The following is a 110,082-nucleotide window of genomic DNA, read 5'->3' as shown; positions in this document are numbered from 1 at the left end:
ATTGCATCGACCTGAACGAGAAGGCCCGCAACGGCAAGATCGACCCCCTGATCGGGCGTCAGGCCGAGGTTGAGCGCTCGATCCAGATCCTGTGCCGCCGCACCAAGAACAACCCGCTGCTGGTCGGCGACCCCGGCGTCGGCAAGACCGCCATCGCCGAAGGTCTGGCGCGCAAGATCGTCAACGGCGAGGTGCCGGAAGTCCTGAAGGACGCGACCATCTACAGCCTCGACATGGGCTCGCTGCTGGCGGGCACCCGCTATCGCGGCGACTTCGAGGAGCGGCTGAAACAGGTCGTCAAGGAACTGGAGAGCCACGACAACGCGGTCCTGTTCATCGACGAGATCCACACGGTGATCGGTGCGGGCGCGACCAGCGGCGGGGCGATGGATGCGTCGAACCTGCTGAAACCCGCGCTGGCGTCGGGCAGCCTGCGCTGCATGGGCTCGACCACCTACAAGGAATATCGCCAGCACTTCGAGAAGGACCGCGCCCTGGTCCGCCGCTTCCAGAAGATCGACGTCAATGAGCCGACGATCGAGGACACGGTGAAGATCCTCAAGGGTCTGAAGACGACCTATGAGACGCACCACAAGCTGCGGTTCACCGACTCGGCCATCCGCACGGCGGTCGATCTGTCGGCGCGCTACATCACCGACCGCAAGCTGCCGGACAAGGCCATCGACGTGATCGACGAGGCCGGGGCGTCGCAGATGCTGCTGCCGGAATCCAAGCGCAAGAAGGTCATCGGCCAGAAGGAGGTCGAGGCCGTCATCGCCAAGATGGCCCGCATCCCGCCCAAGTCGGTGTCGAAGTCGGACACGGAATCCCTGCGCGAGCTGGAGACCGATCTGAAGCGCGCCGTCTTTGGTCAGGAACAGGCCATCGATCAGGTCTCGTCGGCGATGAAGCTGGCGCGGGCGGGTCTGCGCGATCCGAACAAGCCCATCGGCGCCTTCCTGTTCAGCGGCCCCACCGGCGTCGGCAAGACCGAAGTGGCCAAGCAACTCGCCGCCACGCTCGGCATCGAGATGCAGCGCTTCGACATGTCGGAATACATGGAGCGTCACACGGTCAGCCGCCTGATTGGCGCCCCTCCGGGCTATGTCGGCCATGACCAGGGCGGCCTGCTGACCGACGCGGTCGATCAGCACCCGCACTCTGTCGTGCTGCTGGACGAGATCGAGAAGGCGCACCCTGACGTCTACAACATCCTGCTGCAGGTGATGGACAACGGGACGCTGACCGACGCCGTGGGCAAGAAGGTCGATTTCAGGAACGTCATCCTGATCATGACCACCAACGCCGGGGCCGCCGACAACGCCCGCGCCTCCATCGGCTTCGGCCGGGGCAAGGTCGAGGGCGAGGACGAAAAGGCCATCCAGCGCCTGTTCGCGCCGGAGTTCCGCAACCGTCTGGACGCCATCGTGGCCTTCAAACCGCTGGGCGCCGAGACGATCCGTTCGGTCGTGACCAAGTTCGTGCTGCAGCTGGAAGCTCAGCTGGCGGATCGCAACATCACCATCGAACTGACGGATGAGGCGACCGACTGGCTGGCCAAGAACGGCTTTGATGAACTGTATGGCGCGCGTCCGCTGGCCCGCGTCATTCAGGAACACATCAAGAAGCCGCTGGCCGACGACATCCTGTTCGGCCGCCTGACCCGCGGCGGCCATGTGAAGGTCGAGCTGAAGGACGGCAAGATCGCCTTCGACATCACCCCGGCCAAGGGCGCGGCGGTGAAGGAAGAGGAAGAAGAAACGGCCTGATTTCGATCAGGCTCTAAAGAGAAAGGCCCGGACGTCGCCGTCCGGGCCTTTTTTATAGCGTCGCCAGTTTATGCGTCGCCGGACGTCTTAGCGCTTGCGGCCCATGGCGCTGAGCAGGGCGGCGGCGCCGGCGATGATGCCGACGGTCAGCAGGGGCTTTTCGCGGGCGAAGTCCAGCGCCTTGCGGGCGGGTTCGCGCACGTCGGACGGCGCCCGGTCGACCATGTCGTCCAGACCGTCAATGACGCGGCCATAGGCGTTCCTGGCGCGGCCCGAGACTTCCTTGACGGCGCCGTCGACCTGAAACTTGCTGTCGCCGACCAGACGGCCTGCGCCGCGCTTGGCCTTGCCTTCAAATTCCTCGATCGCGCCTTCGATGCGGGGGTTCGCCATGATGTTTCTGCCTCTTTTTTGCGGGGAGTAAAACGCCCCCAAGAAGCGCACAAAAAAGGCCAAGGTTCCGGCGTTATTTCACGATGCGACCGGATGTCCGTCCCGGCGATAGGGCGACAGTTCCGCCGTCATGATCTGCATCTGGTTCTCCACCGCCGGGCGCTCCTGCTCCAGATAGCGGGCGACCGGATCGCGCAGCGCGGGATCAGCAATGAAGTGCGCCGAATAGACGGGGGAGGGCAGGTAGCCGCGCGCGATCTTGTGATCCCCCTGCGCGCCCGCCTCGACCCGCGACAGCCCTCGCGCGATGGCGAAGTCGATGGCCTGATAATAGCACAGCTCGAAATGCAGGAAGGGCCGGTCGACCAGCGTGCCCCACTGACGGCCGTAAAGCGCCTCGCGGCCGATGAAGTTCAGCGCGCCCGCCACCGGCGTCTCGCCCTCGAACGCCATGACCAGGGCGATGCGGTCGGCCATGCTGGCGCCGACGCGGGCGAAGAAGTCGCGCGTCAGATAGGGCCGCCCCCACTTGCGGTCGCCGGTGTCCATGTAGAAGGCGAAGAAGGCGTCCCAGTGCGCCTGCGTGATCTGCACGCCTGTCAGGACGCGGATGTCGAGACCGGCCTGCGCCTCGCGCCGCTCGCGCCGGATGGTCTTGCGCCGGTTGGACGACAGGGCCGCCAGAAAGTCGTCGAAGGTCTGATAGCCCTCGTTGCGCCAGATGAACTGAATATCCCGGCGAGGCAGCAGGCCCGCCTCGGTCATGGCGCGCCATTCGGCCTCGGTCGGGAAGTTGACGTGCAGGGACGAGACGCCCAGCCGTTCGGTCAGGGTCAGCGCGCCCTGCAGCAGGGCGTTTCTGATCGCGTCATCCCGGCCGGAGCGCAGCGTAGAGCCGGGACTGCCAAGGGCGCTGACATCGGCGTATTGAGCGGCCCCGGATAAGCCCTGCGGGCTTTCCGGGGTGACGGAGGGGCGGACCAGGAAGCGCGGCCCCGTCGCGGGCGTGAAAGGCACGGCGCCCAGAAGCTTGGGATAGTAGCGCCCGCCCGCGCGCTCATAGGCGTCAGCCCAGCTGTGGTCGAAGACGTATTCGCCCTGGCTGTGGCCCTTCAGATAAAGGGGCATGACGCCGATTATGGCGTCGTCTTCATCGTGCAGGGACAGGTGGCGCGGCGCCCAGCCCTGTGACGGGACGGCGCTGCCGGACGCCTCGCAGGCGTCAAGGAAGTCATAGGAGACGAAAGGGTCGCCGCTGGGGGCCGCACAGGCGTCCCACGCGTCCCGGCCTATGGCGGCGATGCTGTCGTGCGCCTGAAGCGTGAAGCCCGACACCTCTATCCTTCTCCACTCGGGGGAGAAGGTGGGCGCTGAAAGCGCTCGGATGAGGGGGCGGCGTCAGCGTGCGAAACGGTTAAGGATGAGGGCGCAGCAGACCGCCCCCTCATCCGTCTCGCTACGCGAGCCACCTTCTCCCCCGAGGGGAGAAGGTTGATGTTCACAGGTGTCACTTCACCTCGATGATGGCGTCCACTTCGACGGCGAAGCCGAGCGGCAGCTTGTAGACGCCGACGGCCGAGCGCGAGTGCTTGCCCGCGTCGCCGAAGACCTGGACCATCAGGTCCGAGCAGCCGTTGATGACGCCGGGGATGGCGTCGAAGTCCGGACCCGCCTGGACGAAGCCGCCCAGTTTGACGATGCGGACCACGCGATCCAGGTCGCCGTCGACGGCGGCGTTGATCTGGGCCAGCAGGTTGACGCCGCACAGGCGGGCGGCCTCGGCGGCCTGTTCGGGGGTCACGTCGACGCCGACGGTGCCCTTGATGCCGCCGCTGGCGTCGTTCGACAGCTGGCCCGAGATGAAGATCTGGTCGCCCGAGCGGACGTAGGAGACATAGCTGGCCACCGGCTTGGCGGGCTCGGGCAGGGTGATGCCGAGTTCAGCGATGCGGGCGTGAATGCTCATGGGGCGACTCCGTATGAAAGGGGTGAAGGGGGTTTAGCGCGGCGCGACGGCCGCGTCATCCGGGGCGTTCGCCGGGACGCTTCAGCGCGCGCCCGGCGACGACGGCGGCGGCCCCGAATTTGTCGCGCAGGGCGTCGATGGCGGTCTCGGTTTTCAGGGCGCGCGTCTCGGCCGTGGCGAACAGGCCGGCGGGCGCGTCGTGGGCGTCGGCGATGTCGGCCATGCCGATGCCGATCAGGCGATAGGGCACGCCCAGTTCCGGTTTCAGCAGGTCGCGCCCGGCGGCGAAAAGGGCGCGCGCCGTCTGCACCGGCTCGGCCAGGGTGACGCGGCGGGTGACGATCTTGAAGTCCGTCCTGCGCAGCTTCAGCACCAGGACGCGGCTGGCCACGCCGTCGCGCCGCGCCTTGGAGGCCAGTTTTTCGCACAGGGGCCACAGTTCGGCCTCCAGCGCCTCGGCGGTGGTCAGGTCCTCGTTGAAGGTGGTCTCGGCGCTCATGCCGCGCCGGTCGTGGTCGGGGTTCACCGGGCGGCTGTCGCGGGCGTGGCTGAGGTCGTGCAGGCGCAGGCCCGTCTCGCCATAACGCCGGACCAGATCCTTCACCTCGGCGGCGGCCAGATCGCCGATGGTGGCGAAACCGTCAGAGCGCAGGGTGCGACCGAACACCGGCCCGACGCCGGGCAGGGTGGTCACCGGCCGCGGGGCCAGCAGCCCTTGCGCCTCGGCCGCGCCGATGACGGAAAAGCCGCGCGGCTTGTCCAGTTCGGATGCGATCTTGGCCAGGAAACGATTGGGCGCCAGGCCGATCGAGACGCTGAGACCCGTCTCGTCCTCGATCCATTTCTGCAGGCGGGCCAGCTGGAAGGCGGGCGGGCCGCCGTTCAGCCGTTCGGTGCCCTTCAGGTCGATCCACGCCTCGTCCAGCGACAGGGTCTGAACCAGCGGCGTCAGGCGGTGGACAGCGCCGAAAATGCGCTCGCTCTCGGCCTTGTACTTGGCGAAGTCCGGCTTGACGACCACGGCGTCCGGACAGGCCTTCAGCGCCTTGAACATCGGCATGGCCGAGCCGACGCCATACAGCCGCGCCACATAGCAGGCGGTGGAGACGACCCCGCGCTTGCCGCCGCCGACGATGACGGGTTTGTCGCGCAGTTCGGGCCGGTCGCGCTTTTCCACCGAGGCGTAGAAGGCGTCGCAGTCCAGGTGGGCGATGTGCAGGTCGCCCAGTTCATCATGGGTGATGACCCGGCGCGAGGCGCACGACGGACACCGTGCGACCTTATGGTCGCCGGTCCACAGACAGTCGCGGCAGAGGGCCGTAATGGCCAAGCATGAACTCCGTTTGTCTCAGCTTCACGTCAACTTAAGACTGCTGCCCCCACTGTGCACTCAAGAAGGCGTAACAGCCCGCCGCGAATGCGGATGAAACAAGAGGCGCAACAGCCGGGTGACGGATGTCCAAGAAGGTCCTCATCGTCGAGGATAATGAGCTGAACATGAAGCTTTTTCATGATCTGCTCGAGTCCCAGGGGTATGAAGTGCTGCAGACCCGCGAAGGTCTGCAGGCGCTGGCGATTGCGCGCGAGCATCGCCCCGATCTGATCCTGATGGACATCCAATTGCCGGAAATTTCCGGCCTTGAAGTCACGAAATGGCTCAAGGACGACGAAGAACTGAACCACATCCCCGTCATCGCCGTTACGGCCTTCGCCATGAAGGGTGATGAGGAACGGATTCGGCAGGGGGGCTGCGAGGCCTACATCTCCAAACCGATCTCGGTCATGTCTTTCCTGGAGACGGTGCGTAGGCACCTGGGACCGGAGGCGGCATGAGCGCACGAATCCTGGTGGTCGACGACGTTGACGCCAACGTCCGGCTGCTCGAGGCCAAGCTGACGCTTGAATATTATGACGTCCTGACCTGTCATGATGGGTTGAGCGCCATCTCACTGGCTGCGAGCGAGCAGCCTGATCTGATCCTGCTGGATGTGATGATGCCCGGCATGGACGGGTTCGAGACGTGCCGCCGGATCAAGGCGGCCGCGGACACGCGCCATATCCCTGTCGTGCTGGTGACGGCGCTGGACGGGCGTCACGACCGCATCAAGGGGCTGGAGGCCGGGGCCGACGACTTCCTGTCCAAGCCGCTGGACGACGTCATCCTGATGGCGCGGGTGCGCAGCCTGACCCGGCTGAAGATGGTCATGGATGAACTGCGCGAGCGCGAGGAAAGCGGTCGCCGCGTCGGCGTCGACACCGGCGGCGTGGCCCGGCTGAAAGGCTCGGGCGGGCGGGTTCTGATCGTCGACGACAATGTCCTTCAGGCCGAGGCTGTGGCGCAGGAGCTGTCCCAGGAGCATCGCCCGATCATCGAGACATCGACCGAGGCCGGGCTTGAAACCGCGCGCGGTCCGGTGGATCTGGTCATCGTCAACATCACGTCCGAACGGTTCGACGGCCTGCGCCTGATCGCCAATCTGCGCTCCAAGGAGCCGACGCGCCGGCTGCCGATACTGGCGCTTGTGGACACGCAGGACCGGCCGCGCCTGCTGAAGGCGCTGGAACTGGGCGCCCACGACATTCTGACCCGTCCGGTCGATCCTGAGGAACTGGCGGCGCGGGTGCGGACCCAGGTGCGGCGCAAACGCTATGGCGACTTCCTGCGTCAGAAGCTGGATCACAGTCTGGAGATGGCGGTCACCGATCCGCTGACCGGCCTGCATAACCGTCGCTATATGAACAGCCAGCTGGAGGCGCTGGTCGCCCGCGCCAATCGCGGCGGCGATCCGGTGGCGGTGCTGGTGCTGGACATCGACCACTTCAAGGCGGTCAACGACAGTTTGGGCCACGACGCGGGCGATGAAGTGCTGCGCGAGTTCTCGGTGCGGCTGGCAACCAATGTGCGGGCGGTGGACCTGCCGTGTCGGTTCGGCGGGGAAGAGTTCGTGGTCGTCATGCCCGGCACGACGCTGGACGACGCTCACCGCATCGCCGAGCGCATCCGCCGCGACGTGGGCGCCTCGCCCTTCCGCATTCTGGGCGGCGAGCCGTTGAGCATTACCGTCTCGGTCGGCGTGGCGGCCAGCATGGGCGGGGACGACACCCCGGCCTCCCTGCTGAAACGCGCGGACGAGGGCGTCTATGAGGCCAAGAAGGCCGGGCGCAACCGGGTGGTGGCGCGCGCCGCCTGACGGCCCCGGCGCAGCCTTGCGGACAACGAAAAACGCCCGGTCGCAGGACCGGGCGTTTCGAATTTCGCAGATTCAAGCGGAGGGCTAGGCCCTTACTTGATCTTGCCTTCCTTGAACTCGACGTGCTTGCGGACGACCGGGTCGTACTTCTTGACGACCATCTTCTCGGTCATCGTACGGGCGTTCTTCTTGGTGACGTAGAAGAAGCCGGTGTCGGCGGTGGAGTTCAGGCGGATCTTGATGGAAGCCGGTTTGGCCATCGGAATTAACCTCTGCGACGGCGAAAGCCGCTTGAAATAAGAGGCGCGGAACATACTCAGGACAGGCTCAAAGTCAACGGCTTCGATGTCGCGTTGAGCGGGGCCATACAGGCGCTAGTGTTTTGCCATGAAAAAGCCCTGCTTCAAGCCCGCCCACGCCCTGTCCGCCGCCGTCGTCGCCGCTGGCCTGGCCCTTTCCGCCTGCTCGTCCGAGCCTGCCGCGCCTGCGGCTGCGCCCGCCGAGGCCCCGGCGTCGGCTCAGGACGCCTTTTTCGCCAATCTGACCGCCCTGTGCGGCCAGCGATTCGAGGGCAAGGTCGTCACGACCGAGGCTGCCGACTCGGATTTCGTCGGCAAGCGCCTGCTGATGCATGTGCGTGAATGCTCTAAGGATGAGATTCGCATTCCCTTCTGGGTCGGCGAAGACCACTCGCGCACCTGGGTCGTGACCCGTACCGATTCGGGCCTGCGCCTGAAGCACGATCACCGCCAGCCGGACGGCAAGACCGACCCGCTGCACTGGTACGGCGGCGATACGGCGAATGAAGGCACGGCCGAACGTCAGGAATTCCCGGTGGATCAGGAATCCATCGACCTGTTCAACGCGCAGAACGCCTCGGTCTCGACGACCAACGTCTGGGCGATGGAGGCCCATCCGGGCAAGACGTTCACCTATGAACTGCGCCGCCCGAACCGCCACTTCCAGGTCGATTTCGACCTGACCAAGCCGGTTGTGGAATAAGCGATGCAGAGGCCGCTGCGTCAGTCCTGATGGTCGATGACGTGGCGGCCGCGCACCATGTGGACGAAGGGCAGGGGGCGGTGCGGCGTCTCCAGCCGCCCGGCGACCTCGCCCAGCACGAAGCGGGTGATGGCGGGCACGTCCAGCGCCTGCGCCTCATCCAGCGGAATCCAGGCGATTTCGTCCAGTTCGCCTGAGCCTTCGATGCGGTCGGGATCGCGCAGGGCCTCGACCGGCGCCATGAAGAAACGGGCGTCGAAACGGCGCGTGCGGCCCGGCGGGGTGATGGCGCGCGCCACATAGGACAGGACCGACAGATCGGGCAGGGCGCCCGCCTGACGATATTCGCGCCACGGCCCGGCGACCGAGGCGGAGGGCGCGGGGCGGCCCAGGATCAGGCCGGTTTCCTCAAACGTCTCGCGCACGGCGGCCAGAGCCAGGGCGCGGGCGCGGCGGGCGGGCATCTCGGCCTCAAGCCGACGCGCGGCGTCGGGCGACAGGGCGCCGTCGTCGGCGGCGTTGAAGTCCGCCCGCTCGATCCGTCCGCCCGGAAACACCCACTTCGACGCCATGAAGACGTGCCCCGGCGCGCGGCGGCCCATCAACACCTCGGGACTTTTGTCGCCGCGCGTCAGGATCAGGGTGGCGGCGTCCTTGGGGCGTTGAGCGCCGCCGACGTGCGGGGCGTCAGCGAGATCCTGCGCGATATCGAAGGGGGTGGGGGTCATGGCAAAAACTCCTGCCTTCTCCCGGTCGAGGGGAACATGACACTCCTCACCGCCGCTTGCCCTTTCTGACGCCTTTCAGGCCGCCGGAGGGCTTGGCGCCGTTGCGGGGCTTGGGGCCGCCGGGGCGGCCTTTTCCGCGTTTGGGCGGGCCGTCGCCGCCTCTTCCGCGCATGCCATAGCGCGGGGCCGGGGCGTTGGGATCGCGGGGGTCCGGCTCGGACAGCATTTCCAGCACCAGACCGCCGGTGACGGGCGTGGCCTCCATCAGCCGCACCTCGACGCGGCGGCCCAGCGGGAACCGCTTGCCGCTGCGTTCTCCCACCAGAGCGTGGGCGCGGTCGTCGTGGGTGAAATATTCATCGCCCAGCGTCGAGACGGGGACCAGACCGTCTGCGCCCGTCTCATCCAGTCGGATGAACAGGCCGAAGCGGGTCACGCCGGTGATCCGGCCGCTGAAGGTCGCGCCGACGTGCTCCTCAAGGAAGGCGGCGATGTAGCGATCCATCGCGTCGCGCTCGGCGGCCATGGAGCGGCGCTCAGTCTCCGTGACGTGCTCGGCGATGCCGCCCAGTTCGGCGATCTCGCGATCGGTCAGGCCGTCCGATCCCAGCTTCAGCCCCCGGATCAGCCCGCGGTGGACGATCAGGTCGGAATAGCGCCGGATCGGCGAGGTGAAGTGGGCGTATCGGTCCAGATGCAGACCGAAGTGGCCGACGTTCTCAGGGGAGTAGAAAGCCTGCATCTGGGTGCGCAGGACGACCTCGTTGACGACTTCGGCGTGCGGAGTGTCGCGGGTCTCTTCCAGCAGTTTGTTAAAGCGTTTGGTGTTCGGCGCCTCGCCCTTGTTCCACGGCTTGCCGATGGTGTGCAGGAAGTCGGCCAGATTGAAGATCTTCTCCTGACTGGGCGTGTCGTGGACGCGGTAGATCAGCGGCGTGTGCGTCTTCTCCAGCGTCTCGGCGGCGCAGACGTTGGCCTGGATCATCATCTCTTCGATCAGGCGGTGGGCCTCCAGCGACTTGCGCGGCTCGATGCCGGCGATGCCGCCGTCGGGCGACATGATGATGCGGCGCTCGGGGCTTTCGATGGCCAGCGGGCTGCGGCGTTCGCGGCCCTTCAGCATGGTGCGGTAGGCGTTCCACAGCGGATAGAGGATGGCCTCCATGATCGGCCCGGTGGCGTCGTCCAGCAGGCCGTCGATGGCGGATTGCGCCTGTTCGTAGGACAGCTTGGCGTGGCTGCGCATCAGGCCGCGCGTGAACTTGTGCCCGGTCTTCCTGCCGTCCTTGTCGAAGACCATGCGCACGGCCATGCAGGCGCGGTTCTCGCCCTGCTTCAGGCTGCACAGGCCGTTGGACAGCACTTCGGGCAGCATCGGCTCGACCCGGTCGGGGAAGTAGGTCGAGTTGCCCTTGGCCCGCGCCTCACGGTCCAGCGCCGTGTTCGGGCGCACATAGGCGGCGACGTCGGCGATGGCGACCCAGACGATCCAGCCACCCGCATTGGCCGGGTCCTCATCGCGCTCGGCATAGACGGCGTCGTCGTGGTCGCGCGCGTCGGCCGGGTCGATGGTGATGAAGGGGACGTGGCGCAGGTCCTCGCGTCCCTTCAGCGTCGGGACGGCCTGATCCTCGGCCTCACGCTCCACCGCGTCTGAGAATCCGGTCGGGACGCCGTGGGCGTGGATGGCGATGATGGAGGCGGCGCGCGGGTCGTCTTCGCGCCCGATGTTCTCAAGAATCTTGCCGCGTTTGGGGCCATAACGATGCTCGCCCTTTTCGACGGCGGCCAACACCAGATCGCCGTCGCGCAGGTCCGCCGCCTGCGCCTGAGGCACGACCAGCACGTCCTTGGAGCGTTTGTCGACCGGCTCGACCCGCGTCTCGCGCGCCGATTTGCGGATGACGCCCAGCACGCGGTTGCCGCCCGTATCCAGCCGCTTGACCAGCCGGGCCTCCCAACCGTCGACGCCCTGAGTGAACTTGACCAGCAGGCGGTCGCCCATGCCGGGCGCCGGGCCACGCCCCTCGCGGTCGGGCATCAGGACGGCGCGGGGCGCATCCTCGCCGCCCTTGACCAGCTGGACGAAAAGCTCGCCGTCGGCGTCGCGCTCGACCACATCGGCCACGCCGACGGGGGGCAGGGCGCCGACCTCGGAAAAGCCCTTGCGGCCGCGTTTGCTGAGGCGGCCCTCGGCCTCCAGCTCCTTCAGCATTTCGCGCATCTGGCGCCGCTCGGCGCCCTTCAGGCCGAAGGCGCGCGCGATGTCGGCCTTTTCGGCTTCTCCGGCCTCACGCAGGAAGGCGATGAGGGATTCTTTGTCGGGCAGGCCCGCTGCGGGGCGTTTCGGTGTCTTGACCATTGCGCCCTTTCTAACGCGCTTCGCGGCGAAAGGGTGAAAACTTGCAGGAGTTGACCGCGAAGGAGCGGACGCCCAGCTTTATCCTGAAACCCCGTGCAACGGAGCCTGCCTTCATGTCGATGACCGACACCCCTGTTCTCAGCCGTCCGGCGAAGACCCTGCTGGACCTGATCGGCAAGACGCCGATGGTCGAGGTGACGCGGATCGACACCGGCCCCTGCCGCCTGTTCCTGAAGCTGGAGAGCCAGAACCCCGGCGGCTCCATCAAGGACCGCATCGCCCTGTCGATGATCGAGGCGGCGGAACAGCAGGGCTGGCTGAAGCCCGGCGGCACCATCGTCGAGGCGACGGCGGGCAACACCGGCCTGGCCCTGACCCTGGTCGGCAAGCAGAAGGGCTATAAGGTCCTGCTGGTCATCCCCGACAAGATGTCGAAGGAGAAGATCCAGCATCTGCGCGCCATGGGCGCAGACGTGCGGCTGACCCGCTCGGACGTGCCGCACGGGCACCCGGAATATTACACCGACATGGCCGAGCGTCTGGCCCAGCAGATTCCGGGCGGCTACTTCGTCAACCAGTTCGCCAACGACGCCAACTCCGAGGCCCACTTCAAGACGACCGGCCCGGAAATCTTCGAACAGATGGACGGCGACATCGACGCCTTCGTCGCCGGCATCGGCTCAGGCGGGACGATCACGGGCAACGCCCAGTATTTCAAATCGCAGGGATCGAAGGCCAAGATCATTCTGGCCGACCCGGTCGGCTCGGCGCTGGCGGGCCTGATCAATGACGGCGTGGCGGGGCCGGACGGCAGCTATACCGTCGAAGGCATCGGCCAGAACTTCATGCCCGAGACGACCGATCCCGATCTGATCGACGTCGCCTATTCCATTTCCGACGCTGAGGCGATCGCCACGGTGCGCGAACTGCTGCTGAAGGAAGGCATTCTGGCGGGCTCGTCGTCCGGCACCCTGATCGCCACCGCCCTGCGCTGGTGCCGCGAACAGACCGAGCCGAAGCGGGTCGTGACCTTCGTCTGCGACACCGGCGCCAAATACCTGTCCAAGGTCTACAACGACGCCTGGCTGGCCGATCAGGGTCTGGGCGAGCGGGAGTTGCAGGGCGACCTGTCGGACCTGATCAACCGCAAATATGCGTCGGGCGACGTGGTGGTGATCGGGCCGGAAGACACGCTGGACACCGCCTTCAAGCGGATGCGCGGCGACGGCCTGTCGCAACTGCCGGTCATTCAGGACGGTCGTCTGATCGGCATTCTGGACGAGAGCGACATCGTCCAGATCATGAACACCGACGACATCACCCGTCCGGAGCGCTTCGCCAAGCCGGTCGCCTCGGCCATGACGCGTGATCTGGATACGCTGCAGGTGACGGAATCGCTGGACGCCCTGATCCCGGTCTTTGACCGCGACCGCGTCGCCATCGTGCTGGACGGCGAGACTTTTGTCGGCCTGATCACCCGCACCGACCTGATCAACCACCTCAGCCTGAACCGGTAAGCCCATGTCTGAACTGAAGAACCATCAGGGCTTCTCGACCCGCGCCATCCATGCGGGCCAGCGGCCGGACCCGACGACGGGCGCGGTGATGACGCCGATCTACGCCACCTCGACCTACGCCCAGGAAAGCCCCGGCGTGAACAAGGGCTATGAATACGCCCGCGGCAAGAACCCGACCCGTGAGGCGTTTGAGGCCTGCATCGCCGATCTGGAGGGCGGGGTTCAGGCCTTCGGCTTCGGCTCGGGCATGGCGGCGACCTCGACGGCGCTGGAACTGCTGGACGCCGGGTCGCACATCATCACCGGCGACGACCTGTATGGCGGCTCGTGGCGGCTGTTCGAGCGGGTGCGGCGCCGGTCGATGGGGCTGGACTTCAGCTATATCGACCTGACCGACCTGGCGGCGGTCGAGGCGGCGGTCACCGAAAAGACGCGGATGCTGTGGGTCGAGACGCCCACTAATCCGCTGATGAAACTGGCTGACATCGAGGCCCTGTCTAAGATCGCCAAGGCGCACAAGCTGATCCTGGTGGTCGACAACACCTTCGCTACGCCGTGGAGCCAGCAGCCGCTGGCGCTGGGCGCCGACGTGGTTATGCACTCGGCGACCAAATATCTGAACGGCCACTCCGACATTGTCGGCGGGGTTCTGGTTGCTAAAGACGCCGAGATGGCGGCCCAGCTAAAGTTCCTGCAGAACTCGGTGGGCGGGATCATGGGGCCGTTCGACGCCTTCCTGGCCAACCGGGGCCTGAAGACGCTGGGCCTGCGCATGAAGGCGCACAATGAGAACGCCCTGGCCGTCGCGCGCTGGCTGGAAGACAGGGCAGGGGTGGCCAAGGTCATCTATCCGGGCCTGGTCAGCCACCCGCAGCACGAGCTGGCCGCCCGCCAGATGAACGGCCGCTTCGGCGGTATGGTGACGGTGCTGATCGACGGCGATCTGGAGCGGACCAAGCGCGTGCTTGAGCGGGTTCAGGTCTTCACCCTGGCGGAGTCGCTGGGCGGCGTCGAAAGTCTGGTGAACCATCCGGCCATCATGACCCACGCATCGGTGCCCAAAGAGGTGCGCGAGGCGGGCGGCGTCACCGACAACCTGATCCGCCTCTCGGTCGGGGTCGAGGACATCGATGACCTGATCGCCGATCTGGATCAGGCGCTGGCCTAGAGGCTCTCTCTTTCCGTCATCCCCGGCCTTGTGCCGGGGATCCATAAACATGACGCCAGACGTGTAGACGCCAAGCGCAGACGGCGAATGCCTGCGCGTATGGATTCCCGGCACAAGGCCGGGAATGACGATGGAGAGGAAAGGCAGGCAGTCAGACAGTCGAACAGTCAGGGGGTTCAAATCCCCGGCGGGCCTGCCTAGGCTGGGGCCATGTTTGATTTCGACGCCATGCGTATTCGCCTGGCGGAGTTTCCGATCGCGGAGATGCTGATCGGGCTCTGTCTTCTCGCCCTTGTCGCCTTTATCGCGGACTTTGTGGTCCGCCGCGTCCTGACCCGGCTGATCCTGAGGGTCGTCGGGCGGGCGGTGCATGATCTCGACACCCTGTTGCAGCCCGTCGTGCGCAGCTTCACTCGTGTCGTGCCCGCCATCATCATCCATCAGGGGATCAGCGGGGTGCCGCACCTGGCGCCCGGCGTCGTCACCCTGATCCAGAACGTGGCCGGGGCCTTCATGATCGTGGCCGTGGCCATCGGCATCGGCGCTGGTCTGGACATGGCCAACGCCATCTACGCCCGCTCGCCGCGCGCCCATCGGCGCAGCATCAAGGGCTATCTGCAGGTCCTGAAGATCGTCATCTACGCCATCGCCACCATTCTGGTGATTGCGGCCCTGATCGACCGGTCGCCCTTGCTGCTGCTGTCGGGCCTCGGCGCCTTGGCGGCGGTGCTGATGCTGGTGTTCAAGGATACCATACTGTCGCTGGTGGCGTCGGTTCAGCTGAACTCCAACGACATGCTGCGTGTCGGCGACTGGATCGAGATGCCGCAGGTCAACGCCGACGGCGACGTCATCGACATCGCCCTGCACACGGTGAAGGTCCAGAACTGGGACAAGACCATCACCACCATCCCGACCTGGCGGCTGATCAGCGAGTCCTATCGCAACTGGCGCGGGATGCAGGACAGCGGCGGGCGCCGCATCAAGCGCTCCCTGCTGATCGACCAGACCAGCGCGCGCTTCCTGACCGAGGCCGAGCGCGAAAAGATGCGGCGTTTCCTACTGATCGATGACTATCTGGCCGACAAGACAGCCGAAATGGCCGACTGGAACGCCAAACTGGTCGCGGCCGGGCGCGACCCGGTCAATATGCGCCGCTCGACCAACATCGGCGCCTTCCGCGCCTATGTGCAGAACTATCTGGAGAACCACCCCGGCATTCGCCAGGACATGACGCTGCTGGTGCGTCAGCTGCAGCCGACGGAGACGGGGCTGCCGCTGGAAATATACGCCTTCACCGCCACCACGGCCTGGGCGGAATATGAGGCGATCCAGGGCGATATCTTCGATCACCTGCTGGCGATCCTGCCGGAGTTCGGCCTGCGCCTGTTCCAGTCGCCCAGCGGCGCCGACTTCGGCCAGTTGAAACCCGCATAAGAAAAGCGCGCAGAGGGCGACCCCTGCGCGCTTTAAATCCTGTCATCGTCGGCCCGTCATTGCTGACGCGGCTGGCGATGGAGCCGGATCAGCCTTCGGTCTTCAGTTGACCAGCCGATTCCTTGCCCGAGCGACGGTCGCGCTCGATTTCGTAGGAAACCTTTTGGTTTTCGTCCAGGCCGCGCAGGCCGGCTTGTTCAACAGCCGAGATGTGGACGAAGACGTCCTTGCCGCCGTCATCCGGCTGGATGAAGCCGTAGCCCTTGGTGGAGTTGAACCATTTAACAGTGCCGGTAGCCATTTTCAGGACCTCCGCTAGAAGTTGGCCTCAGAGAACGTCCCTGATGGCCTGTCGGGTCTGTATGGATCGGCTTAGACCTCGGTGCGCGGGGCAGAAGGCAGAGCGTTACGCAGAGAGATCGACCCCTTTAGGGTGGACCCTCCGGTGTCCTAATGCAAGAGCCGGGCGTCAGGGCTCGGCCGTTTCCGGCGGCGCGACCCAGTTTTCCTGACACAGCTTACGCAGCGCCGAGGTGATGGTCGAGCCGTAGAGCGCATCCTGAATCCGCTCATAGCCCTCAAGCTTCAGGGTCTGTTTGACGTCGCCCACCGTCCGGCAGGATCCGCTTTCAGCCAGTTGATACGCACGTTCCAAGGTCGTCAGTCGAAAGGTCATGGCGACAGCCTAGGCCTTTTCAAGCAAAAGGCGAAACCCGTCTCGCCCATAAGGGGAGCGCGGGTCAGAAATAGACGCTGACCCCGGCCACCAGGGCGTCGGCGTACTGCTCGCCCGGAACATCGGCGTTGGTGCCGTACCAGCGCAGTTCGGCCTCAAGGTTGCGGGTCAGGGCGTAGGTCGCGCCGATGTTGTAGCCGGTGTAATCGACGCTGTTGTCCTGCTCGCGGCGGCCGACCTCGGCCGAGACGTTCAGCTTGTCGGTGAAGTCCCAGCCGCCGCGCAGCGCCACCCACGTCCACGCCTTCACTGAACCGGCGCCGTCGGGCGAGTGCTGCAACCGCAGGCGCGCGCTGGCCGGGCCGATCGAGCGCTTCATGTCGGCCGTGAACTCCCACGACTTGTCGTCATAGCCGGGATCGGAATCGACCCGCCATTTGTGCGCGACGTTCAGGTCGAAGTCGAAGCCCGCCCATTGCGGACGCATGCCGCCGGTCAGCTCCAGTTCGAGGTCCGAGCCGCCGCTCTTTATCGTTTCAAAGGCGGGGCTGACGTAGAAGAGGCCGCTTTCGCTTTCCCATTCCACCGCGCCCCAGACGAAGGGATCGCCGTCCGACTTGGAGACGTCCTTGGAGCGGTTGTCCGTCGCGGCCCCGGCGCTGAAGCTCCAGCGGCCGGGCATGTCCTGTGCCTGTGCGGCCGTTGAGGCCAGGATCAGGAGCGGGGCGGTCGCCAGAAGGGCGGTCGTCAGGATGCGCATGAATCGGCCTCGAAAGGGGGTGACTTCGAGGCCGCTTCCTAGAGACGCTTCTTGTCGAATTTATCACAAGCCTGCGAAAACTCTTCCGTCAGCCGAGCGACCAGCTGCGCCGTTGTCGGCACGTCGTGGATGGCGCCCGACCCCTGACCGGCCGACCAGATGGTCTTCCACGCCTTGGCCTCTGCGCCCATGTCCAGCTTGTGCTCGGGCAGGGACTTGGGGTCGATCCTGTTCTCGACCAGCGACGGGGTCAGGAAGTTGGCCGGAATGCCCGAGACGGCAGGCGTATAGGTGATGTCCGCCGAGCCCGACTGGACGATCAGGTCCTTGTAGTGGGGCTGAGCCTCACTCTCGGTCGTGGCGATGAAGCGGGTGCCCATATAGGCGAAGTCGGCGCCCATCATCAGCGCCGCCGCCACGTCCTGACCGGTCGACAGGGCGCCCGCCAGGATGATGGTGCCGTCATAGAAGCTGCGCACCTCATTGATCAGGGCGAAGGGGTTCACGACGCCCGCGTGCCCGCCCGCACCGTTGGCGACCAGGATCAGGCCGTCGACGCCCGCCTCGGCGGCTTTGCGCGCATGACGTACATTGGCGATGTCATGGAAGACCACGCCGCCATAGCCATGCACCGCATCCACCACGTCGCGCACGGCGCCAAGCGAGGTGATGATCAGCGGCACCTTCTCTTCGACCGAGACCATCATGTCGGCCATCAGGCGCGGGTTGGTCGGGTGGACGATGTGGTTGACGCCGAAGGGGGCGGCGTCGGGTTTCAGGCGCGACTTGATCTCTTGCAGCCACTCCCGATAGCCCTCGGTCGTGCGCTGGTTCAGCGAGGGGAAGGTGCCGATCACCCCCGCATTACAGGCCTCGACCACCAGATCCGGCCCCGACACCAGAAACATGGGCGAGGCGATCACCGGCAGCTTCAGGCCGGACTGGAGGGAAGCGGGAATGGCCACGGGTCGTCTCTCCTGAGTTGCTTTTGACTACCTAACCGGCTGTCGTCGGGGAAGGCAATCACGCTTTCTGCTCATGACTGCGATCTTCTATTCCCGCTCATCCCGGCGGACGCCGGGATCCAGTAAGAGCCTCAAACGCCGGGCTTGAAATGGCGCTCCGGTTTTGTCGCCAAGCGTCCGTGGCCAAAGCACTGGATCCCGGCGTCCGTCGGGATGAGCGGTGTTGATGGATGTGCGCGACTGGAAGCCCGTCAGAAAAAAAGAGAGTCCAATTCGTCTGAATCGTCTGAAATCGCCCTTCGCCGTCCCCTCGACCGGGGCGCAGTCTAGCAGGGGTGAAACGGGGGGATGGCCGATTGCGGCGGGGGCGGCGTTTTCTTTGGCGAGGGGAAGGCCTAAATGGCGGGCATGACGCACTATACCGACAGCCTCAGCCAGCTCGGCGCCCAGACCGCCGCCCCGACGAACCCGCACGAAGCGGTGCTGGAGCGCGTGCCCAATCCGCATACCGACACGCTGTATGTGGCGCGCTTCACCGCGCCGGAGTTCACCAGCCTGTGCCCGGTGACGAACCAGCCCGACTTCGCCCACCTCGTCATCGACTATGTGCCGGGCGACTGGCTGGTCGAGAGCAAGAGCCTGAAGCTGTACCTGACCAGCTTCCGCAACCACGGCGCCTTCCACGAGGACTGCACCGTCGCCATCGGCAAGCGCCTGGCCGAGCTGCTGCAACCGAAATGGCTGCGCATCGGCGGCTATTGGTACCCGCGCGGCGGCATCCCCATCGACGTCTTCTGGCAGACCGGCGCGCCGCTGGAGGGCGTGTGGCTGCCGGATCAGGGCGTGGCGGGGTATCGCGGGCGGGGGTGAGGCTAGAGGGTCACCGTCAGGTTCGGGAAATAGGTGGAGATGGGGGTGTCCACCACGTAGTCGGCTTCAAGTGCGCGCCGGACTTGGTTCGCTACTTCGGCACGATAGGAGTCGATGCGGGGAACCAAAGAGTAGATATCGGTCGTATCGATGGATATAGTCCGCATTTGATTTACGTCGAATGGTAGTTTGTCAGTTGAGCGAATAAGTTGAACGATGGGTAGTTTGATTGCGTGTCTTAGAGCTAGTTCGTAAAATACATTTGGATTGTGAAACGATAGGTCTGCGATTACCAATCGAGATCTCATTATGTAGTCAATGATTTGTCGGGTGATGATGCCTGGCTTGTCGATAGAATCGGCCCGGATCACTTGAAGACCAAATGTCTCTAGGGCGGGTTCTACAATGGACCCGAGGAAGAGATCCGAATGCTTACGTGGTTCGGAACCCTCGTCACCGATCGGCGCAATGTAGAAGCAGGTGCTTTCGAACTGTGCATGCTCAGATGTAATTATGCTGCCAGACGGTACTGACGGACTTGATGATGAGCTTGGTGATGATGCCGCTGGCAACTCGCTCAGAAGCATATCCAAAGAAATGATACGCTCTGCGCCGGATAGGGTTTTAAGAAGTCCGGCAAAGCGTAGGTTGACGACGAATGTATCGACGGCTTCGGCAGCATGTTCAGGCTCGATCCCGGCATCTTTCGCGGCGTCGATCAGCACCGCATGAGCGGGAAGCTTATTGCCTACAAATTTATCGTATAGTTTCTGGAATGGCTCAATCCTCGAGATTGCCAGTTCTGTCCATACGCGGGCCTGCTCACGCCTCGTCACTTGTTCATCGACGGCCTTCTGCCCTTCGGGCGTCAATTCGATGTTGTCGGCTTGAACGCCTCCGCGCGTGAGGCCGTACTTCCCGGCGTTCACAATCAGTTGGCGAGACCCGCCACTTTCCGGCGATTTCCCGAGTTGATCGAAAAGAGTGAGCCGCTTCACGGGCTGCCCGCTCCCGATACGGAATATCGCTCTCGCAAATTCTAAGGGCTCTTCAAACGTTGAAGCCGGAAAGGACCGCTGAGATCGCTTTTTTCTGAGTGCTGTCTCGGCCTTCGAGGTTGGCTCAACTTCCGCCGGGGTCTTTGCCTTGGGGGTGCGCGCCATTGATCTTCTGTGCCTCCTTGGGCGTTCCTCGATTGCCGTTATTCCAATGTAGGCGGGCATGTGGTGCGCGGCAACGCTTGGGCGAAGAATACTTCTCCATTACGTGCGGTCATCCAAAGGACGCAGGTAGCTCGAATAGTTCAGAATCCGGCTAATCTTCTTCCATGACCCCATCCTCTCGCCTCCCGCTCGAAGTCTGGGGCCGTCGCCTGATGGCGCGCGCGGAGGCGTGGGCCGACCGCTCGCGGCTTCGCCGTTACGCCTATGAGTTCCTGTGGTTCGGGCTGAAGCAGGGGTGGGCGTGTCTGTTCGGCGGGGCGATGCTGGCGCTGATCCTGGGGACGTTTCTGTTCTGGCCGGATCAGGCGCCGCTGGCGCGCTATGACTTTCTGGTGCTGGGGGCGCTGGGGATTCAGGCGGCGATGCTGGCCCTGAAGCTGGAGAGCTGGGAGGAGGCGCGGGTCATCTTTCTGTTCCATGTCGCCGGGACGATCATGGAGTTGTTCAAGACCTATCACGGGTCGTGGATATATCCGGAGGAATCGGTGCTGAGGATCGGCGCCGTGCCGCTGTTCTCGGGCTTCATGTATGCGGCGGTGGGCAGCTACATCGCGCGGGTGCAGCGCATCTTCCATATCCGGGTGCGGAACTATCCGCCGCTGTGGACGACGTGGGTGCTGGCGGCGGCGATCTACGTCAACTTCTTTGCGCACCACTGGCTGCCGGACGTCCGGCTGGCGCTGTTCGCGGCGACGGGGCTGCTGTTCATGCGGGGGTGGTTCTACTTCACCGCCGACCGGACGCGGCGGTCGATGCCGCTGCTGCTGGGCTATGGGCTGGTGGCGCTGTTCATCTGGTTCGCGGAGAACCTGGGGACGTTCGCGCGGGCCTGGGTCTATCCGGGGCAGAGCGACGGGTGGGAGATGGTCAGCCTGAACAAGCTGGGGGCGTGGTTCCTGCTGATGATCATTTCGGTGGTGCTGGTGTCGATTGTGCACCGGCCGGAGGAGGAGGAGGGCATTATCCTCGCTGCTTAATTTCGCTCATCCCGGCGAAGGCCGGGACCCAGATTACATGGCGCAGAGGTAGGGGCGCAGGACGCCGGTGGGACAGTGGGTCAGCAGCGAGTCTTACAATCTGGGTCCCGGCCTTCGCCGGGATGAGCGGTGCGGTACGGGTTACGGCCGGGCCGTCACCTTGTGCGTCAGGTCGGGGCGGGGGCGTTCCAGCGGGGGCTCGGACAGGGAGCCGACGTGGATGAAGCCGGCGATGCTCTCGCCGTCCTCGACGCCGAACAGGGCGACGGCGGCGGGGTCATAGGAATACCAGTCGGTGATCCAGCTGGCGCAATAGCCCAGCGCATTGGCCGCGTGTTCCAGGTTCATGCAGACGGCGCCGGCGGACAGTTGCTGCTCCCAGACCGGCACCTTGTGGCCCTGAACAGGGGTGGAGACGACCATCAGGGTCAGCGGCGGATTGGCCAGCTTGGCCAGGGCGGCGATCTCCTTGCCGGTGCGGTTCTGGGTTTCGCCCAGCGTAGTCAGGGCCTGGGACAGTTCGGCGCGGCTGCGCGGGCCAAGGATGACGAAGCGCCAGGGGAAGAGCTTGCCGTGGTCGGGCGTGCGGGCGCCCAGCAGAAGCATCTGCTCGATCTCGGCGTCGGAGGGGCCGGGCAGGCTCAGCGACTGGGCCGGGGCCGAGCGGCGCACGGCCAGGCGCGACAGCAGCTCTTCCGAACGGACGGGCAGGGGCAGGGCGGCGGAAAGGTCTGACTGGCTCATAGGGGATAGCTAGGATTTTCCGGCGTCGGGCGCCATAGCTGGGGCCATGAGCCGCATACCCGACATCAAGCCGCGCTGGGCCGAGAGCCTGCCCGATACGCCGCCGTGGCGCAGTCTGGGCGACAGCGTCCTGATCGACACGCCGTGGATGCGGGTGACGCGCCATCCGGCGATCGCGCCGACGGGGGCGGAGGCCGACTATATGGTCGTGCGGCCGAAGAATGTGGGCACGGGCGTGCTGCCGCTGCATGACGACGGGACGGTCAGTCTGGTCGGGCAGCACCGCTTCGCCCTGATGCGCTATTCGTGGGAGATGCCCGAGGGCGGAGCGCCGGAGGGCGAAGATCCGTTCGAGGCCGTGAAGCGCGAACTGGCCGAAGAGGCGGGGCTGACGGCGGCGCACTGGCGCGCGGCGCTGGATGTGGACCTGTCGAACTCCATCACCGACGAGAGGGCGATGGCCTGGGTGGCCTGGGGGCTGGAGGCGACGGACAAGGCGCCGGACGAGACGGAGGTCTTCCTGTCGGCGCGGGTGCCGTTCCGGGAACTGATGGCCGAAGTGCTGCGCGGGGCGGTGCGCGACGGGCTGACGGTGGCGACGGTCTGGCGCGCCTACCATATGGCGCGGGAGGGCGAACTGCCTGCCGCGCTGGCGAAGGCCATGCTGGAGGCGTAGGATCGTCGCCGAAACCGAAGGAAGCCTGATGGCCAAGCTGGAAATCGTGCCGAAGCAGCCGGACCTGTGGGCGCAGTTGCGCGCCGCAGCCGAGGACGCTGCGCGCGAGGAGCCGCGTCTGGCGTCGCAGCTGAACGCCGTGGTCCTGGCGCATGACGACTTCGCCCGGGCGCTGAGCTTCCAGATTGCGCGCAAGCTGGGCGATGCGGAGCTGGCCGCCATGACGGTGCGCGAGGTGGCGCTGTCGGCCTTCATCGCCGATCCGGGCATTGTCGCCGCCGCCGAGGCGGATCTGAAGGCGGTGCAGGAACGTGATCCGGCGATCCGGTCGCTGTTGCAGCCCTTCATGTATTTCAAGGGGTTCCAGGCGCTGCAGGCGTGGCGCGTGGCGCACTGGCTGTGGGAGCAGGACCGAGACACCCTGGCGTTTCACTTCCAGAGCCGGATTTCAGAGCTGTTCCAGCTGGACATCCACCCGGCGGCGCGCATCGGGGCGGGGGTCTTCATCGACCACGGCACGGGCATCGTCATCGGCGAGACGGCGGTGGTCGGCGACGAGGTGTCCATGCTGCACGCTGTGACTCTGGGCGGCACGGGGGCCGAGCGCGGCGACCGCCACCCGAAGATCGGGCGCGGCGTCCTGCTGGGCGCCGGGGCCAAGGTGCTGGGCAATATCGAGGTCGGGGACTACGCCAAGGTGGCGTCCGGATCGGTGGTGCTGAAGCCGGTTCCGGCGGGCTGCACCGTGGCGGGCGTGCCTGCGCGGCTGGTCAACTGCCCGACCGACGCCACGCCCGCACGGACGATGGACCATACGCTGGCCGACATCGTCTATGACTTCGTGATCTGAGATGCGTCTCTTGCTGTCTGCGGCTCTGTTGATGGCGGGGAGCCCAGTCATGGCGCAGGACGATTATAAAGTTGTCGCGGCCCAAGCGCGTGAAGTGGATTTTGATCGTAAACGGCCTTTTGCAGGTCTCAACGAGATCGGCGCCTTGAGCCAAGAGTGGTCGGTCAACGCCTTCTACGCTGTCTTTCAGGGCGAGCACCCCAAACAGACGACATTTTGGGTTGTGCGTCGGGTCACGGGGGATCGGAGCGGAGCAAAGGCCGTGCGCTGGGCAGATTCACGGACTTGTCCTGTAGTAGAGGCGGTGCTGCTGGCCATGGAAGAGGTGCCCCCGGTTCGGCCTGACGCCATCGGCTTGGGCGTGGAGGCTCCGAATTTAGGGATCGTCTTTGATGGAACGTGGCACACCTTTTGGAACAGCAGCGCGCGCGCAGGCGACAACAACGCAGCCGTCAGATTTGAAATGCAGGGAAATGTGAATACCCCCTTTGCCCAATGGTGGTCTGAGGCCACGTCAATGCTGGCGCCTTGCTGGAGCGACGTCGCGCCCGAAGTCTGACGACGGTCCCGCCTGTGGACGCCTGACGCGCGGGCTTCCCAATCCGGGGCGGCTTCTCTAGGGTCCGCGGCCAACGACATGCGCCCCCTTCGGCGCCAAAGCGAGGCTGACCCCGTGACCGAGAACGATCTGAAGCGCGTCGAGACGCACCTGAAGCGCACCTTCAACCACGGCGGCATCAAGGTGAAGGCCCGCAAGGTCGCCGACTCCGCCGAAGTCTATGTCGACGACGAGTTCATCGGCGTGGTGTTCGAAGATGAAGACGAAGCCGGTTCCTTCATGTTCGAAATGGCGATCCTGGCCGAAGACCTGCCGGAATAAGCCGCCTGAACAGCGAGAATTGAAGAAGGCCGGAGAGGGCGTCCTCTCCGGCCTTCTTTGTCTTTGACGTTCCGGCGTTGAACGCCGCGAAACGCGGTCAGATCACCAGCCGAACAGGCGGGCGAAGAAGCCCTTCTTCTTGGGCGGGACCGGCGCCTCGACCGGCTTGACCGGTTCGGCCGGGGCGGCGGCGGGCGCAGCGGGTTGCACCGGCGGCGCGGCAGGCGTCGGCGCGGCGGCCACGACCGGTTCCGGCTTCGGCGCCGGCTTGGCCTCGGCTACCGGAGCGGGCGTTACGGGCGCGGGCGCCGCCGGGGCGACGGCCGCCTTGGGCGCGGCGGGTTTCTTGGGAGCAGCGGCCTTCTTGGGGGCGGCCGTCTTGGTCGCCGTGGCCTTGACTGCGGGTTTCTTGGCGGCCGGTGCCTTTGCCGCCGCCGTGGCCTTTACGGCGGTCGATTTGGTCGAAGCCGCCTTGGTCGTGGCCTTGACGGCGGGTTTGGCGGCCGCCTTGGGCGCGGCGGCCTTGGTCGACGCCGGGGCCGCAGCCTTTGCAGACGCCTTCGCCGGGGCCTTTGCGGCGGCGGGCGCCTTCACAGCCTTGGGCGCGGCCTTGGGTTTTGCGTCAGCTTTTGTCGCTGTTGCGCTCGACTTTGTCGCCGGTTTCGGCTTGGAAGCGGCGGAGGCCGCTTTCGCGGCAGGTTTCGTTTCAGACGGTGCTTTGGCCATAAACTCCCCGACCCCTCGTTGGACGCGGACGTGAGAACCAAGCCCGCACTGGCGATTCGTTATTATAACGGTGTTTAAGAAATGTCCGAATCCGCAGTTCAGGTGATCGCGCGCGGCGACCGCGCCCCGGCCGAGGCCGCCGCCGCCGCCATCGACGCCAACCCCCTGTTGGAGGGCGCCACCTACTCGATCCTGGAAGAGGATGAGGACCGCAATATCTGGCGCATCGACGCCTTTCCCACGACCGATGAAGAGGTTGACGGGCTGGTCGAAATCCTGCGCGCCACGCCGGGGCTGGAGGTGATCGTCGAGAAGCTGGCCGACGCTGACTGGCTGGCCATGAGCCTGTCGGGCCTGCCGCCGGTCGAGGCGGGACGCTTCTTCGTCTACGGCGCGCACGATCAGGGCAAGATCCCCGAGGGCCGGATCAATCTGAAGATCGACGCGGGCGCCGCCTTCGGCACCGGCCACCACGGCACGACGGTCGGCTGTCTGGAGGCGTTCGACAATCTGCTGAAGACCGAAAGCTTCGAGAAGGTGCTGGACGTGGGCTGCGGCACAGGGGTGCTGGCGATTGCAGCGGCGAAGACCGGTTCGCCCATCGCCGTCGGCACCGACATCGACGAACCCTCGGCCCGGATCGCCAATGAGAATGCGGTGACCAACGACGCGAAATGCGACTTCTATTTCGCCGATGGCCTGAGCGATGCACGCATTGCGCAGCACGCGCCCTATGATCTGGTGTTCGCCAATATTCTGGCCGCGCCGCTGGTGCATCTGGCGCCTGAGATCGGCGCGGCGCTGAAGACAGGCGGGGTCGCTATCCTGTCGGGCCTGCTGCGCACGCAGGAGGAGCGGGTGCTGGAGGCCTATCTGCCGTTGGGCTTCGTGGTGGAGCAGACGATCCATCATGATGCGTGGAGCGCGCTGCAGTTGCGCAAGAAGTAGGCGCAAGATTCTCCCTCCCCTTCATGGGGAGGGTGGCCGAGCCAAAGGCGAGGTCGGGTGGGGGTGCTTGGACTGTTCACGCGTTGCACCTGTGTCACCTGGCCCTCCCCACCCGGTCGCTGCGCGACCACCCTCCCCATGAAGGGGAGGGAGATGATACGGATGCTTTCATGCGCCAGACATTCGACGAAACCACCGATCCGTCCTTCGGGGCCAAGCACCTGCCTCTGCTCCGCGCCGAGATGGCCAGGCAGGGCCTCGACGGCCTGCTGGTCCCGCACGAGGACGAGCATCAGAATGAATACCTGCCCGACGCCAATGAGCGGCTGGCCTGGGTCAGCGGCTTCACCGGCTCGGCCGGGGCGGGCGTGGTGCTGAAGGACCGCGCGGCGATCTTCGTCGACGGCCGCTATACGGTGCAGGCCAAGGCCCAGACGGACGAGGCCCTGTTCGAGCGTCAACCGCTGAACAAACTGGCCGACTGGTTGGCGGCCGTGCCATCGGGCTCGGTGATCGGCTATGATCCGCGCCTGCACAGCCCCGATGCGCTGACCAGCCTGCGCGCGGCGGTTGAGAAGGCCGGGGCGACGCTGAAGCCGGTCGAGGCCAATCCGATCGATCTGGCCTGGGGCGACGCTCGCCCGGCCCAGCCGCAGGCGCCGGTGGTCCCGCATGAGGATCGCTATTCCGGCGAGGACGCCGCGTCCAAGCGCGCCCGCATCGGCAAGGCCATCGCCGACGCCGGGGCCGAGGCCGCCGTGCTGACGGCGCCGTCGTCGCTGGCCTGGCTGTTCAACATTCGCGGCGGCGATGTGATCCGCACGCCGCTGCCGCTGGGTCAGGCGGTGGTGAAGGCGGATGGGACGGCCCGCGTCTTCCTCGAACCGGCCAAGGTGACGAACGAACTGCCCGGCTGGCTGGGCGACGCCGTGACGCTGGAGGCGCCTGAGGCGCTGCCGGGCGCGCTCGACGCCCTGTCGGGGCGCAAGGTGATGATCGATCCGGCCGTGTCCTCGGCCTGGTATTTCGACCGGCTGGAGGCGGCGGGCGCCAGCATCGTGCGCGGCATGGACCCCTGCGCCCTGCCGCGCGCCCAGAAGAACGCCGTCGAGATCGAAGGCAGCCGTCAGGCGCACATCCGCGACGGCGCGGCTCTGACGCGCTTCCTGCACTGGGTCGATACGGTGGCGCAGAAGGATCTGCCGGACGAGCGGGCGGTGGTCGAGGCGCTGGAGGGCTTCCGCGAGGCTACGGGGATGCTGAAGGATCTGTCCTTCGACACCATCGCCGGGGTCGGGCCGAACGGCGCCCTGCCGCACTACAAGCCGGTCGGGGCCAAGATCCGGCCGATGGAGGCGGGCTCGCTGCTGCTGGTGGACGGCGGCGGTCAGTATCTGGACGGGACCACGGATGTGACCCGCACCATGGCGATCGGCGAGGGCACGGCGGATCAGCGCCGGATGTTCACCCTGGTCCTGAAGGGCCACATCGCCATGGCGGTGATCCGCTTCCCGGCCGGGACCAGCGGGCGTCAGCTGGACGCTATCGCGCGCCAGCCGCTGTGGAACGCGGGCTTCGACTTCGATCACGGCACCGGTCACGGCGTCGGGTCGTATCTGGGCGTTCACGAGGGACCGCAGCGCATCGCCGGATGGGGCACGGATCAGCCGCTGCTGACCGGCATGATCCTGTCGAACGAACCGGGCTATTACCGCGAGGGCGAGTGGGGCATCCGTATCGAGACGCTGCAGGTCGTCACGGCACCGGCGCAGGTCCCGGGCGGCGAGCGGCCGATGCACGGGTTCGAGCAGTTGACGCTGGCGCCGCTGGACCGCCGCCTGATCGACGTGGCCCTGCTGACGGCGGACGAGCGGGCTTACGTGGACGCCTATCACGCCGAGGTTCTGGCCAAGGTCGGGCCTCTGCTGGCCGACGGCGTGCAGAAGGACGAGGCGGCGCTGGCCTGGCTGAAGACGCAGACGGCGCCGCTGTAAAGGAGAAGCCCGGCCGATGATCGGCGCCATCGCCCTGCTGCTCGTCTGCCAGTTGGCGGGCGAGGTCATCCACCGGCTGACGGGCCTGCCCCTGCCGGGGTCGGTGATCGGCATGGTGCTGCTGCTGGCGTGGCTGGCCCTTGTTCCGAGGGAGCGGCTGACGCTGACGCAGGTGACGGGCTGGCTGACGGCGCATCTGTCGATCATGTTCGTGCCCGCCGCCGTCGGGGTGATGGAGGAGGGGGCGATCCTGTCGCGCCATGGCGTCGGCATCGTCGTGGCGGTGGCGGTCTCGACCCAGCTGACGCTGGCGGTGACGGCGCTGGTGTTCCGCGCCGTGGCGGGGCGGGCGGAGCCGGACGGCGAAGACGGGGGCGTGTCGTGAGCGGTCTGATCGCGACGCCCCTGCTGTGGCTGGCGGTGACGCTGGTGGTGTTCGAGGCGGCAGACATCCTGTCGCGGCGCAGCGGGCGCCATCCGCTGTGCCATCCGGTGCTGCTGGCGACGCCGGTGCTGATCGGGGTGCTGCTGGTGACGAAGACGCCCTATGCGACCTACGCCGAGGCGACGCAGGTGCTGGGCTTCCTGCTGGGACCGGCGGTGGTGGGGCTGGCCGTGCCGATCTGGGCGCAGCGGGCGACGATCTGGCGGCTGGCGAAACCGCTGGCCTGCGCCCTGCTGGCGGGGGCCGTGACGGCCATCGTCAGCGCGGTGGGCATCGTCTGGCTGTTCGGGGCGCCGGCTGAGATCATGGCCTCCATCGCGCCGCGCGCCACGACGACGCCGGTGGGGATGGCGGTGGCCTCTCAACTGGGGGGCATACCGGCGCTGGCGGCGGTGATCGTGCTGATGTCAGGGGTGTTCGGGGCGATGACGGCGACGCCGCTGCTGAACCTGCTGAAGATCAGGGACTGGCGGGCGAGGGGCTTTGCGGTCGGGGTGTCGGCGCACGGTTTCGGGGCGGCGCGGGCGTTTCAGGTGGACCCGACGGCGGGCGCCTTCGCTAGCCTGGGCATGGCGCTGAATGCGGTGGCGACGGCGACCATCCTGTCCATTGTGGCCAGTCTGATCTGAACCATCCGCTCATCCCGGCGGACGCCCGGACACAGTAAGAACCCCGCGCTCCGCACTTGACCAATGTGCTTGAAGCCAAAGCACTGGGTCCCGGCGTCCGCCGGGATGAGCGGGAGTGAAAGGGTGCGAGCGCCACTCACGCCAATCAAGCTTACTGGACGCGGGTCCAGGTCTGGGTCTTGCACAGGGGGGCGACGATGCAACCGCGCAGGCGCAGGGTGTTGTCGTTGGTCAGGGTGATGGTGCCGCGATAGGTGCCGCCGTCCTCAGGATTGTAGACCGAGCCGCCGCGCCATTCGGTCGGGCCGCCGGTAAAGCCGGACAGCATCTGCATGCCGCGCAGAGGACGGTTGCGCAGGGATTCATCCTTGTTGCGCTGGTCCTTCACGTCCGGATTGGCGCGGATGTGGCTGGAGGTGACGAGCGTGCCGCACAGGGCCTGACCGCAGCGTTCGATGCGGACCTGACCGCCGTTGGTCGGGGTCTGCCACAGACCCGTCGGGTCGCTGGCGAGGGCGGGGGTGGCGAGGGCGGCGGCGGCGACGGCGAGCGCCGTACCGCCGTTGGTCGGGGTCTGCCACAGACCCGTCGGGTCGCTGGCGAGGGCGGGGGTGGCGAGGGCGGCGGCGGCGACGGCGAGCGCCGTCAGGACGGAGGTCTTCATCGGCGTTTTCCTTATGATGGACCGTTTGAACGATCCTGGAGCGAAGGTCGATCCGCGTTTGGGCGCGAAACAAGGCCGAAATTGTGAACTTCACTCAATGATTACATGACGTTAGGGAAGGTTTTGTGCGCCGGCTGCGCCTAAGGCGATGGATTCGGGCGGGTTTCTTCTTTCCCAGAAAGTGGGAAGGAAGCGCGGGATCAGCCGCCGCGCGCGCGGCGGGGGCGGGTTCCGGCGTTGGAGCAGGGGGTGTAGCCGTCGCGCCAGATGCGGCCGGGCGTCAGGCGGCTGGCGTCGGCCAGGGCGCGGCAGTCGGCGGCCTGATGCACCTGCGCCGCCGCCAGAGCCACGGAGGCGCAGGCGAAGGCGTCCTCGGCCGCGTCGTGGTGGCGGAAGGCGACGCCCAGTTCGGCGCAGACGTTGTTCAGCTTGTGCGAGGGGAACTCGGGCCAGCTGATCTGGGCCAGCTTGACGGTGCAGAGGTAGTCGAATTCGGGATAGGTCAGGCCATAGTGGTCGCAGGTGTTGCGGATGACGCTGACGTCGAAGGCGGCGTTGTGGGCCAGCACGGTGCGGCCTTCGAGACGGGGGGCGATGGCGGCCAGGACGGCGGGGAATTCCTCGGCGTCCTCGACCTGTTCGGGGCCGATGCCGTGGAAGGCGATGTTGAAGCTGGCGAAACGCATCCCCGGCGGGCGGATGTAGTGATGCTCGACGGACTCGATAACGCCGTCGTTGATCCAGGCCAGGCCGATGGAGCAGGGGCTGGCCCGCTGCTCATTGGCGGTTTCGAAGTCGATGGCGACGGCGTGCATTACGAGATCATATTTCAGGCGATGAGGGTCAGCCACTCGTCCTCGGTCAGGACGGCGACGCCGTGTTTTTCGGCGTCCTTCAGCTTGGATCCGGCGCCGGGCCCGGCGACGACGTAGTCGGTTTTCTTGGAGACAGAGCCGCTGACCTTGGCACCGAGGCTTTCGGCGCGGGCCTTGGCTTCGTCGCGGGTGAAGCGTTCCAGCGAGCCGGTGAAGACGACGGTCTTGCCCGCCACGGGGCTGTCGGTCGTGGGGGCGGCCACGTCCTCGACGCGCTCAAGTTCGGCCAGCAGGGCGTCGACGACCTGAAGGTTGTGCGGCTCGTGGAAGAAGTGGGCCAGAGCCTCGGCGGCGACCGGGCCGACGCCGGAGACGCCCGCGATCTGGTTCAGCATGTCGGAGGGGCCTTCGTTGCGCGCGATAGCGGCCCAGCGCGTCAGGTCGGACCAACCGTTAGAGATTTCCGCCAGCGAGCGGCGCGCGGGCGCGGCCATGCCGGGGAAGGCGAGGGCGATCTTCTGATCCATCGGCGCCTCGGGCCACGGATCGTCGGCAGCGGGGCGGGCGTCGGCCATCAGGCCCAGAACGCGGGTGGAGATGGCGTGGGTCGCGGCCAGCGATTTCCAGTCGTCGCTGGCGAGGCCGTTTGCGGCGGCCATGCAGGCGTCGCGGAAGGCGGTCCAGCTGCCGAAGGCGCGCGACAGCACCAGAGAGGTCTGCTCGCCGATCTCGCGCACGCCCAGACCGAAGATCAGGCGGTCGAGGGAGATGACGCGGCGCGCGTCGATCCCGGCGATCAGGTTGCCGACGCTGGTCTCGCCATAGCCGTCCTCGGCCCGCAGCAGGGCCAGCTTCTCCTCATCGCGGGCGAGGCGGAAGATGTCGGCGGGCTCCTTGATCCAGCCGCGCGTGTGGAAGGCGATCAACTGCTTTTCGCCAAGCCCTTCAATGTCGAAGGCGCGGCGGCTGACGAAATGCTTGAGGCGCTCGACGATCTGGGCGTCGCAGATCAGGCCGCCGGTGCAGCGGCGCTTGACCTCATCCCCCTCGCGCACGGCTTCGGAGCCGCAGACGGGGCAGGCGGTGGGGAAGATGTAGGGCTGGGCGTCGTCGGGGCGCAGGGTTTCGACCACGCCGACGATCTGGGGGATGACGTCGCCGGCGCGTTGCAGGACGACGGTGTCGCCGATGCGGACGTCTTTGCGGGCGATCTCGTCCTCGTTGTGCAGGGTGGCGTTGCGGACCACGACGCCGCCGACGGTGACGGGGTGCAGGCGCGCGACGGGCGTCAGGGAGCCGGTGCGGCCGACCTGGATGTCGATGCCTTCCAGCACGGTCGTAGCCTGCTGCGCCGGGAACTTGTGGGCGATAGCCCATCTTGGGCTTCTGGCGATGAAGCCGAGGCGTTGCTGCCAATCCAGACGGTCGACCTTATAGACCACGCCGTCGATGTCGTAGCCGAGGCGGCTGCGGTCGGCCTCCAGCGTCTGATAGACGCCGATCAGGCCGTCGGCGCCCTCGACCCGGGCGGAGCGGTCGTTGACCTGAAAGCCCCAGCTGCGGAAGGCCTCCAGCGCGCCATGTTGCGTTTCCGCGAACGGGGCGGAGGTCTCGCCCCAGGCGTAGGCGAAGAAGGTCAGGGGGCGCAGGGCCGTGATCTTCGGGTCTTTCTGGCGAAGCGACCCGGCGGCGAAGTTGCGCGGGTTGGCGTAGGTGCGGCGCCCTTCCGCCTCTGCCGCCGCGTTGAAGACGTCGAAGGCGGCGTTGGGGGCGTAGACCTCGCCCCGGATCTCGATGACGTCGGGCCAGCCGGAGCCGCTCAGCGTCTGGGGGATGCTGTCCAGCGTGCGCAGATTGGCGGTCACGTCCTCGCCCGTCTTGCCGTCGCCGCGCGTGGCCCCCTGAACCAGCACGCCCTTTTCGTAGCGCAGGCTGGCCGAGAGGCCGTCGATCTTGGGCTCGGCGACGAAGGCGATGGGTTCGTCGCCCGGCAGCTTCAGGAAGCGGGCGATGCGGGCGACGAAGTCGCGCACCTCTGCGTCGTTGAAGGCGTTGTCCAGCGACAGCATGGGCACGCCGTGGCGGACCTCTGCGAACTGGGTGGAGACGGGGGCGCCGACGCGCTGGGACGGGGAAACGGGGCTGGACAGGGCCGGGAAGCGGGTCTCGATGTCGAGGGCGCGGCGCTTCAGTTCGTCATAGTCGGCGTCGGAAATCTCGGGCGCGGCGTCGGCGTAGTAGAGGGCGTCATGGCGCGACAGTTCGGCCGACAGGCGCTCCAGCTCTTCGCGCGCCTGGGCTTCGGTCAAGGTTTCGACGGGCGTGAGAAGGTCGGACATGAGAATCGCAGGAAGTCGGCAAAGGCGGAACGGTTCCTTATCATCCCCCGACTTTGATGGCAGACGCGGCATGACAGAAACGTAATCTGACGCGGCGGCCGGGGGCCGCTAGCGTCGCGCCTCAAAGAATCCTGCCGGAGCCGTCCATGCGTCCTGTCCTCGCCAGCCTGTCCGTGATCGCCGCCGCTCTGACGCTGGGCGCCTGTGAGACGACGCCCGCGCCTGTGGTCGAGACGCCTGCCGTCGAGGCGGCGCCATCGGGCGACTACGCTCAGTTGATGGACGACCTGCGCATCCTGTCGGCCGACGACATGCAGGGGCGCGACACCGGGTCCGAGGGCGGGGCCAAGGCGCGCGACTATATCGTGGCGCGGCTGGAGGCGCTGGGCGTTCAGCCGTCGCCGATGGGCCGACTGCAGCCGTGGGAGGCGCTGGGCCGCACGCGCGAGGGGACGAAGACCTATAACGGGACCAACATCATCGGCATGATCCCCGGCACGCGCGTCGCCGACAAATACATCGTGGTGACGGCCCACTATGACCATGTCGGCGTCAATGAGGGCCAGATCTACAACGGCGCGGACGACAACGCCTCGGGCGTGGCGACGATGCTGGAGCTGGCCAGACGGCTGAAGGCCAGCCCGCCCGAGCACAGCGTCCTGATCGTGGCCGTGGACGGCGAGGAGCGGGGGCTGCTGGGCGCCAAGCACTTTGTCGAAGCCCCGCCGGTGCCGCTGCACGCGATCTCGATGAACCTGAACTTCGACATGACGGCGCGGGCCGACAGCGACGGCAAGCTGTGGGTGACGGGGACGTATCAGCATCCCTATTTCCGCCCGGTGCTGGATCAGGTTCCGGCGCGCCGGAACGTCGCCTTCGCCTTCGGCAAGGACACGCCGGAGGACAAGGGCGCCGACAACTGGGTCGAGGCGTCGGACCATGCCGCCTTCCACCGCGCAGGGCTGCCGTTCCTGTATTTCGGGGTGAACTATCACCCGGACTATCACCGCCCCAGCGACACCTTCGACAAGGTCAATCCGGCGGTGTTCCAGGACGCGACCGAACTGGCCATCGGCGGGTTCCGCGTGCTGGATCGCTGGCTGGATCAGTAACCGCCGTCATCCCGGCCGCAGCGGAGCGAAGAGCCGGGACCGCCAAAGGCGTAGTCGTTCGGCGTGGGCGCCTCTTGCGGTCCCGGATAGCCCTGCGGGCTTCCGGGATGACGGAGTGGGGAAGCCGCGGCGAGAAGGGCGATCATTTTAAGCCTTGAAAGCGCCGTCAGGGCGGCGTTCTGTCGCAGGACATCAGTCGAGGAAACACAGATGTCGGCGACGCAAGGATTTGACCTTCAACGGGTGCAGAAGCTGCGCAAGGCGGCGTTGCTCGCTGGCTTGATCGGCGTGGTCGGACTGGCCTTCATCAGCCGGTCGATCGGCGGCGAGACCATGCTGCACGAAGGGCTGGAGGCGTTCGGTCTGGGCCTGATCGTCATCTGCATCGTCGGGCGGGCGTGGTGCTCGCTGTATATCGGCGGGCGCAAGAAGGCCGAGATCGTGGACCGCGGTCCCTATTCGATCAGCCGTAACCCGCTGTATGTGTTCAGCTTCATGGGGGCGTTCGGCGTGGGCGCGCAGACGGGCAGCGTGACGCTGGCGACGGTCTTCCTGTTGCTGACGGTTGCGGTCTTCTACGCCACGGTGAAGCGCGAAGAAGCGTGGCTGGCGGGCGCATTCGGTCAGACCTATGCGGACTATTGTGCGCGGACGCCGCGTTTCGGGCCGGACTTTTCCAAATGGCGCGACGCCGACAGTCTGGAGGTGCGGCCGCAGTTCTTTCTGACGACGTTGCGCGACGGGCTGGTCTTCCTGCTGGCCGTGCCGCTGTTCGAGTCGGTCGAGCATCTGCAGGACATGGGCTGGTTGTCCGCTCTGATTCAGCTGCCGTGAGGGCGGTTCCGGTTCTGCTGGCGGCGGCGCTGGCGCTGATGCTGGCCGCCTGCGAGCGTGGCGCTGCGCCCGATAAAGCGGCGCAGGCGTCGGCCTTCACCCATGATCTGCCTGAGGATGTGTCGGGCTACTATATCCCCACGACGGCGGTGCAGGTCGGCGACTGGCGGCTGCATCACCTGTTCATGGGGCAGGTTCCCGACTTCATGAGCTGGCGCGACGGGGCGCGGACGGCGGGCTATGCGCCGATCATGCTGGAGTTCGCGGCGGGGGATGAGGCACGGCGCACGCGGCTGATTCCGACGGCCTATGACGTGACCGAGGACCATGTGCGCTTTGAGGCGCGGTCGCGCGATCTGGGCGCGGTGTCGTTCGAGGGAAGGCTGGACCCGGATGCGCTGGCGAAGGCGCGGCGCAACCTGGGCGATCAGGGCGTGGTCCTGAAAGGCAGGCTGAAGGTCGGGGGCCGGACCTTTGACGGGGTGTCTATGCGGTGGTGGGCGGGGGACTGATCCCCCGCCGCTGAAACTTCGTCCTTAGGCGACGGTCGCCTTGACGATCTTGCCCGGAGCGCGGGGCGGTTCGCCCTTCGGCAGGGCGTCGACGTGATCCATGCCTTCGATCACTTCGCCCCAGACGGTGTACTGGCCGTCCAGGAAGCGGGCGTCGTCGAAGCAGATGAAGAACTGCGAGTTGGCGCTGTCCGGGTTGGCGGTGCGGGCCATGGAGCAGACGCCGCGGACGTGCGGCTCCTTCGAGAACTCCTGCTTCAGGTTCGGCTTCTTCGAGCCCGAGGTGCCGGTGCCCGTCGGGTCGCCGCCCTGGGCCATGAAGCCCGGAATCACGCGGTGGAAGACCACGCCGTCGTAGAAGCCTTCCTTGGCCAGATCGGTGATCTGCTTGACGTGGTTCGGCGCCAGGTCGTCGCGCAGCTTGATGACGACGTTGCGGTCTTCGCCGTCGCCGGTGTCCAGGGTGAAGGTCAGGGTTTGGTCGGCCATCGTGCGCTCCTTGAGGTTATGCGAGCCGGAATTGTGCGCGGGTCATAGCGGCTGAACGCCGTCAGGGCTATGTGGGAAGCATGAGTGAAGACGAAAAGCCCGCCGACAAGCCGCAGGAACGCCGCCGCATGGTGCGTCTGCCTACGGGCGGCACGGCCTCGGGCCGCAAGGTCGGCCAGAAGATCAAGACGGCCGACAAGAAGACCCTGTCCAGTCAGGCGTGGATCAAGCGTCAGCTGTCGGACGAATGGTCCGACCGCGCGCGGGCCGAGGGCTGGCGCAGCCGCGCGGCCTTCAAGCTGATGGAGATCGACGACAAGTTCCGCCTGATCAGGCGCGGCTCGCGGGTCATCGACCTGGGCGCGGCGCCGGGCGGCTGGGTGCAGGTGGCGCTGGATCGCGGCGCGGCGGCGGTGGCGGGCGTGGACCTGCTGATGATCGAGCCGATTCCGGGCGCGACGCTGATTCAGGCGGACTTCACCGATCCGGGCGTGGATCAGCAGATGCTGGACGCCATCGGCGGGCCGCCGGATCTGGTGCTGTCGGACATGGCGCACAACACCATTGGCCATCGCCAGACGGACCACCTGAAGATCATCGCCCTGATCGAGATCGCGGCCGACTTCGCCATCCGGACCCTGCGTCCGGGCGGGAATTTCGTGTCGAAGAACTTTCAGGGCGGCGACGCGGGCGGGGTGCTGACGCGCCTGCGTGAAGAGTTCGAGACGGTGAAATACGTGAAGCCCGAATCGAGCCGTAAGGGCAGCGCCGAGGTGTTTCTGGTGGCGCTGAACAAGCGGTAGGGGCGCTGGCTCTCTGTCTTCCTTCCCACCAAAATAACTGCCGTCATCCTCGGGCTTGACCCGAGGATCCAGCCTTCAGTCTGCGTGACGTGGGCAAGGATGAGCGCGCTGCCGCTCTGGATCCTCGGGTCAAGCCCGAGGATGACGGCGTGTTTGTAGAGCGTGGCGCCGGGCGCAGGTCAGGCCGACGCGCTTTCGGCCTCTGCAGCCGCGCGACGGGCGGCTTTTTTCGCCTCGATCCGCGTCCAGATGCGGTCGTGCAGGGTGAAGAACACCGTCTGCACCAGTGGCTCGATCGTGCCGATGGCCAGGGCGATGCGGATGTCGCGCGTCAGGGCGAAGGCCACCAGAACCGCCACGGTGAAATGCATCAGGCCATAGGTGACGGTCTTCAGCGCCACCTGCTTCAGGTTGCGGGGCAGGGCGTGGCTGTGGCCGTGTCCGCCATGATGGTTGTGGGCGCGATTCTGCTCATGCGCGTCCATGACCTCCAGACGGGCGGTGAAGGCCTCGGCCGTCTCCTCGACGCCGGACAGCATCTTGCGGCGCTCGACCCGGTGCCAGACGCGGTCGTGGATCGAATAGGCGATGGTCTGGAAGATCGGCTCGACCACCCCGACCGCCAGCGCCACCCGCCAGTCGCGCGTCAGGGCGAAGGCCACCAGGATCGCCACGATCAGGTGCATGACTCCATAGCTCGCGATCTTGAGGGCGAGCTGTCGCGCTGTGGTGATCAAGATGCGAACCATTCGCGGTAAATGCGGCCTCTGCCCGTCCGTTTCAAGGCAATTTCTCTTATATGGACGATAGCGCGGGCTTGGGGTTGCGGTTCCCTGCCAACGGGGGCTATACGCGGCCCGCAAAATGGAGGCTCCAAATGGAGATACGCGAAGGCCTAACCTTCGATGACGTTTTGCTCGAACCCGGTCCGTCCGAGGTCATGCCGGCTGATGTCGATGTCTCGACCCAGCTGACACGCGAAATCAAACTGAACATCCCGCTGCTGTCGTCCGCCATGGACACGGTGACGGAAAGCCGCCTGGCCATCGCTATGGCGCAGGCGGGCGGCATGGGCGTGCTGCACCGGAACATGACCATCGAGGAGCAGGCCGAAGAGGTCCGCGCCGTCAAACGCTATGAAAGCGGCATGGTGGTGAACCCGGTCACGGTCGCCCCCGACACGACGCTGGGCGAAGTCCTCCAGATCGTCGAGCGCAAGAAGATCACCGGCTTCCCCGTGGTCGATCCCAAGACCGGCAAGCTGGTCGGCATGTTGACCAACCGTGACATGCGTTTCGAGACGGACCTGAACCTCAAGGCCGCCGATCTGATGACGACCGGCGAGCTGATCACCCTGCGCGAAGGTTCGGCCGGGCGCGAGGCGGCGCGCGAGCTGCTGCGCACCCGCAAGATCGAGCGGGTCATCGTGGTGGACGACGCCTATCGCGCCGTCGGCCTGATCACCATGAAGGACATCCAGAAGGCCCAGGCCTTCCCCAACGCCTGCAAGGACGAGCAGGGCCGCCTGCGCGTCGGCGCCGCCTCGACCGTCGGCGACGCCGGGTTCGAGCGCGCCATGGCGCTGGCCGATGCGGGCGCGGACGTGGTGGTGATCGACACCGCCCACGGCCACTCGGCCTCGGTCGCCCAGGTGGTCGAGCGCATCAAGCGCGAGAACAACCGCGTCCAGATCATCGCCGGCAACGTCGCCACCTATGACGCCACGCGCGCCCTGATCGACGCGGGCGCCGATGCGGTGAAGGTCGGCATCGGGCCGGGCAGCATTTGCACCACCCGCATCGTCGCGGGCGTAGGCGTGCCGCAACTGACGGCCATCGTCGACGCCGCCCGCGCGGCGGAAGGCACGGGCGCCTCGGTCATCGCCGACGGCGGCATCAAGTTCTCGGGCGATCTGGCCAAGGCCATCGCGGCGGGCGCCAATGTCGCCATGATGGGCTCGATGTTCGCAGGGACCGACGAAAGCCCCGGCGAGGTCTTCCTGTACCAGGGCCGGTCCTACAAGTCGTATCGCGGCATGGGCTCGGTGGGCGCCATGGCCCGCGGCTCGGCCGACCGCTACTTCCAGAAGGAAGTTTCGTCCGAGAAGCTGGTCCCCGAAGGCATCGAGGGTCAGACCGCCTACAAGGGCCCGATCGCCCCGGTGGTGCACCAACTGGTCGGGGGCCTGCGCGCCTCGATGGGCTATGTCGGCGGCGCCTCCATCCCGGACTTCCAGGAACGCGCGCGTTTTGTCCGCATCACCAATGCGGGCCTTCGTGAAAGCCACGTCCACGACGTGATGATCACGCGCGAGGCGCCCAACTATCGTCAGGGCTGACCTGATCCGCTCCCGGCCCCGGCCGGGAGCGGTTTTGTTTTGAGTGCATAATCCGCCGCTCATCCCGGCGAAGGCCGGGACCCAGATTGTAGGGTGCAAGGTCATGTGTTCGGACACTGAGCCCGTCAGGCGGCGCGTTTGCATCTGGATCCCGGCCTTCGCCGGGATGAGCGAGTATTGGACTGGAAAAGGGAGACCGGCGTGACGACTGAACTCACCTGGCTGGCGGCGACGCTGGTGCTGGCCCTGGTGCAGGTCTTCCTGCCCGCCTTCGCCCGGACGCGCGAGTTCGGCCTGTCGTGGAACGCCGGGGCGCGGGACGAAACGCCCGAAGCCAAAAGCCCCATCGTCGGCCGTCTGGAGCGGGCGCAGTCCAATCTGTTCGAGACCCTGCCGCTGTTCATCGGCGCCGTGCTGATCGCCCAGGTCGCCGATCGGACCGGCGCGCTGACGGCGTGGGGCGCAGGCCTCTACTTCTGGGCGCGCGTCGCCTATATCCCGCTGTACGCCCTGGGCGTTCCCTATATCCGGTCGCTGGTTTGGCTGGTCTCGCTCGCGGGACTGGCGCTGTGCCTTCTGGCCCTTTTCATCCGAGTCTGATTTGACCCCAGCCGCCCGTCTGGCCGCCGCCGCCGCCATCATCGACAGCATTTCCCAAGGCCGCCAGCCCGCTGATGCCGTGCTCAAGGCCTGGAGCCAGCAGAACCGCTATGCCGGTTCGGGCGACCGCCGCGCCATCGCCGAGCGCGTGTATCAGGTGCTGCGCGCGCGGGGCCGCCTGTCGGCCTTCATGGGCGGGCGTCAGGACGGACGCGCCCTGATCGTCGGCGCCCTGTCGCTGCTGGACGGCGCGACGCTGGAAGAAATCGAAGGCCTCTATAACGGCGAAGGCTATGGCCCGCGCCCGCTGTCCAAGCACGAGCGCGGCCGCGTCATGGCTGGCGAAGACGCGGTCGATCTGGCCGAGGTCGCCCTGCCAGACTTCGTGACAGCGGACTTGAAGGCCGTTCACGGCGACCGTTGGCGTAAAGAGGTCGAAGCCTTGGGCGGCCGCGCGCCGGTCGATCTGCGCGTCAACAGCCTGCGCGCCACGATTGAAGAGGTCGAGACCGAGCTGCGCGACGCCGGTCTGTCGCCCCAGCGCACGGAGCTGTCGGGCTGGGGCCTCCGTCTGGACGCCGAGCCTGCGCCGAACGTGCAGCCGCTGGACGGCTTCCAGAACGGTCATTTCGAGATTCAGGACGAGGCCAGCCAGGTCGTCGGCTGGCTGTCCGGCGCCTTCCCCGGCGCGACGGTGGTGGATTACTGCGCGGGCGGCGGCGGCAAGACGCTGGGTCTGGTGCAGGCCATGCAGGGGCAGGGGGCGCTGATCGCCTGCGACGTCTCGGCCAAGCGTCTGGACAATGTGAAGCCGCGACTGGCGCGCGCGGGCGTCGAGGCCGACCTGCGCCTGCTGGGCACGAACGGCGGCGGGGTCGAGGATCTGAACGGCCAGGCCGATGTGGTGCTGGTCGATGCGCCGTGCTCGGGCTCGGGCGCCTGGCGGCGTCGGCCGGAGGACAGCTGGCGCCTGACGGCTGAGGAAGTCGCGCGCCTACACGCGCTGCAACTGCGGATATTGGGGCAGGCGACGAAGCTGGTGCGGCCGGGCGGGCGTCTGGCCTATGTCACCTGCTCGGTGCTGGGCGCCGAGAACGAGGCGACCGCCGCCGCCTTCGAGGCCGCGCATCCGAGCTTCAAGCCGGTCCCCGTCGCCGACGCGGCGCACAGCGCGGACCTGACCGGGGCGGGGCGCGAGCGCCTGACCGCGCTGGCGCAAGGGAATCGCCTGCGCCTGTCGCCCGCCGCGACCGGCACGGACGGCTTCTTCATCGCCCTTTATGAGCGCGTTTCATGAGGCTGGAGCGCTACGGCGCCGTCACCGTCCTGCCGGTGATGGCGGCGCCTGCCGAGTATGGCGAACACCTGCGCGCCCGCATCGACCCGTTGATGACCGGCATCGGGCCGGTCGAGGGGGCGGTGGCGCTGACGGCGGCGCTGTCGCGGCTGGAGGCTAGGGGAGAGACGCCGGACCTGATTCTGTCGCTGGGGTCGTGCGGGTCGCGTGTGCTGGATCACGCGGCGGTCTATCAGGCGTCGTCGGTGGCCTATCGCGACATGGACGCCAGCGCTCTGGGGTTCGAGAAGGGGGTGACGCCGCTGCTGGACATGCCCGCCGTCCTGCCGCTGCCGTGCCCCATCCCTGACGTGCCGAGCGCGCCCCTGTCGACCGGCGGGAACGTCGTCTCGGGCGCCGCCTATGACGCCATCGACGCCGAGATGGTGGACATGGAGACGTGGGCGCTGGTCCGCGCGGCCCAGACCTTCGGCCTGCCGCTGGTCGCGCTGCGCGGGGTGTCGGACGGCAAGGCCGAGCTGACGGGCCTGCACGACTGGACCTCGACCCTGCATCTGGTGGACGAGAACCTGGCCCGGGCCGTGGACGGCCTGATCGCGGTGCTGACGAACTCAGGCCTCTCCGCCCTTGAAATTCCGGCCCTTCAGGGCCAAACCCTCGCCCAATCGCTCGCCCCGGATTCGACCTCATGACCCAGCCGACCCAACACCAGAAGGTGCTCATCGTCGATTTCGGCAGTCAGGTGACGCAGCTGATCGCGCGCCGCCTGCGCGAGGCCGGCGTCTATTGTGAAATCCATCCGTTCAACAAGGCTGGCGAAGCCCTGAAGGCGATGCAGCCGCAGGCCATCATCCTGTCGGGCGGCCCGAACTCGACGACCGATGCCGACAGCCCGCGCGTCGACCGCGCCGTCTTCGACTATGGCGCGCCGATCCTGGGCATCTGCTACGGCGAGCAGCTGATCTGCGCCGAGCTGGGCGGCAAGGTCGAGAGCGGCCACCACGCCGAGTTCGGTCGCGCCGAGATCGTCATCACCAAGGACAGCCCCCTGTTCGCGGGCATCGGCGCCATCGACCACCGCGAGCCGGTCTGGATGAGCCACGGCGACCGCGTGACGGCCCTGCCGGAAGGCTTCCACGTCATCGCCACCTCGGAAGGCGCGCCCTTCGCCGCCATCGCCGATGAGACGCGCAAGATCTACGGCGTGCAGTTTCACCCGGAGGTGGTCCACACCCCGCGCGGCGCCCAGCTGCTGAAGAACTTCACCCACGGCGTGGCGGGCCTGACCGGCGACTGGACCATGGCCGCCTATCGGGACGAGCAGATCGCCAAGATCCGCGAACAGGTCGGCGACGCCAAGGTCATCTGCGGCCTGTCGGGCGGGGTCGACTCATCGGTCGCCGCTGTGCTGATCCACGAAGCCATCGGCGACCAGCTGACCTGCGTCTTCGTCGACACCGGCCTGATGCGCAAGGGCGAGGCCGATCAGGTCACGACCCTGTTCCGCGAGCACTATAACATCCCGCTGGTGCACGTTGATGCGTCTAAGGATTTCCTCGGCGAACTGGCCGGGATTTCCGACCCGGAAACCAAGCGCAAGACCATCGGCCGCGTCTTCATCGAGGTGTTCGACCGCGAGGCCAACAAGATCGAAGGCGCCGCCTTCCTGGCTCAGGGCACCCTCTACCCCGACGTGATCGAGAGCGTGTCCCCGACGGGCGGCCCCTCGCACGTCATCAAGAGCCACCACAATGTCGGCGGCCTGCCGGACTTCATGAAGCTGAAGCTGGTCGAGCCCCTGCGCGAACTGTTCAAGGACGAGGTCCGCGCGCTCGGCCGCGAACTGGGTCTGACGGACGCCTTCGTCGGCCGCCATCCGTTCCCCGGACCGGGCCTGGCCATCCGCATCCCCGGCGAGATCACGCCGGAGGCGGTCGCCACGCTTCAGGATGCGGACGCCATCTATCTGGACGAAATCCGCAAGGCGGGCCTGTACGACGACATCTGGCAGGCCTTCGCCGTGCTGCTGCCGGTCAAGACGGTCGGCGTCCAGGGCGACGCCCGCACCTATGAAAAGGTGCTGGCCCTGCGCGCCGTCACCTCGACCGACGGCATGACGGCTGACTTCTACCAGTTCCCCTGGGACGTCCTGGCCAAGACCGCCACGCGCATCATCAACGAAGTCCGCGGCGTCAACCGCGTCGTCTACGACGTGACCTCGAAGCCGCCGGGCACCATTGAGTGGGAATAATTCAGCCCCTTCGGAGTCTTTCGACGTCGCTTTCGAAAATGCCGATAAGTCACTGACGTAAAAGTGAATTTTGACGAGACCCTTCGAAGCCCTTCGGAGGGTCTCTTTTTTGTGATGACGGCTTTCCTGACGGTCTCACGCCCGTTGCCTCACCCGCCCCTGATTCATACCGTCACCCCATCCAGGGCGTCCTGACGGTCTTTTTCTCGAAGCAAGTTTTTGAATTGTTAGAGAAAAATGGCCGCGGAGGACCCCGAAAACGCCTGACGGTCTTTTGGAAGGGGAAATGGCATGCTTACCGACGCAGAACTTAGGAATACGCGAGGAAAATCAAAGGCGTATAAAAAGACCGACAGGGACGGTCTTTACGTGCTCGTAACACCGTCAGGAGGCATCGCCTTCAAGTACGACTACCGGTTCAACGGGCGGCGCGAGACAGTCACCTTCGGATCCTACGGGCTGACCGGCCTGTCGCTCGCCAGGGCCCGGGAGAAGCTCATCGAAGCCAAGCGGATGATCGCCGAAGGCGTGTCGCCGGCTCTGGAGAAGCAGCGCGCCAAGAGGCGGCTCCGGGAAGCCTGCGACTTCGCTCATGTGGCGCAGAAGTGGATGGACGAGGCGCCCATGGCGGACAGCACGCGCAACATGCGGCGGTCCATCTTCAACCGGGAGGTCCTGCCGCAATGGCGCAACCGGCTGCTTGGCGAGATCACGCCGGATGATCTGCGCGCCCACTGCAAGTCCATCGTGGAGCGGGGCGCTCCGGCGACGGCCATCCATGTGCGAGACATCGTCAAGCAGATCTACGCCTGGGCTATTCTCCATGGCGAGAAGATCGATAATCCAGCCGACGGGGTGGCGCCGGCAGCGATCGCGCGCTTTCGTCCCCGTGACCGGTCGCTGTCGCCGTCCGAGATCCGGATCATGCTCGGGCTGCTGGCGGAGGTGGCCACCCTGCCGACGATCCGCCTGGGACTGAAGTTCATCCTGTTGAGCATGGTCCGCAAGAGCGAGTTGCAGGACGGGACCTGGGACGAGGTGGATTTTGAGAATGCGGTCTGGTCGATCCCGAAGGAGCGGATGAAGCGGTCGCGCCCCCACAACGTTTATCTGTCGACCCAGATGCTCGACATCCTGGTGGCCCTGAAGACCTGTTCGGGAAACTCCCGCTACATCCTGCCGTCGCGCTACGACGCCGACGCGCCCATGTCCCGGGCGACCTTCAACCGGGTCACCATGGCCATCGCTGAGCGCGCCCGGGAGCAGGACCTGCCGCTGGAGCCCTTCACTGTCCATGACCTGCGCAGAACGGCCTCGACCCTGTTGCACGAGATGGGCTTCAACTCGGACTGGATCGAGAAATGCCTCGCGCACGAGGAGCGATCATCGCGGAGCGTCTACAACAAGGCGGAGTTCGAGGCGCAGCGCCGGCACATGGCGCAGCAGTGGTCCAACGCCGTCGACGCCTGGGAAGCAGGGCGGTCATGGACCCCCGTGCTCTCTATCCCTGAAACGGCAGGATTCCGTTTCGATCCGCGTCCCTGACGGGCCGGGATATGCGTTTGCGGACATCGGGCGGCGGCGCGGGGCGGATCGGCCGTCGCCGCCGCAAAGCGAGCCAGGCTTCGACCTCGGCCAGATCCCAGACGACGCAGCGCGGCGTGAGGAGGAAGCGTTTAGGGAACTCGCCCCTCTGTTCCATTTCCCAGATGGTGCTGTCCGCTAGGGGCACCATCTGAAGCAGCTGCGCCTTTCTGATCGACCGCGTCAGCGGAGGGTCGGACCGGTTCATCGTCGCTCTCCTAAAAAGCCTATGGGAATCGAAGGCGAAGGCAGACGAAACGACCAGCCGTCAGGTTTGCGTCCGACAGGCTGCGGGTCGACGCATCGACGCAGGACTTCGATGTGAGCGGATCCGAACGCTGCAAACTCGCGATCCTTGATCGACGATCTGTTCCAGGCTTTGCGCTGGCTAAGGTCGCGCTTAGGAATGCGGGAATGAAGATCCAAATCTCCTTGGCCCTTAGCGCCGCTATTTTCCTGTCCGCCTGCGCTGGCATGCCTTCGCCGCCGCCGGCGGGTTCGCTCAAGGTGGCGACCTGGAACATCGAGCACCTAGCTGAGAAGGACGGGGAAGGGTGCCGACCCCGCACTGAGGCGGACTACGCCCTCCTGCGCCGACATGCGGATGCGCTGAACGCCGATGTGATCGCCTTCCAGGAAGTCCAGAGCGAGGCGGCTGCGCGAAGGGTCTTCGATCCGGCCAAGTACGACATCGCCTTTTCTTCGTGCTCGTCGAGCGGGGCGGGCGGCGATGGCGCGGCAAGCCGGGTCTCAACATCCAGAACCAGTCGGTCGGCTTCGCCGTCCGCAAGGGCGTGGCCTGGCGCCGGAATGAGGACCTTTCGGCGCTAGCGCTCGGCAATCCCAATCTGCGCTGGGGCGTGGACATCACGGTCTGGCGCGACCGCCCGCTTCGTCTCCTGGCTGTCCACCTGAAGTCCGGCTGCAACTCCGGACGCGCGGCTTCCGATCCCGATTGCCCCGTCCTGTTCGGCCAGGCCCCTGTCCTGGAAGGCTGGATCGACAGCCGGGCGCGGGCCGGCGAGGCGTTCGTCGTTCTCGGGGATTGGAACCGGTGGATCGCCAGCCGAAACGACGCCTTCTACTCCGAAATCAATGATGGCGACCCGGCTGCGGCGGCGCTTGTCCAGACGGCGGGCGGCCGTCCGGCCGGGTGCAAGGCCCGATATCGCGAGTTCATCGACCATATCGTCGCCGGACGTGAAGCGGCCGCCCGGATCGAGCCGGATTCCTTTGAGGAATACGTCTACGACGCGCCGGAAGATGACCACCCGTCGGACCATTGCCCCGTCTCGGTGAGAATCCGGGCCTGACCTGCAGACGCCGCCGAACTCGCCGATAGCGGCGCCTGTGGCGCCGCATATCTAAGGGCTCCGCCCTCGCGCGGGCCAGGATGCGCGGCTGCGCCGCCGGACCGGCCGGTCTCCCCGACCTTCCGCGCCGGCACAGGTTCATAGCCTTCAGATTTCCAGGCTTGTGCAGGTCGGGCGATCCCCCTCCGGCCGTTCCGTCCTGGCCCTTGCTACCCCGGTCTCGCCGACGGGCAGAGTTTCAGGCGCGCCTTCCGCGTGCCTGCAACCCTTGCCCAGAGGAGGCAGACATGACTGCTCATTCCATCCAGACTTTCGCTCTGGCGGCGGCTGACGCCGCCGCCCCGGACCTCTGTGATACGGCGGTTCCGGAACCGCTTCACGGCGCGGAGATCGTGGTCCCGCTGAACCGGCTGAAGGCCTCGCCCCGGAACGCCCGAAAGGTGAAGCACTCTCAGGAGGCTATCGAGGCGCTGGCGGCGTCCATAAGGGTCAAGGGGGTATTGCAGCCGCCTGTGGTCGAGATCGAACGCGGTCAGGACGGCGTTGCGACGGGCAACTACCGCGTCACCATCGGCGAGGGGCGGCGGACGGCGTTGCGGCTGCTCGCCAGACGCAAGGCGATCAAGCGCACCCATCCGGTGAAGGTGACGGTCGACACCCTGAATGACGCCCATGAAATCAGCCTCGACGAGAACATCACGCGTGAGGCCATGCACCCCGCCGACCAGTTCGAGGCCTTCCGGAAGCTGGCCGAGGAGAAGGGCTACGGTCCGGAAGAGATCGGCGCCCGGTTCGGGGTGTCGGCCCATGTGGTGCGGCAAAGGCTGCGGCTCGGCGCGGCGGCGCCGGAACTGATGGCGGCCTATCGGGACGGGACCCTGACGCTGGACCAACTCATGGCCTTCTGCGTCAGCGCCGATCAGGACCGGCAGCGGCAGGTTTTCGATCAGATGGGCGAGTACAGGCCGGTCTATGCGATCCGGCGGGCCATGACCGAGGCCAAGGTCCCGGTGGATGATCGCCGCGTCCGCTTCGTGGGGCTGAGCGCCTATGAGGCCGAAGGCGGCGCCGTCCTGCGTGATCTCTTCACCGAGGACGGCGAGGGTTGGCTGGAAGACCCGGCCCTTCTGGATCATCTGGTGGCCGAGAAGCTGACCGGTCTGGCCGAGGAGGCGCGACAGCGCGAGGGCTGGAAATGGGCCGAGGTCGGCTCTGATTATGCCGAGGCTTCGGCCCTGGGCCGGGTCTATCCGGTCGAGGTGGTTCGGTCGGAGACGAATGCCGCCGAGATCGCGGCCCTGTCGGAGGAATATGATCGGCTCGTCTCGGGTACGGACGCCGGGGAGGGCCTGTCGCCGGAGGTGGATGCGCGACTGGAAGAGATCGACAGAGCGCTTCAGGCTTTCGGTCCGGACTTCGATTACGCGCCAGAGGCGAGGGCGCGAGCCGGGGTCATGGTGCTATTGGGTTATGACGGTCTGGCCCGCTTCGAGCGGGGTCTGGTCAGGTCTGAGGACGCGGCGAACGCGCGATCCGCCGATCCGGAGGCCTCTGAAAGCTGGACGGCGTCGGAGCAGGACGGAGAAGACGCCGAAGCAGCGGCGCCCGTTCGGGCGTCGGTGCCGGAGGACGGCCCCGCGCCCCTGTCCGACCGTTTGATCGTCGACCTGACGGCACACCGCACCATGGGGCTTCGCGATGCGATTCAGGCGGACGCCAAGGTGGCCCTGACGGTGGTGGTTCATGCGCTGGCCCTGCAGGTCTTCTATCCGGCGTGGGGCGTCTGGACGCCGCTGCAGCTTCGGCTGAGCGTTACAGGGCTCGAAAGACTGGCACCGGGCGTCAGCGACGGTCCGGCCGGTCGTCGCGTGGCGGATCGGCTGGAGGCCTGGGGCGTGCGTCTGCCCGAAGAGGCGAGCGATCTGTGGGCGGTCCTGGCGTCCATGAGCCGCGCCGATCTGCTGGACCTGATGGCATGTTGCGCGGGTGTCGGCCTCTACGCCGTGCGCGACCCCCACGACCGCAGACCGGACGCCCTGACCCATGCCGAAGCCTTGGCGGCCGTGACCAGTCTGGACATGACCGGGACATGGTCGGCGACCGCTGCGAGCTACTTCTCGCGGGTGTCCAAGGCGCGTATTTTGGAAGCCGTAAAGGAGGCGACGAACGCCGAGGAAGCCGCCCGTATCGCCGGGTTCAAAAAGGGCGACATGGCCGAGGCCGCTGAGCGGCTGGTGGAAGACAAGGGGTGGCTTCCATCTCTGCTGCGGACGGTGTCGGCGGTTGATACGACCGCGCACGAGCGGGAAGGGGAGGCGGTAGAGCCGTCATCTGACGACGCCTACTGCTTCGCCGCCGAATAGAGGGCGAAAAACTGGAAATCGCGCCGCGCGCCTCTTGGGGCGCGCGGTTTTTCAATTGTCGTTCGCTGCGTCCGGTCGAAGCATGACCGCCGCCACGGCGAAGGCTCCCAGCGCGACGCCTGCGAAGATGGCCAGTATGGCGAAGGACTGAGGAGACGTGTTCGACAGGCCGAACGCCATGCCGAGCAGGGCCGTCAGGACGCCGAGGCAGAAAAACACCACTGGCCTCAGATTTGAGCGCGAACGGAGGGCGCGCATCAGGCAGGCGACCGTCCTGTCTAGCTAGGTCATGTGCATCTATTCGGCCAGACGCCGGAGCTCTTCGATCCGCGCCTCACAGGCCCCGCGTACGACCTCTCTTAGGAGGTCGATGCGTTCGGTGAGGAAGGCCAGCTCTTCATCGGTGATGCGGTAGTGGCGTGAGTAACGGGCTTTGACGTAGGCGGCGCGGAGGAGTTCGAAGCAGCGCTTCTGGAACTTGGTCTCGTGGGGCCAAACCTCACGGAGGCGAGGTTCCAGGGGCTCTGTCATGTTGCGGAGGCGGATAAGGTTGTGGCTCTTGGGCGAGTAGAAGGTCAGGACCTGCAGGAGGCCCTGATAGATCGTCTCCGTGACCTGATGAAGCAGGAACGCAGCGTGCTTGTGATCGCCATTTGTTATGGCGAATGCCGCTAGACGAGCGAAGCCAGCCTCGCTTTCCTGCCATTCCTCGAAGTACTCGGTGGCCTCCTCCAATGCGGTGGACGGCGGCAAGGGCTGCGGCTCGGAGAAGGTCACGTCGGGCGTGTCTTTCAGGACCACGCCGTCGCGGGCGATGTCGATGAAGAAGCCGCGCCCATGCTCCAGCTTCCAGTTCACGTCGTCCAGGCTATGGACGATCAGGCTGACGGGGGTGCGCATGGCGCCCGCAGAGAGTTCGGCCAGAAGGCGCTTCTCCACGTCCTCCCAGAACTCGAAGTCTGTCAGGTCCTCGTGGTCCACGACGACCAGCAGGTCGAAGTCCGAGAAGTAGCGCCCGACCGGATCATGAACCCAGTCGCCGCGCGCATAGCTGCCGAAGAGAATGATCTTGAGAATGCGGCCGTTCTTCAGGCGGTCGGCCCGGCGCGTGGAAATGGCCTTAGCGAAGCCGTCTTGGATGATCCCGACGGCGGCATCGAGTTCACGCTGTTTCGCGAGCGGCAATTTCCTCAGCGGACGTTTCATGCCCGGAGTCTCCGAAATGCGGAGCCGACAAGCAAGAGTCGAAACGCCCCAATCCCACGCAACTAGGCTGATGCGCTTATAATCGCTACGCTAGCACCTGCGGGCGCCGGTTCCATAGGGTGCCGTCTGTTCGCCGTAGGGCCGGTTCGCCGGAAACCGTCGCGGCGTCGCCTGAAAGTCCCGGGCCTCCACGCAGAGGTTCCAACGCCCGCACCTTTTTCTTTCCGGTTTTGACTCATTACGGCGGTTGGCGACGTCCGCTTTCCTGCATTTACCGACTCGCTGAAACAGACGTCGTGCGCTGGTCTGGGGCGCTGCTTTCATTAGAGGGAAGCCTATAGGGATCCCCTGTGGGGCGGGTGTGATCCCTGACGTTAGAGAAGGCCGGATGACAATCATGTCAGGCTGGCTGAGGCTGTGCAGCGGTTTTACAATCAAGATTCTGGCGCCCCGATCAGGCAGAACCGTATCTTCAGACAGGAAAGCTAATGGCAGGCATCAGCCGCCAGCCCGGACGCAGGCCCGCAGCCCATTCAATGAAAACGATATCACCAAGAAGCCTGATGTCTGTCTGCCTGCCGCTAGCGGGCGGAATATCCAGCTCATGACTGTTCGCAAGCCGCACCCGGAAGCCGCCCCGTGGGAGGCGTGCAATAACGTGAGCGGCCATGGCGATGGGCGCGTAAGCCCGAGGAGCTTGCCGCATCGCCGTGATGTCGGCGCTAGTCATTCGCTTGTCCTTCGGAGTCGGCCGTAGCCTCGACGGCGCCGATCGGAACGGCCACCCCGTCGACCACGAGGGTCGCCTTCACTCCGGCTTGAATATCTTCGAGCGCGATGGCGAGCGCGGTTTCGAAGGCGGCGCTTCGGTCCATGTAGTCGCCGATATGCCGCCGCGCGCGGCTGACTTCCCATACCCCGCTGCGGGGTTTGACGACGACCGGGATTTCATGGGTTGCGATGGGCGGTTCTGTCCGAGAGGTCGGCGGGGCCGAAGAAGGAGGGCGAGAGGGTAGGCCGCCACGCTGTTCATTGAGCTTCAGAACCTGCCGGACGAAGGCTTCGGCGTAATCCTCAGCATCGGTATGGTCATGCTGATGGGAGTTTCGGCCTTTGGGCCAGAAGGCCGTTGTGAGGCGATCTGCAAGCGAAGGGTCGGCTTGCGCCAGCTCCGCCAGGAGAAATTGGAGGATGCGCTCGTGGGCGAGGACGCGACGCTCCAGATCGGTTTCTTGGGGTGGCATTGGGGAATGGGGAGAGATCAAGTCTCCCGCTCGGTTCAGCTGCCTGTCTGGAAAAGGCGTGCAGGCGGCCATCAAGACAAATAGGAACGCCGCGCATAAAGCCAGCGCCACAGCAGAGATTCAATAAGCGTTATCCGCGCCCGCCAAATCATATTCCGCAGATAGCGGGTTGCGGCCTCATTTGCCGGGGCTTGGCCTGTTAGGCTTGCCAGACACATGAGAGGTAAGAGCGATGAAAGAGTCCAAGGGAAAGCCGAAGAAGGTTAAACCTAAGACCAATGTTTCCAATCCAAGCGTGAAGAACCTGGTCGATAAGGCATTCGTCGGATCGAAACAGCCAAAATAATTCCAGGCCCGCTGGTCAACGGCGGGCCTTCATTATGAGGCTGTCGCGCGAATATTATTGTGCTGACCTTGCGCCGACGATGATCCGCTCCCATATCCAATCTGTCGATCTTCTTGCGTAACGCTGCTGCCCTTTTCTGCGCGACGCACAGAGGTTCAAAAGCCGATCCCATCCAGACCCGACAGGCTTCAGAGGTTTCTCTGCCGCCAACGCTATATGGAGGTCTGAAAATGGCTACCGGCACAGTAAAATGGTATAATTCGATCAAGGGTTACGGCTTTATCGCGCCCGACGACGGAGGCAAGGACGTCTTCGTGCACGCTTCCGCGATAGAAGCGTCCGAGTTTTCTTCTCTTAACGAGGGGCAGAAGCTCGACTTCGAGGTCGAACTGGACGTTCGCAGCGGTAAGGAATCCGCAGCCCGCCTTGCGGTGGCGGCCTAGGGGCGACATCGTTTCCTTTCGTGATGACAGGATTTCGTTCGACGGCGTCGTGACCGGCCTGCTTCCTCTGGGAGCGCGCCGGGTCAGGTTGGAGAACGGCCATGTCATTACGGTCCTTCCCAGCCTTAATCGACCGCTCAGGACCAGCGTTCTGGGGGACGAGGTCAGAGTTGAGATCGGCTTCAACCAGTTGAAAGGGTGGCGCTTGACGCGTCGCCCCGATTCCCCGGTCGAAGGGCGCGCCTGTGTCGCCTCTGGCTGAGAAAATCCCTCTGATGAGCGATGCGGATTTGACGGCTTTGCGCGTCAATGCGCAGCGACTGGTTCAGCATGGGCTGCCGCCGCAGATCGCGGCGGCGGCCGACATCCTTCCGCTGATCGACGCCGAGGCCGCCAGGCGAGCCGCTCTTCCCAGGCCGCCTGCGGTCAAGCCCGCCCGCGCGGCCCGGAAAAGGACGACCGCGCCAGCGTCGGGGCATCAGACGGCCTTGCCGTCGCATTCGAAAGACTCCCGGTGATCGAAGAAAATTTCGTGCGACTGTACGCCTATGATTTTGTCCAGATGGCCGTGCGATCGGGTCTGGGCCAGGATGTCGATGCGGCATTGCAACGACGACTGGTCGAAGCTCGAATGCATGCCGTCGTTATGGATAACCACAAAAGCAAGGGGCATCTCGCCGCCTTGATCAACCGGGTTCGAGATGAGGCGAGCCGGGTCGACAGCCGCGCGGTGCGCCATGGGGAGGATCCAGCGCTGGCGGCCCATCAACGGTTCCGTTTCCTCTCGGGCGTCGCTGAAGCTTTGGACGCCCCTCCGCCAATGCGTGCGCCAGATCGGCTCTCCGCCCGGCGGGCGGCGGACGACGCCAAGCCCAGCAACTTCAAGGCGCGGGCCGATACGCACCATGTCGATTGAAGGCCGGGCGCCGAGGCTGGCGGTGCTGATCGACGCGGAGAACGCCTCTCCGAAAATCGCTGAAGCCCTGTTCACCGAGATCGCCGCTTTAGGCGAAGCCTCGGCGCGCCGCATCTACGGCGATTTCGCCAGCCCTCAGATTTCCGGCTGGACGAAGGTGTTGGCGCGGTTCGCCATTCAGCCCCAGCAGAATTTCGCCAACACCAAGGGCAAGAATTCCGGGGACATCGCGCTGGTCATCGACGCCATGGACCTCCTGCATTCCGGCCGGTTCGACGGCTTTTGCCTGGTCTCGTCCGACGCCGATTTCACCCGTCTCGCCTCACGCATTCGCGAAGAGGGCGTCGACGTCTATGGCTTCGGAGAGCAGAAGACTCCCGAGAGCTTCCGACAGGCCTGCACTCGCTTCATCTACACCGAGAACCTAAGCCTTCCCGGTGAAGGGGATATCGATCCATCGAAACCCGTGCGCCGCTCTAGCGAGAGCAAGCGGCGACCGGCGGAAGCCGCGCGGCTGATCGCTACCGTGATCGCCGATATGGACGAGGGTGGAGACGGGTGGGTCGCCGTGGGCGGTCTCGGCAACCGGCTCCGCAACGCCTATCCGGATTTCGACCAGCGGACATACGGATACGCCAAACTGTCCGATCTCATCCGCGGGACGGGACGGTTTGAGGTGCAGACCAGCAGCAGCGGCGTCATGCGCATACGTGACCTAGCCTGACAGGAGCGGCGGATGCGCAGCGATATGTTTGCGATTGATGTCCGCGTTCTCGAACCGAAAGCCGATGTCGCCATCAGCGGCCACGCCTAGGCGTCCTGTAATCGGCGGATGATGAGGGCGCCTGCCTTGCTCCGGAGATGACCGGAAGCTCTGGGCTCAAGCGCCGCAGATAAAAACGAGCATTGTTCGGTAAGCGCGCCAATTGATGGAGGCGCGGGGTCAGTTCCGTGCAAGGGTCGCTGATGGAGCCCTTAGGATAAGAAGATCAGACGCTAGATGCGCTTTGGCGTGGCCTCTACGGCCAACCGCTACCCGTCAGGGGCGCAACCGAGGCGGCTCTCAAGATCATTTTGGAAACCATGAGGCCGCCATGTCTGCCAAATCCCGTCGCGGACCCTCCATCTGGAGGCTGTCGCCCTTTGAGATCACCCTCGTCTTTCTGAGCGTATCCTGCTTTGGAGGGGCCGCCTGGACCGTTCATCTATTCTAGAAAGTCGTTGGCGAGCCCCCCGAACGGTCTCGGGAGCAACCTGCGCTAGATGAACGGCGTTTAGACTCCCCTCACAGGGGAGTTGTTCTCGTGCACAGGAAGCCGGTGATTGAGAGGGCCCTCGAACTTGCAGAAAGCGGGAGCTTTCGCATTCCGAGCGACGTTCGAAAGGCCCTCGTCAGAGAGGGTTATACCCAATCCGAAATCTACGGACTGGAGGGAAAGGCGACCTGGCGACAACTACGCGAGAAATGCGCGGAGCATTGGCGCCGGAAGGGCGATAATCCCCCTTTGTCGGCCGAGAGCGCGGATAGGCGGAACAACGCCCAGATTGGATAGTTAGGACGACCAGCGCCTCGTCCGGCGGGTGCTGGAGGGCCGTTCTTGCGCAAACGAAGGCCTTCTGTTCCCCGATGGTGGCATCTGGCGGCGTGGGAAGCGGCGCTCCTGGTCATGACGCTGTTGTTCGTCGGCTTGATAGGAATTCTCTACGCAGGCTGGATGCATTGAGCCGGTCTCGCGCGGCGGTTGTGTCGGAACTGATAGGACGCCTAGGTGGTTTAAAGCCGCGCATTCCTTTGAGGTGATGCCGGCGGTCCGGCGCGCAACCACGCACCCCCTGCGACGCACCGGACCGCTACTTACGCCTCTGGCGCAAACTAGCGTTCAGCACCGCCATGTGGTCCGTCCCAACGCCGTGGCCACCGGCGTCATCGCCAATTGAGAGCAAGCCCGTACCGACGTCGCCGACCAGCCAGCGATCGTGGATGATTCCGCATTTAACGGCGAGGCGACGCCGAGCTGGAGACGTCTATCGCCGCGAAGTACTTCGCTATCACCAAGACGTGCTGCTGGAGAATGCTGAGTGCACGCCTAAAGCGGGCGATGAGATTTCGACCCTGAGCGGGCGGTCGCCGTATCGCTCGCGCCAGGCGGCGATCGCTTCGGGGGTCGGTTGGACGAAGGAATGGCCGTCGCCCAATCCATGCGCCAGGGCCGCCCAGGCCGGAAGCATGTCGATGTCGTCGCGGGCGCCTTCGGCGCGACGGCGCATATCCTCGGCCAGGGCGTCCCAGTCGACCTGCTGGCTGCGATAGGCGATGGGGCGAACGACGCGACGGCGTCTTTGATTCGCGTCTCGGCGTCAAAACGTTCGGAAGCCTGCTGCGTCAGCGAGAGCGGCGAGAAGGGGAAGGAGCTTGACGGACCAAAATCAGTGTTCAGGCCTGGTTAGTCAGCAGATCCGTCACGCGGCCAGTTAATCTCGATCATGCGGGCGGATTATTAGTCGGCAAGGGGCTGGGCATCCGCCAGCGCATTTTGGAGGGCGGCGTTCGTCACGAGAATGGCCGCAATCTGACTCAAGCTTCACTTGAGGTGAGGAGGGGCCTCTCTCTAGGCTGCGGTCATGATCCCTATCAAGCATAGTCTTACCGTCGGCGCATTGGCCTCATTGGTCCTCTTGTCTCCCGTGACGGTCTCTGCCGCAGAGCGGCCTGATTTCGCGCCTCTTGAAGCGCAACTCGTCAAGGCGTGCGAGGCCGGTGAATTTTCCGGGGTGCTCGCTGTGGCGCGGCGCGGCGAGATGCTGTTCCAGCATGCCTGTGGCCAAGCCGATCCCGTCAACGGCGTCGCCAACACGCCCGAAACCCGGTTCAAGATCTTTTCGACCAGCAAGTATCTGACGGCCATCGCCATCCTGCGCATGTGTGAAAACGGCGAGATGGATCTCGACGCGCCGATCGGTCGCTATCTCGCCGATGCGCCTTCGAACTGGGCCGGCGTCACCGTGCGGAACCTGCTGAACCATACCTCGGGTCTGCCGGACCTGACGGAGGCCATGCTGGCGCGTTTCAGCGTCGATCACCCGACGGCGATGAAGGCGGTTTTGACGGATCTCCCGGAGGACGCGACCCATCCTCTGGAAGGACCTGGCGAGAACTTCCGGTATAATAATTTCGGATTCGAGCTTCTCGCGCATACAGCGGCTGCGACCCGTGGGGCGCCCTTCGGCCACATCCTCGAAGAGCTAGTCCTCAAACCGGCAGGTATGACGACCGCTAGCGTCGAGGTGCCAAATATGGTCGCTGGTCATCCGGTGGCGGTGCAGGAAGAAGGTTTGGCCATCGGATATAACGGCGCGCCCGGCGCTCTTACCCAGGCCCAGAATTGGGCCTTTATTCAACTTGGCGCGGGGGCGGTTCGCGCCAGCCTTGCAGACATGCTTGCGCTCGACCGCGCCTTGGAGGAAGGCCGATTGCTGAAGCCGGAAAGCCTGGCCGAGATGCGTGCGGCGCCGGTCGTGAGCCGGGACGGCAAGGCTGTGGTCGGCCCCAAGGGGTATGGGTTGGGCGTGGTAGTTTCCTCGGCGGCTGGTCAGACCATGGTCGGGCACAGCGGCGGCACTAACGGCTATATCGCCGACTTCGAGCAACTGCCGGATCAGGACGCCGTGCTTGTCATTCTTACCAATCGGGGATTTACCCGTCTCCAGCCTCTTCGTGAGCAGGTCGGGCGGGCTTTCACGGCAGTTCCTACGGGCGCGACCGCTTAAGAAATCCGATTTGGCCAGCACGCCTATCGAAGGCATTTCTCATCGTCGAGGGAATAGGCGCGCTGCGGCGCTCACCAAAATCCCTCTGCGGTCGGTGCCCCCATCATCGGGTGGCGCCGGAACGGTAGTGGTGTTCATGAACACACCATAAGCGTGAAGCAGCAAAGGTCCGCAATGGGCGAAGCGGGCCTAGGCACACTGCCGGAAACCGGACAAACGCGCGAGGATCAGAAGGTCGCCTTTCGGACGGGGCTGCAATGGCCGCTTCTGGCGCATCCACGACGTCATTCAATGGCTTAGTCTGCTCCAAAGAGGAGTTGATTTTCCTCGTACATGGCGCGCCGCGGTAGCATTACCGAAGCCAACCTTCATGCCCCTAAAAAGCTTTGGGTGATGACGGTGGCTTAAGCGTGGGCGATGCGGCCCCAATCGACACTATAGCCCGCGCCCTGAAGTTCTCGCGCCAGGGGCACCTTCCAGCCGCCGGCAGCGTCGAGCACTTGATAAACCACACCATGATAATCGGAGGGGACTTCAAGTTCGCCGGCCTTTAACGCGCAGACTTTGTCGCGTCCGAGGCGGCCGATGAAGTATCCGAGCTCAAGAATGACGTTTTGGCGTGCGCGTGGAGCCAAGTCCGCTTTGGAGACGCCGCCTATATCGTCCGGGGTGAGTAGGACGACAGCGAAACCTACGTCGCCATGGTGCTCGATCTTCTCGATAATCGTCCGGCCACCATTGTGCTGCTGGTGCAGGATGACTGGTTCGAAGCCCATCTGCTGAATAAAGCGAGCAACAGTTTCTCTGGCTGTTTCGGAATGCCCATGAACGATGAACACCTTCGTAGGCACCGCCTGGGTCAGTTTAGGCAGCGTGACAGAAACGGCCTCGGGCAAATGAGCCAAATCCTCGCTCAAGCCCTCGATGGCCTGAGAAAGAAGCGTGACCGCTCGATTAACCTTCCCGCCAATAGCCGTTCTGACCTCAGAGATGGGCGTCTTCGGCTGAGGCGGGCCGCCAATCACGAATATACCGACATACTCACTGTAGGTAAGCTCCGATGCCGCCGCGTAGCGCTCACGGTCAGCAGTTCCGCTTCCAAATGCCCGATCTAGAGTTTGGTCGATGGCTGCTTCTAGCGCAACGAGACTGTCCGGTCGCCACTCGTTGATTGAAGGCAGATCGACGGCGCGCAACTCCGCAATCCGCTTGTTCAACCTTGCTATGGCTGCTCGGATTTCATCGGCGGAGAGCGTTTTAACAGGTGCATAAGCGGAAGAGGGTGTTCTTGAGCGGGCCATCGTCGATCGCAATTGGGTTCAATATTCTTTGTTTGTTCTAGTGCCCTGCCGGTTACTACACCAGCGGAAGAATGAATTTCAGGTCTCAGCAAAACCGACAGGCGCAGGGAAGATCGAGGTGATTGAGGCAAGCTAGGTTGTCCAAGCGCGTATCACGACATCCGATTTGAATGTCGCATGTCGTCTCCTATCCGCGCGACTGTAGCTGTGACGCCATTTCGCGCGCGTGGCCGACGCCTGACCACGCCCCATACGATCCAACGACGTATAGTCTCTGCTTTGCCCTGGAGACGGCGACGTTGAGGATATTCGGGGTTCCGGCCGCCCAAGAACGAGCTCCGTTTTGTGAGGCTTTTGGCGCACCAAGGACCAGAATGACGGCTTCAGCCTCTCGGCCTTGAACCGTGTGAATAGTGCCGACCCTGTCCTTCAGCCATGCGCCCGCATCAACGCCGAACTTTGCGAACAAGCCTCGCTCGGTCCTCAGGCGGGTGCGCAGTTCCTGAGCGACAATACGGAAGGGGGTGATGATGAAGACGTCTGGATTTCGGACGCCGGCCTCGGCGATTTCGCGCAGCAAGGCCACGACGCGTTCGCCTTCGTCCGGGCTCCATTTCGAATCTGCGTCACCATCGACGTTGAGCCACTGGGAGGTTCCAAGAATGTCACCGATAGCGCTCTTTCTGGGACCGGGCGCGTGGACCATCTGCCCGTCGTAGGCGATGTGGTTGGATATCCCGAACATCGGCTCCTGGCAGCGTCTATGAACCAAGAGGGGGATGCCCACCTGGCGCGGACCTCGATCCGATTTGAATGCTGCTTGGAACGGCGAAACACGATCAGCCAAGGTCTGGCTGGAAGCTTCGGGCGCAGTCCAGGCCTTCCTGTCGATTTTGAAGAAGTTGGCGATCTCGATATTGAGTCGCTCGGGCAGGGCCACCACCGGCGGAATCTGAAGCGGATCTCCGACGATGACGGAGCGCCTGGCGCGCATGACGGCGCCGACGGCGGCTTGCGGGAGGGCCTGGCCGGCCTCATCAATCAGCAACCAGCCGATGCTCTCGGGCGGCAAATCGCCCAGCATCTTTTCAACCGAAGCAAAGGTCGTAGACAGCACGGGCGTGACCATGAAGAGGGTCGACCAGAGATCGCCGAGGAGCGCGCACTTTGCCGGGTCTTGCGGGGGGCCGTCCTTGAAGACGTCCATGAGGATCGACAGGTTATGCAGAACCTTCTGCGCAGAAACGTCGATGAAGGCCTTGTGAACGTCCATGGCTGCGATGAACAAGTCTTCGCGCTTGGCTTGAAGGCCGTCAGGCAGCCAGGGAGAGGCTAGGTTTGAAGCTTCGTGACCAGCGGCGAAGAACGTCTCGTCAATGATGCGCTTACCGAGAGCTGGACGATAGACGTCGAGTTGTGCGCTGAGCTGGAAAACCTTGTTCTGCGGTTCGATGAGCGCTCGATCTGCGCGAGCGATTTCCAGAGTCAGCTCGTCCACTCGGCGAATGCCGTCGGCGAGTGTGGTCTCTGCCTGCTGGCGTTTGATATCCGCAATCCTGGCCGCTTCAGCCAGCGGCAGGTTTTCCCGTGTCCATGCCTGCCTCGCCTCCCGGCGGAATAGCCAGGCGATAAAGCCCGGGCGGCCCTTGCGGTGGCGTTTGACGGCGTCATGAGCCTGATTGGCCTCAAGGTTGCCCTCCGGGGCTGGGCCAGCGCGCGGCGGGGGTCCTTGCTGGCGCCACCGCATGCTCAACCGCGACCTGGTCGTTCAAGAGATCAAAGGATCGTTCCGGACGTTCGACGCCCAGGTACTGGTGCAGCCCGCGGGGGGCGGTCTGTTTGCTGCAATGCGATGCGGCAAGGGCCAGGTCGCCCATGTAGAATGAGTTCAGCAACGAGGCTTCGGGCGGGTTCTTGGACTTATAGTAATGGAAGACCCGTACGGCGAACGTCGGCGCTTCCGCCAAGCGGTTCGGAAGGTCGAACACCTTCAACAGGTGGGCGTAGGCACGGCTGATCGTTGTGCGGTCAAGCGGTAGCCTTGCGCCCGCCTCGTCAGTTCGACGAAGAATATCATCGAGCGCTTGAATCACCTTGGGTTCGATGCTGGGCCAGCCGCCCAAGGCCTCGAGCTTCTGCTTGAGAGCCAGGGGGAGGGCCCAGGCGAAGCTCGAGACGGCGATGCCCTTGTCCTCAACCAGCAGGCCGTTGCGATCCACGAGAATGGCGGCGATCGCCGCTTTTTCTCTCGTCCGGGTACGGAGCTCATCATCGGCGCCAAACGCTTTGACGAGATCGGCCGTCGCGGGTCCCATCGGGATCGCGCCAAGGATGATCTGGTAATAGAGTTGGTAGTTCTTGCGGGAGCTTTCGCCGCGTTCCCAAGGAAGGTCGCCCTTGCCTAGCTCGGCGACGCTTCCATGCTGCCCGACTGCGAGATTGTTCGGTCGCTGGTAGGTTTGAGGTGAAAGCGCCTCGAGCGCCGTCCAGGCGGCGAGAATACCGCCGGGCGTGTTTGGTTCTGTCGTTCGTTCCGCGATGAAGACTTCGCCTGGATCGGCTGTCGCAAAGCTCGCCGTGGCCGTGGAGCGCACCGTTTCAGAGGCGTTGGCGGTAGCGCGGCGCGGAGCCGGTTTGAGCGCGACGGGGTGGATCTTTGCTTCGGTCGATTTCGGTTTCGCCGTCTTCGACATCGTGGCAGGCCCCTTGTTTAGGAGGTCCCGAGTACGGTTGCGTAGTTCGGCGGCCCGCTTCGTCTCGCGAAAGCTCAGTTCATGCTCGAGGCGGCCCATCACCGTCGAGTCTTGCTTCGCCTGAGCGAACAGGTCCTCGAGCTGAACGATACTATACTGGATGTAGGGACGCTTAGAAGGCAAGGAAAACACCTGTCGTGATCAGGGTATTGGTGGGATTGGAACCTATCACTGCCCCGTTTGGGGCGTGCCGCTTCGCGACGCTCGAGGCTAGGGCGGCGTAGTGAAACTGCACGTATCGTGTGAAGAAAGCGGTGTCGGCTGCGGTGAGTGCGGCCCAGTCGAATGGACGCCGAAGCGGCGCTGCCGCCGCCGTTTGCGGGGTCGGGGGACGTTCATGGTCAATCCACCGCCACGAGCAGCTCGATGCGGTTTTGATAAAGCGTCGAAAGGGCGGCTGGATCTGCGAGGCTGTTTCGCGCCGAGAGGAATGCACGCTGGGAAGATCGCAGGGCCTGGCGGTCCCGGCTCAGAGCCGAGGCGCGGGTGTTGGCCATGGCCAGCATCCGATCCTGGATCGCCAGCGCCGGCAGGGCGCAGACGCTTTGCTCGCCTGCCGTGCTCCGCACTCAAAGGAGGGGCCGGCGGCGTTCAGAGGTTCGATATAGACGGGCGCGGCGTAGCCGTTCTTGCCCAGAAACCATTGAAGAGCTTCGGGATAGGTCGCAAAGGTCAGTTCGGCTTCGGGCGGGCAGGCGTCCTGGGTGCGAATCCGGCAGGCCTTGGGAAGGTCCCAGTCCGAGGCCTGATCATAGGCGCCGAGCATGAGGGTCCAGGCTGCATCCAGTTGGCCGAGCCGGGCCGCCGTCGCGACGAAGGCGGCGCAGGCGCCGTTCGAACCCGCCAGGCAGTCCGGTCGAACCTCTTCCAGATAGGCGGCGTAGGTCGGGCGGAAGGCGCGTTCGGCCGAAAGGGTTGTGATCTTGCCCTGATGGACCTGCTTGATGACGGGCGGCGCGGCGCTCTCGGCATAGGAAGCGAAGGCGTAGAGGAAGGCCTGGTCGACGAAGACCATCTCCTTGCGGCCGTCATTGTCGAGGTCCTTGGGCGTCGCCGGGACGTCTCCGTCCCATGACCCCAGTTCCGTGCGGTTCCAGCGGCCGTCTCGACGCTCGAAAACCGTCACCTCGGTGCAGCAGTGGGCGCCGCCGCTGTAGTCGGCGACGATCAGCTGACGCGTGGGATCTGCGGCGTCCATCTGCACGACCATGAAGGTCAGGTTCGCCCAACTCGATCCCGAGGTCTGGTGATCCAGGGCTGCGCCGTCAGGCGCGATAATCTTGAGCTGCGCCGCCGGGAATCCTTCGCTGTCGACTGTAGGCGAGACGGTCAGGCTGTAGCCGCCGACGCGGTAGGTCCGAGCGAGGTCCTCGCCCTTCCATACGATCCACTGCCCTTCCACGTCCGTGTCGGGAAGGGGAGCGACGGTCTCGGTCGCGGGTGCAGGCGGCGAGGAGAGAGAGCGGGTGCGGGTGTTCTCCCCTCCGGCGAGCACGGCGACGACGACGCCCAGCACGACCAGACCGAGAATCCAAGGCCAGGACGGACGTTTGTCTCCGTCCGAATGCGAGGCGGGGTGCGGGGAGGACGGCCTCTGACCTAGGTCCACGAGATACGAACCTCGATCGCCTGGCCGACGAAGACAGCGTACGCGCCGTCGACCCGCATGCGGTAGAGGGCGGCGGCGCGGACGGCGGACTGGCCGTAACGGCGGCCCGGCAGGGTTTCCGACTCGGCGAAGCAGGCGAAGAGGGTTCCGTCTTCCGCCACCATGCAACGTATGACGGCGCTGCCGAGCGGCTGGCGCGGGGCGCCGGAGGGGCGCAGACGATCCAGATCAGCGGCGGTCGGTTGGTCGAGCCACACGGGCTCGGCAGGCACGGGCTCGACGGCTGCTGGAGCCTGAGGGGCCAAGGGGGCGATCGCGACGGGGGCGGGGGCCGCGCCGAGAGAAGGCGTGGCTACGGTGACACCCAGGCCGTCGAGGGTCGCCAGATCGAGATAGCCGGACTGGGGCAGACCATTGGCGGCCTGGTATTGCCTCAGCGCGGTCCGTGTCTTGTCGCCGAGAAGACCATCCAGCCCGCCCGGATCATAGCCGCGAACCGTCAGGGCTGTCTGGACCCGACGCACCACCTGACGGATTTCGGACTGGCTGAAGGCGCGGCCATTGATGCGGTCGCTCGGCGTAGAGGCTCCGCTCGACACGAAGGGCGTCGTGGTCGGCGTCGAATAGGTCGTAGCCGGAGGGCTGTAGAGAGGGGCGACGGCGCGTGGCGTCGTGGTGCGCGGGGCGGGAGTACGCGGCGGGGTGTAGACCGGCGGCGTGTAGCGGGGCGCTCGATAGCCGCCGCTGCCGGAATAATGGGAGCGGTGCGAGCTATGGCTGCGGTGGCTGCGATGGCTGCCGTGGCCGGCCAGCTGCAGCAGGCGCTTGGCCTGGGCCGGGTCGCGCCAGTAGGTCACGTCGCGTTGGGCCTCGGGTTTGTCGGCCACGGCCTTGGCGTCGGACTGCGGAGCCGCGATCGCCGGTTGCTGGGCGACGAAAGGACTTGCGACACCCAGGAGAAGGGTCAGGCGGTCACGCCAGTTCATGGTGCGTCTCCGGAGAACGAATAGGTGCGATGGCGCGGCTCCGCCATGTCGGCCCGGCCGAGGCGAAGAAGCCGGCGCAGTCGGCGGCCGCCGTGCAACCCTTGCACTCGGGCGCGAAGTTGTTCTTCCAGTCCGAGATGGACTGTCGCGCGAATGAACGAAGCGGCGGCGGCAGGATGCAGAGCGGCAGATTGTAGAGGGAGGTGGACAGGCCGCGATTGGCGAGATGGAAGACCGCCTCGCGCAGCGGCGCGACATAGTCGACCGGATCGATCCAGAGGCGGTCGCGGTTGCTCTTGGCGAAGCCCATGGGCTCAAGCCCCATGAGGGCGACGTGTTCGACGAAGGGCAGGCGGCGGTAGAGGAAGGAGGCGAGCTGGGGCAAGCGGTCTACGGTCAGGCGGTGCAGCACCACGCGGATTTCGACCCGGGCGCCAAGCCGGCCCAGCTCGAAGAGACCCTGCAGCGTCTCATCGAAAGCGCCGGACGCATCGACGACGAGATCGTGATCGGCGGCGACGTCGCCGTAAACCGGCACGGCCCAGACGACCTTGTCGGGGTGTCGCTGAACCAGGCTCTCGGCCAGAGCGCGCGAAGCGAACAAGCGGCCATTGGTCAGAATATGGAGACCGGTGTCCGGCAGGTGCAGCGCGCAGGCGTCGATCAGGCGGCCGAGATCCTCGCCCAGCAGGGTGGGCTCGCCGCCGCTCACGCCGAGCTGAACCTCGTCGCGGTCGATCAGCGGGATCAATCTGAGAAGTTCGTCGGTCCGCCAACTGTCGTCCTCGTCGCGTGGCGGCTGCGAACACATCAGGCAGCGGCTGTTGCAGCGCTCGGTGGCGAAGAGGGTGTTGGCGCCGGATCCGCGCCGATAGAGGACGGATATCTGGGTGGAATCCGGTCTGAGCCGCACCACGTCGCCGGGCTGGAGGACATGCGCATTGCGCAGACCGGAAATGGAAATGGCGGCGTCGGGGAAGGTCTCCGCGCCCACGGAGCCTGCAAAGGCGTCGCCCTGCGCCTCCCACAGCAGGATGTCAGCAGGCGCGAGGTGGGAGGCCAGCGCCTCCTCCGGCGTAAGCACCTTCAGGATCTCGACGTCCCGGACGCCGTGGATCCGGGCGTGGGTGTGAAGCGGAAGGCTCATCGATCGACATGCCCTGGCGCGAGGATGTCGCTGCGCGGCTTGCCCATGGCCCAGGCCAGGAAGGTGGTCAGGGTGGAGGCGTCGGCGTCCGTCAGCCTGTTGAAGAGCAGGGTGAACAGGCTCTTATGCTTGAAGCAGAACGCGCTGGTCGCGCGATCCCCGATCGGATCGCCATGGGCGGCGGCGTGATAGACGGGGTCGGCCCCGCAGAAGGGCACGAAGGCGCACTCGCTGCATCCTGGCAGGGTTTCCGCGACCGAGCCGGTCGCAAGCCAGCGCATGGCAGGCGAAGACATCAGCGTATCGAGCGTGTCCGTCACCCGACCCATGGCGAAGCGGTCGTCGCCGGTGCGCGCGGCCATACGGGCTTCGTCCGCCGGATAGACCCGTCCGTCGTAGTCATAGACGAGGACGCCCAGACCTGCGCCGGCAGGGGACCTCAGGTCCATATAGCCCGAATGGAAGGGCGTCAGCATGTGGCGCAGGAGGATGGCCGTATAGGTCTCCTCGAACGGCTCGCCCGATGCGTTGAGTTCGAGGATGTAGTCGAGCGCCGCCTCATAGAAGGAGATGAATTCGCTCATCTCATAGCCGATGGCGCGTCGGGTCTTCAGCGCGAAGCCGTAGGGGCTGATGGGGCGCAGGAAAATCGAGGCGAAGCCGAGGTCGCGATAGTGATCGACCAACCGCTTCGGGTCGGACAGGGCGCGCCGCGTGAGGGTGGGGAGGGCGCTGACGGCCTCGTCGCCCAGGATGGCCCGGGCCCGCGCCAGGGCGTGTAGCGTGCGGGCCCAACTGTCGCGGCCCGGATTGGGTCGGTTGGCGTCGTGCCAATCCGCAGGGCCGTCGATCGACGTCGAGAGACGGATCTCATGGTCGCGGCAATAGGCGAGGTCGTCGTCGGACAGATGGTGCAGGGTCGAGACCATGGCGAAGCTGAGCTTTCGGCCATGGATCTCATTGAGCGCTTCGGCCCGCTCTACGATAGCGCGAACCAGGTCGAAGCGGAGTGCGGGTTCGCCGCCCTGGAACTCGATGGTGAGCGCGGGCGCGGGCGCTTCGAAGACCCGGTCGAGAGCCGCATGGGCGTCTTCGAGGCTCATGTCGAAACCGGCCGCGTCCACCGCCGCGCGCGACACCTTGCAATATTGGCAGCTGTGATCGCAGCGCAGCGTCACCACGAAGATGTGGAGGGAAGGCCCGTCCAGGGCGAAAGATTTTCGCGTGGCGTAGACGGCGCTTTCCAGATCGCTCCAATGCACGCGCGGCGTGTCATGAAGCAGGGCGCGCGCCTCGAGGTCTGCGTGGCGCGGGTGTCCGAGAAGGATGGCGTCGGCCGTCAGGGCCTTGTGCTCGGCAGCCGACAACACCGCGTAGTCGCCGAGATCATTGGTGACCAGCACCCGACGCCCTTCAGCGTCTAGTTGTATTGAGCGTCGCATAGAGCCCCTCCCGCCCCAGGTGGTCATGCCGCCGATCCGATGGATTTGCAACGAGCGATCGGCGTTCGTTATGGGGCGGTGCGTTTTTCCGCCCGGCTTCTCCACAGAATTAGAACAAAGCAGGAACATTTAATTTGTCCCAAACAGTTTCGGCCGCCTAGAACGGCGAGGGGTCGGTCGGCCGCTTCTGGAGCTGCACCATGCAAATGAACTTGGAAGGAAGGGCGCTGTCGGTTGCGGAACCGACGCGCGAGGACTTTGTACTCGGCCGGCTGATGGCGGTCTGGCAGCACGGAGAGGCCGCGCGGGCTGATCCCGTCCTGCTGAACATGCAGGTTCGTATTGCGGCTGAGCTGGCGCGGATCTCTCCCGACGCGGCGGCGAAGGGCAGGGCGCTCTTCGAACGCCTGACTTCGGACGGCCGCGCCTGAGGCATTGGGTTTCAGTGCCTGGGAGGACCGTCCGCTCGCCTGTCATCTGGCGATGCCGGGTTCGGAGCCGGAGATACGGCTGCAGAAGGCCGCCGATGTCAGCTCAATGGAGTCTTTGGGATGAGAACGCCGCGACGCGCCCGTCCGAATGATCACGACCTAGCCCGGCTGAGGGAGGCCCGGGATATTCTCGAAAGCCTGATGATTCAGCTGCGTCCCGCCACGCCCGAGCATCGCTCCGTGGTGAACGCCTTCGACGCCGTGCGGACTGCGGCGATCGACTGGACGGGCAATCCTGAGATCTGGAGCGGACCGGACTCGGCAGGGCGCCAGGGCCTGCCGGACGCCTTCATCAAACGTCCGGAACATCCGAAGTGGCCGCGCTAGGGGCCCGCTTCTCAACCGGGGTTCTGCGTGCGAGGCTGAACCCATGTGCAACAACTACGCGCTGACCAGGGGGCAGACGGCGATCCGCGAGGCGGCCAGGGCCATGCGCGACCTGACCGGCAACCTGGCACCCATGCCCGGGATTTTCCCGGACTATCCGGCGCCCATTGTCCGGACCGGCGCCGACGGGGTGCGGGAACTCGCGCTGGCGCGCTGGGGCATGCCGTCGTCACCCCAGGTCATCTTTGAGGCCGCGGGCCGGCGCGCGGACAGGATGCGGGCCAGAGGCGGCAGCGTCGATTTCGACGCCTTGCTGAAGATGGAGCCAGACAAGGGTTTGACTAACATCCGCAACACGGACAGCCGGCACTGGGCGCCGCATCTGGAGCCGGCCAAGCGATGCCTGATCCCCTTCACCAGTTTCAGCGAGTTCAATCGCGAGGCGGGTGGCGACATCTGGTTCGCTCTGGGAGAAGATCGCCCTCTGGCCTTCTTCGCCGGCCTCTGGACGCCGGACTGGACGGGCGTGCGAAAGATCAGCACAGGCCTCGAGACCATTGACCTGTTCGGCTTCCTGACCTGCAGGCCCAACGCCGAGGTGGAGGCTGTTCACCCCAAGGCCATGCCGGTGATCCTGACGGAACCGTCGGAGATCGAGTGCTGGATGTCGGCGTCCTGGGAGGAGGCACGGGCCTTACAGCGGCCTTTGGCTGATGGAGCGCTTCGCATTGTGGCGCGGGGAGTAAAACTTGATGACGCCTGAGGACGAGAGAGCGCTGGCGCTTAAGCTGTCGCGCGACGCCCTGTATCTGCATGAGCGATCACGGCAGGCTGGCTGGATCGGCGCTTCTATCTGGCTGCGTTTCAGGGCTCTGATGTGCGAGGAGACGGCGGCCCGGCTGCGTCGCCGCGCGGGCTGATCCGAACAGGCTTCGGAGTTTTGCGGTTAGTCTGCTGACCCCCAGATCGCCGCAGGCCTTGAGGATCAGGAGGGCTTGCGCATCCTCTATGCGCCTCGACTTCCGTTTGTACCGGCGTTTCCAAGCACCGGGCCGATCAGCATGCCGTCCTGAGCCCATCGCGGTCTGGCCCGGCCTTTTCAGGCGCCCGGCACGACGTTGTTGAGGTGGCTGCCGTAGGGTGGGTTGGGCGTCGACGCCCTCCCTGGTCTCTGGCCGCCGCAAGTCGTTGGCGGATCGTGTGGATCTGTTCGTGCGGCCTTGCCTGAACGAAGAGGCGCCTCGGAGGACAGGCGTTCTCCTGCAGACGCGCCACGCGGCGCGGTCTCTCGAAGGGCGGATCTGACCGGAACCCGATCGGCTGGCGCAACCGTGCGTTCGACTTTCATCCCCAGCCTGACGGCCTTCCTCGCGAAACAGGAAAGTCTCCCTTGCGGTCCTTCGCTTCGCTGCGGGGGCTCGACTGCGTCCGCCCTGCGCGCCGCCCGGCCACCGGTCTCCCGATCGCCATCGAGGCCGCGGCAGGCGTGGCCCGACAGCAAGGAGAGACCACCATGGCTACCATCGGCACCTTCACAGCCCAGGGCGACGGCTACACGGGCTCGATCAAGACCCTCACGCTCAACGTCAAGGCGGCGGCCTTCCGGCCTAACGAAAAGAGCGACGACAAGGCGCCCGACTACCGCATCTTGGCTGGCCAGACCGAGTTCGGGGCCGCCTGGAAGAGGACGAGCCGGGAAAACCGCGACTACCTCTCGGTCAAGCTCGACGACCCCAGCTTCCCGGCTCCGATCTACGCCTCCCTGGTCGAGGCCGAGGACGGGCACAGCCTGATCTGGTCCCGCTGACCCAGCCGCGGCGGCGCTGAGGCAGCGCCGCCGCCCATCCCTTCATCGCCATTCGAGGAGGCCGCCATGACGCGCCCTAACGAACCCGCACGCTCCGATATTCACACCCGCATCACGAACCAGATCATCGCCCAACTGGAAGCCGGGGTCCGTCCCTGGACCCAGCCCTGGAAGGCCGGGGCCCCTGTCAGCCGTCCCCTCCGTCACGACGGCACGCCCTACAGCGGCGTCAACATCCTTCTCCTCTGGTCGGAGGCCGCCACGCGGGGATTCACGGCATCGACCTGGATGACTTTCCGTCAGGCGCTGGCGCTTGGAGGTCATGTCCGGAAGGGCGAGCGCGGCGTCATGGTCGTCTACGCCAACCAGATCATCCGGGAGGAAGCCGATGAGGCCGGCAAGCCCGTCGAGCAGCGCATTCCTTTCCTGAAGACCTACACGGTTTTCAACCTGGATCAGATCGACGGCCTGCCTGAGCCCTACGCGCCGCAGCCGCAGCCGACGATCAATCCCGAGGTTCGGATCGGCACGGTTGAGGCCTACTTCAGAGCTTGCGGAGCAGACATCCGGCACGGGGGCGGGAGCGCCTTCTACGCGCCTGGACCGGACTTCGTGCAGATGCCAGCCTTCGAAAGTTTTCAGGACGCTCAGAGTTACTACGCCACCCTTGGCCATGAGATGATCCATTGGACCCGCCATTCCAGCCGGCTGGATCGGAATCTCGGGCGTCAGCGTCACGGCGACGAAGGCTATGCCCGGGAGGAACTGGTCGCTGAGCTCGGCGCGGCCTTCCTCTGCGCCGACCTTGGCCTGACGCCTGAGTCTCGCGAGGACCATGCGGCCTATATCGCTTCCTGGCTTCAGGTGCTGCGCGACGACAGGCGGTTCATCGTATCGGCCGCTGCCCATGCGCAGCGGGCGGTCGCCTGGCTGCATGGGCTGCAGCCTGGATAGCTGAGGTCGGCCTCTACCGGTCAGCGCCCCGCATGGCTGCGGCGGCGCCGGCCGGAAAGATCGGCTGGACCGCTCTGCATTCCGTCAGGCTGAGGCGGCGGCTGGCGGCGCTAGTTGTCGGTAGGACCTATGGGATCATCCGTAGGCCTACGGGGCGAGCGGAGAGGGTGGGTAGGGCAGGATAGGCTTTGCGCCGGCAATGTCTGACAGAGCCCTTTCCCCATGGACCGTTTCACCGTTCGCCTTCCGCCCGATCTGGCCCGCCGCTTCGATGCGGCGGCGAGCGCGTGCGGCGGGCGGTCGAGGCTGTTGAGGCGTTTGATCGAGGCCTCCGCGGCGGATGGGGATCCGCGTTCCGGCCCGGCGCCAGCGGAGCCTCTGACCGGAAAACTGACCCTGAGGCTGGGCGCTGCTGATCTCGCCGCCGTGGAGGCCGAGGCGGCGAGGGCCGACCTGTCGCGCACCCAGTGGGTGGTCGCCCTCGTGCGTCGGCGGCTCCATGACCGGCCGCAGCTTTCGCCGCCGGAGGCCGCTGCCTTCATCGAGGTGCAGCGCGACCTGCGCCGGATCGGCGTGAACCTGAACCAGATCGCCCGGACCGTGAACGCGACGGTTCCGGGAGGGCGGGCCCCTGATGTTGAACTGGCTCGCGTCCTCGCCTTTGCAGAGGAGGTCAGAGGCGGCCTGTTGTGTCTGCGGCGGGCGTTCGAGGGCAACCTCGACTACTGGTCGGCCGGGTCATGACAGGCTTCCGGCCGCCATTCGGTTTCGAGGAGGCGCTACGGCCGCCGATCCAGCCGGCGCGGGCGCGGATCACGCGGCCCGTGCTTGGGCGTGGGGGATCGGGAGGCGGCAAGGGGGCGCGGGCGACGCTTGCACGTGTGGCGCGGCACGTGCCGGAGGCCATGGTCAAAATCACCGGCAAGACGCATGACGCCGGCCATCTCACCCGGCACCTCGACTATATCTCCCGCAACGGACGCCTGTCCCTGGAAGGCCCGGACGGCGAGCGGCTGAAGGGACGCGCCGAGGTGCGGACGCTGGCGGACGACTGGGCGGGAGAGCTATCGGCGGAGCCTATGCGGCGGCGAACGGCGGTCTCCATGTCGATCATCCTGAGCATGCCGGCGGGCACGGAGCCCTTCCGCGTCGAGGACGCGTCGCGGGCCTTCGCCGAGCGGGTGTTCGGCGAGCGCTTCTCTTACGTCTTCGTCCTGCACGACGAGGACAGGCATCCGCACGTCCACCTGACGGTGAGGATGTCAGGTCGTGAGGGCGCGCGGCTGAACCCCAGGAAGGCCGATCTCCAGAGGTGGCGGGAGGTCTTCGCTGAAACCCTGCGGGAGCGCGGCGTCGAAGCGGAGGCGACGCCGCGTCGGGCGCGGGGCGTGGTGCGCAAGGCGGAGCGGACCTCTGTTCGCAAGGCGCGAGAGCGGTTCGAAGCGGGAGCAGGGCCCCTGCCGAAGGTGCTGGCGGGCGCCTTGCGCGAGGCGGCCCGCGACGAGGGCGAAGGGGCGGTCTGGGAGCGTCAGGCGATCGAGCGCCAGCGCCTTATACGGCGCGCCTATGTGGCGGAGGCCCTGGCGCTTGCCCGCTCCAGTGATCCCGAGGAACGTGAACTCGGCCGCTTGGTCGAAGCCTTTGTCCGCAGTCTGCCGAAGCCTGAGACCCGGCGGATGCGTCTGCGCGACGAGATCGCAGCCGTCCGGGGCCGCGCCAGCGACGAAGCGACCAGGTCGCTCGATCCGGATCCTCGGGGCCGTTCGCGTTGAGACGATATCAGTCGGTTTTGGCCGTCTTCAGTTCAAGGCGGAGGGCGCGCTGGATGCGGACGGCGTCGGCTTCATAGACGCCGGCGTCATCGGCGTAGGCGCGCCAGGCCGAGACCGGGGCGCTGACTTCCTCGACCAGGGCGAGGGCCTTTCTCCGGCTGAAGCCGCAGTAGCCCCCGAAGGCGACGAGGTCCTCCAGGTCGAAGTCGTCGCGCTTGCCGTTCAGGCTCATCTGATGCTGCCGGGTCCAGGGGCCGGAGGGGTTGTAGGCATAGGCCACGTCATAGGCGGGGGAGAGCCGCCAGGCGCCGGTGCGGTCCATCAGGAAGGCGATGTTCTTGACGTGGTCGTCCTGGTTGCGGATCAGGATGTTGAAGACCGCGCGGCGGAACTGCTGCTCGATGTCGACGGCCGGCAGGCCGAGTCTGCGGATCGTCTCGACAGCCTGTTCATAGGCGTAGGCGCCGGCGGCGTTGAAATCGAAATGACGGATAGCCGCGAGGGACTGCATGTGCAGCTTGTCGCCCGTCGACGTTCGGTCGAAGCGCCGGGTCATGAAGTGGCTGCGGCCGCCCTCTTGGTGGAGGCGGCATTCGGACATGTCGACGCCGGCGTCGGCCGCCATGCGCGAGAAGGCGTATTCGATCAGGCCGAAGCCCTGGGGATCGGCCAGTTCCTTGTCGCGGTTGTTGCTCACCCCGTCGAACTTGATCAGCCAGTAGGTGAAGCCCGCGTCCGCCGGGAGCTGGCCGGAACGGAATTCGCCGGTGGCTTCATTCCAGGCGAGCACCGCCTTGGCGCGGGCCCCGCCGGCCGAGGTGCCGACGCGCAGGATCTCCTCCAGCGTGTCGCGGTCGTCCTCCCCCGACAGGACGCCGTGCAGGTCGGCGCGGGCGTCAAGGACCTGATTGGCGAGGTCGACGAGGGCGTCGATCTGGATCGGGCGCGATCGACGCTCGGTTTTGAGAATGGTCGGATGAAACTCTAGCGCGCCCATGCCGCGGGTGCCGATGTAGCAGAGGCGTTCCACGGGGTTGAAGCCGGCGGCGTCGCGGCCTTCGCGCGCGAGCCAGGCGTCGATCAGGGCGTTGCCGTACTTGTCGGGAAGGGAGTCCGCCAGGAGGCCGGGCAGGCCCTTGAAGGCGTCCCGCGGCAGTTCGGGAAAGGCGTAGGGCGCGGCGTTCAGCGGCATGGCGAGGGGCGCCAGCTCCACGCCGCTGCCGAGGAAGTCGGGCATGTACTGGAAGACGGCGTGCCCGCGGTCCTCGACCCAGCTGACGGCGCCGATGTCGGTGCCCCACAGGCGGATGACGGCGTCGGTCATGACTTGTCGCCCCAAGCCCAGCGGGAGGCGGGCGGGGGCGAGGCGGCGGGCGCGGCGCGCCGGCGTTCCCGGCCGGCCGGGCGCACCCGTTCGACCGGCCGGATATCCAGGACGGGCGTAAGAGCCTCGAGGCGGCCAGCGATCCCCAGGGCGTCCATCACGCGGACAAGATTGTCGAGGGAGATGTTTTTTCCGTCTTCCAGGCGACGCAGGGTGCTGAGCGAAAGCCCCGCCTCGGTCGCGAGCTGCGCCTGGGTGAGGTTCCGGCTGAGGCGTTCGGTCGCCAGTCCGCGACCCAGGCGTTCAGCCTGACGATGGATTTCCGCCTCGGCGATCGGCATGCAATCCTCCATATATGAACTTTTATCGCTCCTGGGATGTGGTAATGTCTATATATGAATGATTGTGAAGAGTCCATAGTGAGGCTCTGTTATCGCCTATATATGAGCTTTTAAGCTATTATGGCTTCTTAAGTGTTCATATTTGGATGTTTGTTGTCAGCGTTCCCGGTCTCGTCTGCGCGCCAGACCGGCCTCGCGGTCGAACCGCCGCCCGGCGTCGAGATGATGGATGACGCGGGCGACGGCGCGCTCCATCAGGCGAGCCCGGACGGCGGGGTCCTTGACGAGGGCGCGAACAGCTGTGGCGACCTGGGCCATCCGCGTCGGCGCCTGCGTCTCAGCCCGAAGGCGGTCTTCTTCCTTGCGGGCTGCCTTGCCGGGCGGGGTCTTTCGCTCCGCCGCCTGACGGTCGATCTCCCGGGGGCGGTAGCCCCGCACCTGGAGGTCGCGGACCTGGGCCTGGACCCAGACCTCGCGCCGGAAGGCCGGGTCGCCGCTGACGACGATCTCGCGCCAGCCGCGGTGGTCGGCGATCCGCAGCATGTCCCTGACCACGTCGGGATAGGGCTCGCGGGCGGTGAGGCGCCGGCCATGGTCATGGAAGAGCGCTTCTCCGCTCCGGTTATCCCGGTGGAAGCGTTCCGCCTTGCCTTTCCGGTCGTGCTCGACGAGGTACTTCGCCTCCAGCCCCTCCGGCAGGTCGCCCTTGCGGCGCGAGATCGGGGCCGCCTTCCGGGCTTGTGCGGCGGAAGGGAACAGCCCGTTCTCCGTGTCGCGGTCCGACGGCTGGGCGGATCTGTTTCTGACCATCAGTCTCTCCCTGTGGCGCGGTTTCGCGGCGCGGCCGCAAAGTCGATGAAGCCGTCCACCCAGGCTCCGACCTGGGCGGCGTCGGCGCCTCGGGGCGGAGGCGGGGGCGCGCCCTCGCGCTCAAGCGAGCGGACGAGCCCCTCGTAGCTCCATTCGTCACTGACGACCGGCTCCGAAGGGGACGGCGTGGGACTGGGGGTCGAACGAGGCGGGGGCGCCGTCGGTGGAGGGATGGGCGGCACGTCCGGAGGCGCGACGGGCCGGCGTTTCAGGGCGGGATGGGAGAAAAAACGCAGCTTGCGGCCGAGGATGGGCGGCAGACCGGCCTTGAGGACGATGAGGGCGTCGGCGTCCATCTGCATCAGTTCCTGGGGGAGCATCAGGGGGCGCTTCTGGTCGGATAGGGTGATCGAGCGCTTTCCGGCGCCCAGCATGGCGGGGCGGCTGCGGGACAGGGCGGCGTAGGTATAGGCGCCGAGCCGTTCGCTGAGATCCCGGGCCGTCTTCAGCTCCTTGGGGGCGAAGGCGACCTCGACGGCGCAGTTGGACATGATCTCCTCGGCCACGTCCGGGCCGTAGATGGCCCGGAGCTGGGCGGGGCTTTGCAGGACGGGCAGGAGACGCAGGCCGTAGCCGGCCACATAGGCGAAGGCGCGCGCGAGGACGCCGGCGTGGCCGAGGCGGGCGAACTCGTCGAGCAGGATCAGGACCTCCAGGGGCTCGGCTTCGCGATCCGGCAGGCGGCGGGTGTTCAGGTCCACCAACTGCTGGAAGAAGAGGCTGTAGAGCGGGGCGCAGCGCGCGACGTTGTCGGGCGAAACGCCGAGATAGATCGAGGTCGGGCGGGACCGCAGGGTCCTCAGGTCCAGGTCGGAAGAGGCTGTCGCGGCGTCCACCAGGGGATTCAGCCAGAGCGCCATCCGCGCCGTGATCGTCTGTTTGATGGAGGCGAAGGTGTTCTCGCCGGCCGTTGCTAAGTCGATAAGGGCCGCGACGCAGTATGCGGACAGAGGACGTTCGGAGGCCGCGCGGGCCTCGATCAGGGCGGGAAACCGTCGGCGCGGATCGCCGCCGGTGAGCTGACGGAAGATCTCGCCCAGGGTGAAGGGCAGGTCGGGCGTCTCGGCCACATAGGCGCCGACGCCGATGAAGCCGGCGCGCGCCGCCTCGTTCCAGAAGGGATCGGCGTGCTCCGGAGCCGGGAAGAGCATGGTCGCGATCTTCTGGAGCTCGTCTAGCGTCTCGACCGGATTGCGCCGGTTGATATGGCCCAGCGGATTATAGCGCGCGGTGCGCCCCTGCGGATCGAGCGGATCAAAACGCCAGACCGTCTGGCCGCAGCCAGCGCGATAGCCGGCGGTCGCGGCCCAGTTCTCCTGTTTGACGTCCAGGACCACGACCGAGCCCGGCCAGGTCAGGAGATTGGGAATGACCACGCCGACGCCCTTGCCGGTGCGGGTCGGGGCGTGGAGGAGGACGTGCTCGGGACCGTCGAAGACCAGGGGGCGGCCTTTCGCCTGGCCGATGACGATGCCCGATCGCGCTCGCAGCCCGGCCCGTGCGATCTCGGCGCCATTGGCCCAGCGCGCGGCGCCATGGAGGGGGCGGCGGCGTGAAAGGGCGGCCGCTGCGGCCATGACGATGAGCAGGAGGGCGCTGGAGCCGGCGCCGACGCCCAGCCACCGCGACAGTTCGGGATCATGGCGCGATCGCCAGACCCAGGCCGGAAGCCGCGCCCAGTCGAGGTCCGGCGCCAGTTGTCCCGTCCCGGCTAGGGCGATGATCAGGGTCAGCGTCGCGCCGACGCCAGCCAGGGCGAGGCCGGCGACGGCGAAAGCCGCCGCCCTAGCCGCGGACGAGGCGTTTGCGAGCGGGGTCATGCCAGACCTCTGTCATCCGGAAGCGGCCGTCGACCTTCTTCATCTGCACCACCACATCCACCATCAGGTGCAGCAGGCTGCGGATGTCCTCGCGCGGCAGGTCGCGACCACCTTCGGATTCGCGCACCAGCAGGGTGAGCTGCTCGAAGGCCAGTGCAGCCGAATCCGCATGGACGGTGGTGATCGAGCCGGGGTGTCCGGAGTTGACGGTGCGAAGGAAGAAGAAGGCGGCGGCGCCGTCACGCAGTTCCTGAAGCAGAATCCGGTCGGGACGCATGCGCAGGGCGCTCTCCAGCAGGGCCCTGGGTCCTGTCCTGGCCAGACCCTGGCCGTCCTTTGCGTAGAGGAGATGGACGGCGTTGCGATGAGGGACCGTCAGTTCGCGCGTGTCCTCGATCGTCAGCAGCCGCTCATGGAGCGGTATGAGCTCCACCAGCCCCTTGGCGAAGGTGGTCTTGCCCGAGCCGGTGGCGCCGGAGATGAGAATGTTGCGGCGTTCCTCCACCGCCAGCCGGAAGAAGCCGGGCCAGTCTCCAGCCTCGCGCAGCCGGGTCAGGGCGACGTCGGTATCGTCGATCTCGTGGCCGCTCACGGTTGTCGCCGTCGCGAACAGGCCTGCGGCTTCGAAGTCCTCAAGTCCCATCCGGCGGCTGGAAGGCTTGCGGATCGTCAGGGAGATCATACCGCCCGGGACGGCGGGGGGAAGAACGATCTGGCAGCGCTCGTTTCCCGGCAGGACGGTAGAGCAGATCGGGTGTTCGGCGTCGACGTCCTGTCGGGTGAAGGCCGCCGCCGCGACCGCAAGCGTGTGCAGCCAGGCTTCGGTCAGGGCCGGCGCCTTGTGCCAGCGCCAGCGGCCGGCGGCTTCGACCCCGATCTCGCCCGGGCGGTTGACCACCACCTCCGTAACCGCCTCCGGCTCCAGGAAGGGGCGCAGTGGGGCGAGATAGTGGTCGAGAACGGCGGTGTCTTCCATTAGCGCGGCCGAAGGCGATAGACATCGGCGAAGTTCAGGTCCTGGGCCACGAAGATGGAGACCTCGGACCCCTGCGCCTTGCGCAGGGTCGGCGGGATGGCGATCGAGTTCTGCAGGGCGATGGCGGCGGCGTCGGACGGGACCCGTGCGATGGTCTGGAAATCCTGTCCCCGGCCGGCTGCTGCATAGACGCCGTCATCGACGATCGACAACAGAAGGGCGCCGCCGAAGCGCTCCCAGAAACGGGTGTCGATTTCGCCGTCGAAGCCGGAGCGCCCCAGGGCGTCGGCCGCCGGCGAGGCCAGGGCCACCGCAACGCCTGTCGGGGTCACGGCCCGGGTCCACAGGACGAAGAGCCGGCGACGACCGGTTTCAAGTCCGCCGCGGTACTCGCCCAGAATACGCGTCCCGCGCTCCATCAGGACCACGGCCCCATTGTCCGAGTAGACGTCGCGGGACACCAGGCAGCTGACATAGCCCGGCGTGGCGCTGTCCATGGCGGTCTGCAGCACGCAGGGCAGGCTGGTCCCGGCGGTGATCAGGAGGTTGCGATCAGGGAGGCGGCCCGCCCGGGCCTCGCCGATCGGGCTGAGGCGGCGAAGCGCGTCAAGCGGGGAGGGGGTCTGCGGGCCGGTTGTCGGGACGGGTGGGGCGTGTTCGGGGGCGGGGGACGCCCGGCCGGAGCGGCTATAGGCCAGCAGCGGCGCCCGCCGGGCGCTCTGCGCCAGGGCGCGCCTTTGGTCCGCCGCCGAGGTCGCGGGGTCGGTCCTGTCGTGCGAAGGCGCGATCGCCGGCAGGAGTTCACCCTCGTCGGCCGGCGGCGTCGCATGGGGATTTCCGACGTCGCCGATGAGCGGCGGGGGCTCTGGGCGACGGGCGGGTTCGAAGGGCGCGCCCTGACGGGCCGGCTGGTCGACGGCCGTTGATTTCCGATCCCGGGCGTCGCCCCGGTCCCAGGTCGCGAAGAGGAAGACGCCGCAGCCGGCGGCCAGGGCGGCGAGCGTGATCATCCGTCCCTGGCGTCCTCCGAGGCGCCCCGCGATGGGGGATATGCCCCGATCCTGACCCGCCGGCGGGGTATCGGCGCGGTCGGCGGCGTCAGGCGGGGGCGTAGGATGGGCGGTCATGGCTGACCTCCCATGAGGGCGCGTTCGACCGATGGAGAGGCCGTGCCGCTGACCGTCGCGGCGCCGCGCGGGTTCCAGGTCTCATTGAAAATGCACAGGACCGAAGCCCCGCGACGCAGGCGCAGGCCGCGCGCTGTGCCATGGATGACGACGAACTCGCCGCGAACATCATAGGGGACGAGCCGTTCGCTTTCGTCCTCGCCCACTTCAAAAACGGCGGGAATGGCCTGGGCGCCCGGGAAGCGCAGGACGGTGAAACGGCCGTTGTCGCTGACCTCGCTCGGTTGAAGGCGGCTGTCGCCCTGAACCGAATAGGCGAGATTGCGCGGTCCCTGGAGCGCGCCCTGCTGCAGCTCAAGGCTGATCAGGCGTTCCTCCGCGAGGTCGGCGGCCCGGGCGACGCTGGCGGCGGCGCGGGCCCGATCGTCGTCGGGGTAGAGAAAACGGATCTGATAGGCGATCGAAGCCCGCCCGCCCGGCTCACGTGCGACCAGTTCGAAGGCGTAGTGGCGGGCCTGTCCGCCGCGATCGGTGACCACCAGGAGATTTGTGGCCGGTTGGCGTTCACGCGGCTTGAGGAAGAGAACCGAGCCTTCGGCGGCGACTTCCCAGGCCAGGCTGTCGCCTATGGCGGCGTGCCGGATGGTCTCCTCGGGCGAGAAGAGGATCTGGGTTGCGGTGCGGAAGGCCCCCGCCACGCGATAGACCTCGCCGGGCGCATAGACGACCTCGCGCATGCGGGCGTCGGGCGTCTCCCGGGCGAGGACGGGGTCTGCGAGCATCAGGGCGCCCACACTGACGGATAGGACGAGGGCTTTCATAGGATGACCTCCGGATCGGCGCGATAGGAGACGACCTGGAACCCCAGGGGATTGCGCAGCCGGTCCGCCTCCGTCATCGGCGCCCGGGTCCAGGTGAAGGCTATGGTGGCGATCCAGTCGCTTTCGACGACCTGCCGGGCATGCCGGACCGTGCGGCGGAAGCGCACATTGGCGACGTCGTCATTGATGAAGCCGATGGCGCGGATGACGACGACAGCCTCGCCGTCGGGGCCGTAGAGGTTCTGCGGGCTCTGGGGGTTGGAGCCGCGGTAGAGGTCGGACCAGCGCGCCTGTTCACCGGGCGCCGAGAGGACGGACACCAGGCGGAAGGCGTCCTCGGCCGCCGGGTCGAGATAGCCCTCCCGGGCGCGGACATACTGGGCGAGGAAGTATTTGCTGACGGCCTCGTCGTAGCGGACCGGACCCTGGTCCGCCGACAGGCCCCTGACCACGTCCACGGCCCCGGTCGCCTGATCGACGCGGATGACGAAGGGCTCGGTCGTCTTCAACGGCGTCAGGGCGATGACGGCCAGGCTCGAGGCGGCGGCGAGAAGCGTGGTCGCGCCCGCTGCGATCCAGGCGACGCGCCGCGAGCGCAGGGCGGAGGACAGGCGGTCCTGGTCCCAGCGCCGCGCCTGGGCGAAGTAGCGCTTCAGTTCGTCGGAAGAGACGCCGGTCATGCGCTGCCTCCGGTCTGCGCCGGTGCAGCCTTGGTGGGGGTGGCGGCCTGCGCCGCCGCCGTCGGGGCGGGCGACAGGACAGAGCCGTGGGGATTGGCGGGTCTTCTGGCGGTTCCGTCACAGGTGGGCAGGTCGAGGCGGTATGGAGAGGCGCAGCCGCTGAGGGTGAAGACAGCGAAAAGCAGAAGGCGAAGCGACATGTCAGGCTCCATTCGGTCGGATGGTCCCGCCGCTCCTGGGCGGCTGGCGGCTGGCTTCCTGAGGTCCGCGCGCGCCGCCGGAACGGCCCGATCCCAGGGCGGCGGCGTTTGCGAAATCGGCCAGACCCGCGCTGGCGCCGCCGGCGACGCCTGCGGCTATGGCCGGGGTCTGCAGGAAGAAGATCGCGCCAAGCAGGCACAGGGCGATGAAGATAAGTCCGCCGATCATCGGGTCGGCGCCCTGGATCGAGCCCCACTGGTCCCTCACAAGGGAGAGGACGAGCTGAAAGATGACGATCATCAGGGCGAAGAGGACGAGATAGTTCACCGCCTGGCTCAGCCAGCCGAAGAAGAAACGGCGGGTGGCGTCGAACAGGGCGGAGGCGATGAAAATCGGACCCAGGGTCACGAGCAGGGCCAGGGCCAGCTTGGCGACCAGGACCACGCCGAAGCCCAGAGCCGCGGCCAGGGCGCCGATGATGAAGACCGCCGCCGCGATGACATAGGCGCCGGAATTGAAGGGCGAGGCGTCGCGGGCGATGTCTTCGCCCAGCCAAGCCGCATAGGCCATGAACTGGTCGAAGGCCGCGCCGACGCTCGGCGCCTCGGCCCCGCTGACGGCGCGGGTCAGGACATTGGGCAGGCTGGTGAAGAGGGGCTCGGTGACGAAGCTGGAATAGGCGGTCGTGGTCGCCAGGGCGTAGATCAGGGCGAGCTTGATCGAGCGGACGGCGAAATCCATCACAGGCTCGCTGATGGCGCCGCGCAGGATGGCGAAGCCGTAGAGGACCACATAGAGGACGAGAGCGATCCTCAGAGGGCCCTCGACCTCGGCGATCACGGCGGCCAGGCGGCTGCCGAGGAATTCGTTCAGGCGGCCGTCGATGAAGTCATAGCTCGGCTCGAAGACGCGGAACTCCATGATCAGGGCTCCTGAAAGGTTCGGGAGTAGGCGGCCTGCCGGGCCGTCCTTGCGGCCTCGGCCTGTTCGCGCGCGCGCTGTTCCTCGAGCCGGGTTTCCGCGGCCTGGGTCAGGGCGAGACCCTGAAGGCGGAGCTGTTCGTTCTGGATCAGAGCCTGTTCGGCCGCGAGCCGGGACTCGAGATCCAGAACGGCGCGGGCGTTGGGGGCGGCGTCCAGGGCGCGGCGCAGGCTCTCCAGGCCCTCGAGTCTCTGATCGGAAGACCGGCTGACGGCCTCGCCGATGGCCAGATCCCGCGCCGTCCGGGCCCCCGAGCGTTCGAGGCTGTCGCGATAATAGCTCTCCGCGCTCCCTGAGGGCGGAGTGTAGAGGCGGGTCTCGCGGCGGATGGCTTCGGCGCGGTCCGCCAGGTCGCCGAGCGCCGTCAGCTCTCCCTCCGCCGCCGTCCGCAGAGCGCGAATATCCGGAAGGGGATTGCGAACCTCGGGCAGGCCGAGAGCGCTCGCCAGGGAATTGACATCCGAGATCGAGTTCAGGCTGTCGAACAGGGCCTGTCCCTGTTCGACCTGAGCCTGGAGCGCGCGTAGCTGTTGCAGGGCGGCGCGGGCGTCCTCGACCAGTCTGGCGTAGGCGGTCGGATCGTGAACGATGTGCTGGGCCTGCGCGGTCGGGGCCGCAGCCAGGAAGGCGGCGCAGATCAGCGACGCGAACGAACGGGCTTTCATGAGACTCTCCTTCGGGCATGGAAGAGGTCGCGCCATCGGGCGTAGTCGTCGCCCGTCTCGGCGCGGATCTGGTCGAGCAGGGCGACGGTTTCGGTCCGGCCCGACAGCACAGCCAGGGCGTCGTCCAAGCCGTCGAGGTTGAGTTCCACCACCACGCTGTCGTGGCCCTGCTTGACCAGGAAGCGATGGGAGGCCGGCGTCAGTTCGTCCCTGACCAACCGGAACTCGGCCTCGCTCAGGCCGAAGCCGTCGACATAGTCGCGGGCCTGGCCATGGGCGTTGGGCAGGAAGATCTTGGTCGCGCACTGTTCCAGAACGGCGTGGGCGATGGGCGAGCGCAGGATGTCGGCGGGCGACTGGGTTCCGAACACCATCAGGGCGTTCTGCTTGCGCCAGGTCTTCAGGCCGTCCTGCGCCAGATCGGTGAAGGCGGGGTCGCCGAGGACTTTCCAGAACTCGTCGATGTCCAGGACCAGGCGGCGGCCGTCCACCCGTTCGGCTATGCGGTGGAAGAGGTAGAGCATGGCCGGGGTCCGGACCTCGTCGTGATCCAGCACCCGGGTCATGTCGAAACCCACCAGCGGAGCCTCCAGGCTCAGCGCGTCCTCTTCATTGTCGAGCACCCAGCCCAGCGGGCCTCCGCGCTGCCAGCGTTCGAGACGGGCGCCGACGCCGCCCGCATCGCCCTGGCCCAACAGACTCCTCAGGGCCGCGATGGAACGCTGGCGGCGGGGGAGAGCCTCCAGGGCGGAGACGCCATGATCGATCGCCTGCGCCTGGGCGACCGTCAGGGTTTCGTCAGGGCGGGTGACCAGGGCGCGGACCAGCCGGCTCAGGAAGGCGCGGTTGCGGGGCGACGAAGGCAGGGCCATGAGCGGGGCGAAGCCGGTCGGTTCGCCGTCTGCCAGAGTCAGATAGGTCCCGCCGCTCGCGCGTACGAAGATCTCGGCGCCCCGGTCTTTGTCGATGAAGATCTGCTGGGCGCCGAACCGCTCCAACTGGGCCAGCATGAAGTTCTGGACGACCGTCTTGCCGGAGCCGGAAGGGCCGCAGATGAAGGTGTGGCCCAGGTCGCCGACATGGAAGTTGAAATAGAAGGGCGAACCGGCGGTCGTTCTCAGGACGGCCACGGCGGACCCCCAGTGGTTTCCGGACGCCCTGCCGACAGGATGGGAATGGAAGGGGGCAAGCGCCGCGAAATTGCGCGAGGTGATGGCGGCCGGCCGGGTGCGCCGGGCGAAGGCGCCGGGAAACTGGGACCAGAAGGCGGCTTCGAGGCCGAGGTCCTCGCGCGCCACGACCAGGCCGGAATCCGCCAGGATCGCGCGAGCCTTGGACAGGTGGTCGGCCAGAAGCGTGGGCGTGTCGCCGTAGACCAGGACAGAAGCCTGATGTTCGCCCATGACGAAGCGGTTGCTGGTCAGCTCGTCCAGGGCCTCTGACAGTCCGTCGATCTGGGATCCAGCGCGATCCCGGGCGGCGACCATCTGGTTCTGCTTGCGCTCCATCACGGCCCGGGCGGAGGCCTTGGAGAGGAAGGCGAAGGACTGGGTGACGACGAAGCTGAAGCGGGCGCTGAGCAGGGCGTCCCATAGCCCGGGGCGGGTGGTGGCCGGATACTCCTTGACGGCCAGGACGCCGGCGTAGCGGGCTGAGGCCACGTCCCTCAGCTCAAGAGTCTCCCGACCGAAGATGGCGCGGGTCGTATAGAGGGCGGCGCCGAGGTGGCCGTAGACGATCGGGGCGGGCGACGGGCGTCCGGTCAGGACCAGCCCCATGACCTCCATAGGCTCCGAGAACCACAGGCCGTTTTTCTCATAGAGGCCGAGGCGGCGTGGGGCGTAGCGGTCCAGATACTGGGCGAGGTCGCGCCCGGCCTCTTCGATCCGGCGCAACTGTATCAAGTCCGGCTCCGGGTCTTCGCGGCGCGCGGCGCGCAGGCGCCGCATCAGGGCGGCTGTCCGATTGGACGGCTCGCGGCCCGGATGCAGGACCAGGGTGACGAAGAGTTCGTTGACCCACAGAGGCTTGTCCGCCGCCTGGGCGTTCCAAGCGGCGCCGAGCTCGGCGGCGAAGGCGGAGCGATAGCCGGTGGAGGGCTCAACCTCGACGCGGCGGCGGATGAGGTGGTGCCAGACCGCGAACCGGTCGTCGGCGAGGTTGCGCCAGGTCTGGTTCAGTTTGAGGTGCCAGTCGTTGAGGTCGCGGGCGTCCGCGGTCTCGAAGCTCGCGCCCTGGATCTGGAACACCAGCATGAGGGCGCCGTTGTCGAGGGCCACGACGTGATCGTTGACGTGCCGCGCATAGGGCAGGTGCGATCGGGCGTCGCTGTCGCGACGGAGCCGGCTGTCGCTGATCCCGCCCTCAGCCACGGGTCAGCTCCGCGGCGCGGTAGCGACGGACCAGGGGCAGGGGCGAGGGCGAGCTTCCACCCCAGAGGGCGCTGTTTCTGGCCCGGCCCTTGGTGTCGATATAGACGAAGATCAGCCGGAAGGCGTTGTGGTCGGCCCTGCAGATGGCGCGAAACACCATGTGCAGGGCGGGTGCGACCAACAGGTAGAGCAGGCTGCCCCCGACGAGGAAGACGAGACCGGAGAGGATGACATTGACCCCCATGGCCTCCATGGGAACGCCCATGACCATGGCCGGCCGGGTGCAGGCCAGGAACAGGGGGTCTTCGATGAGGCGCTCTTCAGCCATGACCCCCTCCGCCGAACAGTAGGCCCGCGGCCAGGGCGAGGACCAGGCCGCTCCCGAGGCCGCCGACGATCTGGGCGCAGCGAAGGGGCGAGATCAGCCGTCGGCCGACCGCCAGGCCGAGAGCGAAGGCCGTCCCGGCCGCGCCGAGGGCGATAAGGGCGGCGCAGGAGCTCATCGACCGCCGCCCGTGATCAGATTGACGATCTCGGCTGCGCCGAAGACGACGATGATGCCGAGCACGACGATGGCGGCGCGGCGGAGATCGAACAGGCCGAACATCCAAAGTATGCCGACCACCACCACGGCGAGGACCGCCAGCAGCCGGGCGGTATTGCCGGTCAGCATGTCGACGACGTTCTGGAGCAAGCCCTCGATATTGGCTGAGGCGAAGGCGGGCTGGACCAGCAGCAGGCTGGAGGCTCCGGCGACGAGGGCGGCGGCGCAGAGGCGGCGCGTCTTGGAGGACTGTAGGATCATTTCTGACCTCCCGAGGCGTTTCCGGGTGAAACGAAGACCAGGCGTGCGCTCGCCTGCCCTCGTGCGAAGACATCCCAGTCGGCGACGGGCCTCTGCTCGACAGGGCTGTCCGCTGCGACGATGGGCGTCTGTGCGGAAGAGGGGCGCTGGCGCGGATCAAGGCCGAGGTTTCTGGCGGCTGCTTCGACCCGGGCGACATAGCCGTTGCGAAAGCCGCGTTGCGGATGGCCCGTATTGTATCGCGACAGGGCGACCCCCAGGCTCTGCTGCGGGGTCTCCTCGGCGCGCGGGCGGTAGCCGGCGTGCAGGACGCGGTCCGCGGCGGCGAGATTGCGACAGGGATCGAAGACAGTCTCCGGGCTCAGGCCGAGCCACGCCAGATTGTCGCTGTTGATCTGGGCTAGGCCGAGATCGAGATTGGCGCCGCGTTCGAGCAGGTCGCGCGCAATCCGGGCGGCGTCGGCGGCGTCCCGGGCGTGACGCGCCGGACGCGGGCCGCGATTGACGCCGATCGCCAGGTAGTCGAACCGGCTTTCAGTCCAGGCTAATGCGGCTAGGGTTTCCGGCGCGTTCTGCGGCGCACAGGCTTGGGCCAGGATGAGAATGGCGGCGAGATCGAGCAAGGCGCGGCTCCGGTTTGTGGAGCCTCATTCAACTTCCCCTCGGATAGAGCATCGACCCGCCGCTTCCCCGCCGCAAATCTACGGTGGGGCCGGGGCGGGACGGAGAGGTGGCGGCGAACCGCGCTACCGCCTGGATGCGAGTTCTCACGCCCAGCAGGCGGCAGGCGCCGGCCAGATGCTCGTCGACGGTGCGGGGGGACAGGCCGAGCTCCAAGGCGATGCGGCTCGAGGTCAGGCCTTCGGACGCCAGCGTCAGGCATTGGCGCTGACGGCGGGACAGGGCGTCCACGGCGGCGGCTAGGGATGGGGGCGGGCGCATGGGTCCAGCACAGATCGTGTCTCGCCCTGCGGCCAGCCCGCAACTTCCCGGCGTCGGATTTACGGCTTCCGACGGTCCGGCGGCTCGTCCTCTTCATTCAGGTCGGGCGGAATCAGCTTGTCGAGCCGTTGCTGAAGCCAGATCCGGGCGGCTTCGTCGCGACGGACCGCCTGCATCGCCAGTTCACGGAAGGCGCGGGTCACCGCATTGATGATGGTCCGTCCGTCCAGTTCGGCGATCCCATCGGCCATGTCGTCGTCCAGAGCGTGCATGGCGACCACCAGTATCTCCACCAGCTTATTGTCGGCCGCTCGCAGGGCGAACTCCGGCGAACCGAAAGCCATGGCGCAGAAGATGGCGTAGGGGTCGGAATCCGTGACGTGGGCGAAACGATGGATGCGTTCGTGATGCACCTTTCCCTTGCCGGCCTCGAACATTTCATAGGTCCTCAGTCGCATTCCCATGGCGTCCGCCACGTCTATGGTGCGCATCCGGCGGTGCATGCGGATCAGACGGAGCGCCGCTGAAAGCGTGGCGCTTTGGGACTGGCGTTTTTCCGGGCCCATCGACCGGCATCCTCCCCGCTGACGAGGCGTTCGGATCGCAATCCCGCACCCCTGCAGGTTGAAAAAATGGGCCAGCGCCGACTCAAATGAAAGTCTGGAAATAAACGGGCCCAAGAAACTTGCGGATGGTCGAAAATAACCTGCGGTTATTAGCGGCGTCCTCTCTCATGTCTTGGGCAGGACGGGAGAGCGGGAGATGAGACTGCATGATCCCTATCATATGGCCCTGTCGGCCCTTGCTGGTTTTGTCGGGGAGGGGCGTTTCGGCGCAGGCATGCCTCTGGTGGTCACGACCCTCGCCCGCGAGCTCGGCCTGAGCCCGACGCCGGTCCGTGAAGCCCTGGCGCGGCTGGCTGGGGAGGGGGTGATCGACCACTGGCCCGGACGGGGCTATTTCGCGCCGGGACTGGCGGCGAGCGATATCGTCGAACTCTATGATTATCACCGCCGCCTTGTTCTTTGGGCGATCGACGCGCCTGCGGCGGCGGGCAAGCAGGCCTGGGATCGGGAGGAAGGACCGCTCGTCGACCGCATAGAGCGGGTCTTCGCCGGTGCTGCAGGGCGGTCGGGAAACAGGGTGCTAATGCGCGCTCAGCGCCTGGCCGCGGCCTGTCTTCGTCCAGTTCGCGTGGTTGAGGCGAAGATTGCTCCGGTGACGGTCGACGAGGTCGAGCGTCTCGAGGAGCTGTCGAAGAATGAGGAAGCGGCCGGATTGAGAGAGGCGATCGTCGTGTATCACGAAGGCCGGATGGAGGCGATCGCCAGCATATCCGCCGCCATCCGACGGTCATTCGAAAGTATAGATCAAATATAGCTGTCAAATAGGCAAAGCTGGGCGCTCCTTCTTGGGGTCGGGGCGTTGGGCTCCGGCTGCAGGAGGTAATGTCATGTTGAAGACCCTGTCAGGCCTGATCCGCCTTGGATCGGCCGCCGTCCATACCCGCGCCGATACCGGCTCCCAGAAGGAAGAGCTCAATCCGGTCTTTCATTACGACGATATCGGCGCGCGCGCCGATGTGGTTCGTCTCGGCGCCGCCGGACGGGAAACGCGCGCGGATTGCCCGGATGGCCTACTCGAGCTGATCCCGGTCCAGCGCTGGGAAATGAGCGGCGCGAGCCGCTGAACGGCCGGGGGACGTCGCCCGTCGGGCGGCGTCCTTACGGTCGCCGGGAGCTGGACATGATCCCTGTGCTTGGAGCCGGCGTTTTCGCCGCTGCTGTGGACGATGCCTTGATCCTCCTCGACCTTGAGAAGGACGACTATCTCTGTCTTCCCGGTGCGGCCGACGCGGTGGCGACGGGTGAGGGCGGCGCTCTGAAGGTCGAGGATGCTCGCGTCGCCGGAATACTGGCTGCGGCGGGGCTTTTGGGAAGAGGGCCCGCCATAGCGGAGAAGCTCCTGCCTGAGAGGCCATCGATCTCCGTCATTCATGAATCAGCGGGACGTCGACCTACTTTGCCGATGTGGCGGGACGGAATTCTGGCCGCGCTCGCGGTGCGCAAGGCCCGCAGGCGGGGCGGAATAAAAGACTATCTGGCGCTGGCTTGCGGCTCGGAAGGCGACCGGTGTCCGGCCCGTGTCGCCGAGGCGGCCCGCGCCTTTTGGCGCATGACGCCCTGGCTGCCGATTGAGGGCGAATGCCTTGTCAGGTCGGCCCTTTTGATGGGATTTCTTCAGCGACGCGGCCTTGCGGCGGACTGGGTGTTCGGCGTCCGCCTCTGGCCCTTCACGGCCCACTGTTGGGTGCAGTTGGACGGCGTCTGTCTCAATGACGAGGTCGAACGCCTAACCTCCTACACGCCGATCTACTGCCGATGAGACCGGCGGATCGCGGCTATATGATCGTCCAGTGGGACCGCATCGGTCCGGCGGACATGTCGATCTTCGATTTCGGGCGTCGCGGCCTCGAGCGGGCAGGCTGGCGATCTGTGTCGCCGCTTGATGGATTGGAGGTCTTCGTGGGCCCCGGGCGGGCGCCTCGCGTGCGCCAAATCCATCACCGCTGCGTCCTGATCGGCGAGTACCGGCCCCATGGCCAAGCCTTGTCCGCCTTAGTCGGCGGCAGTCGTACGCCCGAAGGACTGGCGCGGGCGGCGGTCGACGGCGGATCGGGGCGCTATGTTTTGGTCTGGCACACGGATGCAGGTGAATTGGCGGTCCTGCGCGATCCCTCCGGGGCGTTGGATTGCATGGTCTGGAACCGAGGAGGGCTGAGGCTGGCGTCCGACCAGCCGCCGCCCGAGGCGGATATCCTCATGCCGGACAACCTTGCGATCGACTGGGAACGACTTGGAGAGATCATCGATCAGCCCGGGCTGGTGAGCGATCAGCCGCCGCTTTGCGGTCTGACCGCGGTTGCGCCGGGAGAGTTGGCTCTGGTGGCCCGTCGTGCTGTCCGAGAGGCGGTATGGACCCCGGCCGAGATATGGCGGAAGCGTCGTTCAGATCCTACGCCAAGGGCGCTGCGGTCGGTGGTGGACGCGGCGGTGGCGGCTGAGGCCGGGCGCCATGAACGGCTGGTGGGGGAGATGTCCGGCGGGCTGGATTCCGCCATCGTCTCAAGCAGTCTCGCCGCGTCGGGCGGGGCAGGACGCGCCCGTTTCATAAACTATTATGGGGACTGGCCCGAGGGCGACGAGCGGGCCTATGCCGAGGCCAACGCCCGGAAGAACCGGCTTTCGCTCGAGACGGCGAGGAAGCCTGTGGCGGCGATAACGCCCGAATTGCTGGCCCCCCTGGGATGGGGGCTTCGTCCGGCCCTGCATGGGGTGGATACAGCCTATGACCGGGATATGGCGGATCGGCTAAAGGCGGCGGATGCGACGGGACTTCTGACAGGGCAGGGCGGCGACGCCGTCTTTTTCCAGGCCCCAGACCCCAGGGTGGTCGTCGACCGCCGCCGCCGCAGGGGATGGCGAGGGTTCGAACCCGGCTATTGGGCTGAGGTCGGACGGTGGACGCGACATTCGGTGTGGACGGTCGCAAGGCTGGCGCTCCAGTCCTCCCTCAGTCCAGAAGTTGGGGGACGCCATCACCCCTGGCTGGAGGATTGCGACGACCTTCCGCCCGCCAAGCGCGGCCAGATCCTGCGTCTGATCAACTGCCAACTCTTCCATGGGGATTGCTTGCGCGCGCGAGCGGCGGACCTCGTCCATCCGCTGCTTGGCCAGCCCGTCATGGAGCATGTCCTTGGCGTGCCGTCGGATCTTTTGCTGGCAGAGGTCCAGGATCGTGGGTTGGCGCGACTGGCCTTCGCCGACCGCCTTCCTGACCTCATTATCCGGCGTCGAGACAAGGGGGATCTGAGCGCCTTCTACGGCCAGGTGGTCCGGTTGAGCCTGCCTTCTCTCCGGCCCTTTCTGCTGGAGGGGCGGCTTGTGGAGCAGCAACTTCTGGAGCGGGCCACCCTTGAGCAGGACCTGACGCCGGAACGCCTGATGTGGGCTCCCGGGGGCAATCGCCCCCTTCTGCTTGCGGTGCTGGAGGTCTGGGCACGACACTGGGATGAGCGGATCGGGCGGCGGATCAAAACCGAAACGCCATAGAGGTCGCGCAATAAGAATTCCGAATGGGACGACGGTTTGGACTTTACTCCATTTGCTAAGGCAGGCTTCTGATTTCGGCCGTTCTCGAACCCCGCGACCCTTGGCTTTCTTCTCGTCAACGTTTTCGGGGCTGCCGTTATTCGGATGGAGGACCGAGGTATCGAACCAGCCAGTCGAGGATCCTGGCGTGCAGGTCCCGGAGATTGCCCGGGCTGGCGTAAGTGTGTCCCTCGCCGAAATAGGTTAGGAGGCCTGCTTCCCGGTTGCGACGGTAGAGGGTGCTGAAGAGGGTGCTCATACGTTGGTTGTCGAGATCGGATTCGATCAGCAGCGCCGGCGTACGAATGGTTTCGGCCTGGTAGAGGGGGCTGGCCTCGACATAGGCTGCCGGCGTCGCCGCGAAGTCGCCGATCGACGCCTGTCCGGTCTCACCCCATCCCGCCATTTGTCCGACGGGAACGCCTTCCTCTGGCGCCACGCGGAAAAAGGGGGGAAGCTGCAGGGACAGGCTGAGGTCGGGATATCCATTGGAGGCGATGACCGCCTTGAAACGGTCGCTCTGGGCCACGGCGCTGAGAACGCCGTAACCCCCGAAGCTGTGACCGATCAGGGCGATCCGCGTGGGATCGACGAGTCCGAGGTCGCCGGCGGCGTCGACTGCAACCAGTATGCGGTCCGCGATCCTTGCAGCCGGCCTGTTTTCTCCGGGCGCGAGCGGAAGGCTGACGATGAGGACGGCGTAGCCCGCCCCCGCGATCACGGCCGGATTGTTCTGCAGTCGGGTTCCGCCGGGCAGGAGCGTCGACGGCGCAGAATGGGGTGCTGTCCCGGGATAGACCTCGACCACAACGGGCAGGTGGACTCCTGGGGCTGCGCCGGGCGGCAGGAGAAGCCAGCTTGTCAGGGGTTCGCCGGTCAGACCTGGGTGAGGTACGGGCACGACGCGTCCCCAGTCGATCGCCGACCAGCTCTCATTGAGAGCGACAAGAGGCTGGATTCCTTCAGCGGACCGGAGACGGAGCTCGCTCGCACCCCGCTTCATGTGACGGGTGACAAGAAAGTCGGCGTGCGGACTGGCCGCGAGGATCGCCTCCTCGGAGTCCAGGGGCGCCATGCAGGCGGGCGTTCCTGAGAGACGTGACAGGCAGCCGTGATCGACAAGAGTGCGCCGGCCCATATCCCGAGGCGAGGGATTCCATCGCGCTGGATTGGCCATATCCTGGGCTTGCCCCTGGTCGCGAAGCTGCCCGCGCGCCAGCAGGGGGCTATCCGGCGTGAAAGCATGGACCCCGTCTGTGCGCTGTATGGCGGCGCGCCCGTTGATCTCGACGATCCGCTCCGAAGGCTCCCTGACGGGAACCAGGTCGGGCGAGGCTGAACCCGGGCTCGCCCAGACCCGGGCGCCCGCGGCTGTCCGAGCCTGCACGATCGGCTGGCGACCGTTCCAACTGGCTAGCGGGATGGCGACGCCGTCCCATGTGCGCTCTATCCAGGGCGATAGCGGGCCGAGTTCCAGCGGCCTGGCGCGTCCGCTTGAGGACACTGTCCAGAATTGACCGTCGTCATCAAAATCGCCGCCAGGCGGGCGGCCAAAAACGAGGAAGGCGTCCGAAGCGGAGGACCAGGTCATGAGGTACATGGCCAAATCTTGCTCGGGCAGGGGGATCCGCACGACGCCGCTGTCGAGTTCTACGAGGCTTAACCGTCTCCGGCGGATAGGGTCTCCGACCCGGACGGGGCGATCCGAGCGGGGCTGAAGGTCCTCCGCGTCTTCCATAAGCGCAGCGTGACGGCCGTCAGGCGAGAGCCTGAGATCGAACCATTCCCCCCTGGCCAGTAGGCGCTGAGTACCGGCGAGGACGTCCAGGACGACGAGGGTGGAGGGTTCGGCCCGGGTCCGGGACTGGCGGGCCTGGCCGCTCGGGATGTAGACCGCGCTCGAGCCATGGCCGCTGGCGGCCGTGCGCCAGAGCTGCTCCACGCGTTTCTGAACCTTGAAACCGACCCGCATGGCGACGGGCGGATCGTGACGCGGTCGGGCGATGAAGGCGAGTTCGGTGGATGACCGCCAGGCGACGGACTGGCCGAACTGGGACATCTCCGGCGTGAAGGGGAACCATGTCGTTTCGCCGGTCGCCAAGGTGAGCACGCCGAGTTGCAGGTCGGCGGCCGTCACCCTGAACACCGCCATGCGCGCGCCGTCGGGCGAGAAGGGCCCCGACAGGTGGCCGGCCTCGTGGCCGGGCGCGGCAAGGCGGATCGGCGCCCTGTCCTGTGCGACGCGATGGACCTCCAGGTCGGTCAGCATGGCTTTGACCATGGTGGACAGATCATAGGATCCGGCCTGGTCGTAGGGGCGCTGATGTTCGATCGAGACCCAGGCGCCGTCGGGGCTGATCCGGGTCGCGCCGATGTCCTCGTGGGCGAGCAGGTCGTCGATCGAGAAGGGACGGGGCGTCTGGGCCGTGACCGGCCATGCCGCCGTGGTCGCCAAGGCGAGCGCGATAAGGGAGCGTCGCATCACCAGGCCTTCGTTAGTTGCAGGGAGACGAAGCGCCCCAGCACATTGGCGTTGGCGGCGTCGTAGGCCACGCCTTCCGGAGCGTCGTAGAAGGGCGGGTCGCGATCGAAGAGGTTCTGCACGGTGAAGGTGAGACCGGCGCCTGCGAGGAGGCCCCGTTCGGGCGTGAAGCGGACCGCGAGGTCGGCGGTGGTCCAAGAGCCGATGCGCTTGCCGGTCAGGTCGCGATAGGCATTGACGAAGTTGACTGAGGGGGAGAGGGACCAAGGGCCGCGCGACCAGGATGCCGATCCACGGCCGCGCAGGCCGACGGGAAAATTGGGCCGGTCGAGTTGGGAGACGCTCGGGGCGTTCGGCGTCGGCTTGGCGTCGAATCGTTCCAGCCAGGTCAGGTTGAGGCCGAAGTCGAAGGCGTTCGCTCCACGGGAGAGGCCGTAGTCGATGTTAAGGTCGGCGCCCTGAACGAGGACGCTCGTCGTATTGACGTAGCGAGCGTCCACGATGGCTCCGTAGGAGGAAGCGGGGAACTGGTCGCGCAGTGCGGTGGTCGGCAGGTCCAGGATGGCCTGGATCGCAGCGAGATCTTCGCTGTTCGCAGGGTCCAGCGTTTTGACGAAGGGGGCGAGGGAAGGATCGCTCAAAGCCGTGAGGATGCTTTCGCGGGCCGGCTGGCCGATCCGGTTCTGGAAGTCTGTCCTGAAACCATTCACGCCAACGCGTAGTCCGGGAAGGCGGTCGGGACGGATCTCGAAGCCGAGAGTCCAGGTGTTGGCCTCTTCAGGTTGAAGATCCGGATTCCCGCCGTAGAGAATCATGGACAGGATCTGCTGCGAGCCTCGCGGCAGGATCGAGGGACTGGCGCTTGGCGCGTCGTGGACCTCGCGCAGAGCCGGAGCCCTGAACGAGCGGCCGTAGTTGGCCTTGAGGCGCAGCGCATCGACAGGATCCCAGACGATCCCGATCTTGGGACTGGTCGTCTGACCGACGTCCGCATAGTCCTCGTACCGGGCCGCTAGGGAGAGCTCTAGCCGTTGGAAACCAGGACGGCGATTATCGACGCCGAAAACGGGGATGCGGACCTCGCCGAAGGCTGAGGCAACCTGTCTGTCCGTCTTGACCGCGGCGCCGATTGTGGGGACGAGGCCGCTGCTGAAGCCGGTGGCCTGCCGCCTGAAGGTCTCCTCGCGGATGGAAAGGCCCGTCGCCAGCCGCAGCGGGCCGCCCGGAAGCTTCAGGAGTACGCCGGATACCTGAAAATTAGCCGACGCGACGCCTGTCCGGCTGTAGGAGCGGGTATAGCCCGAACTGATGAAGTCGAGCACGGCCGGCGTATTCACCGCCCCATCGCCGAAGGGATTCAAGTATCCGTCGCGCGAGGGGCTGAAGGCCGTGCCCGGATCATCGGGGATCGCTCCGAGCGCTTCGCGTAGATGGGTGGACTGGAGCGCCCCCGAAGACCCGGTGCGGCTCTCTTCCGAAGCGTATGCGACATAGGCGTCGATCCGCCAGTCCGGAGAGAGATCGAAGGCTCCGCCCACGCTGGCGCCCAGGCTCTCGACCTCGCCGAAGATGCGTGGTGGAGCAATCTGGCCCTGGAAGGAATAGGCGATGTTGTGAGAGCGCGCGCCCGTCGGCGAGGCGAAATAGGGATTGGCGTCGGTCACCGTCAGCATGGTGCTGATAGGGAAGGAGTGGGTTTCGTAGCTGCGCTTGCCGTACCGGGCGTCGGCCGTGATCTCGAGCCGGTCGCCGAGACTTTGTCGCCAGAGGGCGTAGCCGCTGTGACGGGTCTGCCGCGGCAGGACGTTGATGCCGGCGCGCAGGTTTTCGAGATTGACCTGTCCGGGTAGGAAGTCGCCGGGCTGGAGGCCGACGCCCGTCTGTCCAGGCGGAACGCCCCAGGCCGGAACATAGCCGCCTGACAAAGGATCGAAGGCGACGATGTTTCCCGGGTTGCTGTAGAACTGGCGGCGATCGGAACCGCCGCGCCATCGGAGGTCGGAGTCGCTCGCCAGCCGTCTTTTGGTCCCTGAGAGGGCCTCGCGATCATTGTATTCATAAGTGATCAAGGCGTTGCCGCTGCTCCAGCGGCGGCCGAAGGTCTGGCCGAACTGGTATTCTCCGCTGGCCCCGTCGCTGGTGTTCCCGATACGGATCCGGCTTTCCGCACCATCGTAGTCGTCCCGCAGGATGATATTGACCACGCCGCCCACCGCGTCGGCGCCATAGAGCGCGGAGGCGCCGTCGAGAAGGACGTCGACCCGACTGATCGCGGCTGTCGGAATAGAGGAGACATCGGCGAAATCACCCTTGGCGCCCGTGCCCGCCATGCGACGCCCATTGATCAGCACGAGGGTGGCGTCGCTGCCGAGCCCGCGAAGATTGACGCCGTTGGCGTAGGTCGAGTTAGTGCCCGAACGATCGCCGCCATTGTTGAGGGCCGCCTCGTTGGCGGTCCCGCCGAAGTTCTGGGGCAGGGCGGCGAGAAGCTGGGCCACGGTAGCGCGACCCTCGCGGTCCATCCTGTCCCGATCGATGCTCACCACCGGTGAGGGGCCGTCGCCGACGCCGCGGATCAGGCTGCCCGTGACGACGACGTCGTCCACGGCCGTCAGTTCGTTTTCGGTGAACTCGGCGCGAGCGTTGGGGTCGAACAGAACATAGACGTTCGGGCGGGTTCTGCGGAAAGCCAGGCCGCTGTCGCGCAGCAGCTCGACTAGGCCGGCCTCGGCGGTGTAGTCGCCCCGCAGGCCAGGCGAGAGACGGCCGTCCACCAGGGCGGCGGGATAGAGGATCTGGAGGCGGCTCTGCTCGATGAAGACGCTCAGGGCCCGGCCGAGCGGCCCGGCGGGGGCGTCGTAGCGTCTCACGGCGTCCGCAGGCTGGCCCCATGCCGGCGCTGCGCAGACTAGAAGGGCGGTTGATAGTGCTGTCGTCGTCCCCAAACCGAAACGCATGGTCTTCCCCGTTTGCTCCTCCCGCGACGTGCGGGACGGACAGAGACGCCGGGAAGGCGCGGGTCCCCTAACTCGGCCTGAAGATTATTTTCTTCATGTCTTCGGACCTTCGAGAACGATGACGCCGTCGGACCTCTTGGAAGCCGTGACGCCGTAGAGGTCGGAAAGGGCGGCGATGAAGGCGTCGGTATCGCCCGTGTCGAAGGCGCCGCTGACCGGAATCCTTCCGATGCTGATGTCCTTCAGCTCGATCTTGTGGTTGCTGTACCGGCTGACCTCGGCGACAGCCTCGCGGATCGGCGTCGCGGCGAAGATCAGCCGGCCCGAGGTCCAGCTTGTTTCGCGGGCGGCGTCAACCGACCGGACCTGTGGGCTACGTCGGACGGTTACGACCTGCTGTCCCGGCGTCAGTGACCAGGCGGGCTTGGGCGTACTGTTGGTTCCTACGTCGACACGGCCCTCGATCAAGGTGATCTTTGCGCCCTGGCCGAGGCGGCGAACGTCGAAACGGGTGCCGACAGCGGTGACGGTGGTGTCGCCGGCGGTGACCACGAAGGGACGTGACGGATCGCCCTCCACGTCGAAAAAGGCCTGGCCGGTGACCAGGGTCACTGATCTGCGATCTGAGTCCAGACGCACAGCAATCCGGCTGGCCGTGTCGAGGATGACCTGGGAACCGTCCGTCAGGCGCAGGGTCCGCTGCTCGCCGACGCCTGTAGCGTAGCTTTGCGGTCGATTCAGCGCCCAGAGAGAGACCAGGCCGATAGCAGCGAGCGCCATGGCGCTCGCTGCTATCGGCTTCCAAAGGCGCGACACCAAATGGCGAGCCCGGGCCCTCGGCGGAGCCTGGCCGAGGGCTTCGGCGGTCAAGCCGGCGATCTCGGGATCATCGGCGAGAGATCGGCTCGTATCCCAAGCCTTTTCCACGCGTGCGTAGGCGCGTGCATTGGCCGGATCCTTCCGCCATTCGAAGAAGTCGTGGACGTCTGTCGTCGATACGCGCTTCTGGCCGAGACGGGCGAACCATGATGCGGCTTCCTGCCGTCGGACGTCCCGTTCCTTATCGATCGTCATCCCGGCTATCCGTCCAGTTGCTCTACGCAGTGCTGCAACGCCTTAGACATACGCCACTCCACCGCCTTGACGCTCAACCCGCGTGCAGCGGCGATCTCAGGATAGCTCATACCGGCAAAACGGCTCAGGACGAACACCTCACGGTAAAGGACCGGCATGGTCAGGACCGCCTGTTTCAACATCAGGGCTTCGATCTGGCCGGCCGCTTCGCCCGGATCGACGGCGTCCGCTAGAGGCTCGGAGCTTCCCCGCCTCTTGCGACGTCGGCTCTCGTCCCGAACCACGTTCATGGCGATCCGCAGAAGAAAGGCCCTGGGGTGCCGGATGAGACCCGCTGAATAGGGGGCGGCGCGAAGATAGGTCTCCTGGACCACATCCGCGGCTTGGTCCGGGTCGACGTGCGCCCGCAGCCTGCCATCGAGCCAGCGCGCATACTGGCGATAGAGAGCGTTCAGGCCCTCCAGCGCATCCGCCTTCAATTCCTTGACGTCGCTCACGTCGATCTCCCGCCTCTAGGGCGGGCCCGGAATCCCGTGGGTCTTGGTCAGCCGTGACCGTCCGGGCGCAGGACAAAGCCCGCGTCACGTACGACGACAGCTCACGCAGCAATCGCGCTTTCCAAATCTGAGTCCGCAAAGGGGATTCCAAGCCCCTGTCGGCGCACGGCCGACGCCGAAGCATGAATCAAACCGAATCCGGACGCAAGGCGAGGGGGTCGGGCGTTGGAATCCTCGCGGAACGAGGCCCGCTATCTGCCAACGGAGCGCCGCCTTGCCCCAAGGGCCCCCGGCTCAAGCTCCGCGCCTGTTTCGCGGCGCCCGACGCTCCAATCCTAGGTGGTCGCCAATCCGTATTCAACATGAGTAGGAAGGCCTGTTCCGCTGGGAAGTTGCGGTCAGCCCGCAACTCTTAGGCGTAGAGAATCGCCGTTCTCTTTGTGTACCGACGAATCCTGCAGCTTGTGGAGGGAGGGATGAACGCCAATCTGAACAGTCAGGCGGTCTGCGCGGGTGCGCCCGAACTGAGTCCGCGCGAGCGCGAATGTCTCTCCTGGGTCAGTCGCGGCAAGAGCTCCACCGATATCGGCGTCATACTCGGCTTGTCGGCTCGTACGGTTGATAGCTATCTCGAGAAGGCGGCGTCCAAATTGGGGGTGCGCACGCGGATCGAGGCGGTCGCCGTGGGGGTAAGGCGAGGGCTTATCGAAATTGAGTAGGGCAGGCGAGACCTATTTTCGATTCAGAGTGCTTGCCGACCTGGAGGGACTTAAGAGACTTCCCGCTCAAAAAGGACGAGTTTAGAACGGGTGGAGAACGATGAAGCGCATCCCGTCGATCACGGCCAAGCGTCGCGCATACTGAAGTCGAGGCGGCGCCGACCATATGGACCCGCTCTGCGGTTAGAGCTGGGAGCGCGGGCGCCCGTGAGAGGAGGCCGACGGAAGCAGCGTAGCGGGGCAATCTGTCGGCCTATTGTTTTTGGAGCCGTCCCATGAATACGGGGAAGCATATCTAGCTAGCCGCCTATGTGCCGCGCGTCTGTCGGAGCATCGGTCATGCTGAGCCCCCGCGGCCAGCGCCAAGCCTGGAAGGTCGGGCAGCATTGCACCCTATTCGCTTGAACTGAGGAGTACGGCCGCTGCGGGAGCCTAAAGCGTACCACAAGTGTTTCACAGCACATGACTTCGAAGCTGGACGCCGTGGAGGCGGAAAACAACGGCTATATCCGTGATCTTGGGCGAGCCTTCGGCGGCGCCCTGCTCTTCAGCCTGCCCCTGCTGATGACAATGGAGATGTGGGTGCTAGGCTTCGCAGCTGAACCAGAGCGACGTTTCGTCTTTCTGCTGTCGGCGCTCCCAGTGCTGTTCGGGCTAGCGCATTACGCCGGATTTTCGGCTCGCCGGGGCCTGCTCAACAATACGTTAGACACACTTGTGGCTCTGGCTGTGGGGTTCGTCACCGCCGCAGCGTTTCTGCTGGTGTTTAATGCGCTCGATCTGAGTTCTCTGACGTCGGCTGTGGGGCAGTTGTCCCTACAGGCGACGCCCGCCGCGCTCGGCGCCTTGGCGGCGCGACGCCAACTTTCGAGTGATCCCGAGGGAGGCGATGAGGATGAAGCTTCCTATCCAGGCGAACTGTTCCTCATGCTTGCTGGAGCCCTCTACTTTGCGATGAACCTGGCTCCGACCGAAGAGATGCGGCTGATCGCTTATATGACTACACCGCTGGGCGCGATGGGCATCCTCGTGCTATCAGTGATCTTGCTGCACCTGATCGTTTTCCACGCCGGCTTCGCCGGACAGGAAAAAGCAGAAACGTCAGCCCAGGCTTTCTTCGACTTCACCTTGCCGGGCTATGCCCTGAGCCTTCTGGCCAGCTTCGCCATGCTGTGGGTATTTGGCGGAACGGACGGCCACGGGCTCCAAGCACTCCTGACCAATGTCGTGATCCTCGCTTTTCCGGCGGCGATCGGGGCCGCAGCTGCACGACTGCTGGTGTAGTCATGACAGGCAGCGAAAAACAGAAAGCAGAGAAGAAGGGCGTGTCGCGCCTCCAGTGCGTCTGCGCCTTGGCTGGATTTCTCCTTACTCTCGGAGCCGCGACCGTTTTGGCTCAAGCGGCGTTTTCGGTTCCGTCGCCAGCGGCGCTGACGATCAGAAATGAAGTGGTCCGACCTTCCTCCGGCGGATGGGTGGTGGATGTTGTGGTCACCAATGAGGGCGAGCTGGCCGCCGCGGCCGTAGAAATCGAGGGCAGGGCAGGCAGCGAACGTTCCATCGTCTCACTCGACTATGTCCCGGGGCGGGGAGAGAAGAAGGCCAGTCTGGTCTTTTCGCTCACGGACAAACCTGATCCGACCTTACGCGTGCTGGGCTGGTCGGAGCCGTAGCCGCTTGCGGATACTTGCTAACGTCCAGCGTCCGCGTAATTCTGGTTCGTGAACATGAATTCCTCGTTCCCTTACGCCGTTGGTTTGACGAGCGGCTTTGGCGACTGAAGGAACAAGTCCTCGTCAGACGGACGCGCACGTCTGGCCCGCCGTAGAGGCTCTCAGCGGACGGGAGATGCAGCAAGAGGTCGCCCGAAGACCTTCTAAATCCAGAATGAGCAGCCGTCCCCTACCGAAACGAACCAGACCCAAAGTTTGGAGCTGGGCCGCCGCGGAATAGATGCTGGTGCGCTGGACGCCCAGCATCTGGCCAGACTGAGTTTGCGTGATGCGTAAGGGGATGCCGCGGGAGCCTTCGTGCAGCCGAAGAATCCATTTGGCTAATCGATCCACAACCGCGTGCGAGACGTTGCAACAGACCTCGGCCTCCAGCGCGCGTAAACGCTGCTGCGCCTGCAGCACGACCAGCCGGGTCAATCGACAGCGCCCGAGCGTATCAACAATCGAGACTGCTGGCGTGCTGAACAGGAGCGTTTCCATCAAGGGGATCGCCAGCGAGCAGGGCGAGGCAGGCCATAAGGCGCGGTCCCACCCTTGAACCGCACCTGCGGGTGCCAGCGAAACGCATATGCCATCGTCCTTGGGGAACAGGCCCACTGCTCCCCTCAGGACGAAATGCAGTTCGTCGTCCGAGAGCGCAGGGCCGAAGCTTCTGGCGAGTTCCAGTCGGCCAGCGTCATGGACGCGCTGTCGAGCTTCGAGCGGCAGCGCCTGAAATACTGGGTGATCCTGGACATCGACCTTGACGGCCGCTTTGGAAGCGAAGGCATGGCAAAGCGAGAACGAGGAAAGACGAGACATGGAAGTTCCTCCAGCTCGTGAGTTTGGCATGCTTGCTGCGAGCGCTCGTTCACATGGGTTAAGCCGAGGCCGGTGCAGGATGAGATTTGGCAAGGACCCTCAAACGGCTGCCAAGTCTGTCGGAAAGTTGGATTTTGCCCTTAGGCGCGGTTCCTGATGCAGTGGCCATTCGTGTGCTGAAAACACCCTACGGCACTTGCTGAACCATTCACGCAATCTTGCCTGCGCGCAGGGCGGTCTGAGGACGGCCTGATCGAGACGGCGGTAAGGGCTTCACCGCCATTGATATTCATTGCCTGCTTATTCGAGCTGTCGGTCCTCTGGGATGCATGACCAAGGCGAGAAAGGAGAAGGCTTATTTGCGAACATCTCGCGCAAGGAAGGGTTCGCGAAGCAACGGTTTCCGGTCGCGGGGATTATTCGTTCATGCGCGGCGAACTGAAGACCTATCAGGCCAGGCGGCGTTTTGAGCAGACGCCAGAACCCAAAGGCGCCCGGCGAACGGGCAGCAAGGGTGGGCTGCGCTTCGTGATCCAACGTCATGCGGCGACGAGGCTGCATTATGATTTCCGCATCGAGGCGGACGGTGTGCTCAAGTCATGGGCGGTGACCAAGGCGCCGTCGCGCGATCCGGCGGTCAAGCGTCTGGCGGTCGAGGTAGAGGATCATCCGCTGGATTATGGCGGCTTCGAAGGGACGATCCCGGCAGGCAACTACGGCGCGGGCACGGTGCAGTTGTGGGATGTCGGAACCTGGGAGCCGCAGGATCCGGACCTTGAGGCGGCCTGGGCGCGCGGCCAGATCAAGATGATCCTCCATGGCGACCGGCTGAAAGGCAAATGGGCGCTGATCCGGCTGAAGGCCGACCGGGGCAAACCTTCCAAACGCAACAACTGGCTGCTGTTGAAAGAGAAGGATGAGCACGCCGTTCCTGGTGAAGGCGACGCCCTGGCGCAGGTCGACGCCTCGGTGACGACCGGCCGCTCGCTGGCCCAGATCGCCGAGGGCGACGCGCAATGGACCTCTTCCCGTCCGAGCCGTCGCAAGGCGCCGCCGAAGCCCAGGGCGTCCAAGGTGGCGTCCAGAGCCGGGCGGCCGCCCGCCTTCGTTCCGATCCAGCTGTGCAAGGCGGTCGATCATCCGCCCTCGGCGGCGGGTTGGGCGCATGAGATCAAGTTCGACGGCTATCGGTTGCAGATCGGGGTCGGCGGCGGCCGGGCGGTGCTGCGGACCCGCAAGGGTCTAGACTGGACGGATCGGTTTCCCGAACTGGCTGAGGATGCGGCGGGCTGGCCCGATGCGGTCATCGATGGCGAACTGTGCGCCCTCGACGACGAACATATGCCGGATTTCAGCGCTCTTCAGGCGGCGATATCAGACGAAGATACGGGACGTTTGGTCTTCTTCGCCTTCGATCTGTTGTTCGAGGGGGCGGAGGATCTGCGCCCCTTGCCGCTGTCGCATCGCAAGGCCCGGCTGCAGGCCTACGTCGACCGGGTCAATGCCGTGGCGGGCGGTCGTCTTCGCTACGTCGAGCATTTCGCCTCGACGGGGCAGGCGGTGCTGGAGAGCGCCTGCCGGATGCATCTGGAAGGCGTCATTTCCAAGACGCTGGACGCGCCCTATCACGCGGGTCGGTCGTCAAGCTGGGTGAAATCCAAATGCCGTGGCCGCGACGAAGTCGTCATCGGCGGCTGGTCGTCGGGGGAAGGTCGCCGGTTTCGCTCCCTGCTGGTCGGGGTGCGCGAGAAGGGCGGGCTGAAATACCTCGGGCGCGTCGGGACGGGCTTCGGCGAGACGGCGACGCGGCTGCTCATGCCTGCATTGAAGTCCGAGGCGACGGACAGGAGCCCCTTCGCCGGCGCGGGCGCGCCCAAGGGCGGCAAGGACATTCACTGGGTGGCGCCTCGGTTGGTCGCCGAGATCGAACACGGCGGTTACACCGAGTCCGGCGCGCTGCGACAGGCGGCGTTCAAGGGACTGCGCGACGACAAGACCGCTAAGGACGTCACGAACGCGCCGCAGGCGCCTGTTGCGTCGCAGACGCTGCGAAAGAGCGGTAAGGTCACGGTGGCGGGCGTCGCCATCTCCAGCCCCGACAAGGTGTTGTGGCCGGGCGCCGACGGGCGGCCGCCGATCACCAAGGCCGATCTGGCGCGCTATTACGAAGCGGCGGCTGAGCGGCTTCTGGCCCATGTGGCGGACCGGCCCGTCTCCATCATCCGCGCCCCGGACGGCATAGAGGGCGAGACCTTTTTCCAGCGCCACGCCATGGCCGGGTCGAACCCGCGGCTCAAGCTGATCGACGTCAAGGCGCGCACCCCCTATGTCGCCGTCGTCGATGTCGGCGGTTTGGCCGCCGTCGCCCAATCCGGCGGGCTGGAGCTGCATCCCTGGGGCTGCAAGCCTGGGGATCCGGAGACGCCTGACCAGATCACCTTCGATCTGGACCCCGACGTGGGGCTGGGGTTCGACGATGTGATCGCCGCGTCCCATGTGGTGAAGGCCAGGCTGGAGGCGCTGGGGCTCAACCCCTTCGTCAAGACGACAGGCGGCAAGGGGCTTCATGTGGTCGTGCCCATCCGCGCCGACGGTCGTTCGCGTGTGACCTGGGACCAGAACAAGGCCTTCGCCAAGGCGGTGTCCGAGGCGATCAGGGACGAGGCGCCGGACCGTTTCACCACGACCCTGGCCAAGAAGGCGAGGGGCGGAAAAATCTTCATCGACTATCTGCGCAACGGCCGGATGGCGACCGCCGTGGCGCCCTGGTCGCCGCGTGCGCGTGCCGGGGCGGGGATCGCCTTTCCCCTGTCATGGGATCAGGTGAAGCCGGGGCTGAACCCTGCCGGGTTCAACCTGTGGGTCTGGCCCAAACTGCTTGAGCGGCCCGACGCCTGGGCGGATTTCCGCGCCGCCGCCGTCAGCCTGAGGCCCGCCCTGCGCAAGATGGGCGTGGACTGACGCTCAGGCGGTCTTCTTGCGCGCTGACGGCTTTGAGGCCGCCTTCTTCTTCGCCGTCGGTTTGCCAGCGCTGCCGCTAGAGCCCTTCAGGCTGTTCTTCAGCGCCGCCATCAGATCGATGACGTTGGTGTCGTCCGGCTCGGCCACGTCGACCAGGCCCTTGCCGCCCTTGGTCTTGGCCTTGATCATCTCGCGCAGGGCGTCGTCATAGCGATCCTTGAAGGCGGTCGGGTCGAAGTCGGCTTCCTTCTGGGCGATGATGCGGGCGGCGATCTCGACCATGTCGGCGTCAGCCTTCACCTTGGGGATGTCGTCGAAATAGTCATCGGCGTCGCGCACCTCGTCATGGGCGCGCAGAGTGTAGGCCAGCAGGCCCTTGCCGCGCACCTCCAGCGACAGCTGGCGTTCCTTGCCGCGCAGGACCAGCTGGCCCAGCGCCACCTTCCCCTGTTTCTGCATGGCGTCGCGGATGACGGCGAAAGCCTCGACGCCCGCGCCCTTTTCCGGGACGACGAAGAAGGGATCATCCCAGTAAAGGCGGTCGATGTCGGCCTCGTCCACGAATTTGTCGATGGAAATGGTCTTGGTGCTGTCCAGCCGCACCTTGTCGAAATCGGCGTCGTCGAACAGGACGTATTCATCCTTGGACACCTCATAGCCGCGCACCAGATCGCTGCGCTCGACCGGGCCCGTGTCCGGATCGGTCGGCACCATGCGGATACGGTTGTGCGTGTCGGGATTGATCAGGTGAAAGCGCACGTCGGCGGCGCTGGACGTCGCGGTGTAGAGCGCCACCGGACAGGTGACCAGCGACAGCTTCAGGTGTCCTTGCCATGTGGGGCGAGCGGCCATGTTCATTCTCCTCGTCCCAAGGAAATGCACGGCGAGCCGATCTGTTCGCCCCGAACAGCGGGGCCTGGCTAAACCTTCGCCGCCAGGCCGCAGATGAGGCATTCCAGACCGAAGTCGAAGGCGAGGGCTGGATCCTGACCTTCAAGATCCTGGATCGCGGTCTGTAGGAGGTCCGATACCGGATATGCAGGTATGGCGGGCGGCGTGGCGGGCCCATTTTGCGTTGACTGCTGTTCCAGCGCGGAGCCGACGACATAGTGGCTGATCGCGGCCAGGGCCCAGACTGCGCGCCCGGGGCTGAAGCCGGCAGAAGACAACATCCTGATCTGTGCTTCCGCGGCCTCTGAATGCGCGCCCCGCGGACGAGTGCCGGCGTGCAGACGGGCGCCGTCACGATAGGCCAGCAGCGCCTTGCGGAAGCTGTGAGCATTCGCCTTGAGGAAGGAGCGCCAGTCCTCATCCGGATACGGCATGGATCGATCATGCCTCTGCAACAGTATGGCTTCGGACAGGGCGTCGAGAAGGGCGCGCTTACTGGGAAAATGCCAATAGAGCGCGGGTTGCTGCACCTTGAGGCGATCGGCCAGCTTGCGCGTGCTCAGGCCGTCCATGCCGACCTCGTCCAATAGCTCCAAAGCCGCTTCAATCACCATGTGTCTGTCCAGCTTGGTCATGACGGGGTCTCCTTCATTCGCTTGACAATTTATCAGCGATAAAGTTCAAGTCCATCAACTTATCGATGATAAATAATTGCTGTTGCGAGACCTGCGATCATGAACAGATCCGCTGTCGTCGCCCTTGTCGTGGTTGCATTGGACGCCATGGGAATGGGCCTCATCATGCCGGTGCTGCCCGCGCTCCTGCGAGAGTTGGCGTCGGACAGGAACTTCGTCGCCCATCTTGGGGCGCTGTTGTCCCTTTACGCCTTGATGCAGGTGTTCTGCGCGCCCGTGCTGGGACGACTTTCGGATGTGTACGGCAGGCGCAGGATTCTGTTGTTCTCGCTTGCCGGGGCCGCAGTCGATTATGCGGTGATGGCGGCGGCGCCAATCTTGTGGGTTCTGTATGCTGGCCGGATGATTGCGGGCGTCACGGGCGCGACAGGCGCGGTGGCGGCTTCGACCATCGCCGATGTCACGCAGCCAGATCGCCGGGCCAAATGGTTCGGGTATATGGGGGCCTGTTACGGCGCGGGCATGATCGGCGGCCCGATGCTGGGAGGCCTACTGGGGGGATTGGGCGTTCATGCGCCTTTCTGGGGCGCCGCGATCCTGAATGCTCTGGGCTTCCTGCTGGCATACGCCGTCTTGCAGAAGGTGAAGCGTCCGCAGGCGCATTCGCCGCTGCGGGCCGCCTTTCAAATCCGCGTCGGGTTTCGCCCTGAAGAGGCGTTGCGCAAATCGGCTGCCCTGCTCCTCGTCTTCTTCCTCATCCAGTTGATTGGGCAGATCCCGGGCGCCTTATGGGTGCTTCACGGTGAAAGCCGTTTCCACTGGAACACGCTTGGCGTGGGCGTGTCGCTGGCGGTGTTTGGCGTTGCGCATACGCTTTTTCAGGCCTTAGCCACCGGGCCTCTTACGCGTCGGTTTGGGGAGCAGAGGACGCTTGTGTTCGGCATGATGGCGGATGGCGCGGGCTTTGTGCTCATGGCCTTGGCGACGCAGACCTGGATGGTCCTTCCCGTCATCACGCTGTTGGCCGCAGGGGGAGCCGCCATGCCGGCCCTCCAATCCATGCTCTCCAATCGCGTCCAAGCCGGCGGGCAGGGGGTGCTGCAGGGGCGATTGACCAGTTTGACCAACCTGACTTCGATCGTCGGGCCATTGGGCTTCACCGCCCTCTATGCCGCGACCGCAAAAACGTGGAGCGGGTGGCCCTGGATAAGCGGTGCGCTGCTCTATGCCGCCTGTCTGCTGCTGTTGGCGAAGGGCGGAAAGCAACAGGTGTCGGCAAGAAAGGCGGAACAGGCGCCGAACTGACCGGTTCCTTACTGAGGCGTTCAAGCCTCGCCTGAAGAACGACGGAACAGGTCAACCATGGCCGCAGGACTACAGTCAGCCATACCGGCAAACGCGGTACATCTCTGTGTCGATATGCAAAGGATGTTTGTTGAGGATACGCCGTGGCATTCTGCATGGGCCGGGCGTGTCCTGCCCGTTATCGTGCGCCTGTGCGAATTTCGAGCGGAACGGGTCTGCTTCACCCGCTTCGTGCCGCCCGGCAATCCGGAACAGAGCCGGGGCGCGTGGCGGAAATATTGGGAAACTTGGTCTTCGATGACGTTGGACCGCTTGGATGACAGGATGGTGGATTTGGCGGAACCGTTGCAGCGGTTCGTTCCGCCAGGCCGCGTCCTCGACAAACATGTGTATTCGCCGTGGATCGGCACGGATCTGGACGGCGCCCTGTTACGGGCCAGCGTAGATACCCTGATCGTGACCGGTGCTGAAACGGATGTCTGCGTGCTGGCCACTGTCCTGGGGGCCGCAGACCGCGGGTACCGGATCGTCATGGCGACCGACGCCCTAGCCAGCACCTTCGATCAGATGCACGACAATCTGATGGAGTTGTATCGCGACCGCTATAGCCATCAAATCGAAACGGCGGGCATGGAAGAAATCGTGGAGGCATGGAGCGTCTGACGCCAGTGCTGCCAATTCAGCGGTGATAGCGTGAAGCGGGGCAAAGGCGACGGCCAGATCATCCCTGCTTTTTGTTGGATGCGCCTGGCGACTTGAACCGCCCTCATGTTGCGCTTGATCGACCCGCAGAGGCGATGCCGCCCCGTGTGGGCCCGACATGAAAAAGGGAGCGACGTGGCCGCTCCCTTTTCCGTCTGAGCCGCTCTAGGCCGATGTCAGCCCAGTTCGCCCTGCAGTTGACGCGCACTTTGCAGGTGCGCTTCGATTTTGGGCAGAACGGTGCGGGCATGTCCCGCAAGGGCGGACGCGTCCTTGTTGTCGCCAAAGCCCCGGTGGAGGGTGATGGCTTCTTCATGTGCTGCGACCTGTTGATCGGCATAGACCTTGTCGAAATCGCCTGGTGCGGCAGAGCGGAGGTTGTCGATGAGACCCTTGCGGCGGTCGTCGAGTTCTGAGGGAACAGCCGTATCGGGCGCGTCGCTGCCCACGGCGGTTTTTAACCTCGACAAGGCATCGCTGTGATCGGTCCTGATCATTTCCGCCAGTTGCTTGACCTGGGGATTCTTTGAGCGCTCAAGCGCGATTTCGGCCGCCTGAATCTCGTAGAGGTCGCCGCGCGCAGCATTAGGAACATAGGCGCTCACCATATTGGCGCCCATGACCGCAGCCGAGGTTTGGCCAACCGGTTTTGAAACGGTGTCTTCGACCTTGTCGACGGCCTTTGAGCCCTTCTGCTGGTTGCAGGCCGCGACGGCGATGGCGACTGCTGTGATGATAAGGGCGGTTTTCTTCGATATCATGGGTGACTCCTTGGTCTGGATCTGGCCGCCATTCCGGGCGTGCCGGGAGCAAGTTCCTCCGCCTGGGTTTTGGGCGGAGGTGCATCGGCCTTCTGTAGGCCGTCGTCAGAGACTTCGCGGATCGACAGGATGGTTTCGTGGGGCCGCATCAGCGGTGCGGCCGCGTCGGCGGCCTGAACATCGGTGGGCGAGGCGACTTTCAGGCGTCGCTGGGGACCGCTGTCGCTGCCGACGAGAACTTCATAAAAACGCATGAACGCCTCCCGGGAGCGAGAAACGAGGTGGTTTCCGAACAGCTTCGGCCATGTCTTTTTCCTCCCTGTAAAGAGAGTCTAAGCGGTGGAGACTTCAAGGGTTCCAAACGCTTAAGCTGTCCTCAATGCATCCATTAGCCTGACCCGGGGCCGTTCGTTGGCGTTGCAGGCGCCGCTTGCGACGACGCCCAGGGCGGACGACTCTGCAAAACCGTCCAGGGGGAACATCTTGCATTCGGACGGCTTGGAAGAAGGTCCCCTTAGCCCTCGGGAGAGCTTCGACATGTCCGATCGCCTCATCATGCAGGACCCTCGAAACCAATATCCGCGACCGCCATTTCCACGCCAGCCTCAGTCTGCGCCGGGTCTGGCTGTGGAGATGAGGCCCCGCCCTGACCACGGGGAAGACACCTACCGTGGACACGGGCGTCTCAAGGGTCGCCGCGCTCTCATCACTGGGGCTGACTCCGGCATCGGTCGTGCGGTCGCTATCGCCTTCGCGCGCGAAGGAGCGGATGTCGCTATCGCCTACCTTCCATCAGAGGCCCGGGACGCCAGTGAGGTCATCGCTCTGATTGAAGCCGAAGGCGTCAGGGCGCTGGCGCTCCCGGGCGATGTGCGTGACGAGGCGTGGAACACCTTCATGGTCGACCGCGCCGTTGAGGCTTTCGGCGGGCTCGACATTCTCGTGGTCAATGCGGGGCGTCAGCAATTCCGGGAAGACGTGGCCGAGGTCACGACCGAGGATTTCGACGCTACGCTGAAGACCAATCTCTATGCCTTGCACTGGCTGTGTCAGGCTGCGGCGCCGCATCTTCCACCGGGCGCGGCGATCATCACCACGGCTTCGATACAGGCCTATGAGCCGTCGGACATCCTGCTGGATTACGCCACAACCAAGGGGGGAGTAGTCACTTACACCAAGGCTCTGGCCAAGCAGCTGATCGAGAAGGGCGTGCGGGTGAACGCCGTGGCGCCAGGCCCCTTCTGGACGGTCTTGCAGCCCAGCGGCGGGCAGCCGCAGGAAAAGGTCGCGCAATTCGGGGCTCACAGCGCCTTCGGTCGTCCGGGCCAGCCCGTTGAGATCGCGCCGGTCTATGTCCTGCTGGCGTCTCAGGAAGCCAGCTTTGTGACAGGCGAGGTCTGGGGCGTTACTGGCGGCGCGGGGATCGCATGAAGGAGTTTCGCCAGCTTCGCCCCAAAAGAGACCGCCTTCGGATCCGGCAACAGACCCGCGATTGTTCCTGCTTGATAAAGGTCGATCACGCCTGGATGGATATAGGAGGCCCGGCAAACCGCAGGCGTATTGCCCAAGAGGCCGGAGATTGTTTTCATACAGGCTGACACGTTGCGCCGGGCCTCGGCTTGCGAGGAAGGCGGAGTCATTTCACAAAACGCGCGCGCCGCAGACACGGTAGCGGCCCAGGTCCGGAAGTCTTTGGCGGAGTAATCTTCGCCCATGGCCTGTCGGATAAACGCATTCACATCATCCGAAGTGACATCGCATAACTGGCCCTCGGCATCGCGGTATTTGAAAAGATGCTGGCCCGGCAGGCCTTCCAGCCCGCGGAGAACGCGCGCAAGGCGGGGATTGTTGATCCTCACACGATGCTCCTTGCCGCTTTTGCCCCGGAAATGGAAAGCCAGGGTCGAGCCATCGACTTCAAGGTGTCGCTTGCGAAGCGTGGTCAGACCAAAGGTGCGATTCTGGCGGGCATAGGCGGCGTTGCCTATTCTGATCTGGGTTATTTCCAGAAGGCGGACGACTGTAGCAAGAACCCGGTCCTTGTGAGGGCCTCGCAGGGCCAGCGCTTTTTCCACCCGTTGGTGCAGACGCGGCAGGCGCAGGGCAAAGGCCGACATGCGCGCAAATTTCACCCTTGCCGCCTCGGCCGTCCATTGGGGATGGTAGCTGTATTGCTTGCGCCCGCGTGTATCCCGCCCTGTCGCCTGAAGATGGCCGGAAGAGCAGGCGCATATCCACACTTCCTCCCATGCGGGAGGGATCGCCAGGGCGCGGATACGGTGCAGGACGCCCTTGTCCCTGATGAGGCGTCCCTGGCTGTCGCGATAGCAAAAACCTCGACCGCATCTGCGCCGGGACAGGCCCGGTTGTTCGTCGGAGGACCATGTCAGTCCTTCAGGACCAGGCGTTTCGGGGGCTTCTGCCATCAGGGATGCTGCTTATGCGAGGGTCAGTCCCTGGATAACGCTCATTGCGGGAATCTGCGCCGTCAGGTCCTGCGAATGTGGGGCACGGGAGTTGGGCGGCCTGTCGGCGCCATCAAGGGCTGAACGGTTGCGCGGTGACATACTCAACGGGTCGCAGACGGACGGGAGGGAGGGACGCCTTGCGTCTGCATCACGATCCTGCCGCGGCGAGCAAAACGGCGGGCATCGTCATGCCGCTGAATGATTTGCCGCCCGGGCCTGGCTGACAGGCATAAGAAAACCCGTCTGCCACATTGGGACTCAGACGGGCCTAATGAGCCGAAGCTCGTATTCTAGATAGGGACGCGAGTTCGGATTACAAGACGTCAAGCTACGGGCTCAGCTGTGATCTAGGGGCGCTCTCTTCCTGGAGCGGCGCTTTCTTCGTTTGAGGGTCAAGCCTCGATTGCTCGCACGCGGCCTTCAAGCGTTGAATTTCAGATGGCGGCATCGGGGCGACCATCATGGCGCGGTAATTCATGCATGCCGCTGTTTCAGCAATGGACTGCCGCGGCTGATCTGGTTTGACGGCGCAGGCCCCAACAAGCGCCAGCATGGTGAAGCAGGCAAGGTGAGAAGCGTTGTGGTTCATCAGCATCCTCGAAATCGGCCAGCAGCTTAAGCCTCTTCGGCGCGGGCAGTTCCTCCCATAAGATTGCGAAATTAGGCTTGGCCGTGCCCGCCGGTGTAGGCTTTGAATATTACAGGCCGAATTATTTCGGGCGTCTGTGACTGGAAGAGATCGGTATCGCACGCCGCACACTCCCGCCTGAACGGCCAAGGAGACCGCTGTGCCCTATTTTTGCTTAATCGATCTATCTTGCTCTGATGTTCCGCATATGGAGTTTTTGGAGGCCGATGACCTCTCTGCAGCTCGAGCAGAAACTCGAGTTCTCATGCTGGAACATGCGACGGCCATTGCGGGCCGTGTGTTTGACGGTGAGGATCAAATTGCATCAACCGCTCGGGTGTGCCGCGCAGAGAGAGGAGCCGCAGCTGGACGCAAGTGACCGATCTGGTTGGCCGGCGAGAACTAGGTGAAGATCGACGGCCTCTGAGACGAGGTGATCGGCCTTCCTTAGAGCCTTTGGAGGGCTGCATTCTTTAGCTTGTTTCTTGCGCCAGATAGACGCGAACCGCCCGCACAGCCTCGATATCCAGTCCGTCGCATCTTCCACCGATCTCAATATTTGTGAGGGCCAGATCGAGGAGCAAAGCGGCTTCTCGGTGGGAGGTCGGGCTATGTTGAAGAAGCTTTTCTTCTAGAGCCTCGCGGGCGTCTTCTAATTGGTTTTCAATCT

114 protein-coding genes (2 of these 114 running past the window's edge) are annotated in these 110,082 nt (G+C 65.7%); 53 read left to right on the top strand and 61 right to left on the bottom strand.

Annotation, left to right across the window (positions count from 1 at the left end):
• A protein-coding gene (clpA, locus tag ABE454_RS10555) for an ATP-dependent Clp protease ATP-binding subunit ClpA (RefSeq protein WP_346531508.1) crosses the window boundary here: on the top strand, positions 1-1,769 show its 3' portion. The gene continues 535 nt to the left of window position 1, outside the view; the window shows 1,769 of its 2,304 coding nt (coding positions 536-2,304); its start codon lies beyond the left edge, outside the window; it ends in the stop codon at positions 1,767-1,769.
• 87 nt (positions 1,770-1,856) lie between these two features.
• On the opposite strand, the gene ABE454_RS10550 is transcribed toward clpA, so the two are convergent.
• From ABE454_RS10550 to ABE454_RS10535, 4 genes are all read right to left on the bottom strand, one after another.
• Positions 1,857-2,162: a CsbD family protein gene (locus tag ABE454_RS10550; RefSeq protein WP_346531506.1), complete on the bottom strand. Its 306-nt coding sequence runs from the start codon at positions 2,160-2,162 to the stop codon at positions 1,857-1,859.
• A gap of 78 nt (positions 2,163-2,240) precedes the next feature.
• Positions 2,241-3,497, bottom strand: coding sequence for a GNAT family N-acetyltransferase (locus ABE454_RS10545; protein WP_346531504.1), 1,257 nt, complete (start codon positions 3,495-3,497; stop codon positions 2,241-2,243).
• Positions 3,498-3,669: 172 nt separating this feature from the next.
• Entirely contained in the window at positions 3,670-4,128 is a 459-nt protein-coding gene (locus ABE454_RS10540) for a RidA family protein (RefSeq protein WP_346531502.1), read from the bottom strand.
• Between the two features lie 55 nt (positions 4,129-4,183).
• A complete protein-coding gene (locus ABE454_RS10535) occupies positions 4,184-5,458 on the bottom strand; it encodes a DNA polymerase IV (RefSeq protein WP_346531500.1) in 1,275 nt (424 codons plus the stop codon).
• Positions 5,459-5,583: 125 nt separating this feature from the next.
• On the opposite strand from ABE454_RS10535, the gene ABE454_RS10530 reads away from it, so the two are divergent.
• On the top strand, positions 5,584-5,961 hold the full coding sequence (locus ABE454_RS10530) for a response regulator (RefSeq protein WP_346531498.1): 378 nt from the start codon (positions 5,584-5,586) through the stop codon (positions 5,959-5,961).
• Positions 5,958-7,319, top strand: a complete 1,362-nt coding sequence (locus tag ABE454_RS10525; protein ID WP_346531497.1) for a PleD family two-component system response regulator — start codon at positions 5,958-5,960, stop codon at positions 7,317-7,319. The genes ABE454_RS10530 and ABE454_RS10525 overlap by 4 nt, the downstream gene beginning before the upstream one ends.
• A gap of 92 nt (positions 7,320-7,411) precedes the next feature.
• On the opposite strand, the gene rpmG is transcribed toward ABE454_RS10525, so the two are convergent.
• Positions 7,412-7,579: a 50S ribosomal protein L33 gene (gene rpmG / locus ABE454_RS10520; RefSeq protein WP_003164451.1), complete on the bottom strand. Its 168-nt coding sequence runs from the start codon at positions 7,577-7,579 to the stop codon at positions 7,412-7,414.
• Positions 7,580-7,706: 127 nt separating this feature from the next.
• On the opposite strand from rpmG, the gene ABE454_RS10515 reads away from it, so the two are divergent.
• Positions 7,707-8,321, top strand: coding sequence for a hypothetical protein (locus ABE454_RS10515; protein WP_346531495.1), 615 nt, complete (start codon positions 7,707-7,709; stop codon positions 8,319-8,321).
• Between the two features lie 20 nt (positions 8,322-8,341).
• On the opposite strand, the gene ABE454_RS10510 is transcribed toward ABE454_RS10515, so the two are convergent.
• Together ABE454_RS10510 and rnr are read right to left on the bottom strand one after the other, a co-directional pair.
• The gene (locus ABE454_RS10510) at positions 8,342-9,049 is read right to left on the bottom strand and encodes an NUDIX hydrolase (RefSeq protein ID WP_346531493.1); all 708 of its coding nucleotides are present in this window, start codon (positions 9,047-9,049) and stop codon (positions 8,342-8,344) included.
• 46 nt (positions 9,050-9,095) lie between these two features.
• Complete coding sequence (gene rnr, locus ABE454_RS10505) at positions 9,096-11,411, bottom strand: ribonuclease R (protein ID WP_346531491.1); 2,316 nt, start codon at positions 11,409-11,411, stop codon at positions 9,096-9,098.
• A 113-nt stretch (positions 11,412-11,524) separates the two neighbouring features.
• Between rnr and ABE454_RS10500 the strand changes: the two genes are divergently transcribed.
• From ABE454_RS10500 to ABE454_RS10490, 3 genes are all read left to right on the top strand, one after another.
• Positions 11,525-12,928 carry a pyridoxal-phosphate dependent enzyme gene (locus tag ABE454_RS10500; RefSeq protein WP_346531489.1) on the top strand — a complete coding sequence of 468 codons (1,404 nt, stop codon included), beginning with the start codon at positions 11,525-11,527 and terminating at the stop codon, positions 12,926-12,928.
• A gap of 4 nt (positions 12,929-12,932) precedes the next feature.
• Complete coding sequence (locus tag ABE454_RS10495; protein ID WP_346531488.1) at positions 12,933-14,096, top strand: cystathionine gamma-synthase; 1,164 nt, start codon at positions 12,933-12,935, stop codon at positions 14,094-14,096.
• A 210-nt stretch (positions 14,097-14,306) separates the two neighbouring features.
• Positions 14,307-15,533, top strand: coding sequence for a mechanosensitive ion channel family protein (locus tag ABE454_RS10490; RefSeq protein WP_346531486.1), 1,227 nt, complete (start codon positions 14,307-14,309; stop codon positions 15,531-15,533).
• 88 nt (positions 15,534-15,621) lie between these two features.
• On the opposite strand, the gene ABE454_RS10485 is transcribed toward ABE454_RS10490, so the two are convergent.
• The 4 genes from ABE454_RS10485 to ABE454_RS10470 form a co-directional block, all read right to left on the bottom strand.
• Positions 15,622-15,834 carry a cold-shock protein gene (locus tag ABE454_RS10485; protein ID WP_003164457.1) on the bottom strand — a complete coding sequence of 71 codons (213 nt, stop codon included), beginning with the start codon at positions 15,832-15,834 and terminating at the stop codon, positions 15,622-15,624.
• 168 nt (positions 15,835-16,002) lie between these two features.
• A complete protein-coding gene (locus tag ABE454_RS10480) occupies positions 16,003-16,209 on the bottom strand; it encodes a hypothetical protein (protein WP_346531485.1) in 207 nt (68 codons plus the stop codon).
• Between the two features lie 64 nt (positions 16,210-16,273).
• Positions 16,274-16,969 carry a TorF family putative porin gene (locus ABE454_RS10475; RefSeq protein ID WP_346531483.1) on the bottom strand — a complete coding sequence of 232 codons (696 nt, stop codon included), beginning with the start codon at positions 16,967-16,969 and terminating at the stop codon, positions 16,274-16,276.
• A gap of 38 nt (positions 16,970-17,007) precedes the next feature.
• On the bottom strand, positions 17,008-17,934 hold the full coding sequence (locus ABE454_RS10470; protein ID WP_346531482.1) for an NAD(P)H-dependent flavin oxidoreductase: 927 nt from the start codon (positions 17,932-17,934) through the stop codon (positions 17,008-17,010).
• Positions 17,935-18,342: 408 nt separating this feature from the next.
• Here ABE454_RS10470 and queF point away from each other — a divergent pair, with 408 nt between their 5' ends.
• Complete coding sequence (gene queF, locus ABE454_RS10465) at positions 18,343-18,804, top strand: preQ(1) synthase (RefSeq protein ID WP_346531611.1); 462 nt, start codon at positions 18,343-18,345, stop codon at positions 18,802-18,804.
• 2 nt (positions 18,805-18,806) lie between these two features.
• Here the strand turns inward: queF and ABE454_RS10460 are convergent, their stop codons facing one another.
• Positions 18,807-19,967 carry a hypothetical protein gene (locus ABE454_RS10460; RefSeq protein WP_312991602.1) on the bottom strand — a complete coding sequence of 387 codons (1,161 nt, stop codon included), beginning with the start codon at positions 19,965-19,967 and terminating at the stop codon, positions 18,807-18,809.
• A 164-nt stretch (positions 19,968-20,131) separates the two neighbouring features.
• Here ABE454_RS10460 and ABE454_RS10455 point away from each other — a divergent pair, with 164 nt between their 5' ends.
• The gene (locus tag ABE454_RS10455; RefSeq protein ID WP_346531480.1) at positions 20,132-21,004 is read left to right on the top strand and encodes a DUF817 domain-containing protein; all 873 of its coding nucleotides are present in this window, start codon (positions 20,132-20,134) and stop codon (positions 21,002-21,004) included.
• Between the two features lie 141 nt (positions 21,005-21,145).
• On the opposite strand, the gene ABE454_RS10450 is transcribed toward ABE454_RS10455, so the two are convergent.
• Positions 21,146-21,748, bottom strand: coding sequence for a nitroreductase family protein (locus ABE454_RS10450; RefSeq protein ID WP_346531478.1), 603 nt, complete (start codon positions 21,746-21,748; stop codon positions 21,146-21,148).
• A 46-nt stretch (positions 21,749-21,794) separates the two neighbouring features.
• Here ABE454_RS10450 and ABE454_RS10445 point away from each other — a divergent pair, with 46 nt between their 5' ends.
• From ABE454_RS10445 to ABE454_RS10430, 4 genes are all read left to right on the top strand, one after another.
• Positions 21,795-22,424 carry an NUDIX hydrolase gene (locus ABE454_RS10445; protein WP_346531476.1) on the top strand — a complete coding sequence of 210 codons (630 nt, stop codon included), beginning with the start codon at positions 21,795-21,797 and terminating at the stop codon, positions 22,422-22,424.
• Between the two features lie 28 nt (positions 22,425-22,452).
• Positions 22,453-23,274, top strand: a complete 822-nt coding sequence (gene cysE, locus ABE454_RS10440) for a serine O-acetyltransferase (protein ID WP_346531474.1) — start codon at positions 22,453-22,455, stop codon at positions 23,272-23,274.
• Positions 23,275-23,323: 49 nt separating this feature from the next.
• Positions 23,324-23,833 (top strand): hypothetical protein, encoded by a 510-nt coding sequence (locus ABE454_RS10435; protein WP_346531472.1) that lies wholly within the window; start codon positions 23,324-23,326, stop codon positions 23,831-23,833.
• A 114-nt stretch (positions 23,834-23,947) separates the two neighbouring features.
• Positions 23,948-24,154, top strand: coding sequence for a DUF3126 family protein (locus ABE454_RS10430; RefSeq protein ID WP_003164469.1), 207 nt, complete (start codon positions 23,948-23,950; stop codon positions 24,152-24,154).
• Positions 24,155-24,256: 102 nt separating this feature from the next.
• Here the strand turns inward: ABE454_RS10430 and ABE454_RS10425 are convergent, their stop codons facing one another.
• Positions 24,257-24,748 (bottom strand): hypothetical protein, encoded by a 492-nt coding sequence (locus tag ABE454_RS10425; protein ID WP_346531470.1) that lies wholly within the window; start codon positions 24,746-24,748, stop codon positions 24,257-24,259.
• A gap of 213 nt (positions 24,749-24,961) precedes the next feature.
• Between ABE454_RS10425 and ABE454_RS10420 the strand changes: the two genes are divergently transcribed.
• The 4 genes from ABE454_RS10420 (at position 24,962) to ABE454_RS10405 (ending at position 28,896) form a co-directional block, all read left to right on the top strand.
• On the top strand, positions 24,962-25,828 hold the full coding sequence (locus ABE454_RS10420; RefSeq protein ID WP_346531469.1) for a 50S ribosomal protein L11 methyltransferase: 867 nt from the start codon (positions 24,962-24,964) through the stop codon (positions 25,826-25,828).
• A 170-nt stretch (positions 25,829-25,998) separates the two neighbouring features.
• Entirely contained in the window at positions 25,999-27,822 is a 1,824-nt protein-coding gene (locus ABE454_RS10415) for an aminopeptidase P family protein (protein WP_346531468.1), read from the top strand.
• A gap of 16 nt (positions 27,823-27,838) precedes the next feature.
• Positions 27,839-28,207 (top strand): CidA/LrgA family protein, encoded by a 369-nt coding sequence (locus ABE454_RS10410; protein ID WP_346531467.1) that lies wholly within the window; start codon positions 27,839-27,841, stop codon positions 28,205-28,207.
• The gene (locus ABE454_RS10405; protein WP_346531465.1) at positions 28,204-28,896 is read left to right on the top strand and encodes an LrgB family protein; all 693 of its coding nucleotides are present in this window, start codon (positions 28,204-28,206) and stop codon (positions 28,894-28,896) included. The genes ABE454_RS10410 and ABE454_RS10405 overlap by 4 nt, the downstream gene beginning before the upstream one ends.
• Positions 28,897-29,047: 151 nt before the next feature.
• Here ABE454_RS10405 and ABE454_RS10400 read toward each other — a convergent pair whose 3' ends face one another.
• From ABE454_RS10400 to ligA, 3 genes are all read right to left on the bottom strand, one after another.
• A complete protein-coding gene (locus ABE454_RS10400) occupies positions 29,048-29,560 on the bottom strand; it encodes a DUF2147 domain-containing protein (RefSeq protein WP_346531463.1) in 513 nt (170 codons plus the stop codon).
• 200 nt (positions 29,561-29,760) lie between these two features.
• On the bottom strand, positions 29,761-30,375 hold the full coding sequence (locus ABE454_RS10395; RefSeq protein ID WP_346531460.1) for a 3'-5' exonuclease: 615 nt from the start codon (positions 30,373-30,375) through the stop codon (positions 29,761-29,763).
• Positions 30,376-30,389: 14 nt separating this feature from the next.
• Positions 30,390-32,714, bottom strand: coding sequence for an NAD-dependent DNA ligase LigA (gene ligA, locus ABE454_RS10390; protein ID WP_346531459.1), 2,325 nt, complete (start codon positions 32,712-32,714; stop codon positions 30,390-30,392).
• 146 nt (positions 32,715-32,860) lie between these two features.
• Between ligA and ABE454_RS10385 the strand changes: the two genes are divergently transcribed.
• The 3 genes from ABE454_RS10385 to ABE454_RS10375 all read left to right on the top strand — a co-directional run bounded on the left by ABE454_RS10385 (position 32,861) and on the right by ABE454_RS10375 (position 35,172).
• Positions 32,861-33,826: a M20/M25/M40 family metallo-hydrolase gene (locus ABE454_RS10385; protein ID WP_346531457.1), complete on the top strand. Its 966-nt coding sequence runs from the start codon at positions 32,861-32,863 to the stop codon at positions 33,824-33,826.
• 210 nt (positions 33,827-34,036) lie between these two features.
• The gene (locus ABE454_RS10380; RefSeq protein WP_346531455.1) at positions 34,037-34,660 is read left to right on the top strand and encodes a methyltransferase family protein; all 624 of its coding nucleotides are present in this window, start codon (positions 34,037-34,039) and stop codon (positions 34,658-34,660) included.
• On the top strand, positions 34,657-35,172 hold the full coding sequence (locus ABE454_RS10375) for a hypothetical protein (protein ID WP_346531453.1): 516 nt from the start codon (positions 34,657-34,659) through the stop codon (positions 35,170-35,172). The genes ABE454_RS10380 and ABE454_RS10375 overlap by 4 nt, the downstream gene beginning before the upstream one ends.
• Before the next feature lie 24 nt (positions 35,173-35,196).
• Here the strand turns inward: ABE454_RS10375 and ABE454_RS10370 are convergent, their stop codons facing one another.
• Complete coding sequence (locus ABE454_RS10370; protein WP_087140057.1) at positions 35,197-35,661, bottom strand: peptidylprolyl isomerase; 465 nt, start codon at positions 35,659-35,661, stop codon at positions 35,197-35,199.
• An 80-nt stretch (positions 35,662-35,741) separates the two neighbouring features.
• On the opposite strand from ABE454_RS10370, the gene ABE454_RS10365 reads away from it, so the two are divergent.
• Positions 35,742-36,464, top strand: a complete 723-nt coding sequence (locus tag ABE454_RS10365) for an RlmE family RNA methyltransferase (RefSeq protein WP_346531451.1) — start codon at positions 35,742-35,744, stop codon at positions 36,462-36,464.
• Positions 36,465-36,643: 179 nt separating this feature from the next.
• On the opposite strand, the gene ABE454_RS10360 is transcribed toward ABE454_RS10365, so the two are convergent.
• Positions 36,644-37,213: a DUF2061 domain-containing protein gene (locus ABE454_RS10360; protein ID WP_346531449.1), complete on the bottom strand. Its 570-nt coding sequence runs from the start codon at positions 37,211-37,213 to the stop codon at positions 36,644-36,646.
• 128 nt (positions 37,214-37,341) lie between these two features.
• On the opposite strand from ABE454_RS10360, the gene guaB reads away from it, so the two are divergent.
• The 6 genes from guaB to ABE454_RS10330 all read left to right on the top strand — a co-directional run bounded on the left by guaB (position 37,342) and on the right by ABE454_RS10330 (position 44,495).
• Positions 37,342-38,802 carry an IMP dehydrogenase gene (gene guaB / locus ABE454_RS10355; protein ID WP_346531447.1) on the top strand — a complete coding sequence of 487 codons (1,461 nt, stop codon included), beginning with the start codon at positions 37,342-37,344 and terminating at the stop codon, positions 38,800-38,802.
• A gap of 201 nt (positions 38,803-39,003) precedes the next feature.
• On the top strand, positions 39,004-39,402 hold the full coding sequence (locus ABE454_RS10350) for an MAPEG family protein (protein ID WP_346531445.1): 399 nt from the start codon (positions 39,004-39,006) through the stop codon (positions 39,400-39,402).
• Position 39,403: 1 nt separating this feature from the next.
• Positions 39,404-40,699 carry an RsmB/NOP family class I SAM-dependent RNA methyltransferase gene (locus ABE454_RS10345; RefSeq protein WP_346531444.1) on the top strand — a complete coding sequence of 432 codons (1,296 nt, stop codon included), beginning with the start codon at positions 39,404-39,406 and terminating at the stop codon, positions 40,697-40,699.
• Positions 40,696-41,391, top strand: coding sequence for a 5'-methylthioadenosine/S-adenosylhomocysteine nucleosidase (locus ABE454_RS10340; protein WP_346531442.1), 696 nt, complete (start codon positions 40,696-40,698; stop codon positions 41,389-41,391). Before ABE454_RS10345 ends, ABE454_RS10340 begins: the two co-directional genes overlap by 4 nt.
• The gene (guaA, locus tag ABE454_RS10335) at positions 41,388-42,950 is read left to right on the top strand and encodes a glutamine-hydrolyzing GMP synthase (protein WP_346531440.1); all 1,563 of its coding nucleotides are present in this window, start codon (positions 41,388-41,390) and stop codon (positions 42,948-42,950) included. The genes ABE454_RS10340 and guaA overlap by 4 nt, the downstream gene beginning before the upstream one ends.
• A 291-nt stretch (positions 42,951-43,241) precedes the next feature.
• Positions 43,242-44,495 (top strand): tyrosine-type recombinase/integrase, encoded by a 1,254-nt coding sequence (locus tag ABE454_RS10330; RefSeq protein WP_346531438.1) that lies wholly within the window; start codon positions 43,242-43,244, stop codon positions 44,493-44,495.
• Here ABE454_RS10330 and ABE454_RS10325 read toward each other — a convergent pair.
• Entirely contained in the window at positions 44,452-44,742 is a 291-nt protein-coding gene (locus tag ABE454_RS10325) for a helix-turn-helix transcriptional regulator (protein ID WP_312444285.1), read from the bottom strand. The genes ABE454_RS10330 and ABE454_RS10325 overlap by 44 nt on opposite strands.
• Positions 44,743-45,238: 496 nt before the next feature.
• Between ABE454_RS10325 and ABE454_RS10320 the strand changes: the two genes are divergently transcribed.
• Positions 45,239-45,847 (top strand): endonuclease/exonuclease/phosphatase family protein, encoded by a 609-nt coding sequence (locus ABE454_RS10320; RefSeq protein ID WP_346531437.1) that lies wholly within the window; start codon positions 45,239-45,241, stop codon positions 45,845-45,847.
• A gap of 287 nt (positions 45,848-46,134) precedes the next feature.
• Complete coding sequence (locus ABE454_RS10315; RefSeq protein WP_346531436.1) at positions 46,135-48,210, top strand: ParB/RepB/Spo0J family partition protein; 2,076 nt, start codon at positions 46,135-46,137, stop codon at positions 48,208-48,210.
• Between the two features lie 51 nt (positions 48,211-48,261).
• On the opposite strand, the gene ABE454_RS10310 is transcribed toward ABE454_RS10315, so the two are convergent.
• The 3 genes from ABE454_RS10310 to ABE454_RS10300 form a co-directional block, all read right to left on the bottom strand.
• Positions 48,262-48,468: a hypothetical protein gene (locus ABE454_RS10310; protein WP_346531435.1), complete on the bottom strand. Its 207-nt coding sequence runs from the start codon at positions 48,466-48,468 to the stop codon at positions 48,262-48,264.
• Between the two features lie 39 nt (positions 48,469-48,507).
• Positions 48,508-49,416, bottom strand: coding sequence for a HEPN domain-containing protein (locus ABE454_RS10305; protein WP_346531433.1), 909 nt, complete (start codon positions 49,414-49,416; stop codon positions 48,508-48,510).
• A 722-nt stretch (positions 49,417-50,138) separates the two neighbouring features.
• Positions 50,139-50,681 carry a hypothetical protein gene (locus tag ABE454_RS10300; RefSeq protein WP_346531431.1) on the bottom strand — a complete coding sequence of 181 codons (543 nt, stop codon included), beginning with the start codon at positions 50,679-50,681 and terminating at the stop codon, positions 50,139-50,141.
• A gap of 555 nt (positions 50,682-51,236) precedes the next feature.
• Here ABE454_RS10300 and ABE454_RS10295 point away from each other — a divergent pair.
• The 4 genes from ABE454_RS10295 to ABE454_RS10280 all read left to right on the top strand — a co-directional run bounded on the left by ABE454_RS10295 (position 51,237) and on the right by ABE454_RS10280 (position 53,089).
• Positions 51,237-51,449 (top strand): cold-shock protein, encoded by a 213-nt coding sequence (locus tag ABE454_RS10295; protein ID WP_346531429.1) that lies wholly within the window; start codon positions 51,237-51,239, stop codon positions 51,447-51,449.
• Between the two features lie 275 nt (positions 51,450-51,724).
• Complete coding sequence (locus tag ABE454_RS10290) at positions 51,725-51,967, top strand: hypothetical protein (protein WP_346531428.1); 243 nt, start codon at positions 51,725-51,727, stop codon at positions 51,965-51,967.
• Positions 51,964-52,365, top strand: a complete 402-nt coding sequence (locus ABE454_RS10285) for a hypothetical protein (protein ID WP_346531426.1) — start codon at positions 51,964-51,966, stop codon at positions 52,363-52,365. The genes ABE454_RS10290 and ABE454_RS10285 overlap by 4 nt, the downstream gene beginning before the upstream one ends.
• Positions 52,355-53,089 carry an NYN domain-containing protein gene (locus tag ABE454_RS10280; protein WP_346531424.1) on the top strand — a complete coding sequence of 245 codons (735 nt, stop codon included), beginning with the start codon at positions 52,355-52,357 and terminating at the stop codon, positions 53,087-53,089. The genes ABE454_RS10285 and ABE454_RS10280 overlap by 11 nt, the downstream gene beginning before the upstream one ends.
• Positions 53,090-54,414: 1,325 nt before the next feature.
• On the opposite strand, the gene ABE454_RS10275 is transcribed toward ABE454_RS10280, so the two are convergent.
• Complete coding sequence (locus ABE454_RS10275; RefSeq protein WP_346531422.1) at positions 54,415-54,633, bottom strand: hypothetical protein; 219 nt, start codon at positions 54,631-54,633, stop codon at positions 54,415-54,417.
• A gap of 354 nt (positions 54,634-54,987) precedes the next feature.
• Here ABE454_RS10275 and ABE454_RS10270 point away from each other — a divergent pair, with 354 nt between their 5' ends.
• Positions 54,988-56,133: a serine hydrolase domain-containing protein gene (locus ABE454_RS10270; protein WP_346531420.1), complete on the top strand. Its 1,146-nt coding sequence runs from the start codon at positions 54,988-54,990 to the stop codon at positions 56,131-56,133.
• 404 nt (positions 56,134-56,537) lie between these two features.
• Here the strand turns inward: ABE454_RS10270 and ABE454_RS10265 are convergent, their stop codons facing one another.
• The 8 genes from ABE454_RS10265 to hxsB all read right to left on the bottom strand — a co-directional run bounded on the left by ABE454_RS10265 (position 56,538) and on the right by hxsB (position 65,371).
• On the bottom strand, positions 56,538-57,434 hold the full coding sequence (locus ABE454_RS10265) for a nucleotide-binding protein (RefSeq protein ID WP_346531418.1): 897 nt from the start codon (positions 57,432-57,434) through the stop codon (positions 56,538-56,540).
• A 187-nt stretch (positions 57,435-57,621) separates the two neighbouring features.
• Complete coding sequence (locus ABE454_RS10260) at positions 57,622-59,181, bottom strand: DEAD/DEAH box helicase (RefSeq protein ID WP_346531417.1); 1,560 nt, start codon at positions 59,179-59,181, stop codon at positions 57,622-57,624.
• Positions 59,120-60,319 (bottom strand): hypothetical protein, encoded by a 1,200-nt coding sequence (locus tag ABE454_RS10255; RefSeq protein ID WP_346531416.1) that lies wholly within the window; start codon positions 60,317-60,319, stop codon positions 59,120-59,122. The genes ABE454_RS10260 and ABE454_RS10255 overlap by 62 nt, the downstream gene beginning before the upstream one ends.
• A 209-nt stretch (positions 60,320-60,528) precedes the next feature.
• Positions 60,529-60,684 (bottom strand): hypothetical protein, encoded by a 156-nt coding sequence (locus ABE454_RS10250; RefSeq protein ID WP_346531414.1) that lies wholly within the window; start codon positions 60,682-60,684, stop codon positions 60,529-60,531.
• A complete protein-coding gene (locus tag ABE454_RS10245; RefSeq protein WP_346531412.1) occupies positions 60,657-61,703 on the bottom strand; it encodes a hypothetical protein in 1,047 nt (348 codons plus the stop codon). Before ABE454_RS10245 ends, ABE454_RS10250 begins: the two co-directional genes overlap by 28 nt.
• 83 nt (positions 61,704-61,786) lie before the next feature.
• Positions 61,787-62,782 carry a His-Xaa-Ser repeat protein HxsA gene (gene hxsA / locus ABE454_RS10240; protein WP_346531410.1) on the bottom strand — a complete coding sequence of 332 codons (996 nt, stop codon included), beginning with the start codon at positions 62,780-62,782 and terminating at the stop codon, positions 61,787-61,789.
• Positions 62,769-63,929, bottom strand: a complete 1,161-nt coding sequence (hxsC, locus tag ABE454_RS10235) for a His-Xaa-Ser system radical SAM maturase HxsC (RefSeq protein WP_346531409.1) — start codon at positions 63,927-63,929, stop codon at positions 62,769-62,771. The genes hxsA and hxsC overlap by 14 nt, the downstream gene beginning before the upstream one ends.
• Positions 63,926-65,371, bottom strand: a complete 1,446-nt coding sequence (gene hxsB, locus ABE454_RS10230; RefSeq protein WP_346531408.1) for a His-Xaa-Ser system radical SAM maturase HxsB — start codon at positions 65,369-65,371, stop codon at positions 63,926-63,928. Before hxsB ends, hxsC begins: the two co-directional genes overlap by 4 nt.
• Positions 65,372-65,577: 206 nt before the next feature.
• On the opposite strand from hxsB, the gene ABE454_RS10225 reads away from it, so the two are divergent.
• The 8 genes from ABE454_RS10225 (at position 65,578) to ABE454_RS10190 (ending at position 70,722) form a co-directional block, all read left to right on the top strand.
• Positions 65,578-65,802 carry a hypothetical protein gene (locus ABE454_RS10225; RefSeq protein WP_346531406.1) on the top strand — a complete coding sequence of 75 codons (225 nt, stop codon included), beginning with the start codon at positions 65,578-65,580 and terminating at the stop codon, positions 65,800-65,802.
• A 201-nt stretch (positions 65,803-66,003) separates the two neighbouring features.
• Positions 66,004-66,189 (top strand): hypothetical protein, encoded by a 186-nt coding sequence (locus ABE454_RS10220; RefSeq protein WP_346531405.1) that lies wholly within the window; start codon positions 66,004-66,006, stop codon positions 66,187-66,189.
• Positions 66,190-66,232: 43 nt separating this feature from the next.
• Positions 66,233-66,952 (top strand): SOS response-associated peptidase, encoded by a 720-nt coding sequence (locus tag ABE454_RS10215; RefSeq protein WP_430826118.1) that lies wholly within the window; start codon positions 66,233-66,235, stop codon positions 66,950-66,952.
• Positions 66,942-67,109, top strand: coding sequence for a hypothetical protein (locus ABE454_RS10210; RefSeq protein ID WP_346531402.1), 168 nt, complete (start codon positions 66,942-66,944; stop codon positions 67,107-67,109). Before ABE454_RS10215 ends, ABE454_RS10210 begins: the two co-directional genes overlap by 11 nt.
• A 593-nt stretch (positions 67,110-67,702) precedes the next feature.
• The gene (locus ABE454_RS10205) at positions 67,703-67,996 is read left to right on the top strand and encodes a DUF736 domain-containing protein (RefSeq protein WP_346531401.1); all 294 of its coding nucleotides are present in this window, start codon (positions 67,703-67,705) and stop codon (positions 67,994-67,996) included.
• A 66-nt stretch (positions 67,997-68,062) separates the two neighbouring features.
• A complete protein-coding gene (locus ABE454_RS10200) occupies positions 68,063-68,950 on the top strand; it encodes an ArdC family protein (protein ID WP_346531400.1) in 888 nt (295 codons plus the stop codon).
• Positions 68,951-69,172: 222 nt separating this feature from the next.
• Positions 69,173-69,694, top strand: a complete 522-nt coding sequence (mobC, locus tag ABE454_RS10195; protein WP_346531398.1) for a plasmid mobilization relaxosome protein MobC — start codon at positions 69,173-69,175, stop codon at positions 69,692-69,694.
• Complete coding sequence (locus tag ABE454_RS10190; protein ID WP_346531396.1) at positions 69,691-70,722, top strand: relaxase/mobilization nuclease domain-containing protein; 1,032 nt, start codon at positions 69,691-69,693, stop codon at positions 70,720-70,722. Before mobC ends, ABE454_RS10190 begins: the two co-directional genes overlap by 4 nt.
• Before the next feature lie 7 nt (positions 70,723-70,729).
• On the opposite strand, the gene ABE454_RS10185 is transcribed toward ABE454_RS10190, so the two are convergent.
• The 17 genes from ABE454_RS10185 to ABE454_RS10105 form a co-directional block, all read right to left on the bottom strand.
• On the bottom strand, positions 70,730-72,046 hold the full coding sequence (locus tag ABE454_RS10185; RefSeq protein WP_346531394.1) for a type II toxin-antitoxin system HipA family toxin: 1,317 nt from the start codon (positions 72,044-72,046) through the stop codon (positions 70,730-70,732).
• The gene (locus ABE454_RS10180) at positions 72,043-72,387 is read right to left on the bottom strand and encodes a helix-turn-helix domain-containing protein (RefSeq protein ID WP_346531392.1); all 345 of its coding nucleotides are present in this window, start codon (positions 72,385-72,387) and stop codon (positions 72,043-72,045) included. Before ABE454_RS10180 ends, ABE454_RS10185 begins: the two co-directional genes overlap by 4 nt.
• 156 nt (positions 72,388-72,543) lie before the next feature.
• Positions 72,544-73,197 carry an LPD7 domain-containing protein gene (locus ABE454_RS10175; RefSeq protein WP_346531390.1) on the bottom strand — a complete coding sequence of 218 codons (654 nt, stop codon included), beginning with the start codon at positions 73,195-73,197 and terminating at the stop codon, positions 72,544-72,546.
• Positions 73,197-75,077, bottom strand: coding sequence for a type IV secretory system conjugative DNA transfer family protein (locus ABE454_RS10170; protein WP_346531388.1), 1,881 nt, complete (start codon positions 75,075-75,077; stop codon positions 73,197-73,199). The genes ABE454_RS10175 and ABE454_RS10170 overlap by 1 nt, the downstream gene beginning before the upstream one ends.
• Complete coding sequence (gene virB11 / locus ABE454_RS10165; RefSeq protein WP_346531386.1) at positions 75,043-76,053, bottom strand: P-type DNA transfer ATPase VirB11; 1,011 nt, start codon at positions 76,051-76,053, stop codon at positions 75,043-75,045. Before virB11 ends, ABE454_RS10170 begins: the two co-directional genes overlap by 35 nt.
• The gene (gene virB10 / locus ABE454_RS10160; protein ID WP_346531385.1) at positions 76,053-77,180 is read right to left on the bottom strand and encodes a type IV secretion system protein VirB10; all 1,128 of its coding nucleotides are present in this window, start codon (positions 77,178-77,180) and stop codon (positions 76,053-76,055) included. The genes virB11 and virB10 overlap by 1 nt, the downstream gene beginning before the upstream one ends.
• On the bottom strand, positions 77,177-78,001 hold the full coding sequence (locus ABE454_RS10155; protein WP_346531383.1) for a TrbG/VirB9 family P-type conjugative transfer protein: 825 nt from the start codon (positions 77,999-78,001) through the stop codon (positions 77,177-77,179). Before ABE454_RS10155 ends, virB10 begins: the two co-directional genes overlap by 4 nt.
• Positions 77,998-78,681, bottom strand: a complete 684-nt coding sequence (locus tag ABE454_RS10150) for a virB8 family protein (protein ID WP_346531382.1) — start codon at positions 78,679-78,681, stop codon at positions 77,998-78,000. Before ABE454_RS10150 ends, ABE454_RS10155 begins: the two co-directional genes overlap by 4 nt.
• Positions 78,678-78,881 (bottom strand): hypothetical protein, encoded by a 204-nt coding sequence (locus tag ABE454_RS10145; RefSeq protein WP_346531380.1) that lies wholly within the window; start codon positions 78,879-78,881, stop codon positions 78,678-78,680. Before ABE454_RS10145 ends, ABE454_RS10150 begins: the two co-directional genes overlap by 4 nt.
• Before the next feature lies 1 nt (position 78,882).
• Entirely contained in the window at positions 78,883-79,803 is a 921-nt protein-coding gene (locus tag ABE454_RS10140; protein ID WP_346531378.1) for a type IV secretion system protein, read from the bottom strand.
• A 2-nt stretch (positions 79,804-79,805) separates the two neighbouring features.
• The gene (locus ABE454_RS10135) at positions 79,806-80,528 is read right to left on the bottom strand and encodes a type IV secretion system protein (protein ID WP_346531376.1); all 723 of its coding nucleotides are present in this window, start codon (positions 80,526-80,528) and stop codon (positions 79,806-79,808) included.
• Positions 80,525-82,900, bottom strand: coding sequence for a VirB4 family type IV secretion/conjugal transfer ATPase (locus ABE454_RS10130; RefSeq protein WP_346531375.1), 2,376 nt, complete (start codon positions 82,898-82,900; stop codon positions 80,525-80,527). Before ABE454_RS10130 ends, ABE454_RS10135 begins: the two co-directional genes overlap by 4 nt.
• Positions 82,893-83,228 (bottom strand): type IV secretion system protein VirB3, encoded by a 336-nt coding sequence (locus tag ABE454_RS10125; protein ID WP_346531373.1) that lies wholly within the window; start codon positions 83,226-83,228, stop codon positions 82,893-82,895. The genes ABE454_RS10130 and ABE454_RS10125 overlap by 8 nt, the downstream gene beginning before the upstream one ends.
• Before the next feature lie 171 nt (positions 83,229-83,399).
• A complete protein-coding gene (locus ABE454_RS10120) occupies positions 83,400-83,705 on the bottom strand; it encodes a TrbC/VirB2 family protein (protein ID WP_346531372.1) in 306 nt (101 codons plus the stop codon).
• Complete coding sequence (locus ABE454_RS10115) at positions 83,702-84,328, bottom strand: lytic transglycosylase domain-containing protein (RefSeq protein WP_346531371.1); 627 nt, start codon at positions 84,326-84,328, stop codon at positions 83,702-83,704. Before ABE454_RS10115 ends, ABE454_RS10120 begins: the two co-directional genes overlap by 4 nt.
• A 28-nt stretch (positions 84,329-84,356) precedes the next feature.
• Positions 84,357-84,647 carry a helix-turn-helix domain-containing protein gene (locus ABE454_RS10110; protein WP_346531369.1) on the bottom strand — a complete coding sequence of 97 codons (291 nt, stop codon included), beginning with the start codon at positions 84,645-84,647 and terminating at the stop codon, positions 84,357-84,359.
• A gap of 59 nt (positions 84,648-84,706) precedes the next feature.
• A complete protein-coding gene (locus tag ABE454_RS10105) occupies positions 84,707-85,213 on the bottom strand; it encodes an XRE family transcriptional regulator (RefSeq protein WP_346531368.1) in 507 nt (168 codons plus the stop codon).
• Positions 85,214-85,409: 196 nt separating this feature from the next.
• Between ABE454_RS10105 and ABE454_RS10100 the strand changes: the two genes are divergently transcribed.
• From ABE454_RS10100 to ABE454_RS10085, 4 genes are all read left to right on the top strand, one after another.
• The gene (locus ABE454_RS10100; protein WP_346531366.1) at positions 85,410-86,027 is read left to right on the top strand and encodes a GntR family transcriptional regulator; all 618 of its coding nucleotides are present in this window, start codon (positions 85,410-85,412) and stop codon (positions 86,025-86,027) included.
• Between the two features lie 73 nt (positions 86,028-86,100).
• On the top strand, positions 86,101-86,337 hold the full coding sequence (locus tag ABE454_RS10095) for a hypothetical protein (RefSeq protein WP_346531365.1): 237 nt from the start codon (positions 86,101-86,103) through the stop codon (positions 86,335-86,337).
• A gap of 56 nt (positions 86,338-86,393) precedes the next feature.
• The gene (locus ABE454_RS10090; protein ID WP_346531363.1) at positions 86,394-87,032 is read left to right on the top strand and encodes a lasso peptide biosynthesis B2 protein; all 639 of its coding nucleotides are present in this window, start codon (positions 86,394-86,396) and stop codon (positions 87,030-87,032) included.
• Between the two features lie 20 nt (positions 87,033-87,052).
• The gene (locus ABE454_RS10085) at positions 87,053-88,759 is read left to right on the top strand and encodes an asparagine synthase-related protein (protein WP_346531361.1); all 1,707 of its coding nucleotides are present in this window, start codon (positions 87,053-87,055) and stop codon (positions 88,757-88,759) included.
• 136 nt (positions 88,760-88,895) lie between these two features.
• Here the strand turns inward: ABE454_RS10085 and ABE454_RS10080 are convergent, their stop codons facing one another.
• The 4 genes from ABE454_RS10080 to ABE454_RS10065 form a co-directional block, all read right to left on the bottom strand.
• Positions 88,896-91,280 (bottom strand): alpha/beta hydrolase family protein, encoded by a 2,385-nt coding sequence (locus ABE454_RS10080; RefSeq protein WP_346531359.1) that lies wholly within the window; start codon positions 91,278-91,280, stop codon positions 88,896-88,898.
• On the bottom strand, positions 91,280-94,150 hold the full coding sequence (locus ABE454_RS10075) for a TonB-dependent receptor (RefSeq protein ID WP_346531358.1): 2,871 nt from the start codon (positions 94,148-94,150) through the stop codon (positions 91,280-91,282). Before ABE454_RS10075 ends, ABE454_RS10080 begins: the two co-directional genes overlap by 1 nt.
• Positions 94,151-94,330: 180 nt before the next feature.
• Complete coding sequence (locus ABE454_RS10070) at positions 94,331-95,311, bottom strand: FecR family protein (RefSeq protein WP_346531356.1); 981 nt, start codon at positions 95,309-95,311, stop codon at positions 94,331-94,333.
• Positions 95,312-95,316: 5 nt separating this feature from the next.
• Positions 95,317-95,808 carry an RNA polymerase sigma factor gene (locus ABE454_RS10065; RefSeq protein ID WP_346531354.1) on the bottom strand — a complete coding sequence of 164 codons (492 nt, stop codon included), beginning with the start codon at positions 95,806-95,808 and terminating at the stop codon, positions 95,317-95,319.
• Positions 95,809-96,284: 476 nt separating this feature from the next.
• Here ABE454_RS10065 and ABE454_RS10060 point away from each other — a divergent pair, with 476 nt between their 5' ends.
• From ABE454_RS10060 to ABE454_RS10050, 3 genes are all read left to right on the top strand, one after another.
• Positions 96,285-96,527 carry a response regulator transcription factor gene (locus tag ABE454_RS10060; RefSeq protein WP_346531353.1) on the top strand — a complete coding sequence of 81 codons (243 nt, stop codon included), beginning with the start codon at positions 96,285-96,287 and terminating at the stop codon, positions 96,525-96,527.
• Positions 96,528-96,989: 462 nt separating this feature from the next.
• A complete protein-coding gene (locus ABE454_RS10055) occupies positions 96,990-97,811 on the top strand; it encodes a TIGR02587 family membrane protein (protein WP_346531351.1) in 822 nt (273 codons plus the stop codon).
• A 2-nt stretch (positions 97,812-97,813) separates the two neighbouring features.
• The gene (locus tag ABE454_RS10050; protein WP_346531350.1) at positions 97,814-98,200 is read left to right on the top strand and encodes a hypothetical protein; all 387 of its coding nucleotides are present in this window, start codon (positions 97,814-97,816) and stop codon (positions 98,198-98,200) included.
• A gap of 123 nt (positions 98,201-98,323) precedes the next feature.
• Here the strand turns inward: ABE454_RS10050 and ABE454_RS10045 are convergent, their stop codons facing one another.
• Positions 98,324-99,061: a Crp/Fnr family transcriptional regulator gene (locus ABE454_RS10045; protein ID WP_346531348.1), complete on the bottom strand. Its 738-nt coding sequence runs from the start codon at positions 99,059-99,061 to the stop codon at positions 98,324-98,326.
• Positions 99,062-99,487: 426 nt separating this feature from the next.
• Here ABE454_RS10045 and ligD point away from each other — a divergent pair, with 426 nt between their 5' ends.
• Positions 99,488-102,022 carry a DNA ligase D gene (gene ligD / locus ABE454_RS10040; protein ID WP_346531346.1) on the top strand — a complete coding sequence of 845 codons (2,535 nt, stop codon included), beginning with the start codon at positions 99,488-99,490 and terminating at the stop codon, positions 102,020-102,022.
• A 3-nt stretch (positions 102,023-102,025) separates the two neighbouring features.
• Here ligD and ABE454_RS10035 read toward each other — a convergent pair whose 3' ends face one another.
• On the bottom strand, positions 102,026-102,874 hold the full coding sequence (locus tag ABE454_RS10035) for a Ku protein (RefSeq protein ID WP_346531345.1): 849 nt from the start codon (positions 102,872-102,874) through the stop codon (positions 102,026-102,028).
• A 68-nt stretch (positions 102,875-102,942) separates the two neighbouring features.
• Positions 102,943-103,548 (bottom strand): tetracycline resistance transcriptional repressor TetR, encoded by a 606-nt coding sequence (gene tetR / locus ABE454_RS10030; RefSeq protein ID WP_346531343.1) that lies wholly within the window; start codon positions 103,546-103,548, stop codon positions 102,943-102,945.
• A 99-nt stretch (positions 103,549-103,647) separates the two neighbouring features.
• Between tetR and tet the strand changes: the two genes are divergently transcribed.
• Together tet and ABE454_RS10020 are read left to right on the top strand one after the other, a co-directional pair.
• The gene (gene tet, locus ABE454_RS10025) at positions 103,648-104,853 is read left to right on the top strand and encodes a Tet(A)/Tet(B)/Tet(C) family tetracycline efflux MFS transporter (RefSeq protein WP_346531341.1); all 1,206 of its coding nucleotides are present in this window, start codon (positions 103,648-103,650) and stop codon (positions 104,851-104,853) included.
• A 57-nt stretch (positions 104,854-104,910) separates the two neighbouring features.
• Positions 104,911-105,516 carry a cysteine hydrolase family protein gene (locus ABE454_RS10020; RefSeq protein WP_346531339.1) on the top strand — a complete coding sequence of 202 codons (606 nt, stop codon included), beginning with the start codon at positions 104,911-104,913 and terminating at the stop codon, positions 105,514-105,516.
• Positions 105,517-105,731: 215 nt separating this feature from the next.
• Here the strand turns inward: ABE454_RS10020 and ABE454_RS10015 are convergent, their stop codons facing one another.
• Together ABE454_RS10015 and ABE454_RS10010 are read right to left on the bottom strand one after the other, a co-directional pair.
• Complete coding sequence (locus tag ABE454_RS10015) at positions 105,732-106,316, bottom strand: DUF4142 domain-containing protein (protein ID WP_346531337.1); 585 nt, start codon at positions 106,314-106,316, stop codon at positions 105,732-105,734.
• Entirely contained in the window at positions 106,313-106,570 is a 258-nt protein-coding gene (locus ABE454_RS10010) for a hypothetical protein (protein ID WP_346531335.1), read from the bottom strand. The genes ABE454_RS10015 and ABE454_RS10010 overlap by 4 nt, the downstream gene beginning before the upstream one ends.
• A gap of 283 nt (positions 106,571-106,853) precedes the next feature.
• On the opposite strand from ABE454_RS10010, the gene ABE454_RS10005 reads away from it, so the two are divergent.
• Positions 106,854-107,747, top strand: a complete 894-nt coding sequence (locus ABE454_RS10005; protein WP_346531334.1) for an SDR family oxidoreductase — start codon at positions 106,854-106,856, stop codon at positions 107,745-107,747.
• On the opposite strand, the gene ABE454_RS10000 is transcribed toward ABE454_RS10005, so the two are convergent.
• The 3 genes from ABE454_RS10000 to ABE454_RS09990 all read right to left on the bottom strand — a co-directional run.
• Positions 107,684-108,742 carry a DNA topoisomerase IB gene (locus ABE454_RS10000; RefSeq protein WP_346531332.1) on the bottom strand — a complete coding sequence of 353 codons (1,059 nt, stop codon included), beginning with the start codon at positions 108,740-108,742 and terminating at the stop codon, positions 107,684-107,686. The genes ABE454_RS10005 and ABE454_RS10000 overlap by 64 nt on opposite strands.
• Before the next feature lie 370 nt (positions 108,743-109,112).
• Entirely contained in the window at positions 109,113-109,373 is a 261-nt protein-coding gene (locus ABE454_RS09995; RefSeq protein ID WP_346531330.1) for a hypothetical protein, read from the bottom strand.
• A 512-nt stretch (positions 109,374-109,885) separates the two neighbouring features.
• Positions 109,886-110,082: the 3' portion of a hypothetical protein gene (locus ABE454_RS09990; protein WP_346531328.1), read on the bottom strand. The gene runs 52 nt beyond the window's last position; 197 of the gene's 249 nt are visible here — the last part of the coding sequence; the start codon falls outside the window, past its right edge — the gene reads right to left on this strand; its stop codon occupies positions 109,886-109,888.

The sequence above is a fragment of the Brevundimonas diminuta genome (assembly GCF_039673845.1).
GTDB classification, from domain to species: domain Bacteria; phylum Pseudomonadota; class Alphaproteobacteria; order Caulobacterales; family Caulobacteraceae; genus Brevundimonas; species Brevundimonas diminuta_E.
This window is presented reverse-complemented; position numbering and strand designations above follow the sequence as displayed.

Coding starts and splice junctions, on each gene's coding strand:
- ABE454_RS10310 (WP_346531435.1), bottom strand. CDS start 48,468: ATGCGCGCCCTCCGTTCGCGCTCAAATCTGAGGCCAGTGGTGTTTTTC.
- ABE454_RS10150 (WP_346531382.1), bottom strand. CDS start 78,681: ATGACCGGCGTCTCTTCCGACGAACTGAAGCGCTACTTCGCCCAGGCG.
- ABE454_RS10015 (WP_346531337.1), bottom strand. CDS start 106,316: ATGATATCGAAGAAAACCGCCCTTATCATCACAGCAGTCGCCATCGCC.
- ABE454_RS10035 (WP_346531345.1), bottom strand. CDS start 102,874: ATGGCCGCTCGCCCCACATGGCAAGGACACCTGAAGCTGTCGCTGGTC.
- ABE454_RS10140 (WP_346531378.1), bottom strand. CDS start 79,803: ATGGAGTTCCGCGTCTTCGAGCCGAGCTATGACTTCATCGACGGCCGC.
- ABE454_RS10045 (WP_346531348.1), bottom strand. CDS start 99,061: ATGTCTCGTCTTTCCTCGTTCTCGCTTTGCCATGCCTTCGCTTCCAAA.
- ABE454_RS10185 (WP_346531394.1), bottom strand. CDS start 72,046: ATGACCGACGCCGTCATCCGCCTGTGGGGCACCGACATCGGCGCCGTC.
- ABE454_RS10420 (WP_346531469.1), top strand. CDS start 24,962: ATGTCCGAATCCGCAGTTCAGGTGATCGCGCGCGGCGACCGCGCCCCG.
- ABE454_RS10145 (WP_346531380.1), bottom strand. CDS start 78,881: ATGTCGCTTCGCCTTCTGCTTTTCGCTGTCTTCACCCTCAGCGGCTGC.
- ABE454_RS10305 (WP_346531433.1), bottom strand. CDS start 49,416: ATGAAACGTCCGCTGAGGAAATTGCCGCTCGCGAAACAGCGTGAACTC.
- ABE454_RS10515 (WP_346531495.1), top strand. CDS start 7,707: ATGAAAAAGCCCTGCTTCAAGCCCGCCCACGCCCTGTCCGCCGCCGTC.
- ABE454_RS10460 (WP_312991602.1), bottom strand. CDS start 19,967: ATGGCGCGCACCCCCAAGGCAAAGACCCCGGCGGAAGTTGAGCCAACC.
- ABE454_RS10410 (WP_346531467.1), top strand. CDS start 27,839: ATGATCGGCGCCATCGCCCTGCTGCTCGTCTGCCAGTTGGCGGGCGAG.
- ABE454_RS10525 (WP_346531497.1), top strand. CDS start 5,958: ATGAGCGCACGAATCCTGGTGGTCGACGACGTTGACGCCAACGTCCGG.
- ABE454_RS10250 (WP_346531414.1), bottom strand. CDS start 60,684: ATGGCCAACACCCGCGCCTCGGCTCTGAGCCGGGACCGCCAGGCCCTG.
- ABE454_RS10365 (WP_346531451.1), top strand. CDS start 35,742: ATGAGTGAAGACGAAAAGCCCGCCGACAAGCCGCAGGAACGCCGCCGC.
- ABE454_RS10475 (WP_346531483.1), bottom strand. CDS start 16,969: ATGCGCATCCTGACGACCGCCCTTCTGGCGACCGCCCCGCTCCTGATC.
- ABE454_RS10280 (WP_346531424.1), top strand. CDS start 52,355: ATGTCGATTGAAGGCCGGGCGCCGAGGCTGGCGGTGCTGATCGACGCG.
- ABE454_RS10190 (WP_346531396.1), top strand. CDS start 69,691: ATGACAGGCTTCCGGCCGCCATTCGGTTTCGAGGAGGCGCTACGGCCG.
- ABE454_RS10020 (WP_346531339.1), top strand. CDS start 104,911: ATGGCCGCAGGACTACAGTCAGCCATACCGGCAAACGCGGTACATCTC.
- ABE454_RS10260 (WP_346531417.1), bottom strand. CDS start 59,181: ATGCGGTGGCGCCAGCAAGGACCCCCGCCGCGCGCTGGCCCAGCCCCG.
- hxsB (WP_346531408.1), bottom strand. CDS start 65,371: ATGCGACGCTCAATACAACTAGACGCTGAAGGGCGTCGGGTGCTGGTC.
- ABE454_RS10095 (WP_346531365.1), top strand. CDS start 86,101: ATGTTGAAGACCCTGTCAGGCCTGATCCGCCTTGGATCGGCCGCCGTC.
- ABE454_RS10330 (WP_346531438.1), top strand. CDS start 43,242: ATGCTTACCGACGCAGAACTTAGGAATACGCGAGGAAAATCAAAGGCG.
- cysE (WP_346531474.1), top strand. CDS start 22,453: ATGGCCAAGCTGGAAATCGTGCCGAAGCAGCCGGACCTGTGGGCGCAG.
- ABE454_RS10210 (WP_346531402.1), top strand. CDS start 66,942: ATGACGCCTGAGGACGAGAGAGCGCTGGCGCTTAAGCTGTCGCGCGAC.
- ABE454_RS10125 (WP_346531373.1), bottom strand. CDS start 83,228: ATGGCTGAAGAGCGCCTCATCGAAGACCCCCTGTTCCTGGCCTGCACC.
- ABE454_RS10435 (WP_346531472.1), top strand. CDS start 23,324: ATGGCGCAGGACGATTATAAAGTTGTCGCGGCCCAAGCGCGTGAAGTG.
- ABE454_RS10445 (WP_346531476.1), top strand. CDS start 21,795: ATGAGCCGCATACCCGACATCAAGCCGCGCTGGGCCGAGAGCCTGCCC.
- ABE454_RS10530 (WP_346531498.1), top strand. CDS start 5,584: ATGTCCAAGAAGGTCCTCATCGTCGAGGATAATGAGCTGAACATGAAG.
- ABE454_RS10110 (WP_346531369.1), bottom strand. CDS start 84,647: ATGCGCCCGCCCCCATCCCTAGCCGCCGCCGTGGACGCCCTGTCCCGC.
- ABE454_RS10220 (WP_346531405.1), top strand. CDS start 66,004: ATGATTCAGCTGCGTCCCGCCACGCCCGAGCATCGCTCCGTGGTGAAC.
- ABE454_RS10100 (WP_346531366.1), top strand. CDS start 85,410: ATGAGACTGCATGATCCCTATCATATGGCCCTGTCGGCCCTTGCTGGT.
- ABE454_RS10275 (WP_346531422.1), bottom strand. CDS start 54,633: ATGCGCCGTCGCGCCGAAGGCGCCCGCGACGACATCGACATGCTTCCG.
- ABE454_RS10370 (WP_087140057.1), bottom strand. CDS start 35,661: ATGGCCGACCAAACCCTGACCTTCACCCTGGACACCGGCGACGGCGAA.
- ABE454_RS10000 (WP_346531332.1), bottom strand. CDS start 108,742: ATGGCAGAAGCCCCCGAAACGCCTGGTCCTGAAGGACTGACATGGTCC.
- ABE454_RS10415 (WP_346531468.1), top strand. CDS start 25,999: ATGCGCCAGACATTCGACGAAACCACCGATCCGTCCTTCGGGGCCAAG.
- ABE454_RS10385 (WP_346531457.1), top strand. CDS start 32,861: ATGCGTCCTGTCCTCGCCAGCCTGTCCGTGATCGCCGCCGCTCTGACG.
- ABE454_RS10295 (WP_346531429.1), top strand. CDS start 51,237: ATGGCTACCGGCACAGTAAAATGGTATAATTCGATCAAGGGTTACGGC.
- mobC (WP_346531398.1), top strand. CDS start 69,173: ATGGACCGTTTCACCGTTCGCCTTCCGCCCGATCTGGCCCGCCGCTTC.
- tet (WP_346531341.1), top strand. CDS start 103,648: ATGAACAGATCCGCTGTCGTCGCCCTTGTCGTGGTTGCATTGGACGCC.
- guaA (WP_346531440.1), top strand. CDS start 41,388: ATGACCCAGCCGACCCAACACCAGAAGGTGCTCATCGTCGATTTCGGC.
- ABE454_RS10270 (WP_346531420.1), top strand. CDS start 54,988: ATGATCCCTATCAAGCATAGTCTTACCGTCGGCGCATTGGCCTCATTG.
- ABE454_RS10215 (WP_430826118.1), top strand. CDS start 66,233: ATGTGCAACAACTACGCGCTGACCAGGGGGCAGACGGCGATCCGCGAG.
- guaB (WP_346531447.1), top strand. CDS start 37,342: ATGGAGATACGCGAAGGCCTAACCTTCGATGACGTTTTGCTCGAACCC.
- ABE454_RS10090 (WP_346531363.1), top strand. CDS start 86,394: ATGATCCCTGTGCTTGGAGCCGGCGTTTTCGCCGCTGCTGTGGACGAT.
- ABE454_RS10010 (WP_346531335.1), bottom strand. CDS start 106,570: ATGCGTTTTTATGAAGTTCTCGTCGGCAGCGACAGCGGTCCCCAGCGA.
- ABE454_RS10455 (WP_346531480.1), top strand. CDS start 20,132: ATGACCCCATCCTCTCGCCTCCCGCTCGAAGTCTGGGGCCGTCGCCTG.
- ABE454_RS10290 (WP_346531428.1), top strand. CDS start 51,725: ATGAGCGATGCGGATTTGACGGCTTTGCGCGTCAATGCGCAGCGACTG.
- ABE454_RS10055 (WP_346531351.1), top strand. CDS start 96,990: ATGACTTCGAAGCTGGACGCCGTGGAGGCGGAAAACAACGGCTATATC.
- ABE454_RS10550 (WP_346531506.1), bottom strand. CDS start 2,162: ATGGCGAACCCCCGCATCGAAGGCGCGATCGAGGAATTTGAAGGCAAG.
- ABE454_RS10485 (WP_003164457.1), bottom strand. CDS start 15,834: ATGGCTACCGGCACTGTTAAATGGTTCAACTCCACCAAGGGCTACGGC.
- ABE454_RS10180 (WP_346531392.1), bottom strand. CDS start 72,387: ATGCCGATCGCCGAGGCGGAAATCCATCGTCAGGCTGAACGCCTGGGT.
- hxsC (WP_346531409.1), bottom strand. CDS start 63,929: ATGAGCCTTCCGCTTCACACCCACGCCCGGATCCACGGCGTCCGGGAC.
- ABE454_RS10105 (WP_346531368.1), bottom strand. CDS start 85,213: ATGGGCCCGGAAAAACGCCAGTCCCAAAGCGCCACGCTTTCAGCGGCG.
- ABE454_RS10205 (WP_346531401.1), top strand. CDS start 67,703: ATGGCTACCATCGGCACCTTCACAGCCCAGGGCGACGGCTACACGGGC.
- ABE454_RS10080 (WP_346531359.1), bottom strand. CDS start 91,280: ATGCGACGCTCCCTTATCGCGCTCGCCTTGGCGACCACGGCGGCATGG.
- ABE454_RS10480 (WP_346531485.1), bottom strand. CDS start 16,209: ATGACCTTTCGACTGACGACCTTGGAACGTGCGTATCAACTGGCTGAA.
- ABE454_RS10490 (WP_346531486.1), top strand. CDS start 14,307: ATGTTTGATTTCGACGCCATGCGTATTCGCCTGGCGGAGTTTCCGATC.
- ABE454_RS10175 (WP_346531390.1), bottom strand. CDS start 73,197: ATGGTCAGAAACAGATCCGCCCAGCCGTCGGACCGCGACACGGAGAAC.
- ABE454_RS10225 (WP_346531406.1), top strand. CDS start 65,578: ATGAACTTGGAAGGAAGGGCGCTGTCGGTTGCGGAACCGACGCGCGAG.
- ABE454_RS09995 (WP_346531330.1), bottom strand. CDS start 109,373: ATGAACCACAACGCTTCTCACCTTGCCTGCTTCACCATGCTGGCGCTT.
- ABE454_RS10340 (WP_346531442.1), top strand. CDS start 40,696: ATGAGGCTGGAGCGCTACGGCGCCGTCACCGTCCTGCCGGTGATGGCG.
- tetR (WP_346531343.1), bottom strand. CDS start 103,548: ATGACCAAGCTGGACAGACACATGGTGATTGAAGCGGCTTTGGAGCTA.
- queF (WP_346531611.1), top strand. CDS start 18,343: ATGACGCACTATACCGACAGCCTCAGCCAGCTCGGCGCCCAGACCGCC.
- ABE454_RS10500 (WP_346531489.1), top strand. CDS start 11,525: ATGTCGATGACCGACACCCCTGTTCTCAGCCGTCCGGCGAAGACCCTG.
- ABE454_RS10395 (WP_346531460.1), bottom strand. CDS start 30,375: ATGCACGCCGTCGCCATCGACTTCGAAACCGCCAATGAGCAGCGGGCC.
- ligA (WP_346531459.1), bottom strand. CDS start 32,714: ATGTCCGACCTTCTCACGCCCGTCGAAACCTTGACCGAAGCCCAGGCG.
- ABE454_RS10360 (WP_346531449.1), bottom strand. CDS start 37,213: ATGGTTCGCATCTTGATCACCACAGCGCGACAGCTCGCCCTCAAGATC.
- ABE454_RS10400 (WP_346531463.1), bottom strand. CDS start 29,560: ATGAAGACCTCCGTCCTGACGGCGCTCGCCGTCGCCGCCGCCGCCCTC.
- ABE454_RS10325 (WP_312444285.1), bottom strand. CDS start 44,742: ATGAACCGGTCCGACCCTCCGCTGACGCGGTCGATCAGAAAGGCGCAG.
- ABE454_RS10120 (WP_346531372.1), bottom strand. CDS start 83,705: ATGATCCTACAGTCCTCCAAGACGCGCCGCCTCTGCGCCGCCGCCCTC.
- ABE454_RS10155 (WP_346531383.1), bottom strand. CDS start 78,001: ATGAAAGCCCTCGTCCTATCCGTCAGTGTGGGCGCCCTGATGCTCGCA.
- ABE454_RS10070 (WP_346531356.1), bottom strand. CDS start 95,311: ATGACGATCGATAAGGAACGGGACGTCCGACGGCAGGAAGCCGCATCA.
- ABE454_RS10050 (WP_346531350.1), top strand. CDS start 97,814: ATGACAGGCAGCGAAAAACAGAAAGCAGAGAAGAAGGGCGTGTCGCGC.
- ABE454_RS10495 (WP_346531488.1), top strand. CDS start 12,933: ATGTCTGAACTGAAGAACCATCAGGGCTTCTCGACCCGCGCCATCCAT.
- rpmG (WP_003164451.1), bottom strand. CDS start 7,579: ATGGCCAAACCGGCTTCCATCAAGATCCGCCTGAACTCCACCGCCGAC.
- ABE454_RS10170 (WP_346531388.1), bottom strand. CDS start 75,077: ATGACCCCGCTCGCAAACGCCTCGTCCGCGGCTAGGGCGGCGGCTTTC.
- ABE454_RS10265 (WP_346531418.1), bottom strand. CDS start 57,434: ATGGCCCGCTCAAGAACACCCTCTTCCGCTTATGCACCTGTTAAAACG.
- ABE454_RS10060 (WP_346531353.1), top strand. CDS start 96,285: ATGAACGCCAATCTGAACAGTCAGGCGGTCTGCGCGGGTGCGCCCGAA.
- ABE454_RS10135 (WP_346531376.1), bottom strand. CDS start 80,528: ATGAAAGCCCGTTCGTTCGCGTCGCTGATCTGCGCCGCCTTCCTGGCT.
- ABE454_RS10450 (WP_346531478.1), bottom strand. CDS start 21,748: ATGAGCCAGTCAGACCTTTCCGCCGCCCTGCCCCTGCCCGTCCGTTCG.
- ABE454_RS10005 (WP_346531334.1), top strand. CDS start 106,854: ATGTCCGATCGCCTCATCATGCAGGACCCTCGAAACCAATATCCGCGA.
- hxsA (WP_346531410.1), bottom strand. CDS start 62,782: ATGAACTGGCGTGACCGCCTGACCCTTCTCCTGGGTGTCGCAAGTCCT.
- ABE454_RS10200 (WP_346531400.1), top strand. CDS start 68,063: ATGACGCGCCCTAACGAACCCGCACGCTCCGATATTCACACCCGCATC.
- rnr (WP_346531491.1), bottom strand. CDS start 11,411: ATGGTCAAGACACCGAAACGCCCCGCAGCGGGCCTGCCCGACAAAGAA.
- ABE454_RS10380 (WP_346531455.1), top strand. CDS start 34,037: ATGTCGGCGACGCAAGGATTTGACCTTCAACGGGTGCAGAAGCTGCGC.
- virB10 (WP_346531385.1), bottom strand. CDS start 77,180: ATGACCGCCCATCCTACGCCCCCGCCTGACGCCGCCGACCGCGCCGAT.
- ABE454_RS10540 (WP_346531502.1), bottom strand. CDS start 4,128: ATGAGCATTCACGCCCGCATCGCTGAACTCGGCATCACCCTGCCCGAG.
- ABE454_RS10510 (WP_346531493.1), bottom strand. CDS start 9,049: ATGACCCCCACCCCCTTCGATATCGCGCAGGATCTCGCTGACGCCCCG.
- ligD (WP_346531346.1), top strand. CDS start 99,488: ATGCGCGGCGAACTGAAGACCTATCAGGCCAGGCGGCGTTTTGAGCAG.
- ABE454_RS10315 (WP_346531436.1), top strand. CDS start 46,135: ATGACTGCTCATTCCATCCAGACTTTCGCTCTGGCGGCGGCTGACGCC.
- ABE454_RS10085 (WP_346531361.1), top strand. CDS start 87,053: ATGATCGTCCAGTGGGACCGCATCGGTCCGGCGGACATGTCGATCTTC.
- virB11 (WP_346531386.1), bottom strand. CDS start 76,053: ATGGAAGACACCGCCGTTCTCGACCACTATCTCGCCCCACTGCGCCCC.